Genomic DNA, 115,343 nt, shown 5'->3' on the forward strand with positions numbered 1-115,343 from the left:
CCTTATCGGAAGATATGCTGGAAGTGTACGAGACCGGAGTTCGTTATCATATGTATCACGCCCTTGCCTTAATGTTGGTCGCTCTGCTTGCTGATCGGATTGGCGATACGAAGCTTGTAAGAGTTGGGGCTCGTCTTCTGCTCATAGGAATCGTATTATTCAGCGGAAGCTTATACGCGCTGGCACTCAGCGACATCTCCATTCTGGGTGCAATTACACCACTTGGCGGCGTGGCCTTCCTAGTTGGCTGGGGTTATATTGCAGCGGCAGCACTGCGTGCCCGGAAGAAATCATAAAACAGAAAGCCCACTATAAGGTAATAAAGAGGCCTCCTTCCCCACTTAACAAGTGGTGGAGGAGGCTCTTTTTTGTCTAACAGTAGTATAACTTTCAACGCTAACTATCATCTTAACTCGCCAGATTGGATTTCATACGAGGGGCTAGTTTGAAGTGGTGTGATAATGATTTGGCTGTTTAGTCCTGCTATTTAATGGTGTGCCTAGTGTCAGATTATTAATAATTATAGGTCTGAAAAGCTATTGGAATCATAATGAAACTATCGAATTACCTTACTATTCGACATAACTCGCCTAATTTCTACAAGTACTTTTTATCGTTTTAGTAAATATTTCTATACCGCAAAGATCATTTCGTTTATAATGTAGCTAACACTCGCTAGACCTGACAAGAGGAAGGAAGTTGGTGCGTGACGAAACGGATGGACGGCTCGCCTAATAGACGGCTTCGAATTTCGCAGTCATTTGCCATGCTGCGGACGGCTGCTCTTACGATATCAATTGCCGCGGCGCTGTTCCTTACAGCTGCCTTATATAGGAATGCCGCCCCCCTGTTGGAATGGACGGCTTCAATAGTTGCCGTTTTGGCATTGGCGATAACGATCTTCTTTTATGTTAAGGACCGTCGAATGATAGGGTTTCGGAACTTCCATACGCCAATTGTAGAGACATTGCTGCAATCGGAAGCTGTTCCGCTTGCGATACTTGATCGGGATGGCGTCATTATGGAAATGAATATTGCCTCAAGCAATACGCTAGGTTATTCACGATCCGAACTGCTTGGGACAGCTCTTGCTCCTTTAGTTGAGCCGGGAAGCCGGAACAGCTTGCAGGAGATGATGGAACAAGCCCTTCAAGGAAAGTCTGAGCAGCGCAACATTAATATTAAACATCGCTCCGGATTTCCGCTCGAGCTGCAGATGATTAGTGCACCGATGTTGAAGGAAGAAGAAGTCATTGGAACGATCATTGTCAGTCAAGATTTAAGTGACCGGAAGCGTAATATAGAGCGGATTCGGTATATGGCTTATTATGACGATATGACAGGACTTCCGAACCGGACTTTATTCCATATTCGATTAAATGAAAGTCTTGCACTCGCCAGAGAGCAAGATCAAATGATAGGTTTATGTTATTTGGATTTAGATCGCTTTAAGCTGGTAAATGCATCATTTGGACGTGAATTTGGTGATATGCTGCTTATGCAGGTTGCCGAGCGGCTGACTTCTGCACTTGGAGACCAAGGTATTATGGCGCGTATGGAAGGCGATGAGTTCACCTTACTGTTCCAGAATATTGAGTCGGAATCCGAGCTTCTCGAATTGGCACGTAGTCTGTTGCATGCCATTGATGAACCATTTGAACTAAAGGGCTTCCCTTTACATATAACAGCGAGCCTTGGAGCGGTAACAAGCATGATCCAAGAGGATGATGGATATATGCTCTTGAAGAAGGCTGATATTGCACTGGTGAAGGTGAAGGAAAGCGGTAAGAATGATTGTATGATGTACTCCGAGAGCTGGAGCAACTCTTCGTTCGAACGTTTGACCCTTCAGCATGAGATGTATCGGGCTATTCAACGCAGTGAGTTTATTCTCCATTATCAGCCGCAATATGATCTGGTATCCGGAATGATGGTTGGAGTAGAGGCACTTGTAAGGTGGCGGCATCCTGTCAAAGGAATGATTGCCCCAGGTGAATTTATTCCGATTGCTGAGGAAAGCGGTATGATCATACAGATTGGTGATTGGGTGCTAGAGGAAGCATGCCGACAGAATAAAGCTTGGCAGGATGCAGGGCTTCCACCGATGCCGGTATCCGTTAATCTGTCGATACGTCAATTTGTTCAACAGGATCTATCAAGTAAGGTAGCTTCTGTGCTGGAGAAAACAGGATTAAAACCAGAGTATCTCGATTTGGAAATAACCGAATCGATGACCATGGACACTGGACATGTATCACGTTGTCTGCTTGAGCTTACAGATATGGGCGTTGGCATCAGTGTTGATGATTTCGGTACGGGCTACAGCTCATTCCATTATTTAAAGAACTTCCCGATTGATCGCCTGAAGATCGACCGCTCATTCGTAAGGGATATTCAGCAGGATCCAAGCGATGCGGAGATTGTAGCGGCAATAATCGCTATGGCGCATAACTTGAATATTCAAGTCATCGCTGAAGGTGTTGAGAATGAAGAACAGATGGAGTTTCTGAGGAAACACCACTGTGACGAAATGCAAGGCTATTTCTGGAGTCCTCCAGTGTCTAGCGCGGCTATCGAGCAAATGCTTGGAGCGGCCTTTATTCAATAATGATAAGTTTGTACAAAACAACCCCCGTACGTAAATCCGTACGGGGGTTGTTTTCTGTTTCCATTAGTCTTGAAAGTCTTCAATTTCATTCATTCTAAAGGTGTACACTTGCTTCTCATCTACATGGTAGACCGTTATTAGATTCCCATCCTCATCAACATTAAGAATTCGGCAGGGGATGCTGAGCTTTATACCAAGCCCTTTATTGACGATCAATCGTATTAATTTATTACTTTTCATAAAAGCCCGGATGGAATCGAATCCGCTAGGTGGAGCTATAGGAACCGGCTGTCTGCCTGGTAATTCCGATTTACGCTGATCAATGAGCTGCCCCAGTTGGATACCATTTAATATGCGATAGTCAGTTATTGCCCCTTGGTTAAGCGTCTTAATAAGCTTCTCCAAAGCTTCACCATTGTTACCGCTTTCAATGAGCAATTCAACCTGGAATACATATGAGTTTGTGCGGGCCGATTGTGTTGGGTTCATAGTTCCTCCGGACTAAATAGTTAATAATATCTTAATAAATATAACATCAAATCAAGTGTCTATGTAGTCCTAAAATCAGCGTCTGACCAACACTGCTGAACAGGTTCTGCATATAATGTTGTTGCGGTTCGAACTGACCTGTCACGGCCTTGATGTGAAGGAGGTGTCCTAAAATGATGAGAATGGTTCCTGTGCCTCTTGGGGACGGGATTATTGCGCTTGGCGTTGAAGTTAAGCTGCCGAAAACGACACTGCTTTCTATATCCACTGATAGAGGGTATATTATGTGCGGTGCCTTGGATGTAGGGCTTCTTAATGACCGGCTGAAGGATAGAGAGATTATTGCTGGTAGAGCAGTTGGGGTGAAAACATTAGAGGAACTGCTTGCGGCGCCTCTAGAATCCGTAACAACTACCGCGGAAACGCTAGGCATCGTTGTTGGTATGAATGGCGCAGATGCGCTCCGCTTGATGATATAGCACTCGAGTGCATAACAAAGAGGCAGTCTCCGGCGTTCAAGCAGGGGACTGCCTCTAATTGATTTAAATATTGTTTGTAATGTTATTCAAACAGTTTCTTCAAATTCACATCAAAAGGCGCCTCAATAATTCCCTTTTCCGTAATAATAGCCGTGACGTACTCGTTTGGCGTAATATCGAATGCCGGATTGTACACCTTCACGCCTTGCGGAGCAGTACGCTTACCAAAGCCTTCTGTAATTTCTTCCGCATTACGCTCCTCGATCGGAATTTCAGCTCCTGTAGGCGTATTAAGATCGATGGTAGACAGCGGGCAGGCTACATAAAACGGAATGCCATGAGCTTTTGCCAATACAGCAACGCTGTAAGTACCGATCTTATTAGCTACATCACCGTTCGCCGCAACGCGGTCCGTGCCGACGATTACCGCATTAACCCAGCCCTTGGACATGACATGACCGGCCATGTTATCGCAAATAAGCGTGACATCTATACCAGCTTGATGGAGCTCAAATGCAGTAAGTCTTGCGCCTTGCAGAACAGGACGAGTCTCGTCTGCAAATACACGAATGTTCATACCGCGTTCTTTGGCAAGATAGAACGGTGCAAGTGCTGTTCCGTATTTCGCTGTAGCAAGGCCGCCAGCATTGCAATGAGTAAGGACGCCAATGTCATCCTGGAACAGAGAAAGAGCATGCTCGCCAATCAGACGATTGGTCTCTTCATCTTCACTTTGAATGGCGATGGCTTCTGTAATAAGCGCCTGCTTCATACCTTCCAGCGTCAAGCCTTCAGCCGCTATGGCCTCGGCACGAGCTTTCATCCGGTCTAGTGCCCAGAACAGGTTAACAGCTGTAGGACGGGAGGTCGCAAGATATTCTGCAGCTTTGTGAACAGCTGTCAGCCATTCCTCAGCGGATTCAGCAGAGCAGCTTCCCAGCACTACGCCGTATGCTGCTGCAATACCAATCGCCGGAGCACCTCTTACTTTCAGGTGGCGGATAGCTTCCCAGACATCTTCCGACGTCACGAGCGGTAAATAAACGATTTCTTCTGGCAGCAGCCGTTGGTCGAGCAAATCAAGCTTATCGTCATGCCAAATGACAGATTGCAGGCCTGTGTAGCTAGTTGTAGTCATCTTGTGAATCCTCTCTTCGCTCAGTATTGCTTATTGTTAATGCTTCGCTTCAGCAGTTAGAATAACGTCGATTGCTTGTTCAATAGAAACCGCGCTGCGGTTCAAATGGATAAGGGATGTACCAATCTCAAGCGCCAAACGCTGTGCGCGTTCGCGTGCAGCTGCATCTGGAATGGTAGCAATGTCAGCGACATGCGCAAGTCCTACGACACGACGGACAATTTTACAGCCGGCATAACCGATTGCATCTTGAAGCAGGCGTCTCATGTACAGATCCTGGTAACCTGGCGTCGTGTTAGCGATACGGTCAACACCATGCTCATTCCATAATGCACGGAACTTCTGGTCGAACTTAGTCCAAGTGTCGCGAACGGTTTCAATCAGATACCCGCGGAAATCAGCAAGCTCGTTCTCGTCTTTAATCCAATATCCTTGTCCAGTGTAATTCAGCAGCAGGTTAGCGATAACCGCGCCGATATCAAAGCCGATAGGGCCGTAATAAGCAAATTCCGGGTCAATGACTTTCGTCGATTCAGGTGTGGCGAACACGCTTCCTGTATGAAGGTCGCCATGAAGCAATGCTTGTGCGCTTGTCAGGAACTTCTCGCGGAGCAAGGCTACTTCGAGATGAAGCGCTTTGTCTTCACGCAGCGCAGCTGCAGCATCTTCAATGGCAGTTTCAATATTATTGTTAGCGGAGACCGTATAAGGATCGTCGAAAATGAGGTCTTCCGTTATTTTGCACAAATCCGGATTAATGAACTCTTTGACGCGCAGCTTTTTCTCCTGCTGGTTCATGCCAAGATCCGAAGTGAAGAACAACGTATTTGCCATAAAGGTTGAAATATCTTCAGCAAATTTCGGATAACGAATGCCATTAATCAGGCCTTGGCGCATAATCAGATGATCGCTCAGATCTTCCATGATTGTCAGGGCAAGCTCTGGATCGTATTTGTACACAGCAGGTACAAGTCCGGGAGAGAGCTTGTTCTGAAGGATCAGTGATTCGCTTTCGATTCGTGCGCGGTCGAGGGATAGAGGCCATGATTCGCCAACAACCTTCGCATATGGGAGAGCTTGCTTCATAATGAGGCTCTTGCCGCTCGCGGCATCAGTAATATGGAAGACAAGATTCAAGTTACCGTCGCCGATTTCACGGCAGTTTAGAGCTGCTCCTGCAGGGAAAAAGCCTTCGATGCTGCTTGCGATTTCAATCGCTTCTTGCTCAGTTAATGGATGATAAGCAGACATGTTTCGTCCACCTCCGGTTTCATATTTAAAAAAGGCCGTAAAGCCAAGTAAACTCCTCAACATAGTATAGCGGATATTATTTCGCCTTGGAATACCTTCAAATGATATAATGTAACGTGACAAAGGACAAGTATCGTTCAGCGATTGCTTGCGAAGTAAGAATTGTTTCACAATTCTTTGTAGGGGGTTCTTATATCATGGAGGCTAACTACCCGGTCGCATTAAAGGAATGGGCCGTAACGGTAAAAGCACTGCAGGAAGGGCATCTTATGCTTGTTATGCGTAAAGGTGGAATTATTGAAGAGACACGGGACTTTCAATTGGTAAGCCCAGGCTTCTACCTTATGCCGGCTTATGAGCATCAGAAGGAGCATTTGCTTAAAGCAGACTATCAGGGGCAGATCCCAGGAACGATGGAAGGATGGACGCCTGACATGGCGTCGATCAAGCTGAGCTCTTATGCAGAGGCTGTAGAGGATATCGAGATTACGGATCAGGCGACGCTGGACCGGATTCGAGAGTATCACATTTGGACGGATACATTTGCAGAGGAGCGGCTCAAATGGAAGCGTACGAAGCCGTTGCATTTGCTGCTGCTGAGAGTGTATCGACTGGAAAAGCCGGTAGAGCTGCCAATGCAGCCAGCTTATAATGGATGTAAATCTTGGGTAAGCCTGAATGAAGATATACCGCAGCCTTTGATGACTCCCGTATTGTCAGATAAGGAATTTGAGCAGCAGGTGTGGTTAATCAAACAAGCATTAATAGGAAGAGATTTTTCAGAGAGCTCATAATTTCCAGCCTAAAGGCGTTCCCGCATTGATTTATAACAAAACTTATAATAAAATAATTATTGAGAATCATTGAGAATCACTCTATAATATTCCCATTTGGAAATTCATTTATAGGGATGAGCCTAAAAACCGATTACCAACCTTGGAGGGATAACTATATTATGGCAACACATTTTGTCATCGATGGCCTGAAAGCAGAGATCGAAGGAAAAGAAATTTTGAAAGGCATTAACCTTGAAATCAAAGGCGGAGAAATCCATGCAATCATGGGTCCTAACGGTACTGGTAAAAGTACTCTTGCATCCGCATTGATGGGTCACCCGAAATATGAAGTAACAGAAGGCTCCGCTACAATTAACGGCGAAGACCTGCTGGAGATGAGCGTTGACGAGAGAGCACGCGCTGGCCTGTTCCTTGCTATGCAATATCCTAGCGAAATTCCTGGTGTAACAAACTCCGACTTCCTCCGCAGCGCTATTAACGCTCGTCGTGAAGAAGGCAGCGAAATCTCGCTGATCAAGTTCATCCGTCAAATGGAAAAGAAAATGAAGGAACTTGAGATGAACCCTGAGTTCGCTCACCGTTACCTGAATGAAGGCTTCTCCGGCGGCGAGAAAAAACGTAACGAAATTTTGCAAATGGCTATGATCGAGCCGAAAATCGTTGTTCTTGACGAAATCGACTCCGGCCTTGACATCGATGCACTGAAAATCGTATCCAACGGTGTCAACGCTATGCGTTCGGAAGACCGTGGATTCCTGATCATCACTCACTACCAACGTTTGCTGAACTACATCACGCCAGACTTCGTACACGTTATGATGCAAGGCCGCATTGTTAAATCAGGCGGTCCTGAGCTTGCACAACGTCTTGAGAACGAAGGTTATGACTGGGTTAAAGAAGAACTTGGTATTGTTGACGAAACAGTAGGTCAAGCTTAATCGGCGGAGAAGGGAGCATAACGGGATGAGTACACAATTAACGACTCCGACGGACCGCCAATCGGCCGAAGCGCTTGCTAAGAGCAAAGGCGAACCGCAATGGCTCGTCGATCTTCGCGGTGAAGCGGCTGAGCTGGCTGGCACACTTGAATGGCCAAAACCGGAGAAAATGCGCATTGACCGCTGGAATTTAACAGCTGTTGGCGCTTATGAGCAAGGCAAGGCGGTAAGTTCAGTTGCTGAACTGCCGGAAGTAGTCCGTGAGCTGGTTGCTGAAGGGACAGAGAACATTATCGTTCAGCACAACTCGAGCGCAGTTCTGAAGCAATTGTCGGCAGAACTTGCAGCGAAGGGCGTTATTTTTACAGATTTGGAGACAGCATGCAAGGAGCATGCCGATCTCGTTAAACCATATTTGTTCCAAGCCGTATCAAAGGGCGATAACAAGCTGACAGCGATGCATGCAGCACTTTGGAATGGCGGCGTATTCGTATACGTACCGAAAAATGTTGAAGTTGAGCTTCCGCTGCAAGCGGTGCTGTTCAACAACAAAGCGGACGCAGCGTTTGCTCCACATATTCTGATTGTTGCGGAAAGCAACAGCTCCGTTACTTACGTGGACTATGTAGTATCCGAACCAGGCACGATTGATGCACCATTCGTTCATCATTCGGCTGTTGAAGTGTTCGTGAAGTCTGGTGCACATGTTCGTTTTGGCTCTATTCATCATATGGCTGACAATGGCGTAGATATGACGCTCCGCCGTGCAGTTATTGAGAATGACGGTCAAATGGAATGGGTAATCGGCGATCTGAACGATGGCTTTACGGTATCGGATACGGTGTCTGTCCTTAAAGGCAACGGTTCGAACTCGGACGCGAAAGTAATCAGCATCGGCAGCAAAGAGCAAAAGATGAGCCTAACGACGCAAGCGGTACACTTTGGCCGCAGCTCGGAGAGCAACATGGTTACTCGCGCTGTAATGAGAGAAAGTGCAACAGCTATCATTAACGGCATCACGAAAATCGAGAAAGGCGCAACGAAAGCAAACGGCGTTCAAACAGAAAAAGTTCTGATGCTCAGCCCGAAAGCTCGTGGTGACGCTAACCCGATTCTATTGATCGACGAAGATGATGTTAAAGCGGGCCACGCAGCAAGCGTAGGCCAAGTAAACCCGGAGCAGGTATACTACCTGATGTCCCGTGGTATCAGCAAGCAAGACGCTGAACGTTTAATTATTTATGGATTCTTGGCGCCTGTCGTATCGGAGATTCCGATTGATGCGGTACGCGAGCAGCTTCAGCGTTTGCTCGAAAGGAAGCTTGAAGGATGAATATAGAAGCGGTACGGGAGCAATTCCCGATACTGCATCAGAAGGTAAACGGGCATCCGCTCGTGTACCTCGACAGCGCGGCGTCTTCCCAGAAGCCGCGTTCCGTCATTGATGCGGTTAGTCGTTATTACGAACTGGATCACTCAAATGTGCACCGCGGCGTTCATACGCTTGGATCGCGAGCGACAGACGCTTATGAGGGTGCACGGGAGAAGGTAGCCAAGTTTCTAAATGCGAAGTCGGCGGAAGAGATCGTGTTCACACGAGGTACAACGACGGCGCTTAACCTAGTCGCATCGAGCTATGCTCGCAGCGTATGCAAGGAAGGCGATGAAATCGTCATTACGCCGATGGAGCATCATGCCAACCTTATTCCTTGGCAGCAAGCAGCCAAAGCGACTGGTGCGACGCTGAAGTACATTCCGCTGCAGCCGGACGGTACGATTTCGCTTGCTGATGTTGAGCAAACCATCACGACAAATACGAAAGTCGTTGCGATGACTTATGTATCGAACGTGCTTGGCGTTGTAAATCCGATCAAGGAAGTTACAGCTATCGCTCATCGTTACGGGGCAGTCATGGTTGTTGACGGCGCACAAAGCACTCCACATATGAAGATCGACGTACAGGATCTGGATTGCGATTTCTACGGTTTATCCGGTCATAAAATGTGCGGTCCTACAGGTATTGGTGCTTTGTATGGCAAAAAATCACTTCTTGCGAACATGGAGCCGATCGAATTTGGCGGCGAAATGATCGACTTCGTTGATTTATATGAATCGACTTGGAAGGATGCGCCTTACCGCTTTGAAGGCGGCACACCGATTATTGCGGGTGCTGTTGGTTTAGGGGCAGCGATTGACTTCCTGGAACAGATTGGTATGGACGAAATCGATAAGCATGAGAAGCACATGGCAGCATATGCTTACGAGAAGCTGTCACAGCTTGATGATATTACGATCTACGGGCCTAAAGCCAATCGTGTTGGACTTGTCACTTTTAATTTAGGCGACATTCATCCGCATGATGTGTCAACCGTACTTGATTCTTATGGCATTGCAATACGCGCGGGCCATCATTGCTGCCAGCCGCTTATGCGCTGGTTGAATGTTTCGGCAACAGCTAGAGCAAGCTTTTATCTATACAATAACGAGGAAGAAGTCGACCGCTTAGTGGAAGGCCTCATCCGGACAAAGGAGTTCTTCGGTCATGCAATTGGATGATTTATATCGTCGAGTCATCATGGATCATTATAAAAATCCACGCAACCGCGGAACCTTGGACGCTGAATCTGTAACAATCAACTTGAATAATCCGACTTGCGGCGATCGCATTTCGCTTCAGCTTCAAGTTGAGGATGGCAAAGTAATCGATGCGAAATTCAGCGGAGAGGGCTGCTCCATCAGCCTTAGCTCTGCATCTATGATGACAGAAGCTGTTAAAGGCAAAACTTACGATGAGGCGCTTGATCTGGCTGAACGATTCTCCGGTCTTATGAAGGGTGAATCTGTCGAGTTTGATGAGAATGAAGATATCGAGGCTTTGTCTGGCGTTAACAAGTTTCCTGCACGGATCAAATGCGCGACGCTGGCGTGGAATGCTTTGCGCAAAGGGATCGAACAGCAGCACGTATAATACGAGTAAATAAGGAGTGTGAATACCATGGCAGGAACAATGCCTGAAATGGAAGATTATAAATATGGTTTCCGTGATGAGCATAAAGCCGTTTTCCAATCCGGTAAAGGTCTGACTGAAGAAATCGTACGTACGATTTCCGAGATGAAGGGCGAGCCGCAATGGATGCTCGAATTCCGTCTGAAATCGCTTGAGCAGTTCAACAAAATGCCAATGCCTAACTGGGGCGGCGACATGGCTGATCTAGATTTTAACGATATTCAATACTATGTTAAGCCGTCCGAGAAACAAGGTAAAACATGGGAAGAAGTACCGCAGGAAATTAAAGAAACTTTCGATAAACTGGGTATTCCTGAAGCGGAGCAAAAGTTCCTTGCAGGCGTATCGGCACAATATGAGTCCGAAGTTGTTTATCACAGCATGCAAGAAGATCTGGAGAAGCAAGGTGTTATTTTCACCGATATGGATACAGCGCTTCGTGAATATCCGGACCTTGTAAAAGAATACTTCAGCACCATCATTCCACGTACGGACAATAAATTCGCAGCTTTGAACAGTGCGGTATGGTCTGGCGGCAGCTTTATCTATGTTCCAAAAGGCGTGAAATGTGAAGTTCCGCTGCAAGCTTACTTCCGTATCAACTCCGAGAACATGGGTCAATTCGAACGTACGCTGATCATTGCTGACGAAGACAGCTTCGTACACTACGTAGAAGGCTGTACAGCTCCGATCTACAGCACGAACTCACTGCATAGCGCAGTAGTAGAGATTCTCGTTAAGAAGAACGCTCGCTGCCGTTATACAACAATCCAGAACTGGGCGCCAAACATCTACAACCTCGTTACAAAACGTGCGGTTGCAGAAGAGAACGCAACCATGGAATGGGTTGACGGTAACATCGGTTCCAAGCTGACAATGAAATACCCTGCAGTAATTCTGAAAGGCCGTGGCGCAAAAGGTATGGTATTGTCCATCGCTGTTGCAGGCAAAGGCCAACACCAGGATGCAGGCGCGAAAATGCTTCACCTGGCTCCTGACACGACTTCGACAATCGTATCGAAATCGATCAGTAAACATGGCGGTAAAGTAACGTACCGTGGTCTCGCATCGTTTGGACGGAACTCCGAAGGCGCGAAATCAAACATCAAATGTGATACGCTCATCCTCGATAACGAGTCGACATCCGATACGATTCCTTACAACGAGATCATGAACGACAATATTACACTTGAGCATGAAGCAACAGTATCGAAAGTTTCCGAGGATCAGCTGTTCTACCTGATGAGCCGAGGCCTTTCCGAAGCTGAAGCAACACAAATGATCGTAATGGGCTTTATCGAGCCATTCACGAAAGAGCTCCCGATGGAATATGCGGTTGAGATGAACCGTCTCATCAAGTTTGAGATGGAAGGCTCGATCGGTTAATCGATTTTTCAACAATAACAAGAAACGCCCGTCCTTCAGTGGACGGGCGTTTCTTGTCTATGTCGTACTGATTAAATTAGAAGATAATTTCTTTGATCTCATACTGACGATCAACTGTAAGATCGATAAAGCGGTCGCTGATTTGAATAAGCGGACGAAAAAACTCGGTTGGATGTGTCATTACGATCGTACCAACCTCACCGGATTCAAGTACTGCTTTTTTGCCAATAAAGTTAGGAATCATATGTTTAATAAAGGTATGTGTTGTATGGGCATCAAGCTCATTAAAGCTCATCTTGTACAATTCCTTCAGAACGTAGAACAAGTCGCGTCTCTTCTTGTAGACGCGCTCCGAGATCATAGCACTGTAAATATCTACCACGGCTGTAATTTTGGCAACAGGATGAATCTCCTCACCAGTAAGGCCATGTGGATAACCGCTGCCGTCATTACGCTCATGATGCTGAAGGGCGCTTATTGCAAGGTAAGGCGATTGATTTTCGAAAGAGTTAAGAATAATGTCATGACCATAAAGCGTATGTTTCTTTACTTCTTCAAATTCTTCGTTGGTTAAAGAAGCCGGCTTATTCAGTATGCTGGATGGAATTTTACTTTTGCCAATATCGTGGAGATACCCGGCTTTCGAGATTTCAAGCGCTTCCAATTCACTGTAGCCAAGCCATGAAGCTAAGTAGTAGGACAACATGCCAACTTGAACGGAGTGTTGATAGGTATAATCATCTGCTGTATTTAAGAGCAGAAGCATGGAAACGACATCGCGTTCCATTTGAAAATTTTTAAGAAGAGGCTGGAAGGCAGCTGCAACCTCATCTTGCTTGAGGATTCCGCCCGTGTTTGCTTTCACGAATAAATCCTGGAAGCCTTTGACGGCATTCTCATAATCAGGCCGCACATTGGGCAGCCATTTGGGATGAACCGAGGTTTCTAATGTACGATGAACAGGTTGCTCTGTAGTTGTTCGGTTCTCAATGTCAACATAGTCAACTTGATGTTGAAACAGCTTGGCAATATCTTTTTGCTCCAGAATTGTGCCTTTGGATAAAACATGCAGGCCGTATCCGTTAAAGGTGTCCTTGAGCAAAATATCTCCCTTTTTTAAATCCGATATATGCACCCTCATCGTTGCACCTCTATAGTTATTTATGAACGGTATGTATGAATTAATAGTAACAATGAATGATTAGGATGGCAATAAGAGGAAGGTGAATTCATGACTATTGTCCTATACTCTCAGCACCATTTCGCCTTGAATGCTGTAATATAATCCATTAATTGGATAATTGCTGAATGGGATTCCAAGGACTACCTAGTTGATGCCCTTTCCATTCGGAACCATCTTCCCAAATTTCTTTTTTCCAGATCGGGACGATTTGCTTAAGTCTCTCAATAGCGTAACGACTAGCATCATAACAGGCATCCCGATGGGGGGACGAAACGGCAATGATAACACTTGTCTCAGCGATATCAACTACACCGATCCGATGTGAGATCGCGGTTAACGTGCCAGGCCAGCGCTGAGCAAGCTCCTCACCAATTTGCTCCATCGTACGTACGGCCATTGGCGCATAGGCTTCATACTCAAGTCGAATAGTACGTTGTCCCTGTGTCCACTCCCGCGTCGTTCCGACGAAAGCAATTGCCGCACCATGCTCTGGTACGATTACTTTAGCCAGCACTTCATCTGAGGTCAGGGAATGCTTAGTAATGACATAGCGGCCGTCCGCGGATGTACAGTCTGGTGTATCTTCATTCTCTTCAGGCTCGCCTCCAGATACAGGTGGCAGGACGGCAAGCTCATCCGATGCTTGAATGATCGTATCATCAGAAGCATACGTTTGGTTACATGCGACAAAGGAAATACGCACGAGATCAGCTTGTTCCGGAAACTTTGCTGCGAGCAGCTGCTTTAGCTCACTAACCGTCACTGAAGGTGTGTCAGTCTCGATATGGATAATGGGACTTCCGAATCGGTCCGAGAGCCCGGCGAATAGTTGAATAGTCCAAGTATATGTCATGGCAGATAACCTCTCATTAGTTAAGGGTAAACACCGTATTAGCATACCATAATCATTTGAAAAATGTTATTCTAATAGAAGAGAAAAGGAGTGAGAGGCATGCCCACATTGATGGACCGTTTCGGGAGAGAACACGATTACTTGCGTATTTCGGTTACGGATAGATGCAATCTGCGTTGTTTGTATTGCATGCCTGAGGAAGGAATGGAGTTCGAGGACGCCAGTAATCTGCTGAGTTATGATCATATTGTCGAGGTTGTTCAGACAGCGGCGGAACTCGGTATCTCCAAGCTTCGTATCACAGGCGGAGAACCACTTGTACGCCCTGGCCTGGACGGCTTGATCCGCAGGCTGAAGGCGATTCCGGGTATCGATGATATTGCTTTGACGACCAATGGCATGCTGCTAGGCAAATATGCTGAGGCTTTGAAGGATGCAGGTTTAAACCGGGTGAATATTAGTCTGGATACATTAGATCCCACAAGATTCCGGTTTATTGCGCGTAGAGGCGAGCTGAAACGGGTTATTGAGGGCATAGAAGCAGCCGGTAAGGCAGGACTTGCCCCAATTAAGCTGAATTGCGTGCTTCTCAAGGGGATTAATGAGGACGAAATCGCAGCATTCCTGAAGCTTGCATACGAGCAGCCGATGCATGTCAGGTTTATTGAATATATGCCGATTGGCCATGCAGACGATAATTGGCGTAACCACTATCTGCCTCTATCGCATGTCCTGGAGACGGCAGAGCGTGAAGGATATACGATTACAAGACGATTGAATGTAAAAGGTAACGGCCCATCAGATGACTGGCATATGGAAGGCGGCCAAGGGTCGTTTGGACTTATTCATCCTGTAAGTGATCATTTCTGCAAAAGCTGTAACCGGCTTCGCCTGACGGCTGACGGTTCAATGAAGCCATGCCTGTACTGGGTGGATGAACTGAATGTGAAGGATGCACTTGGTGATCCGGAAGCTATGCGGAACATTTTCTATAAAGCGATGGATCTTAAGCCTGAGAATCATGAAATGGCGGCTAAGCTGGCGGATGAGGCGTTGTCCCATACCCCAACCGACCGTCGGATGTCTCAAATTGGCGGATAATGGACAGATTATTTCAGGGTGAAAAAGGAGGTCAGCATGACATTCTCTAATAGACAGATTGTCATTCTTCACAGCAACGATATTCATAGCCGTCTCGAGAATGCAGCGAGAATAGCCGCTTATATAGATGAGCAGCGTTCTGCTCACGGCAGCGGACACCTCCTTTGCCTGGATATCGGTGATCATATGGACCGTATTCGGCTGGAGACAGAAGGCAGCGACGGCATGGTGAATGTTGAGCTGCTAAACGCAGCTGGATATGATGCTGTAACGCTTGGTAATAATGAAGGACTAACGTATGACAAGGATACGCTTGAGCGTGTGTATCGCGAGGCAAAGTTTACGGTGCTTGGTGCAAATATGCTTGAGCGTGAGACGGGGAGGCTGCCAGAGTGGCTGCTGCCCAGTATGGTGATCGAGAAGGGTGGCATCAAGATCGGTCTTATTGCGGCTACTGCACGCTATACGGATTTTTACGAGCTGCTGGGCTGGGATGTGACGGATCCGCTAGAGGCGATCGAAGCGGAGGTCGCAAAGCTCAGAGGCAGCGTTGAGGTCATAGCCGTGATGTCTCATCTTGGGATTAACGTCGACAAGCAAATGGCGGAAAAGATTGCCGGCATCGATCTGATTATGGGCGGACATACGCATCATTTATTAGAAGAGCCGGTTATTATCGGCGATACCTACATTTGTGCTGCGGGGAAGTATGGTGAGCAGATTGGCCGCGTGGAAATTAGGATGGACACGCGGCCGATTATTCGCGCATCATGCGTGCCAATGGCCGCATATGCGGAGCAGCCAGCCGCCGCCGCTATTATCGGCGGTTACCGCGAGGCGGGTCAGCGGCGCCTCGGCCGGGTTATTGCCCGGCTGGATGCGCCGCTGCCCGCCCTGCCCGAGCGGGAATCACCGCTCGGGAACCTGCTGGCCGCCGGCCTGCGCCGCCATACCAATGCCGAGATCGGCATTGTGAATACGGGGCAGCTGCTTGGCGGTCTGCAGCAGGGCGACGTGACAGAGGGGCAATTACATGCCCTCTGTCCGTCGCCGATCAATCCGTGCCGCATGCTGCTCAGCGGCGCGAACATACGAGCAGCGCTCGAAGAGGCGCTGCTGCCGTCTTTTACCGGCATGCAGATCAAAGGCTACGGCTTCCGCGGTGAAGTGCTTGGTACACTGGCGCTTGACGGAATGATTGTAGAATACGATCCTGCGCTTCCGGAGCTTCAGCGAATCGTGTCGATTGATGTTAATGGTGGGCCTCTAGTGAACGACCGGCAATATGTGGTTGGCTGCATCGATATGTTTACCTTCCATATCGGGTATTTATCGCTGGGGCAAGCGACGGAGGTCTCCTACTTTTTACCTGAATTTATCCGTGATCTGCTTGCAAATGAACTAAAGCAAGGTTATGAGATTCCAGGCTGTCACCAAGAAAGATGGAGAATAATGTCGAAAATTTAGTATAAAATGGTTGCCAAGCGTTAATTTATCCCTTACATTAACATTACGGCTAGTTTTGTCCGATGTTAATTATAGACATAGTATTAAGGGGAAGGATCGAGAACATGCGCTTGGTACCTATATCGCAATGCCAGCCTGGCATGAGACTTGCCAAAAAAATTTTCTCGGGCGACGGCTTAGTCCTCTTAGGAGAAAACATCGAATTAACCAGTCGCCATATTGTTCGTTTGGAGCAATATGGTATTCAGTTTGTGTTTATTAAGGATGCGAGAACCGATGACATCGTTATACCGGAGATTATTAGCGAGAATACGATTAGTCTGGCCTTGAAGGAGATTAAGACTAATTTCCGAGCGATGATGGATTTGCCTAAGCAGAAGAAGGGTGCTGCACCGTACATCGCACAGCCTTTCAAGCAGATGATGAATATGATTATTGATGACCTGTCCAATCATAAAGACGCGATGATTATGCTAATGAACATGGGGATTGTTGATGACTATCTCTATCAACATTCGCTTAATGTATGCGTCTATACGACACTGCTGGGTTCAGCCTACGGTTATTCCAAGGATGAACTGATGAAGCTGGGCATGGGGGCATTACTGCATGATATAGGGAAAACGCAAATTCCGATGGATGTTCTCAAGAAACCCGGTTCCTTATCCGATCATGAATTCCAAATGATGAGGAATCATGCGAAGATTGGCTTTGAACTGCTGAAAGATGAGCCCAATATGCCGCTTATCGTGGCTCATTGCGCCTTCCAGCATCATGAACGGGTTGATGGCAGCGGTTATCCCCGTGGCATAAAAGGGGATGAGATACATGATTTTGCCAAATGGATTGGTCTTGTTGACTCCTATGATGCGATGACGACGAACCGGGTATATCGGGCGCCGATGCTTCCACACCAAGCGATTGAACTGCTGTATGCAGGTACAGGAACGTTATATGAACAGCATATGGTACAGCTGTTCAGGGACAAGGTGGCCATTTATCCAATCGGGATTACTGTACAAATTCACACGGGAGAGACAGGCGTTGTGGTTGACTTTAACCATTCCTATCCACACCGTCCCATTGTCCGTATGCTATATAATGAAGCTGGCGAGGCGTTAGCGTCGCCTTATGAGATTGATTTATCGAAGCAGCTAAGCACCATGATCGTCAGTGTGAATGGTGAGCAGTCCAGTGTAGGGCTTGCATCGGGAATATAAGAGGCAGAATGATACATAAGGGGGCTATTGTGCCTCCTTTTTCGTTTTTTATACCTATTTTCATTTGCTTCCTTACCCTTCGAACATTACAATAGTATAAGCTGTACCCATTCTAACCATGTAAGTCAGGTGCTGATATTAATAATGAACACAATAGACTTTGCTTTACAACAACCATCCAATCCGTTATCTCCTCATAATGATCCTTGGGACCCGATTCGTTCTTTGCAGCAGTATGGCCGGCATACGTTGACAAGTGTCGAGATGACGGTATCCAATTTATGCAATATGCGATGTGAGCATTGCGCCGTAGGCGATACGCTTGTGATGACGGAACCAGCGAAGCTTCCTTTGGAGCTTATGATCAAACGTCTTGATGAAGTGAAACATCTGGAGACGATTAGTATTACAGGTGGTGAGCCGTCGTTCTCGGATCGGACAGTCAAGGAATATATGGTTCCTCTCCTTCAATATGCAAGAAGCCGGGGCATTCGTTCGCAGATTAATTCGAATGTTACTTTACCCTACAGCAGATATGAGCAGCTTGCTCCTTATCTGGATGTCATGCATATCTCGTTCAACTATACGAATGCCGACGATTTCCATCAAATCGGGTTTGCAAAAGCTGGCCATCATGTATCTCATGAGGCAGCAGCTAAGCTGTATGACCGGATGATAGACAATGCACGGCGTTTAAGTGATGCAGGAGTACTTGTCTCAGCTGAATCGATGATCAACTATCGGACCCATAGTCAAATTGCTGAGATCCATAAGCTGATAATTGATATGGGCTGCCAGCGCCATGAAGTACATCCGATGTATCCAAGCTCGTTCGCGAAGGATCTTCCAGTGTTGTCGAGAGAGGATATGCGGAAAGCCATTGAGCGGCTGCTTGATACAAGAGATAAGGACGTCTGGATGCTGTTTGGGACTCTTCCGTTCTATCATTGCAGCGAAAATCCGGAGGAGAGAGATTTACTCAAGCGTCTTGCGGCTGAACCAAATGTGACAGTCCGCAATGATCCCGACGGACGCAATCGCCTTAATGTGAACTTGTTTACAGGAGAAGTGTTCGTGACGGACTTCTCTGATGTGCCAGCTTTCGGCAATATAGAGGGCGAGAAGCTGGATGATTTGTTCGACCGCTGGCTTGATCACTCGCTGGCTCGAAGTGTGAATTGTCATTGTCCAGCTGCCGCGTGCTGCGGTCCAAATCTGCTGGTGAAAGACATGTATTACAATGAGGTTGACTTCCACCAGAAGAAGGCAATCCTTTAATGATTTATGATGGAAAAGGGGACATTACTTTCTCGAACGGGCGTATGCTGATAGTGGACGCTAACCTTTGAAAGTGATGGCCCCTTATACATAGGTGTACCTCATATCTCTATGAGAAAGGAGGACTAAGCAAAAGTGTCGATTAAAACGTTAGTCATGCTTGGGGTTGGGCTCTTCCTGCTGTATTTGCTGTTTACAGTAGGGGCACCGTTTCTTCTGGCACTTGTAGTAGCTATCTTTCTAGAACCGCTTACACAATTTATTAGCCGCAGATTGAACACAAACCGTCTAGTCGCTTCGACTATTTCAAGCAGCTTATTCACGGTGATATTAATTGGGCTGATGGCTTTGCTTGGGGTAAAGGTTGTCGCAGAGCTTATCGCATTCGCACAGAAGGTGCCTAATTACGTTGGGGATGCCAGTGATTACGTGACTGACCTAATCGAGAACGCTAGATCGCTGTATGCTAACTTCTCACCGGATACTGTAAGCCAGATCGAAGATTGGCTGACCGATATGAGTAAGTCGCTCACGGGTATGGTTGGGTCCTTATCTTCATCCGTTATTTCCTTCGCTTCAGGTATTCCGAGCATGTTCATTTTTTTCATCGTCTTCCTCGTGGCTGTCTATATGTTCGGATATAGCTTGAATACGATGAAAGCAACATTCCTGACGTTATTCGAAGAGAAATCACGGTCTCAGGTGAATGAAGTATTGGATAATTTGAAGAAATCGATTTTTGGATTTCTACGCTCGCAAATTATACTTAGCGCATTGACCTATATCATTTCGTTTATCGGATTGTTGATACTGGACATCAAGTATCCTCTGGCCATTGCTTTGCTCATCGTTATCGTCGATATAATGCCAATCCTGGGTACGGGTACGGTGCTTGTACCTTGGGGGACTTACTTAATTGTCACAGGTAACTTATATGCAGGAATCGGACTGTACATCATGTTCTTGTTCATGACCGTGTTCCGTAGGATTGTTGAGCCGAAAATACTAGGCGATGCTGTTGGTATAGGTTCATTATCCGCTCTTATCAGCTTGTATGTCGGATTTAAGCTTGTTGGTGTTATAGGGGTATTCTTGGGACCTCTTGTTGTTATTATCTACATGGCGATCCGCAAGGCAGGATTGTTCAAGATTAACATTAAATTATAATGATTGTGGTCCGGCAGTGGATTTTTTCGCTGCTGGACCTTTTTTTGTCAAATTGTAATGATGAGATAAGCCCTACCAGGCATAAAGTGAATAGGAGATACCTAAATGTCAGGGAGGGATAGCTGGATGATCACCGAGAGAAATGCCCGAGCCGAGAATAATGCCAACATGGCGGTCCAAGCGGAGAACAGTGCTAATGCTGCAAATAACGTCAATGCTGCCAATAACGCGAATGCCGCCAATAATGCTCCCGTTGCAAACACGGCAGTTGAGGAGAACATGTCTTACGGCAAGGAGAATGCAGAGTACAAAACCGCAAACAATCAAAATCCGCTTAATCAGATTCATGTTTATGAGCCTTTTATCGGCCCATGTGATCCATGTCCTCCTATGAAGTTAAAAACCTATGTCGTCCCACCTAATCAATTCATTCACTTTCAACCACAAGGTCTGCCTCAATACTCGATTCATGAGGCACTGAGGCGAGGCACGTTATGGCCGGCTTTGTACAGCTCCTATCAATCGAAGTATTACTTGTAAGCTTTGAATCAAGAATTATTACAAATAGCCTTAAATCCAGCCATTTGTGTGACAATTTAATGCTTACGAAGTAAGAATTATCACAAATGGCCTTAAATCCAGCCATTTGTGTGACAATTCTTTTTAGGAGGTCGAATCCTTTGAACATTGTTCTAGATGAACAATATTATCGTAAATTGGAGGAGCTTCAGGCGGTTGGATTTGCTCTTGTCGAATTGACCTTATATTTGGATACCCATCCGCATGATGCACAGGCAATTCAGCAGTTTAATCAGCTTGGCATGCAGCTGCATCAGTGCAGGCAGCAGTTTGAGAGCTTGTACGGACCAACGCTGCAATACGGCAACAGTTTTTCGAAATACCCATGGCAGTGGTCTGAAAGTCCATGGCCTTGGCAGGTGTAAGGCAGGTTGAACTTCCACTAGGGGAAAGGGGAGTGTCATACGGATGTGGTTATATGAGAAAAGGCTGCAATACCCGGTACGGGTAGGCAAATGCGACCCGATGATGGCCAGATTCTTGATCGAGCAATACGGCGGAGCCGATGGGGAGTTGTCTGCTGCTCTGCGTTATTTGAATCAACGGTATTCAATTCCAGATCAAGTAATTGGACTACTTACGGATATCGGCACGGAGGAATTTGCCCACCTCGAAATGATTGCAACGATGGTGTATAAGCTGACGAAGGATGCGACGCCAAGACAGCTGAAGGAAGCGGGGCTTGGAGAGAATTTTGTTAATCATGATAATGGAATGATGTATGTGAATGCTTCTGGTGTCCCGTGGACCGCTGCTTATATCCAGGCTAAGGGAGACCCAATCGCAGATCTGTATGAAGACATCGCCGCTGAAGAGAAAGCGCGTGCTACGTATCAATGGCTCATTGATATGACGGATGACGTTGATTTGCAAGATGGATTAAAGTTTCTTCGTGAGCGAGAGATCGTACATTCAATGCGGTTCAGGGAAGCGGTGGAGATGATAAAGTCTGATTGGGGAACGAAAAAAGTCTTCAAAGTGTAAGGTAACTTTATAAGAGGAGCAGCCGAATGTTAGAAATCGGCTGCTCTTTTTTTTAGTAAAGGGTAGTCTTTAAATATGTATTTGTACAAGCATATTGGATCTATTTTGCATAGATTATTTTATCTTATTTATAAGGAGTGATGGTATGGCTCTAACTGTAGAATGTGCATTACGACAAATTGCCAGACTTTCGAGGAAATTAGCTAAGGATGTACCATTCCGAAAGAAAGTCGAAGATCTTATCGGAGACAATGATTTAACCAAAAATCAAAAAGTGATCAGAATGAGAGCATTGTTGAAAGCAGCCGGATTCAAGTCTCCCAGTCGTGTACGGTTCCTTAATGATCTTGAAACGGGTATGGTCGTCGTCTCTTATGATGCCCTTGATGCTAAATTGCAAATAAATACAACCGTTTCCTTCACTTTCGCACTGCAACCTGGACCATGAGAAAATTACCGTCATGTGGGTGATTGGACAAGTCCGGTAACAACCACTTCAATGTAGAGACTACTGAGAACGAAAAGACGTAAAGATGCTTTAATGGGGCAGGAAAGTATATTCGTATTGTTGGCATATAAGTATACCACCCAAGGAAACCGCGCTCTGCGCGGTTTTTTTGTTATGGATGCACAAATTATTTGAGATATAGTATTATAATCAAAATAGTACCTTGACAGTCGAGGTAATGTGTCTTATTATACGGATATGGAGGTGATTGCATGAGCGAGAACAAGATCACATCCGACCTGCTGAGAGGACATACGGATACGATGATTTTACGGCTCTTGTCCGAAGCGGATCGTTACGGATACGAGATTGTCAAGCTGATTGCCGAACGTTCGGACGGCGAGCATGAACTAAAGGAAGCTACCATGTACTCAAGCTTTAGACGGCTAGAAGCTGACGGCGACATCGAGTGGTATTGGGGCGATGAATCACAGGGCGGACGTCGCAAATATTTTAAGATTACCAAAAAGGGCAAGGAAACTTACGACCGCAACAAAAGCAATTGGGAGTATGCAAAACGCGTGTTAGAAAACTTATTATAAGGAGCGATTTGATTATGATGAATCCAAAATTGACAGATTACCTGAACAGTGTTTTTACACCATACGATGGGGTGAAAAGCGTTACCGAATTAAAAGCTGACCTGCTTTCCGATTTGCAGGAGCGTTACCGTGAACTCAAAGCTGATGGCAAAGACGATGAAACGGCGTTTAAGATGACGATTGAGGGGATTGGCGATATCGAGCAAACGATTATGGAGGTAGCCAACCTCTCCCGCTCGCTGGAGCGGCAAGTCGTGACAAACTTTAGTGCAAGTAATCTGGTGAAAAGCGACTTTGCAGGCGTTACCGCTCATAAAGGACAATTTAATAGCAGTGCGCTGCATGGTTCGGACTTTTCAGGCGCAGACTTGACCGGCAGTACGTTCAAGAGCAGCGATGTACGCGAAGCTAATTTTGACGGCGCGAATCTGACAGACTGCAGCCTGTCCACGCTTGACCTGGCAAATGCAAGCTTCAATAAGTCGATCCTTGTACGTACTAATTTCAGCAAGTCAGGGCTTGATGGAGCGAAATTCACAGGAGTTAGACTGACTGACGTGTCGTTAACGCTGACCGATCTTAGAAAAACGATTTTCGAAGGCTGCTTATTTGATGGAGTTGACTTCAAACTTTCCGACCTGAGCGGGCAGCGTTTTGACGGTCAGACGTTTATCGGTGTTAAGTTCGACAAAGCGGCCTTAACCGAAGCTTCATTCAAAGGAGCTACATTAAAAAATGTTTCCTTCAGTCCTGGGTTTACGTTGACGAAGAAGTACTATCGCATGCTCAAAACCATCTGCTTTGACGGCGCAACGATGGATAAACTGACCTTTGCACACCTCAAAGGCATGGAAGTCGATTTGTCTAAAGTTACGGTCGTTTAGTCTGTTCACAAATTCTTTTTAGGAGGGAATCCGATGCAAACCAAGTCCATTCAAGTAAAAGGTCTGCAAAAATCCTACAAGCAGCTCCAAGTTTTGAAGGGTGTAGATTTCGAGGTGGAAAAGGGCAGTATTTTCGCACTCCTCGGCTCTAATGGGGCAGGAAAGACAACGGTTGTCAGAATCCTCACTACGCTGCTCCAACCGGATGGCGGAACCGCCGCCGTTAACGGATTTGATGTCGCGTCCAAACCTGATCAAGTACGGCAGACGATCAGTCTCACCGGACAATTTGCCGCTGTGGATGAAATTTTGACTGGCCGCGAAAACTTGATCATGATTGCCAAGCTGAGATACCTCAAAAACCCGCGTCAGGTTGCGGACGACATGTTACAACGCTTCGGCCTGACTGAAGCTGCAGACCGCAGAGTATCTACTTACTCCGGTGGGATGCGTCGTAGACTCGACATTGCTTTGAGCATCGTTGGAAAACCACAGATTATTTTTCTAGATGAGCCAACCACCGGGCTTGATCCCGAGGCTCGGATCGAGGTATGGAAGATCGTCAAGGAGCTGGCGGACGGTGGTACGACAGTACTTCTTACTACACAGTATTTGGAGGAAGCTGAGCAGCTTGCTGACCGGATTGCCATTTTGCACGAAGGCAGAATTATCGCGAGCGGCACACTCCAGGAGCTTAAGAAGATGTTCCCGACCACAAAGGTAGAGTATGTGGAGAAACAACCGTCGTTAGAGGAGATCTTCCTCGCAATCGTCGGTAAAAAGGAGGCCATATAAATGGAAACAGAAATAGTAAAAAAGCATTTCTTTATTGATATTAGCGTCATGCTTGGACGTTCCATGCGTCACATTATGCGGAGTATGGATACCATCATCACGGTTACCATCACGCCAATCGCGATGATGCTGCTGTTTGTGTATGTATTAGGTGGTGCCATTGAAACCGGGACGGACAGCTATGTGAATTACCTGCTGCCCGGCATACTCCTCATGGCTATTGCCAGTGGAATATCCTACACGGCTTTCCGTTTATTTACGGATGTACAAAAGGGGATCTTTGAGCGTTTTCAAACGATGCCGATTTCACGTTCCGCTTTGCTTTGGGGGCATGTTCTGACTTCACTAGTATCTAACGCCATATCTGTTCTTGTCATTATCCTCGTAGCGCTCCTCATGGGTTTTCGGTCGTCCGCTGGAGTACTACCATGGCTTGCCGTAGCTGGTATACTTGCTCTGTTTACACTTTCCTTAACATGGGTCGCAGCAATAGCTGGGCTATCCGCAAAAACGGTCGATGGCGCGAGCGCCTTTTCCTACCCTCTAATCTTCCTGCCATTCATCAGTTCCGCATTTGTGCCAACCGATTCAATGCCTACCGCCGTTCGCGTCTTTGCTGAAAACCAACCAGTAACCTCTATCGTAGAAACCATCCGAGCATTACTGTCGAGTCAGCCGGTGGGTAACGACATCTGGATCGCACTTGCGTGGTGCGTCGGCATTATGCTCGTGGCTTATCTGTTTGCAATGAAGGCTTATAAAAAGAGAGTATAACCTCTATCTCCCGCAAATTCCTTTTGGTACATCTTCATACTTCTTCGTATAGTATTCCTTCTTGCGAGTGATCTGTTGTAACGCTTCTATTAATTGATCAACTTCAGCAAACGTATTGTAGAAGCTTAAACTAATTCGAACTAAGCCTGGGGAAGGAATACTAGCATCCTGTCTGATTTCATCTATCCTCTCATCACTCAACAGTAAGAGCTTCTGAACATAGGAATAAGCGCAGAAAAAGCCAGCTCTAACGGAAATGCCATACTCACTCGCTAAAATCTGGGCAATATCCTGGTGATGCAGCCCATCCATTGTAAAAGACAACACACTCACTTGCGGCAGATTGTCGTTCAACGCACGAAATAAGCGTAAACCGTCAATTGTCCGCAGTTTTTCAAGTGTATAATTCATAATCTGCTTCTCATATTCAATAATGGTTTCCATATTAGACTGCTGCAAGGTTCGAATCGCTGCATGTAAGGCTACAATTCCCATCACATTAGGCGTTCCACCTTCGAACCTTTCAGGTGCCTCATTCCATTGCACCAAGGACCTCAAAGCCATCCGAGCCGTTCCTCCTCCTTTAAGCAGCGGCTCTGCATCCTGGAAATCCTCCTTCCCACCAATTAAAACGGCTGTTCCAAATGGGGCATACAATTTATGTCCTGTAAAGGATAGGAAATCAATATTCTCTTCCGGGTTAAGCCGCGTCATTTTGATCGATTCATGTGGGATTAGCTGAGCAGCATCGATATGTATTTTTACTCCATACTGATGGGCCAGCTCAGCCGCCTCATAAATAGGGTTAATGCAGCCTGTTACATTTGATGCCCCTGTTATCGTGACTAATGCAACCTGCCCCTGTAAGGTTAGAAGCTTTGCTCTTAAATCCTCTAAGCTAATCTGGCCCTCCTTATTAACTGCGATGTAGACAACCTCAAAGTTACTCCTCCAAGGCAAGTCATTCGAAATATGTTCCATTTCTGATGCTAGAATATAGCGTTTAGCAGTGGTTTGATGCAGAATATGGGAGAGCAGATTCATCGACTCCGTACTATTTTTCGTGAAAATAACGGTGTGTTTGGCTTCCTTGCCATCTACAAAATGCAATACATTCAGGCGTGTTTGTTCAATAATTTCGGTCGAGCGCACGGACTTGTAGCCTTTGCCCCTGCCAACAGATGAATACCATGGTGCAAACTGCTCGATCGCCTTCAGAACACTCTTAAATGGCGGTGTAGTAGCCGCATTGTCAAAATGAATAGCCTTAATAAAACGCCCGTCCTCTAAAGGAATCTTTTCATCCACTCCAGCGATTAAATCTCTCAGCTTATTTTGCTGTTTGGATCGTGTACGGTTTGCTAGGAAATGTCTCATCATGCACCCCTTACTTAAAACCATAGGATCGAATAATTTTCGTAATCATGCTGTAGTTCGTCACACCAAAGAGAATCACTCCTAGTGCAATAAACGATGAATAGCTAATTCCCCACCAAGGACTTAAGAATGATAGGGGCAATGTCAACAGCAGTATGATCCCTAACACGAAATTATAGATCCTCTCCGCACTCCATGTACTGCCGATCATTTCCGCTTCTATTTCTCCTTGCCACTGTGCCATTCCGCCTTTGAAGTTAAACACCTTATCATGTGACTGAGCTAATCGCTCTGATGCCTTTCGACTTGCCATGCCGACATAACAAATAATCACTACCTCTTCATCAGCCGAAACCTTCGGCGGCATTGACCAGGATGGATAAGGAATATTGATCGCTCCTTTTATATGACCCCGTTCAAAGCTTTTAGGTGTTCGAACATCGATGATCTTTACGTTCCCTCTTTTATTTATCTTTGCTTGTAATTCATGGAAGGTTAAATCTGTATACGCAGTACCCATATTACATCCTCCTTAAATAGGTTTTCTCTCAAATCTAAAAATCACTTCCGGAGCAAGGAGGAGCAGTACAATCGCCCCGTAAAGTCCAATCATATAGCTGGTTACGTAGGATATGCCGATCATTCCGTGCAATAAGAAGGTGAGCAGATGAATCAGCATATTCGTAAAGCAAAAGACGTAGCTTCGAATCATCCACCGGCGATGTTGGAGCACCCGTTTCTTCCGGATATGGATAATTGCTGTTGTCGTTATGGCCAGCCAGACGAGATTAAGCAGATTAAAGCCCATACTGCTTATTTTTCCTCCCGTGGCATAGGGAGCCATGTATCCGGATGTCAGTACGACTAGCAGCACGGTCGATACATAAACGTAGCCGTTCAAGCGATGCAGCCGGCGGAGCTTCTCATACCTGCGGGTCCAGAAGTTGAGGAGACCCGATGCCATTGCGACGCAGGCGAACGCGATATGAATGTATAGGACTATTATCCAGCTTTGAGTTTTAAGCTCATGTGCTAGATCGGTCTTGTGACTAAGAAAGGCCTCAGCCCTCGGATCAACCATGTAATTGTTGACCACCGCATAAAGGATATAAATGACGCAAACGTACGAAACCAGCTTATAAAAGGATAGATGCTTACCCCTCATGTACTCATAACCTCCTTGTATCAATCTACTATCCGAAGGGTAACAGGAGAGTCTCTCGAATCAGGCGCACAAATGATCACAAAAGTATAAACAAACCGTCACAATATGCGAAGTGTTCGTTTTTTCGGGGATGAAGGTGATACACTTTGATCATGGGTACACTTGGAATGAAGGCGGGATCAACATGAATGAGCAATCGATAATCTTGGTCGTGGACGATGACCAGAGCATCGTTGAATTATTGAAGGACTTTTTGGAGAATGATCGCTTCCAGGTCGTTACGGCTAATGATGCGAATGAAGCATGGGACATGTTTCAGCAGAATACGATTCACTGCATCATCTTGGACATCATGATGCCCGGGCAAAACGGATTTGATCTCTGCCGACGTATACGAGCGGAAAGCAGCGTTCCTATTCTGTTCTTGAGCGCTCGCAGTGAAGATGTGGACAAGATTCGTGGTCTCACTCTTGGGGGAGATGACTATATCGTCAAAACCGCTTCGCCAGGCGAGATTGTTGCCAGGGTCAAGGCTGTTCTACGGCGCACGGGAACTCCACCATCCAGCATAAGCCAGGTGCTTGATTACGGTCGTATTAAGCTCGATTTGGTTACGAGAGAATTAGTCGTGGATCAAACGAATGTTTCCCTGACGCCAAAGGAATATGAGCTGCTTAGATTGTTTATGGAGCACCCGAAACAGGTATTTACCTATGATCAGCTGCTGGAGAAATTCTGGGATGGTGTCGGAGATAAACATACGATCCGCGTCCATTTGAGTCGGCTTCGTGAGAAGATCGAGCTGGATCCCGAACAGTCGCAGCATCTTATTAATATATGGGGCATCGGTTATCGCTTCGAGGGGGTATAACATGCAAAAACTTCGCCTTCGCACGCATTCCTTGCTCAGCTTAGGGCTGCTCCTGCTGCTGCCTTGGATTTTCTTCATCGTTGTATTTTTCATGACCACTCATTCGCTTCACATTAAAGAGGACAGGCCGGATTCCTATGCCCTTCTCATGGCTAGTGCCATTGCGGGGCTGCTGCTTGCTTTTGTTATTGTTGGCTTGCGAATGCGGAGGCTTCTTCTTAAACCCCTGGAGGGGCTAGGTCATGCAGCTCGGAAAATCGCAGAAAGCGATTGGGACGTTGAGCTTCCCCAATCAAGCATACGAGAAATTGCCGAGGTTCGAGAAGGGTTCGACATCATGGTGAATGGGCTTCAACACTCGCAATTGAAGCAAGCGAAGCTGGAGGAGGAGCGACGTTTCATTATCGCCGCCGTAGCCCATGACTTGCGGACACCGTTATTTGCTTTACGCGGGTATTTGGACGGATTGGAGCAAGGGATAGCGCAAACACCGGATCAAATCTCGAAATATGTGGCCGTGTGCAAGCAGAAGTCTGCACAGTTGGACCGGTTGGTTGAGGATCTCTTCACCTTTACGAAGATGGAGTATCAGGAGGCTGAGTTAAGTGAGAGTACGGCCGACTTTGGCGTCATTATTCAAAAATCGATAGACAGCTTAAAGCCTCAGGCAGAGTCCAAGCAAATCTCGCTTCTCGTCCATTCCACACCGGATGACTATACGATTCGAGCGGATCCGCATTTGTTAGAGCGTGCGATTAGCAATTTGCTCGACAATGCCGTTCGGCATACCCCTGAGCACGGTCATATTGTGATTCAATACTGGAGGGAAAAAGACCGATTGTCCTTCACCATTCACGATTCCGGACATGGCTTTACGTTAGAAGAGCAGGAGCAGGTGTTTGAACCTCTCTACCGGGGGGAGAAATCAAGAAATCGCACGACCGGAGGCGCCGGACTCGGGCTAACCATATCAAGGCGAATCATCAGGCAGCATGGAGGGGAGTTAGTAGCGGGCAACCATCAGGCGGGAGGCGCCCTTCTCTCGGGCTGGATTCTTGCTGCTGAGAGAAACGACCCTATTATTTAGATTGAATATGAAGAACACCCCTAATACTGCATCGGATGCAGTATTAGGGGTGTTTTGTTATAACCTTATTCTTCCTTTGGTATAAAATCAAATATTTTTCCTGACTCAAAGGCATCGATCAAACGATGCAGCCAGTGATAATAGTTAAGTGCATCATTAATTTTCTGCTCGTCGGTTGTTGTAATCTCCTGCAGGCTGCTGTTATCAGGATCGGATGCCTGAAGCATACGAATCTCCTTTAATGACTTCTCGAGCGAAGTCATATTACTCTCCACAGCTTTCCGCCATTTAATAGAAAAGAAATCAGTAAAGTTCTGATACCAGTCCGGAACAACCTCGTAAAAGTCCTTCCTCGACCCTTTACCCCAAACCTTTTCGATCATTTTCAAATCCATTAACGTCCGCATGCCCGTGCTCATGGATGTTTTGCTCATCCCCATCGTTTGGCTCATTTGGTCCAAAGTGATGGGTTCATTCTGAAAATACATAGAGCCGTAAAGATGACCAATTGATAATGTTATGCCGTATAGATCCATGTTTTTTCCTATCGAGTCAATCACACGCTGTCGCGATGCGTGCAGCGCGCGCGATTGCTCGGGCGTTAAGCCGCCTAAATTCTCGTCCATAATTGCCTCCTGGGTCACCTTGCTACACTTCATAGACATTGTAAGCTTATCTGAAATTAAAAGTAAAGGGCTCATTTCCATATGCATTTAGGAGGAAAAAGGAGGGATCCGGAGTATTCCTATCGTAAAGTTTAAACTGTACGTACATTACGTACGGATATTAGTGTTGACTAATTAAGGTAAAAAGGCCTAAACTGTCGTCAGTACGAAGAATATTCTTTTAGGAGGGAAGAAATGTCCATCATCGAAGCCAAACAACTGACAAAAATATTCGGTAACCATCCGGAACAAGCGACGCAGTTCCTCAAGCAAGGATGGACGAAAGAAAGGATTTTTAAAGAAACGAGAATGACTGTAGGGGTAAACCAGGCTAGTTTCAGTATTGAAGCAGGACAAATATTCGTCATCATGGGTTTATCCGGCAGCGGCAAGTCCACCTTAATCCGCCTGTTGAATCGTTTGATTGAGCCTACATCTGGTCAGCTCTTATTTGAGGGACGGGATATCGTGCAAATGAGTTCCTCAGAACTCAGACAACTCCGACGTAAAAAGATGGGGATGGTGTTTCAAAAGTTTGCTCTGTTTCCTCACCGGACGGTACTACAAAATGTTGAATATGGTCTGGAAATTCAAGGAGTGGAGAAACAAGCCCGCAGGCAAATGGCTGAGCAGTCCTTACAACTGGTTGGCCTCGGAGGATGGGAAAACAGCTATCCTGATCAATTGAGCGGAGGCATGCAGCAACGTGTAGGTCTGGCTAGGGGCCTAGCTAATGATCCGGATATTCTTCTTATGGACGAAGCGTTTAGTGCGCTTGATCCACTTATCCGAAAGGATATGCAGGATGAGCTCTTGCAGCTGCAATCCAATATGAAGAAGACGATCATCTTCATCACACATGATCTGGACGAAGCGCTGCGCATCGGGGACAAGATTGCATTAATGAAAGATGGCGTTATTGTACAGATTGGCACTCCTGATGAAATATTGATAAATCCGGCTAACCCGTACGTTGAGAAATTTATAGAGGATGTTGATCTTTCCAAGGTGCTGACCGCAGCTCATGTTATGCGGAAGCCCGGAACGATTATGCTCGAGCGTGGTCCTCGTGTAGCTCTTCAAATCATGAAGGATCAAGGCGTATCGAGCTTGTATGTGACCGATAAGGGGAAGAAGCTTCTAGGTGTAATAACCGCTGAGCTTGCCTCTGCTGCCTTAAAAGAAGGCTTACCGTTGGAGGATATTCTGATTAAGGATTTACCGGTTATTTCTCCTGCAACTCCTTTAAATGAATTATTTGAGCCAATGGCGGCCTCTAAAATTCCACTGGCCGTAACCGATGACACGAATAGGCTGCTAGGTATCGTTATTCGTGGAGCTGTCTTTGCCGCACTTGCCGGAAATACCATACCTGAGGCAGGGGGTGTAAGGTGAATATTCCGAAGCTTCCACTTGGTAACTGGATTGAATCGTTAGAAAGCTGGTTAGAAAATCATTTCTCCCCGTTGTTTGATTTCATACGCCTAATTATAGGCTCCATCGTTGATTTTCTACATAATGTTCTTCTCTTCAGTCCTTCAATCATTATGATTCTGATTATAACGGCTATAGCCTGGTATCTTGGAAAATGGAAGGTTGCTGCCTTTGCGTTTATAGGGCTTTTGCTTATAGAGAATCTAGGCTATTGGGAACATGCCATGGAAACCTTAGCTATTGTTCTTGCAGCGTCCCTGTTATCCATCATCATTGGCGTACCAACCGGCATTTTGTGTGCAAGAAGTTCTTTATTACAGGGAATCATTACTCCTTTGCTTGATTTGATGCAGACCATGCCCGCATTTGTTTACTTATTACCAGCGGTTTCTTTCTTCTCACTTGGTGTTGTACCAGGAGTTATTGCATCTATCATATTTGCGGTGCCGCCTACTATTCGTCTGACGAATTTAGGGATCAGGCAGGTTCCTCCGGAACTAGTTGAAGCTGCCGATGCCTTTGGGTCAACGCCAAATCAGAAGCTGTTCAAGCTGCAGCTTCCTATGGCGCTGCCTACGATGATGGCGGGTATTAACCAAACCATCATGTTGTCGTTGTCTATGGTTGTTATTTCCTCGATGATTGGTGCTCAAGGACTTGGCGCGGATGTCTATCGGGCTGTTACTCAGACCAAGACGGGCATCGGCTTTGAGGCTGGTATTTCCATAGTCGTGTTGGCTATTTTATTAGACCGGATGTCTAACCATATCGTGAAAAAAAATAAACGCTAGAGGTGAAACATTATGAATAAAAAATGGGGATTTACATTATCAGCTGTTGTATTAGCAGCAGCACTTGCAGGCTGCTCGAATTCGAAAGCAAATGACTCGAAAGAGATTAAGCTCGCATACGTCGCTTGGGATTCAGAAATTGCAAGCACGAATGTCGTGAAATATGTGTTGGAATCGAAATTGGACTATTCCGTCGATCTTCTGCAAGTTGATGCAGGTCCAATGTGGGCAGGAATGGCGGACGGCAGTGCGGATGCCATGGTAGCTGCCTGGCTTCCAACAACGCATGCATCCTATTTGGATAAATACGGCAGCAGCGTTGAGGATCTTGGTCCTAATCTGGAAGGAACAAAGACGGGTCTTGTTGTTCCCTCCTATATGAAGGAAAGCTCGATCGAAGATCTGAATAACGAAGCTACAGGTAAATTGGTGGATTATGAGATTATCGGCATTGAGCCTGGAGCGGGTATTATGCAGTCAACCGACAAGGTGCTGAAGGATTATGGATTGGAAAGCAAGTGGAAGCTGATTGAAAGCTCTTCAGCTGCCATGGCGCAGGAGCTGCAGAAAGCCTATGAGGCGAAGAAGCCCATCATTGTGACAGGCTGGACGCCGCATTGGATGTTCGCCAAGATGGATTTGAAGTATTTGGACGATCCAAAAGGTGTTTATGGCGGAGCTGAAAGTATTCATACGATAGCTCGTAAAGATCTGAAGTCCGATAAGGCCGATGCCTACAAGCTGCTTGATCAATTTACATGGACACCTGAAGATATGGCTCAAGTTATGGTTGCCATTAATGAGGGCCAATCGCCGGAAGAAGCGGCGAAAGCCTGGGCAGACAGCCATCAGGAGCAGGTTGAGAAGTGGCTGGATGGAATCGAATAATTGATGAGAATTCGAGTGGAAGAGCTGCCCTCTGAGGTTGCGGCATATCCCCCCTATCCAGTATGATAATGGCAGACTTTAAAGGGGGAAATGCCATGACGACAACATTCGAACGGCCAGAAGCCGTAATCTTTGATATGGACGGAACCTTATTTGAAACGGCTACCTTGCTGGAGACGGTACATGAGCGCTTATTCCGTACCTTACGTGAGGAAGGGCTTTATGATCAGACACCTCCGCTGGATGATCTGCTAGGCTGTCTCGGCATGCTGCTGGAGGATATCTGGCGCAAGCTAATGCCTGGCAGTTCGGAAGAAGCACGCCTGCGAGCAGATGAGCTTATGGTGCAATACGAGCTTGAAGAGCTGGAAGCGGGTAGAGGAGTACTGTACCCACAAACAGCTGAAACGCTGCATCGCTTGAAGGAACAGGGGATGAAGCTGTTTGTGGCAAGTAACGGGCTGGAAGTTTACGTGAAAGAGGTCGCTCGTTACAAAGGAATAGCTCATCTATTCGACGGCTTGTACAGCGCGGGAGAATTCCAGACTGCGAGCAAGGTTGATCTTGTTGCAAAGCTGCTCGCCGATCATCAGATTAAGACAGCCTGGATGGTAGGCGACCGCTCTTCGGACGTAGAAGCAGCTAAAGGCAATAATCTTATCGCTATTGGCTGTGCTTACGCCGGCTATGGACGCGACTCCGAGCTTGCCGGAGCAGATGTATGTATTCAGGAAATGCCGGAGCTTCTCACCCTGCTCAAATAAAAAAAAGGCGTCACAGGTAATTCGTCCTGTGACGCCTTTTTCCTATAACGGCTGCTCAGCAAGCCTCACAGCCTCTTCCTTCGACCATTCGAACCGCAGTGTAGGCTTGCCGGTTGGGCCGGTCGAGATCGCGACGGCCTTCATGCCGAGGCGGAAAAAGAGAGTTAGGCTCGGCACGTTGTCGAGCGCGACCTGGCAGGTCAGCTTCCCAAGCTGCTGCATCATCGCATTCATGACGGCGAATCCGATCCCGATGCCACGGGCTTCGGGATGAGTGACGATGATACAGCTTTGTTCTCCGGCTTCTGCTGCAAAACCAAGTCCAACAATCCGGCTGCCGAGCCTAGCGACGGCAATTACAGCGCCATCGCTCCCCTTAGCCAGCAGATCCGGCGACAGTCGCCGAAGGGAATGGATAGCTGCAACTGTCAGCCGCTTCTCCCCGAATCGGACAGCAAACTCAATCAGTCTCTTTCTTTCTAAGACCCATTGCTCGGGGGTAAGCAGCTGCAGTTCCATTATCTCATCGCCTCCTGCTTCATTCTCTCGTTCCTCATTCTTGCAAGATAAGTGCTGTATTGAAAAATTCGATCGAGCGATTTCTGCCGGATATGCGGCTCATCAAATTTCATTGGCTTGGAATTAGCTTCGAAGAACCAGATTTGGCCGGCACTGTCTATACCAAGATCCATAGACATTTCGCCAAGCATAAAGCCGGATCCTTTTTCAATTTGTCTTGCAATCATGATCGACGTTTTTTTTGCCTTAATAAGAATTCTACGCGCTTGATCGGCATTAAAGGAGCTTTTCAGCAGCTTCTCAGGGTCTTCTATTGATCCACCCCTGGGAACATGGGTCGTAATACTCGAGGAACCCGCAACGCGTGCACCTATACCGGTTAAATCCCATTTGCCCCGTTCATTCTTCTGCACGAGCGCCCGGAGATCAAATCTCCTCTCGTTAAAGGAAGCAAGCTGGATGCCCTGCTGGGCGATATAAGGCTCCCCGGCGCTTTCCTTCTTGATCCGGTTCCACAGCTTCAGAATATCCGTGCAGCCGAAGGTGGAGCTCTTCTTGTTCTCCTGTACTTTGAGCAGATAAGGAAGCGGTTTGTCGGGCTGCAATTTGACGGTCATAATGCCTTTACCGGCTTTGCCGCTTTCTGGCTTCAGATAGAGGAAAGGATGCTTCTGCAGCATTCTCTCCAATCTCACCGCTGTTACCAGCTTACGCGTAGTTGGAATAAACGGCTTGGTGGATTTGTTCCCGCGCAGCCATTCGAATAAATACCACTTGTTGAAAAAGGAAGGGTTAAACAACTTAATCCGCGGGTCCCGCATACAAGCGGCGATTTTGTTCCTGACGGCAGGAAGCATCTCGTCTTCGCGCAGCGGGATGCGGTTATAAATAATATCCGGGAAAGGCAGCAAACGCTGCTGCCACGAATCCGAATTCTCATTGTAGACAAAGCCACGTAGATTGTTACGCCCTAATACTAGGTTTTTTACCGTGAGCACATAGACTAGAAACCCTTTTTCTTGCCCGGTTCGAATAATATCTGCGAAGTTATGGCGGTTGCCCCGGAATAACTGTTCATCATTTTCAATTGTCAGTATCGCAAGAACCGGGCGCCCCGCCGGCCGTTCATACACCTCTTCTTTCTTAGCGGATCGAGTCTCCATTAGCTGTTCCCTCCTTGAAACTTGCTGAGGTACAAGCAATGATCAATGATGCAATCGACGGAAGCTTTGCCTTCCGCTTCAAGGGAAGGATGCTTGAAGATCGAGCGTCCAGGCTTCGCGTTTGCTTCGAACATCCATATTTCGTTATCTTTATCAATGCCAATATCAAGGCCAAGCTCGCCAAGCCGATGCGGATAGTTCCGCTCAATGGCTTCGGCCATCTTGATGGACACTTTTTTTGCTTTCTCCAGCACCTCTTTGCCTTGTGCGCCGAATACGCGATTAAGCGCCTGCTCCGGTGTCATCAGGGCACCGCCGTTTTTAACATGGGTTGTAACGCTGCCTTTACCAGCTTTTTTTGCACCGATTCCAGCAGGTACCCACTCGTTATTTCCATTTTTATGCATATGGAAACGGAAGTCGAGTGGACAGCCGTCTATCTCCACAAGCCGGATGCCTTGCTGCACGACATAATTGCTTAATGTTGCTCCATGTCGGGATTGAAGCATGCGGTATAGGCTGTTGAAGGTAGAGAAACGAAGCAGTACATTACGTGAGCCTTTCCGATAGCGCGCAAAGTAGCCGCGTTTAGGATGGTAGGTCAGCCGGTAAATACCTACTCCAAGGCTGCCTGCCGTTGGTTTGAAATAGAGAAAATGATGCTTTTCGAGCAGCTGCTTCATCTTCTCACTGGTTGGACCGGATACGGATTCCGGCAGATGGTGCAGCGCCTCCGGATCATTATCCAGTAATTTATATACATCGGATTTATTAAAGAAGCCCCAGTTGAAGAAAGGAATCTTCTTGCGAAGCAGTCTTTCTCGTAATGAACCGATGTAGTTTGACGTTTCTGCTTTGCGGCTTGGGAGCCGGTTGTAGATGACATCAGGGAGAGGAACGGTTTTACGGTACCAGCCGCCATGTGAATTCAGAAAATACCCGTTTACTGTTTCTTGCTGCCAATTAATATCTTGGGGAGTAAAGCCAAATAGAAAAGCCTTCCGGTCCCCTGAACGGACGATCTGCTTGATGAAGTTTGTTCTCATGCCAAAAGGCAGGTTCTCGGAATGGGCATACCCGGAATCACTTAGGACGCCGATGAGCGGACCAATTTGTACCTCATTGTCGCCGGACGTGTGAACGAAGATGCTGCCGGTTTTGGGAACCCGGATGTATTGTCTGACTCCGGCGGACAGATAGAGATGATTGCCTTGCCGCCGGACGGGCCTTACGGCTGTTGTAATCACTTCTTTGCCAAGCTTGAGGTGGACGGTTTTTTTGCCGGCCAGCTTCAGCTCCTTCAGAAGCGTATTGGATAAGTAAATGACTTTATCCGATTGTTGAGAGAAATGGACGTTACAAGTTGTCAAGCTCATGGGTGAACCTCCTGAACGTTGTCAGACCGAATCCTCTTGTCTGATGGATAGACAAGGATTGGGGCTGTTGCGGAGTCATTTATTACAAAAGGCTTATCAGACCTCTGCGTGAGCATCCGTGCATAACGCAGAGGCATCTCTACCGACAGCTGATCCGCCAGATGATCGCGAAACTGCTGGAAGGATGATCTTCCTGGCTTGGCGTTTACCTCAAGCAGCCAGTTTCGGCCATCAGGCTCAATTCCGAAATCAAGGCCAAGCTCGGCTAATCGGCCGAAGCTGTTCTCAAGCCTCTCTGCTGTGTATATGCTGATGTCTTGTATTTTGTTAATCATTCGCTGGGCTTTGGCAGATCCAAACAGATGTGAGAGCTGCTTGGATGTTTCTGATGCTGTTCCACCACCGTGAAGATTTGAAGTCACGGAATCAGGAAGACCGATGCGGACAGCTGTGCCCGTAATGCCCCAGCGTCCATGGCCATCCTTCTGTACGAGTACTCTTAAGTCAAATGGATTGCCGCTTTGGTCAATCAGATGCAAATAAGGCTGAGCTATATAAGACGCATGCCCAATGAATGTGGTGATCCATTGCGTAAGCGCAGAGTAATCTTCGAAATAACGGTGGAATGGGAGGTTTTTTCTCGTTCGGCCAGTCGCTTCCCATTGCTGTGATAAGGGAAGGAATCTAATTCGCATCGCACCTCTCCCTTGCATGCCGGCTGATGGTTTCAGGAAGATATCTTTGCCATGGTGTGTGATCAGCCTTGCGAGGCTGCCCTTTTGATCCACCTTAGTCGTCTGTGGGAGAAGAGGCAGCAATTTGGGGAATTGGCGAAGTGCGTTATACACTTCCCATTTGGCTGGAAGGCTGCCGCTTAATGATCGAATGGGATGTTGTTCCCGTATAGCAGCGAGTACCGCTTGGCAGGCAGCTCTCTCCGCAGCCTGCTTATAGAAGCAGCGGTCATAGAGGATATCCGGCAGCAGACATTGCTCCTCGGCCCAGCTTCCGCTGCGGAAGCGGAAGCCGGTTAACTGCTTGGTGTGCTTGTTGTATTGATTAGGTGAAAATACGAACAAGTCAATGCCAAGCCTCTCCGCCGCTTCGCTCAGCTTCTGATAGAACAATGGTTCGGGCAGCTTGATCCGGCCAGTTTCTTCGGTCTTTTTGTCAGCCGGGACTGTTTCGATCGAAGCAACGAACACTCCCACTCTTATAAGCGCAGCCTTCATAAGGCCCTCCGACTAGAATCCCGATAAGAACCGGGAGTATTGGATAACATTTCGAACCGACGGCCGGATCTTGTTGTCGTTTTCCTGATTAAGCGGCGTATTATCACTCTTTGAGGGCTTGGAGTTGACCTCCAGCAGCCATACACGCCCATTCGTATCCAGCGCCAAATCAATGCCAAGCTCGCCAAAATGTGCAGGAATCTGCTTATCAATGCCTTCGGCAATAGTCAGGGCAGCGGTTCGCAGACGTTTGGCGGCTCCTTCTTTGCCTGCGAATATATTAGAGCGTGCAACGGCTTCACTAACCGTGCTGAGAGTTCCGCCTCGAGCGAGATTGGAGACAAAGTGCTGGCTGCTGGCAGTACGTGCCACGACTGAAGTGAGTGTCCATTTGCCCGTTGCGTTCTTCTGGACAACCGCGCGAAAGTCGACAGGGCGTTTCTGAATTTCAATCAGGGTGAGCCCTTGCTGGATTTGATAGCGGATCGTCTTCATCTTGGTAGAGATATTCGAGAACAGCTTCACGAGGTTAGGGTATACCTGCCGTCTTGTTCCCGTGCCGGTCGTAAACAGAGCTTGATAGGTATCACCTTCGTGCTTAGAGACACGAATGATGCCTTTGCCGAGGCTGCCTTTGGAAGGCTTTAGAAATACATTGCTGTAACGGGCGCACATGGATTTAAGAGTGGTGTAATTACGCAGGAAATGAGATTCCGGCAAATAGCGTGTAACGGCCTGATCTTTCTTCAGCGCGTCGAATACTTCCATCTTGTCTAGGAACTTTTCGTTGAACACACTTGCATGATGTGTATTCTTCATCTCTTTAAAAAACGACTGTACACTTGCCTTGCTCTCCAGCTTTCTGGAGGTTAACCGGTTGTTGATAACATCCGGCATCGGCAGCTTCGTCTTTTTCCAACCGTTTGCGAAGGTCCAGCCCTCGATTTGTTTGTCGCTGCTTCCAGCGATATGGTTCGGAGTGAAGAAGTAAACATGTGCTCCCTGTGAGGCGCTACCATCGACTAGTTCCTTGCAAAACATGGTGATGGTACCAAATGGTTTGTCAGGTGTGCTTGGATAATCGCGGCTGATAAGCACGCCGATCAGCGGCCCAAGCCGAAGGGTCGTGGAAGACGCTTCGTATTGCAAACGAAGGGCGGTATTGGTGAGAATGCCCAGCTGTCTGCCAAGAGATTGGTTCATACGCATACCATCGTACTTTGGTACCGGGATAATTTTAACCGTCTTCCGGAATGTCCCGAAACGGAGTGTGATCGACATGCTGTGCGAAATATGCCACTGTTTCAAGTAGACCTCACCAAGCATAATCGTATCTTCCGGAAGCATGCCGGAGCTTATTAGCTGAACGGCTACTTTCGATTTGAGCATTGTGTAAATCTCCTTCCAAGCAGGAGGATGACGAAAAGCGGATAAAAGGCCCATAGGTGTTTTACACGAATTACTTCATCATATGAGGACATCTATCCCTTGGTGATTGAAATGCCGGGTCATATCTGTAAGGTTGTCATCATAGGATAGTGATGCGGACAAGCAAATGACTTGCGGTTCTCGTCCGTTTAGCGATTGCTGATAGAGCGGGAGTTGAGATGAAGATGAAGGTGAAGGGTAAAGCTAAGCATGTTATTTATTTGCTGGCGGCTTTAGGAATGCTGTTCTACGGGGTAACGAAGGTGGAGCTTAATGGTCCATGGAATGCGGCGACAATTTTCGGAGTGGTGTGGACATTGTTTGCACTGCTCGTTATAGCAGCCCACTTAAACGCATTATTGTGGATGAATGAAGAGAAGAAGAAGGAGCTTGACCGCATCAAGCGGGTGAAGAGAAGAACCTGGGAGCACAGGCTGCATCAGGCTGTGAACAGAGGTTCAAACCGAAATGCAAGAGGTTAGTGCAGCCTGTGCCCCGTGAGGGGCTTTTTTTTGTTTAGGGTTGTATATCTTTGAATTGAACAAGCTGCTTTACAAATTTATAGACGGCTTCTTGTTCTTTCACTGACAAGCCCTGAAGCTGATTGGCAATCTTATCGGCATAGCTGCTGCTTTGTTCCTCACGAGCTGTCCCAGGCAAATGGACCAGCTCTTCAAGCGGACACTTAAGCGCTTGAGCGATTTTTCCCAGGATATCAATCGTAGGACTTTTCTCGCCGCGTTCCACTTGACCCATATATGAGCCGTTAATCTCGGCCCGAAGAGCCAATTGCTCTTGGCTAAAACCTTTTTGCTTGCGTATAGCACGTATATTATCACCGATATTTCGGCTGATTTCGTTCACATTCGTCACCTCAGCCTTAAGATAGAGGTTTCCAATTCCAGCAACAACGTCTTATAGTCATTATTAAAAATAGTGCTTATAGTCATTGACTAAAAGTTATGCTTTTTATTATAATTGTGTAAAAAGGTTCTACCTATTAATATGATTTCCTAAATAGGAACTTTTTAACAAGGAGCAACGCTTATGGTTGATGAGTTTGAGTTTTTTAGGAACGTACAAGCTTACTATCAGCATATGCGGTTTCAGGTGCAGTTTTCGTACCGCATTTTACATAAGACTACTAAATCAGCGAAAGCATGCGGCAGTTTTAGCTGCAGAGTGAATCCCCGTACGCAGCATGTGGAATATCAGATGAGCTTAACCTCGGAAACGATCGCAAGGCCATTCAGTGAGAAAGGCTCTTTGTTGTTTTCAAGTCAATATGCAGAGATTCCTCCGCAGGCCGTTGTGATCGATCAGTACCCGATTTTGAAGCTGCGGTATCCTGTGCCTATCAATTATGACTGGTATGCTTTTATATTTAAAGGAACACAAGAAGCATTTACCGTGCAGTCCCTCCAACAAGTATTCGACAAATATCGTTTTACCGGTGCAGACGGCCAAGAGGTGGATGCGGGACTAAAGGTCGCGAGCGTGTCCATCGACTGGTATAATGGTATGAGACGAACGAAGGCTTAAAGAGGAGTGTGGCAACCGTTTCTGGCATGGACACTAGTACTACGAAACGCGAACTAATTTTGCAATATATAGAGACGCTGAACATCGGTGAGAAAATCTCCGTACGGGCAATTGCCAAAGCGCTTGGTGTCAGCGAAGGAACAGCTTATAAGGCGATTAAGGAAGCTGAGGCTTCGGGTCTTGTCAGCACCAAAGAAAGAATCGGTACGGTTCGGATTGACCGGAGAAGACGTGAAGCACTTGATCAGCTGACCTTCGGAGAAGTGGCAGAGATTGTGGAGGGACATTTGTTCGGAGGAGCTTCGGGCCTCGACAAGTCGCTTCATAAATTAGTCATTGGCGCTATGGAGATTGATGCCATGCTCCGCTATATCGATGAAGGCAGCCTGCTCATTGTAGGTAACCGGGCTGGGGCACATCGCTGTGCATTAGAACAGGGAGCGGGCGTTCTCATAACTGGCGGATTCGAGCCAAGTGAAGAAGTGAAGGCACTTGCGAACGAGATTGGGCTGCCTATTATTTCTTCCCGGCATGATACGTTTACCGTAGCCTCGATGATTAACCGGGCGATGTACGACCGGCTGATTAAGCGTAAAATCATGCTGATTGAAGACCTGATGACTTTCAGCAGGCCTGCTGATGTGCTGCGAACCGGCAATACGCTGCTCGACTTTCTTAAGCTGTGCCGCGAGACGGGAAGCTGGCGCTTCCCGGTTATTGATGACCGGGGCAGAGTTGTTGGCATGATTACATCGAAGGATACTGGCGGCGCGCCTGATGATTGTACAATTGATAAACTGATGACGAAGCATCCCATCACCGCTGCACCTAACATTGCAGTTACATCAGCAGCGCATACGATGGCGGCAGAAGGCATTGATTTGCTGCCAATCGTTGACCGCCACCGGAAGCTGCTAGGTGTTGTTACACGCCAGCAGCTGCTTGAAGCGCTGCGATTTGCTGGTAAACAGCAGGAGATTGGCGAGACGTTTGACGATCTGATCTGGGCTGGTTTTGATGCGGATGAGGCAGAAGGAACACCGATCTACAAAGGTGCGATAACGCCTCAAATGTCCGGCTCACTAGGAATGGTATCGGAAGGGATTCTAGTGACGCTGATGACGCAAGCCGGCAGACGAATGATTCGTGACGCTGGCAAGCGGGATTATTTGATTGACGGGATGACGGCGCTTTTCATCAAGCCAGTTCAAATCGACAGCCAGATTAAGATCGTGCCGCGCGCTCTCGAAATGAGCCGCAAATCGACCAAGCTTGAGATTGAGCTGATTGATCAGACGGGGCTGGCTGCGAAGGTTATGATGACGGCGCAGATGATTGACTCTTATTAGGGAGGGCATGGGGGTTGCAGAAATGTATCTCCTTCGGCTGCTGTTGCTTACACTTTGCTTGAATAGTATTCAAGGGTTGCAAAGTGTAAGCAAAGGCAGGCGCTTCGCTCCTTCAGGAGATACATTTCTTTCACCCCCACTACCCATTAACCCAATAAGCAATCAATCATTTTATATAGGGATACTTTAAGGGCTGCCATTTGTTTGGCAGCCCTTTTTATGGATGGAGGTAATTGATTTGAGGCTTACAATGAAGCAAACCTTGTCAGGGATTGCGCTTAGTTTATTGATCCCGTACCTTGTTTTTTTGTTTGTTGGATTTATGAATTCTAAGCCGAGTGAGGACTTTGGAGATTTTCAATATCATGATAGTTCGTTTGTTGTTGTTCATTTCACTTGGCAGGCATATCTTACAGGAACTGTAATCACCTTTTTGCTGTACATGTTGGCAGTAAGAATATTAAGGAGAAAGTAGGTTTGTACAACTGGGAGGGGTTATGATGACATTTAATTTATGTGAAGGTTCTTGATGAAATTCGGAGGCAAGAGAAAGGCTTTGCCAGCAAAGATCTGCTGACTATTTAACCATTAAAAGAGCATGGGCTCCCCCAAGAGTGGAATCCTCTAGGAGAGCATGGTTCAGAAAGATATATTGAGGTACAGGTATGGGTAGACGTCCCGCTAGGCGGATAGGCTGGAATTTAATCGTAATCCCAAGCGTCCGTTTTTGTTTTGTGATCGTTTTTGCGGGGTGAAGAGCCGGCTGCTTTTTTTGCTTTTTTCGCGAGGCTGTTTTCTTTACGGGCGATATGTGACAGCTCTTTGGCTGTCTTTTTATAGTTCTGAAGCCGCTTTGCTTCGAGTGTTCCGTCTTCGATTGCTTGCAGCACAGCGCAGCCGGGATCAGATTCGTGACGGCAATCTCGATAACGGCATCCGGCAGACAGCTCTTCAATATCGGAAAAAGTCTGCTCTAGTCCGTCATGAGAATCCCATAGCTGAAGCTCGCGCATACCTGGCGTATCCATGACAAGTGCACCACTTGGCAGCAGGAACAGTTCCCGGTGCGTCGTGGTATGACGGCCGCGCGCATCATTCTCGCGGATGCCTTGTGTCTCCATGATGTTGTCTCCTGCGAGCCAGTTCAGCAAAGTTGACTTACCAACGCCGGACGAGCCTGTAACAGCAATTGTTTTGCCCGCTTGCAAATAGGGCAGAAGCTGTTCTTTCCCTTGGTTTTGTATAGCACTTATCAAGTGGATGGGTACGCCAGGTGCGGCGCTTTCCATTAGAGCTGCGAAAGCCTCGGGCTCCTCGCATAAGTCGGCTTTCGTCAGCAAGATAACCGGAGCAGCACCACTTTCCCATGCCGCGATTAAGTAGCGCTCCATTTTACGAACATTAAAATCCTGGTTAAGGGCGTTTGTAATGAATAAATAATCCATATTGGCACCGATAACCTGGTCGTCTACCGCACCTCCGGCCACTTTGCGGATCATCACGCTTTGGCGAGGCAGGAGAGAGTGAATGACGGAACGGGTTTCTCCCGCCAGCTTCTCCGCCATGACCCAATCGCCGACGGCGGGAAAATCGCTTTTCAGAACAGCATTAAATTCATATTTGCCTGTGACGGTAGCAGTATGTTCACCTTCCGGTGTCATGATCTGATAAGAGTGGGAATGCTGGGCGATAACACGCGCTGGAGAAAGCGAACGTGAGCTAGCTGGCAGTTGCGCCAGTTTATTTTCCCATTCGGGATTCCAGCCATAGGCCAAGTGTTGTTGCTTTATTTCGATATTTTTCAAATTTAAATGCTCCTCTTTTTACGTTTTGGTTGATGTTGGATAACAAAAAAACCGCAGGGTATCCCTGCGGTGGGTACAAAAAAAGCCGCAAGGACCTCTCGGTCCAGCGGCGCGTCTCTAAGAGTTAGAAAGCGGTCCGTATAGGCCGAGAATAATGAACTTTAAGGGACGTTGTTGCAATCGATAGGTTTTTCATTTTACATCAGCCTCCTGTAGTAAGATGTGCTAATTATAGGTAGCAGATGATACGGGTGTCCATGGAACATTTAATTAAAAAAGAAAATTCCGCGTTATATAAAAAAGCCGACCGGCGAAATGCACCGGTCGGCTCTTTAAACTGCCCAAAAGGACAGGCAGCAGCAAGGTTTATGTGAAAATGAGAGAACGGAGTAAACGAATGTTACTGGAGAAGCGGAGCGTTCGCCTTTGATTTAGGATTCCTGCCTTGTCCAAGTTAAATCAGAGGAATCCTTAATCAACAGCGATCGGAAGAAACATTCGTTCACGCAGTGCCAGCATCCATTTTCACAACGAGTCCTTACTGCTGCATCGTCCGAAAAATACTATGGTTACGCAATCCCGCAAACAGATTAAAAAATCCGATGACAAGGAAGATCGACCCGATCACGATACGTGCGGTGGATGTGCCGGAGAGGAACAGCTGAACGCCAGCGATAAACATAAGCATAAAGCCCATGCTGATATTCATCCGGGATGCGTTCAGACCACGAATGCGTGTATCTGTTGAACGGCGTGATTTAAAGCTGAAAAACACAGTAAGCGCCAAAGTGAAAATGATGCATGGCGCAAACACCCATTGCATGAGTGAATCCATGGTAAACCGACAGCTCCTTTTGTTAAATAAGTAAGTAAAAGTTTACGATTTGACTTTGGCTATTGTAGCATGAAACCGCCCAGAACCGGAAATAAATGCGAATTAAGAAGGTGGACGCTCATACAACCTAACTTTTACCCAGACCTGCAGTATATTATCTACGAGGAGCATCGTTGTAATTTCGACGGTGTAATCTTTTTCGAGGACATTGGTATAGATTTTTCGGCTTAGCAGCTTTCTGGCAAGCTCAGCATCGGAGTCGATTTCATAGATGCTCTGCCCAAGGAAGACCGACAGATCTGCTTTAATCCGCTTTATTAATTGTGCCTCAGTTACTTTATCGAGCTTTGGTTTATCTGTTTTTTGTCCGGCTTCCTCTTCGATATGAGGCAATACGCTTTTGATGACCGTATGCTGGTTTTTAAAGTCAGTTAAGCTTTTTATATCGGACTCGTATTGCTCCAGCTTAACTTCAAGATCGCTCTTCAGATTGACAAGTGCCTCAAACTGAGTATGGTAGATGGAATTATAGACGATAGCGCCTAGCAGCATACCAAGTAATAGCACCCCGAACATTTGCAACCATTTCATGTACCTTTCGAACGGTGGCACGCGCATGCATCAGGCAGCTCCTTTGCATACCAATTTGACCAATTCAGTCCCCATGTGGGCACCAAGAAAGGCAATCGCAATATAGCCGATTTGAAGAACGGCAGGCGATAGCTGGCCTTTTGCGATATTGCTCTCTATAACCCGCATCGGATCAATAGAGCCGCCTACTGCGGCCACAATTGCCCATATTTTCAAATTCTCTGCTGTACTCAGCATCATGGAAGTGGGCGGAAGAAGGAGAAAGACCGAACCGATTCCAGCCAGCATCGATCCGCCAACGACAACGCCAAAGGCAATAAAGAAATCGAGCCCGGCTTTCATGAGAATAATATTCATTAGGTACACCTGCCTTCTGCATATAATCCAGCCTGTCCGGCTGCCCTACTACCATTCTATGGGCGGTGTATGGCCTATTATGATAAAATAGAAGGAACAAGAACCGGAAAGGGAGATGTGGATGAACAGCGTGGAATCCAACTTCGTGCATTTGCACGTACATAGCGAATACAGTCTGCTCGACGGCGCTGCCCGAATCCGCGACTTAGTAGCTAGAGCGGCTGGTCTTGGGATGAAGGCGCTCGCCCTTACGGATCATGGAGTCATGTACGGAGCTATTCCTTTTTATAGAGCATGTCTGGCGCAAGGCATTAAGCCGATTATCGGTTGTGAGATGTATTTTACAGCGGGATCCCGTTTTGAGAAGGGAACACGCAAAGAGAACCCAATCTATCATTTGATTCTTCTGGTCAAAAATGAGACAGGTTACCGCAACCTGATGAAATTATGCTCCATTGGCCATTTGGAGGGCTTTCACTATAAGCCGCGTATTGATCTTGAGGTATTGGAAGCTCATTCAGAAGGGCTAGTCTGTTTAAGCTCCTGCCTGAATGGGGAAATCTCTCAGCATCTTCTTCATGACCGCCGGGAGGAAGCACTTGCTGCAGCATTACGGTATAAGCATATTTTTGGCGATGACTTCTATCTGGAGCTGCAAGATCATGGCATGCTGGATCAGAAAAAAGTAGCAGCCGCGATGATTGAGCTGTCCAGAGAGACTGGTATCAAGCTGACAGCTACGAATGATGTTCATTATCTAACCGCTGATGATGCCGCGGTGCAGGATGTTCTTCTTTGTATCGGCACGGGCAAGACGGTGGACGATACGGACCGGATGCGGATGCAGACAGATCAACTGTTCATGAAGAGCGAGGATGAGATGGCGCTCCTGTTCCGTCATGTGCCGGAAGCGATTCAGAATACAGCTGAAATTGCGGACAAATGCTCGCTTGAGCTTACGTTTGGCCGTGCGGCGCTGCCGGTGTTCCGGCCGGTACCTGATGGGATGACTTCGGCTGTTTATTTGGCAGAGCTATGCCGGGATGGGCTTGCTGCCCGTTACGCGGGATTACCGCAATGGGCAGAGGACCCGGCTTACCGTGAGCGTGCCGAAGCAAGGCTTAACTATGAGCTGTCTGTGATCGAAAATATGGGGTTTAGCGATTACTTCCTGATCGTATGGGACTTTGTGCGCTTCGCGCATGAGCAAGGCATACGTACCGGCCCGGGAAGGGGCTCTTCGGCGGGCAGTCTTGTAGCTTATGTGCTTCGCATCACGGATGTTGATCCTTTGAAATACAAGCTGCTCTTCGAGAGGTTCCTGAATCCGGAGCGGATTACAATGCCGGATATCGATATCGACTTTAATGATGAACGGCGCGATGAGGTTATTGCTTATGTCTCGGCCAAATATGGCGATGAGCATGTCGCGCAAATCATTACGTTTGGTACGATGGCAGCCAAAGCAGCCGTCCGCGACGTAGGCCGTGCCATGAATGTACCGTTCGCTGAAGTTGATCGTGCGGCCAAGCTGATTCCGAATCAGCTTGGCATTACGCTCGAGGATGCGCTTCGAATCAGCGATGGTCTTCGTGAAGCATGTGAGCACCAGCCGAAGACAGATGCAATGGTCCAAATGGCGCTGAAGGTTGAGGGCATGCCGCGTCATGCCTCCACCCATGCGGCAGGTGTTGTCATTTCCGGCGGGCCGCTGACCGACTATGTTCCGCTGCAGGCTGGAAGTGAACGAACGGCCCTTACCCAATACTCCATGGAGCATCTTGAAGCGATCGGGCTGCTGAAAATGGATTTTCTAGGTTTAAGGACACTATCGATCTTGGAGAGGTCGCTCGCCTGGATAAAGGGGCAATATGGCAAGGAGATTGATTTCCGCAAAGTGTTAGATAATGATCCGGCAACTTATGCGATGCTGGGCCGTGGTGAGACGATGGGGATTTTTCAATTGGAGTCATCAGGCGTTAGACGTGTCCTGCGTGAGATGAAGCCATCGGAGTTTGAAGATATCGTATCGGTACTCGCTTTGTACCGTCCGGGTCCAATGGAGTTTATCCCGAAATATATCCAGGGTAAGCATGGACTTGCCCCTGTTGAATATCCGCATCCTTCACTTGAGCCGATTCTGGCAGATACATATGGGATTATCGTCTACCAGGAGCAGATCATGCAGATCGCTTCCGCGATGGCAGGCTTCTCTCTGGGTGAAGCGGATTTGCTTCGTCGTGCCGTATCGAAGAAAAAGCGGGAAGTGCTTGATGAGCAACGTGAGCATTTCGTGAAGGGCAGCTTAGGTGAAGGGTATACGAGCGAAGAAGCGAATCTTGTATATGATATGATCGTCCGTTTCGCAGACTATGGCTTCCCTCGTGCTCATGCTGCGGCATATGGTGTACTCGCCTTCCAGACCGCCTGGCTGAAGGCTAATTATCCAGTGCCTTTTATGGCATCCATGCTCGCCTCTGTAACGGGCAACCAGCGAAAGACGGCAGAATACGTAGATGAGTGCAAGCGGATGGGAATTGAGGTTCTGCCGCCTGATGTGAACGAAAGTGGTGTAACTTTTACGCCGGTTGAAGGTGCAGTCCGTTTCGGCCTTGCGGCGGTTAAGAACGTGGGTACACAGGCGATTGAAGCGCTGGAGAAGGAACGCCGGGAGCGTCCGTTCGAAAGCTTGCTTGATCTATGCCGACGTGTTGATCTGCGTGTGGTGAACAAGCGGGTACTAGAATCCCTTATACAAGCTGGTGCGCTTGAAACGCTTCCCGGCCACCGAGCTCAGCAGCTTGCTGCATTAGAAGAGACAGTGGAAGCTGCGCTCAAATGGCGGAAAGAACGCGAGGAGCTGCAAATTGAGCTGTTTGGGTTTGACGAGGTGCAGAACTGGGATGTCGAGCTGCCAGATATCCGTCCTTATTCAACGGGCGAACAGCTGGAGCTGGAGCGGGAACTGCTGGGTCTTTATTTGTCCGGTCATCCGCTTGATGCCGTACAGGAAGAGCTTGAGCAGCTTGGGCTGGACCGTTTCGTCGAGCTTGCTGAAGCCGCAGATGGTGCACCTGCTGTAATTGGTGCAAGAATTGTATCTCTAAAGCCGTTTACGAATAAAAAAGGAAATGCGATGGGCTTTCTAGAACTGGAAGATAGAGTCGTGCGAGCAGAGGCTGTCGTATTCCCGGCAGTATGGAAGCGTTGCGGCGATAAGCTGGAGAAAGGTGGTCTTGCTATTGTGCAAGCTACCATCCAGCAGCAGGATGAAGATTTTAAGCTGATTGTCGAGGACGTTCTGCCGATCCAGGAAGGCTCAGCTTCCAATGCTCAGCTTGCCGAGCATGTTAGCCGGATGAGGAAACAGGCGAGTAATCGTGCTGCCAGATCGGCAGGATCCAGTTATCAGCAGCAGTCCTCAGCGCAAAAGCCTGCCGCTAAGCAAGACGTCCAGACGATGACTACCTCACGGCAGACGCAGCCACAGTCGCCGGCAAGGCCAGTCGAACAGGCTGACCGCCAAAACGCAGTCAGCCCTGAACGCAAGCGCCAGCGTATCTATATCAAAATTACCGCTTCAAATGAACATCCAGATGTACTCGAGAAGCTAAAGGAGCTGCTTGCTGCCCATCACGGACAGCTTGATACGGTGCTTTTCTATGAACGGGAACAGCGCTCGATTGCCCTTAGCGAGACGTACCGTACGAAGCCTTCACCACAGCTATTCAGCGCGATTGAGCAGCTGCTAGGGCAAGGAGCTGTAATTGTCAGATAATTTATGCACAACCTTAAGATCTCCCGCATACATTTAGTGATACAAGTGGGATTGAGCGGCATTGCTGCCGCTGTTTTTTCCCAGCTTACGTTGCATGAAGACGTACAAGCATATGCGGGAGGGATGGCCATGACGTCCGGAATCGAAAATTGGTTGTTGAAACGTGGAGTAAGTGTTGATGATATTGCAGAAATTGTATATACACTGCAGCGCCCCTACAATGCAGATTTGACTATTGCTGAATGCGAAGAGAGTGTAAGGGCTGTACTGGAAAAACGTGAAGTGCAATACGTGCTTTATACGGGAATTGCGCTGGATGAGCTGGCAGAACGCAGACTGCTGCCGGAACCGCTGCAGGCGATCATGGAGACGGATGAGTCTTTATATGGGGTAGATGAGACTTTAGCTCTAGGGATTACGAATGTTTATGGCATGATTGGCTTGACGAGTTTCGGATATTTGGATAAAGTAAAGCCCGGCATTATTCGTCAGCTCAACCTGAAAGGCGAGAAAATTCATGTGTTTCTCGATGACCTTGTAGCGGGATTGGCGGCGGCGGCATCAGCTAGGATCGCGCACCAGGACCCAAAAGCCATCCAATACCATTTGCCCGATTCGCCATGACTGTGGTATCATTATGACATCATATGGCCTTAAACGGGATTGACTTGTTTGAAGATGCGAACTTTGCCTAAGGTAAAGTTTTCAGGAGGTACCATAATGTGGACGGTCATTTACATCGCTCCAACCGCTAGAATCGCGGACAACATCAAGAAGCGGCTTACGGAAGAAGGCTTTCTCGTAAAAGTCCGTCCAGTTAATCTGTCTAAACAGCAATATGAGATCTTGGTTCCATCGGGTGAATTGGAGGAAGTACAGGAAGTATTTAACTCCATTATGCAGCCGTAGAACCTTATACTATTGCGCCTTGAGAGGTGTCACACATTGCAAATTAAGGACTTATTTTCAAAGAAGAAGTATGCGACCATCCCTTCTGAACGCCCTAAGCGCGACATACCGGAAGGTCTAATGAATAAGTGCTCCAAATGCGGCACCATTCAGTACAGCAAAGAATTGGATAAAAACTTGAAGGTATGCTCGTCGTGCGGGCATCATTACCGTCTGAGTGCTTTGGAACGGATTGGGATGACGCTTGATGACGGGCGTTTGTATGAATACGATGCTGATATGGAATCGGTCGATCCTTTGGAGTTCCCGGGGTACAAAGGGAAGCTGGAGCAGCAGCGTCAGAAGAACCCAAATCTTCGTGAAGCTGTTGTAACAGGCGAAGGCACGATTGGCGGCCATCCGGTCGTAGTCGCAGTGATGAGCTTTGACTTTTTCAGTGGAAGCATGGGGTCTGTTGTTGGTGAGAAAATAACAAGAGCAATCGAAGCGGCGCATGAGAAGAAATTGCCGCTGCTTATTTTCTCCACTTCCGGCGGTGCCCGTATGCAGGAAAGTATACTTAGCTTAATGCAAATGGCGAAGACAAGCGCCGCTCTTTCCATGTTTCAAGGGGCTGGAGGCTTGTTCATTTCGGTGTTTACAGATCCAACGATGGGCGGGGTTTCCGCCAGCTTTGCGAGTCTTGGCGACTACAATTTGGCCGAGCCCGGCGCGCTTGTTGGTTTTGCCGGCCGGATTGTAATCGAGCAGACGATTCGTCAGAAGCTGCCGGACAACTTCCAGACAGCAGAGTTCAACATGCAGCATGGACAGCTTGACCTGGTCGTTCACCGTAAGGATATGAAGACAACGCTTGGCAAGCTGCTGGATATGCATACCGTAAGGGAGGGATTGTCCCATGGCGGGTGAACAAATGCTTCCGTTTGAGAAGCCAATCAGTGATTTGCGCGAGAAGATCGCAACACTGAAGACGCTGGCTGAGAGCAACGGTATGGACTTTTCCGAAGAAATTGCACGTCTTGAAGAGAAGTGCAAACAAATGGAGGAAGAGCTGTACAACGAAATGACTCCTGCGCAGAAGATGCATATTGCGCGTCTTCATCAGCGCCCGACATCGCTTGATTTCATTCAAGCGGTGTTTACGGATTTCATCGAACTGCATGGCGACCGTCTGTATGCTGATGATTTGGCTATTGTCGGCGGCCTCGCTAAGCTGAACGGATTACCGGTTACGGTAATCGGCCATCAGCGCGGCAAGGATACGAAGGATAATATTGCCCGTTTCTTTGGCAGTCCTCACCCGGAGGGTTTCCGGAAAGCACTGCGACTTATGCAGCAAGCCAATAAGTTTAATCGCCCGATTATTACTCTCATTGATACTAAGGGTGCTTATCCTGGCAACACGGCTGAAGAGCGTGGTCAGTCCGAAGCGATTGCCCGTAACTTAAGGGAAATGGCCGGCTTTGGTGTGCCGATCGTCTGCATCGTAATTGGTGAAGGCGGAAGCGGTGGAGCTCTTGCTCTTGGCGTCGGTAACCGGGTTCTTATGCTCGAGAATGCGATTTATTCTGCAATTTCGCCAAACGGTGCTGCTTCCATCCTGTGGAAGGATGCAACAAAGGCGGATATTGCAGCTGAGGCAATGAAAATTACGGCTAAGGATTTGCTCGAATTCGAAGTGATCGAAGATATCGTTGAGGAGCCGCAAGGCGGCGCACACCGAGATTTGGCGTTCACGGCTGAACGGCTGAAGGAGAAGTTGTGGAAGCATTTGGCGGAACTTCTGCCGATGACAGCTGAGCAACTCATTGAAGACCGTTACCATAAATTCCGGAAGATTGGACAATTCCAAATAGCTCAGGCTGCTTCGCAGGAAGCTGAAGAGGTTACGGAAGCTTCTGAGATGACGGAATCCGCAAAAGTATAATAATTTTTTGATTCTTGTACAAGCTGCGGCTCAAGTATTAGATTATTGATAATAATGACTATAGCAGGCACTAAACGGAGGAAAATTAAACATGCGTAAAGCTAAAATTGTTTGTACGATTGGACCTTCCAGCGAATCGTTGGAAAACACGAAGAAATTGATTAAAGCGGGTATGAACGTTGCCCGTCTGAACTTCTCTCACGGCGACTTTGAAGAGCATGGCAACCGGATCAAAAACATCAAGATCGCGAACAAAGAGATGGGAACATCGGTAGCGGTTCTGCTTGATACGAAAGGCCCTGAGATTCGTCTTGGCAAACTGAAAGAAGAGCCTATCGAGCTGATTCAAGGCGAGCAAGTAACGCTGACAACAGAAGAAATTCTGGGCGACATTAACCGCGTACCTATCACTTACAACAACCTGCCAAACGATGTATCCGTTGGTTCGACAATTCTGATCGATGACGGCTTGATTGGTTTGACAGTTGAAGAAGTACAAGGAACTGAAATTATTTGCCGCATCGTAAACAGCGGTCAAATTAAGAGCAAAAAGGGCGTTAACGTTCCTGGCGTTGCTATTTCCCTTCCTGGTATTACAGAAAAAGACGCTAATGACATCATCTTCGGTATCGAGATGGGTATCGACTTCGTCGCAGCTTCGTTCGTACGTAAAGCGAGCGACGTGCTTGAAATCCGCGAGCTGCTTGAGCGTCATAATGCAAGCCATGTCCAAATCATCTCCAAAATCGAGAACCAACAAGGCGTTGACAACCTCGATGAGATTCTGGAAGTTTCCGACGGTCTGATGGTTGCCCGTGGTGACCTTGGCGTTGAGATCCCGGCTGAAGAAGTACCACTGGTACAAAAAACGATGATCGAAAAATGTAACCGCGTTGGTAAACCAGTTATTACAGCTACTCAAATGCTGGATTCGATGCAGCGCAACCCGCGTCCTACTCGTGCAGAAGCGAGTGACGTAGCGAACGCGATTTTCGACGGTACAGATGCAATCATGCTTTCCGGCGAAACAGCTGCTGGTAAATACCCGGTTGAAGCGGTAACAACAATGTCCCGTATCGCTGAGCGCGCAGAAGCGGCTTTGGAATACCGTGAAATCTTCAACAAACAAGCAAGTGCTCAACAAACATCCGTAACAGAAGCGATCAGCCAAGCAGTTGCCGTATCCGCTCTTGACCTGAACGCTGCAGCGATCGTTACTTCGACGCAAAGCGGCTTCACAGCTCGTATGGTTGCTAAATATCGTCCTAAAGCACCAATCATCGCTGTAACAAACGATGAAAGAGTAATGCGTCGTCTGGCTCTGATCTGGGGCGTTAAACCAGTTCTTGGTGAGATTGCTGAAACAACGGATGCTATGTTCGAGAACGCTGTTGCAGGTGCAAGAAGCACTGGCCTGATCAGCCTTGGCGACACAATTGTTATTACTGCAGGTGTACCTGTTGGCCGCGCTGGCACAACAAACCTGATCAAGATCCACCATGTAGGCGAGCTTCTGGCACAAGGACAAGGTATCGGCAGCCAAACAGCTACCGGCCGCATCGTTGTAGCACGCACGCCTGAAGAAGCAAATGCAAGAGTAACAGCTGGTTCGATCCTTGTAACGGTATCGACAGATAAAGAATATATGCCTGCTTTTGAAAAAGCAGCAGCCGTTATTACTGAGCAAGGCGGTATTACCAGCCATGCAGCAGTATGTGGAATCAACCTTGGTATTCCAGTTATTTTGGGTATCTCGAACGCAACTGAACAGTTGATGGACGGTACTGAAGTTACAGTCTACGGTGAGACTGGTGTTATATACTCCGGACAAGCTAAAGTCCTGTAATGTCATAATTTCATATTTCTCTACAGTGTAGAGAGAAGCAGAAGCGAGGGTGAGCTATTCACCTTCGCTTTTGTTTCAACTAAAGGTTAATTATTTGTAAATGAAGTTCGTAATAATATAGGGGGTAGCTTCAATTATGCCGTCACAGAAATGGTTCCTGCATCCGCTGCGCGTGCGCTATCAGGAAACGGATCAAATGGGGGTTGTTTTTCATGGCAATTACATAACTTGGTTTGAAATTGGCCGGACGGAGCTGATCCGCTCTGCAGGTTATGATTACAAATCCATCGAACAACAAGGCTTATTGCTGCCCGTTGTAGATTTGCAATGCCGTTACGAGCTGCCTGCACGTTATGACGATACCCTGCTTATTTGTACACGTATTGCGGATTTCTCACCTGTGCGTCTATCCTTCGAGTCCGAAATCCGGAGAGTAGATCTTAATGATTTCCACTCTTCTATCGTTGAGAATAAAGAGAAGCTGCCTGGAGAAAGACTGGTTACAGGCGGAACGAAGCATGTCTGGGTAAATGAGAAATGGCGTCCAGCAAGGCTGGATAAAGACCTGCCGGAATTATATGCTTTGCTCCAGTCAATGGCATAGTTGATCCTCATTTCTTTATTTCTTTATTGTATGTGGAGGTTGTTTCGAGTCGAGTGCGACTATTGTGCGTTTGTTTCAACCATTATAAGGTTGATCAAGAAACAAACCACAAGGAGCACTCGGCCGAAACAACCGAAGCCGTGTTAACTTTATCTTTACAATTCGTTAATATTCCAATAATAGTCTTCTGTCATAATAGAGACATAATTGGGGAGGCGTAAGGAATGACAAGACAATTGTCCCACTATGTGAATCGGGATCTAAGCTGGATCGAATTTAATCGCAGAGTGCTCCAGGAAGCACAGGATACGAGCAATCCTTTGCTTGAACGCGCCAAGTTTTTGTCTATTGTAACAAGTAATTTAGACGAGTTTATGAGTGTACGGGTTGCCGGTATTCAAGACCAGATACGGGCTGGATATACGAAGATGGATTTTACAGGCTATACGCCTCAAGGCCTCTGGAAAAGACTAATTAAACGGACGACGACGATGGTTTATGATCAATACAGAACTTATCGGGAGGTCTTTCGTTGTCTTGGCCGGGAAGGTATATTGATTACATCCGTTGAGGAGCTGAATGCCAATCAGTCCAAAGCGATCACGCAATATTTCCAAGAAATTGTGTTCCCAGTACTGACACCGATGGCAGTAGACCAGAGCAGGCCGTTCCCCCTTGTACATAACAAGGAGCTGTATCTGGCGATATTGCTTCAACAGGAGCAGGACCATGCAATCCACGAGGATGGGCCGCTCTTTGCTATCGTTCAAGTTCCGTCAATCCTGCCTCGGTTTGTGCCGGTGCCAGGCCGAACGAACAGCAAGAAGATGGAGTTTGTCCTGCTGGAAGATCTTATTGAGCATAATATTACATCCTTATTTAACGGTTACACTCCTACGGCCGTTCATCCTTTCCGTCTTACTCGTAATGCCGATCTTACGCTGAATGAAGATGGTGCAGAGGACCTCTTGGAGGAGATTGAGAAGGAGCTTCGCAGAAGGCGTTGGGGTATTCCGGTTCGGCTGGAGGTAGCCCGCGGTATGCATCCGATGGCTCTTGAGATTCTGAAGGAAGAGCTGGAGATTGAGGATAATCTAATCGAGATCGATGGACCGCTAGATCTCAGCTTTTTGATGAAATTTGTTCATTCCCTTCCAGGTCATGATAATCTTCGATACAGCAGGCTTGACCCCGTCTATCCGCATGAATTTGACGAGACAGATGACATGTTCGAGGTAATCCGCCAACGTGATGTGCTCATGTACCATCCCTATGAATCGTTTGATGCTGTAACTGATTTTATCGAGCAGGCAGCAGAGGATCCAGATGTTCTGGCTATTAAGATGACCTTATATCGTGTGAGCGGACAGTCCGCGCTCGTGCAAGCCTTATCGAAGGCAGCGGAGTCCGGTAAGCAGGTGACGGTAGTTGTTGAACTCAAAGCCAGATTTGATGAGGAACGGAATATTGCCTGGGCTCGTCAGCTGGAAAAGTCGGGCTGTCATGTTGTCTATGGGCTTGTTGGATTGAAGACGCATGCCAAAATTCTATTAGTTGTCCGTAGAGAGCAAGGCACGCTCCGCCGCTATGTACATGTCGGTACGGGTAACTATAATGACAGTACAGCAACGTTATATACTGATATTGGTCTGTTCACCTCACATCCGATTATTGGCAGTGATGCGTCGGCGCTCTTTAATGAAGTGACTGGTTATTCCTCGCCGTATAAGTGGAAGGCCTTTGGCGTAGCACCTACGGATTTGAAGGAAAAGCTATTCCGATTGATTGATCGTGAGATTGCTAATGCCGAGCAGGGCATTCCAGCACGTATTATCGCGAAGATGAACTCGCTTTCGAATCAGGAGATGATCGATAAGCTATACGAAGCTTCACGGGCTGGTGTTCAGATCGAATTGATCGTTCGTGGTGTATGCTGCCTCAGACCTGGAGTAGCAGGGCGCAGCGAGAATATTCGCGTGATCAGTATTGTAGATCGTTTCTTGGAGCATGCAAGGGTGATGTACTTCCACAATGGCGGGGATGAAGAGGTCTACCTGTCGAGCGCGGATTGGATGACACGGAATTTAACGAGACGTATTGAGTTAATGTCACCGGTGTTTGACAAGAACCTTCGCAAGACGCTGATCAATATGCTACAGCTGAATCTGGACGATAATGTGAAGTCGAGAGAACTGCAGTCGAACGGCACCTATACTCATGTTAAAAATGAAATGATGCCGTTCCGCAGCCAATTTGAGGCAAGATCGATCCCGCAGTGGAAATATCACGTATAGTCGGGCAGATTCAGAACAGGAATAAGTCCCCACAGTTTTTTGAAGTCTGAGGCTAATTCATCTACCTCTCGCGCTTCAAGAGCTAATGTTCCTTCAGAACGTATGGGATGAAGAAGCAGCTGATTTGCCGATTGGGAAGCTTCCAGCCTGCCAATGGCTTGCGTCTCACTGCGGTCAAGTGCGGCTGCAAGCTGCAGCAACACACCAAGTTTATGAATCGTATCAAAGTCGGAATCGTTCAACAGTTCCCTATAATCGAGGAGCTGCTGGCGGGTCCGATTTTTGCTTTTGTAGGAAGCTATGGCTGCAATCATTAGTATTTCGCGATGAGCAAGCCCATTCAAATGGGAATTGACGATTAAATAGAACGTATGCTTTGCGTAGTCATAATAATCAATAGATGCTCCAATCCTGAATAAGGTTGAGGCAGCATCAAGCAGCATTTTTCCTCGATTCGGCAGCAGATGGACAGGCCGCAGTTCATCATACAGCTGAAGCGCCAGCCGGTTAACCTGCATCACATGCTGCTTAGGGGCAGCCGGATGAAGGGCGCTTAAATTACTAAGGCTGAAAGCAAGCACATCCTGATGCAGAGAACGGCCCGGGAACCGGGTAGCATAAAACAATCCGTCTCGCAGTCCTGAACCGCATATGCGGTAATGAGACGCCTTGAGCAGGCGGAACAGCGTGCGCAGCACAGCAATACCCGGTACGATGACATCAACCCGGTCTTTGGACAGCCCTGGGAATTTGCGCCTCTTATCGAGCGGGGTTTGGAATAATTCCTGGAACAAGAAATCAGCATCCATTCCGGTCATCGGATAGTTATGAGTCTGGGTGAACGGATATTTGGTCACCGCTTGATGAATTTTACCCATTGCCCTGGCAGTTCCGCCTACCCCGATCAGCGGCAGTGACGGCGATTTCATCAGCCAAGGCTCGTTCTTGACAGATTCGGTGACGAGAGCCTCAATGCCTTTTAATCCTTCATCGCTTAACAGACCTTTCACCGCGTATTTCCGATTCAAGCTAACACAGCCGAAAGGAAAGGATACGGATTGAACAAGCTCCCTATTGCGGAACAGGGACACCTCTGTACTGCCTCCGCCAATGTCAACAAGGAAGCCGTCTTGTACGTCCATGGCGTTAATCATGCCAAGGAAGCCGTAAGTCGCTTCATCTCCACCGCTTAATAATTCGATAGTAAGTCCCGTCTCCGACTTAATGGCCTCAAGAATTTCCGATTGATTGGCGGCATTGCGGATAGCAGCTGTTGCAACTGCTCGGATATGCCCGGTTCGGTTATGAGCGCAAATCATGGTAAAATGATTTAATGTACCAAGCAGTTCTGTGATGGCATCTTCAGATATGCAGCCGTTATCATCAATGCGCTCGGCCAGGCGGGCTGGGCGCTTACCTCCGTCAATGACCCGGTGCGCGCCGCTTGCCGTCCGCTCGTAGACGACAAGGCGAACCGAGTTAGAGCCTATATCGATGATGCCGATTCGTTGTTCAGTCATCGCAAGTTCCTCCGTGCAGTTATTGCCTCTATTCTATCACATTGAAATATGATTTCGGTAAGCGACTATTTTTGTGCAGTTTAGGGAAAAATGCAGCTGGAGCAAATGTGCGAAAATTGCGGAAGAAAGGGAATGAAAAAAAACTTTATAGCGCCGATAAAGCATTTCTATGTCTGGTTTTGTTCACTTCGCTGGAAAAATCATTTATGATTAATAGCGACGAGAAAGATTCGAGTACTATTTTCACCGAAAAATTTTCGAGTTAGAGGAGAGAGAACGATGACAGCTACAAAAGGTTTAGAAGGAATTGTGGCCGCATCATCGTCGATCAGCTCCATCATCGATGGAGTATTGACGTATCGCGGTATAAATATTGATGATCTTGCAGAAAACGCGACATTTGAAGAGGTTGCCTACCTGCTTTGGTACGGCAAGCTGCCTAATCGTTCCGAGCTTGACGGACTTCAAAAGCAATTAGATCAATATGCGGCTATCCCAAGCCAAGTAATCGAACAAATTAAACTTTATCCTGCCGGTACAAATTCGATGGCAGCGCTCCGTACGGCTATTTCAAGTCTGGCGCTGTATGATGAATCCGCTAATGACATGTCGACAGATGCTAACCAACGTAAAGCAATCAAGCTGCAAGCTCAATTGCCTACAGTTGTTGCGGCATTCGCTCGTATTCGCGAAGGCAAAGAGCCGGTTGCTCCAAAACATGGCGTATCCATTGCTTACAATTTCCTATACATGCTTACTGGTGAAGAGCCTGCTGAAGTTGCGGTTAAAGCACTTGATCAAGCATTGGTTCTCCATGCTGACCATGAGCTTAACGCTTCGACATTCGCAGCTCGTGTAACCGTTGCCACATTGTCTGATATTTATTCGGGTGTAACTTCCGCGATTGGCGCTTTGAAAGGCCCTCTGCACGGCGGTGCGAATGAAGCCGTTATGGTGATGCTTGAAGAGATCGGCTCGATGGCTAACGTTGAAGGCTACATCAACAACGCGCTTGCGAACAAACAAAAAATTATGGGGTTTGGTCACCGAGTATACAAAGATGGCGACCCTCGTGCGAAGCACCTTCAGCAAATGTCCCGCGAGCTGGGCAAATTGACTGGCAATATGGAACTGTACGAGATGTCGATTAAGATTGAAGATATGGTTACTGGCCAAAAAGGTCTGAAGCCAAATGTCGACTTCTACTCGGCTTCCGTGTATACTACGCTTGGTATCCCACGCGATTTGTTTACGCCAATCTTTGCAATCAGCCGTGTATCCGGATGGAGTGCACACATTCTTGAGCAATATCAAGATAACCGCCTCATTCGTCCACGTGCGGACTATGTTGGCCCAGTTAACGCGAAATACATTCCAATCGAGCAGCGCTAATTAAGCGCGTGCTTACATATTCTAAGGAGGATTTATTCTAATGGCGCAATTCGAAAAATACGCACTTCCTACAGAAGGCGAACAAATTACAATTGATAATGGTACACTGCAAGTACCTAACAACCCAATCATTCCTTTCATCGAAGGCGACGGCACAGGCCGCGACATCTGGGCAGCATCGAAACGCGTACTTGACGCAGCTGTTGAGAAAGCATATGACGGCAGCAAAAAAATTGCTTGGTATGAAGTATTCGCTGGCGAAAAAGCTTTCAATGCTTACGGTGAATGGCTTCCTGCTGATACACTGACTGCAATCCGCGAATATATCGTAGCAATCAAAGGACCTTTGACTACGCCAATCGGCGGCGGTATCCGTTCCCTGAACGTTGCACTTCGCCAAGAGCTTGACCTGTACACTTGCCTTCGTCCTGTTCGTTACTTCGCTGGCGTACCTTCCCCGGTAAAACGTCCTGAGTTGGTCGACATGGTTATCTTCCGTGAGAACACAGAAGACATCTATGCTGGTATCGAGTACCAAGAAGGTTCTGAGGAAGTGAAGAAAGTAATCGCGTTCCTGCAAAACGAAATGGGCGTTAACAAAATCCGTTTCCCTGAAACTTCCGGTATCGGCATTAAGCCAGTATCCAAAGAAGGCTCACAACGTCTTGCTCGCGCTGCAATCGAATACGCGATCAAACATGGCAAGAAAACTGTTACACTCGTTCACAAAGGCAACATCATGAAATATACAGAAGGCGCGTTCAAGAACTGGGGCTACGAAGTGGCTGAGCAAGAGTTCGCTAACGAAACCTTCACTTGGGGTCAATACGACCGCATTAAAGAAGCTGAAGGTACAGACGCTGCTAACAAAGCACAAGCAGAAGCTGAAGCAGCTGGCAAAATCGTCGTAAAAGACGCGATTGCTGATATCGCTCTGCAACAAGTTCTGACTCGTCCTACTGACTTCGACGTAATCGCTACTTTGAACCTGAACGGCGACTACCTGTCCGACGCTCTGGCAGCACAAGTTGGTGGTATCGGTATTGCACCGGGCGCGAACATCAACTACCTGACTGGACATGCAATCTTCGAAGCAACTCATGGTACTGCTCCTAAATATGCAGACAAAGACGTTGTTAACCCAGGTTCCGTAATCCTGTCCGGCGTTATGATGCTTGAGCATCTGGGCTGGCAAGAAGCGGCTGACCTGATCTATAAAGGTATGGAAGCTTCGATCAACAACAAAACCGTTACTTATGACTTCGCACGCCTGATGGACGGCGCTACTGAAGTGAAATGTTCGGAGTTTGCTAACCAAGTAATTAAAAACATGTAGTTATAAAAAAGTGGGGGCTTATGCCCCCTCTTTTTTTAGATAGGAATACTTATTTATGGCAATAATGCAGAGGTTAATACAACTAAGGCTTACGATGTAAGAATCACCACAAATGGCCTTGACTGAGCCCTTTGTGTGGTCATCATGCTTACGAAGTAAGAATCATCACAAATGGCCTTGACTCGGCCGTTTGTGTGGTTATTCTTTTAAGGAGGTAGTTATCAAATGGCTATTAAACGCAGAAAAATTACGGTTGTAGGTGCGGGCTTCACCGGGGCTACTACGGCTCTGATGGCAGCACAGAAGGAACTGGGTGACATTGTTCTTGTCGACATTCCCCAGCTGGAAAACCCGACAAAAGGTAAAGCGCTTGATATGCTGGAATCAACTCCTGTTCAAGGTCTGGACGTGAACATCACTGGTACGGCCAGTTATGAAGATACGAAGGACTCCGACGTTGTTATTATCACTGCTGGAATTGCCCGCAAGCCAGGGATGAGCCGTGATGACCTGGTGAATACAAACGCTGGTATCGTAAGGTCAGTATGTGAGCAAGTAAAGGCAACAAGCCCGAACGCTTATGTCATCATCCTCTCCAATCCGGTGGACGCCATGACTTATGTGGCCTACCAAGCGCTAGGTTTTCCTAAAAACCGTGTAATCGGTCAATCCGGTGTGCTTGATACAGCTCGTTATTGCACATTTATTGCGCAAGAGCTGAATGTATCGGTGGAAGATGTACGCGGCTTTGTGCTTGGCGGACATGGTGACGATATGGTCCCGCTCGTACGTTACTCGAATGTTGGCGGTATTCCGATCGAGAAGCTGATCCCAGCTGACCGCATCGAAGCTATCGTACAGCGTTCCCGTGTTGGCGGTGGTGAGATTGTCAACCTCCTAGGCAATGGCTCAGCTTACTATGCACCTGCAGCATCACTCGTTCAAATGACAGAGGCGATTCTGAAGGACAAGAAACGGATTCTGCCGGTTATTGCTCTGCTTGAAGGCGAGTACGGGTATAATAACCTGTTCATGGGCGTACCTACGATTATCGGCGGCGACGGCATTGAGAAAGTGATTGAGCTGGATCTAACCGCGGAGGAAAAAGCGGCTCTGGACAAATCCGCCGAATCCGTTCAAAATGTTATTAAAGTAGTTACCGGCTAAGCGTAAACGGCCATGAGCTTTATAAAGATTCGTTTGGGAGGACCCTGACACTTAGCTGCCAGGGTCCTCATTTTGATTTAAGGAAGGGGGAATAAACGTGCTGCAGCAAGCACGAAGCGAACTGAAAAGAGTATACGGGTATGATACGTTTCGTCCCGGACAAGAAGATATTATAGAGGGAATATTGGAGGGGCGTGATACGCTCGCCATTCTGCCGACTGGCGGAGGGAAGTCAATCTGCTTTCAAGTTCCATCTCTCATTATGCCAGGTACTTCAATCGTTATATCGCCATTAATATCGCTAATGAAGGATCAGGTTGATACGCTGAACCGGCTTGGCGTCTCCGCAGCCTATCTGAACAGCTCTTTAGGAGCGGAGGAATATCGGACAGTGCTGCGTAATGCGCTGAGAGGCGAATACAAGATGCTGTATGTGGCTCCGGAACGGCTTGATGCACCTATGTTTACAACCTTGTCCGAGCAGCTCCATATCCCAATGATTGCGATTGATGAGGCACACTGCGTCTCGCAGTGGGGGCATGATTTCCGTCCTAGCTATCGGCAGCTCGCGGGATGGATCGGCAAAATGCCAAATCGACCGCTAGTCTCTGCGTTTACAGCAACAGCAACACAAGAGGTGGCAGAGGATATTACGGCCATGCTGGCTTTACGGCAGCCTAATGTGTTTGTAACCGGGTTTGCTAGACCCAATCTGTCCTTATCCGTTGTAAGTGGTGGGGACAAGAAGAATTTCCTTCAGCAATTTTTGCGCGAGCGGGAAGATCAATCCGGCATTATCTATACAGCCACACGGAAAGAAACCGAGCAGGTACATGAGTTGTTGATCCGGAAAGGGATAGCGGCTGGTAAATATCATGGCGGGTTGTCTGATACCGAACGTGCGGACACACAGGAGAAGTTCCGATTTGATGAGCTTCGTATCATGGTGGCGACCAATGCATTCGGGATGGGCATCGATAAGCCTAACGTACGATATGTTATCCATTGGCAGATGCCTGGCGATATCGAGTCCTACTATCAGGAAGCAGGGCGTGCCGGCCGGGACGGGGAGGAGAGCGAATGTGTACTGCTCTTCGAGCCGCAGGATGTACAGGTGCAGCGTTTCCTTATTGAGCAAGGCATGGGAGATGAATACCGGAAATCGGTTCAACTGTCTAAGCTTCATAACATGATGAATTATAGCCGCACCCAGCGCTGTCTTCAGCAATATATCGTCGATTATTTCGGCGAGAAGGGTGTTGAGCCTTGCGGCAAATGCAGTAACTGCCTTGACAAGAGCGAGCTGGTTGACCGGACGCCAGAAGCGCAGAAGGCACTCTCTTGCGTTGGCCGTATGAAGGGACGCTTTGGTGTAACGATGGCGGCTAAAGTATTAAAAGGATCACGTGACAAACGATTGTTGGAGTTTGGGCTGGACCGGTTATCTACTTACGGACTGTTCAATAATTGGCCGGAAAAAGAAATCGCCGATTGGTTGTACTGGCTTGTAGCAGAAGGTTACTTACGTATGAGTGAAGGGCAGTATCCTACAGTATCTCTAACAACTGCTGCTTTGCCAGTGCTGGAAGGCAGCGAGATAGTCAAGCAGCGGCTGCGGACTAGCGTTAGGAGAAGTGCTACGGGAGATGGATCTGGGGCTTCGTCGCCATTATTCGATGCACTCAAGCAATGGCGCAAAGAAGCGGCAGCACGGGAAAACGTTCCTCCGTTTATGCTGTTCTTTGATGCTACGCTGAAGGAGCTTGCGGATGCAAGGCCGCTGACGGAAGAGCAGCTGCTGCAGACGAAAGGTATTGGCGCGGCGAAAGCAAACAAGTATGGAGGAGAGGTGCTTGCTATTATTCAAGCGCATGCGGGAAGTACAAGTAACGCGCCGGCCGCAAGCATTAGTAGTGCGCAGAAGCGCCCTGCCTCACGTCCTCCTGCCTCTTCAGAGGACACGCCTAGCCATGTCATGACCCTGGAGCGATTTAACACAGGGCTCTCTACTCAGGAGATTGCTGATGAACGTGGACTTAGCCGGGTGACGATTGAAGGGCATCTGATCCGCTGTGCTGATGAGGGACATGAGCTCGATTGGAGCCGTGTTATTCCGGAACAATATGAGGAGCAGATTGCTCATGTTGTACAGGAACTTGGTCCGGATAAATTAAGGCCAATTAAGGATGCTTTGCCGGAAGAAGTGGATTACTTTTCCATTCATGGTGTAATCGCGAAATACGGCTTTAAGACAAAATCTTGAACATTACCGGAAATGCTTCCGAAAAGCCGGATAACCAAGGGTGATACTTTGTGTTTCAGACAGGCATTTAGTATACTTATTGGTAGATTACGCATATGCAGGAGGTTTTTTTAATGAATGATGTGTTTTTCTTTTTACACTTGTTAGGAGCAGTCGGGATGGGCTTTTATATCGTTCTGCCGATTATGATCGGTAAAGCAACGAAGCTCGCAGGTCTTGGACAAGGCGGACTAGCTGACGGTCTTACATCTGCCAACCGCGTTGTACAGTATGCGCTTGTCATCCAACTGCTTACAGGCGGTTATATGATGTCGCAGGCAGATTATACTGTTGCATGGATGATCATCGTAACGCTGCTGTTCCTTGCTATCGCGGCGATCTCCGGCATTATGTCGAAGCCGCTGAAACGTATTGTGTCCTCGATTGAAGACGGACAAAGCGCAACTGGCCATATCGCTAAAGCACGTACATTCAGCTTGATCGTATTGGTTCTTTATGTGGTTGTTATTTATTTCATGGCATTTCCAATGTACGCTTAAATGTAATTCTTTAGGTTAATGCTTTCGAAGATAAGAATTACCACAGTAATTCTTTGCTTACGAGGTAAGAATTACCACAGTAGGCGAAGAGCCGCCACTTGTGCGGTAATTCTTTAAGCTAATGCTTACGAGGTAAGAATTACCACAGTAGGCGAAGAGCCGCCACTTGTGCGGTAATTCTTTAAGCTAATGCTTACGAGGTAAGAATTACCACAGTAGGCGAAGAGCCGCCACTTGTGCGGTAATTCTTTTTAGGGGGAGAAAACGTGCAACAGTCATCACCGGATATCGTGACTTTCGGGGAATCTATGGCTTTATTTATGCCACAGGAGCATAAATCTCTTGAACGGGCGACTACGCTCGAGCAAGGCTTCGGCGGTGCAGAAAGCAATGTAGCAATCGGACTGGCAAGATTGGGCTGTTCGGTAGGCTGGTTCGGAGCACTTGGTAATGATCCTTTTGGCCGCATGATTGTAAAGACGCTTCGTGGAGAGAGCGTTGATGTATCACGCGTTAAGTTTAGCGACGAAGCTCCTACGGGGATGATGTTCCGTGAGCAGGTTGCGGGGCGTCTAGCTGTTCACTACTATCGCAAGCATTCCGCAGCAAGTCGTATGGTTCCTGAGGAGCTGGATGAGGAATATATTCGCGGAGCGAAGCTGCTGCATGTAACAGGTATTACAACAGCTCTCAGCGATAGTGCCAAACGTACGGTGCTTCGGGCAGTTGAGATTGCCAAAGAGGCTGGTGTAACCATTTGTTTTGATCCAAATTTGAGATTGAAGCTTTGGACCATTGAAGAAGCGCGTGAGGTGCTTCTGCCGATCGCTGAAGCAGCAGACTACTTCCTGCCTGGCTGGGATGAGCTCAAGCTTCTGTATCAAACCGATGATTACGAAGTCGTGAAGGCGAAGCTGCAGCTGCTTAAAGCCGTGACTGTTATTAAAGGGCTTGGTGATACAACTGTCGTGCTGGAAAAAGGGGAAGAAGTATCCGTTCCTTTCTATCCAGCAGAGAATGTGGTTGATACAGTTGGTGCAGGAGATGGCTTCTGTGCTGGTTTTCTGGCTGGCTTAATGAAAGGCATGTCCCCGGTAGAAGCAGTTAAACTAGCAAGCATTAACGGATCGCTGGTGGTACAAATGCGCGGTGATTGGGAGGCGCTTCCAGAGTGGAATGCCGTTGAGCAGCGTATGTCCGCTAAAGTATGGGTGGAGCGATAATAATGGCTGAATCGAACGTTTCTGGATCCAAAGGGCAGCGCCGTCGCGAAGCAATTTTGCAACTGCTCAAGCAGCAAGGACGGATTACGATTCAAGAGCTCGTTGAGCGCTTTGATTGTTCAGAAGCGACCGCAAGGCGTGATCTGGAGCAAATGGAGGCGGCTTATCCCATTATCCGTACTATTGGCGGCGCGATGTATGACGGCATGAATACGGTCCGTGATGTAGCCTTTGCTGAGCGGGAGGGCCTGTCGTACTTGGAGAAAGAGCGTATCGCGGCCAAAGCGGCTTCACTTATTGAGGAAGGCGATGTTATCGGCTTATCAGGCGGAACAACAAATTATTTGCTGGCGAAGCTGCTTAAGCTGCGCAGCGGTATAACCGTTGTGACGAATGCGGTTAACATTGCCATGGAGCTTGCCGGAAGCAGCGTACAGGTCGTTGTAACAGGCGGCATTATGAGGCATAACAGCTTTGAGCTTTGCGGCCCGCTTGGCGAAGGGATGGTTGCTCATCTGAATATCGGGAAGATGTTCATAGGTGTAGACGGCCTTTCAGCAGCAGGCGGCATTACAACCTATTCCGAGCAAGAAGCCCAAATTGCAAAAGCACTTATTAAGCGATCGCATACGACTTATGCCGTCTTCGATCAAACAAAGGTCGGGAAGACGTCACTATTCTCTATTGCTGCGTTATCCGAACTGCAAGCTTTTATAACCGATTTGCCTCTAACGGGAGAGTTGGCGGAGATGGCGGAGCGGCATCATATCGTCGTCCATGTCGCGGACAAGCCGGAATGAGTATAAAAAAAGAGCGGTTGAACGGAGATATCTCCTGTTCAACCGCTCTTTCGTTTCTAGTTACTTCGCTTCATAAACTTGCTTGCCGTGTACCCAAGTATGACTCACGCTGCTGAAGTCAGGCTCTGCAAGAACAAGATCAGCCTGCTTACCGAGTGCAATAGAACCTGTATGTTCGAATATGCCAAGCTGCTTGGCCGGGTTGCCGCTTGCATAGCGGCTGATGTCCATAACGTTATAATGGGTGTGTTCAAGCATATAACGGAAAGCATTGATCATCGTAAGACTGCTTCCTGCCAGATTGCCTTCGTGGAGTCTTGCCACACCATCCTGTACGATGACAGGGAGGCCGCCAAGGTCATACAGGCCATCAGGTCTGCCAGCGGCAGAGATGGCGTCTGTGATCAGGATAAGCTTGTCTGCTGGCTTGGAGGACGCAAGCAGCTTTATCGCTCCTGGGCTGACATGATGCCCGTCAGCAATCAGTTCGGCGTAGATGCGGTCATCGGTCAGAACAGCACCAACTGTACCAGGCTCACGATGATGAAGTGGACGCATCGCGTTATAAGTATGAACGGCATGAGTGAGGCCAGCCTCTACAGCTTCCTTCATGACATCGTAAGTGGCATCGGTGTGACCGCATGCGACAACAATGTTACGATCAGCAAGCCATTTGATGGCCTCAATTGCGCCCTCAGTCTCAGGTGCAAGCGTAAGCAGCTTCAAGATTCCCGGATAACGCTCTGTCCAATCCTGCAGCCAATCGAGCCGAGGAGGGGAGAGGAAAGCTGGATTTTGAGCACCAATCCATTTGATGCTAAGAAACGGTCCTTCCAGATGAACGCCAAGAAGTGCTGTGTATGGCATATCGTTCTTCATATATTGGCTGGTTGCCTGGAACACGGTCTCAAGGGCTTCTTGGGATGCGGTCACGGTTGTAGCAAGCATTCCGGTCGTTCCTTGTGAAGCATGAAACTTTGTGATCGTATTGTAGCTTTCAGCGTTTGCATCCATGAAGTCTCCGCCAAATCCGCCATGAACATGAACATCTATAAAGCCTGGAAGAAGCCATTTGCCTTGACCGTCAACGATATGATCAGCTTCCGGCTGCTCGCTGTCTTCAATAATTTGTGCTATGATTCCGTCTTTGACGAGGATGCTGCCTTCCGCAATACGATCCTCCAGCACCATTTTTACGTGGTTGATAAGCAGAGATCTGCCTTGTTGTTGTTCCATTACCCCAACATCCTTCCCGCCTCGCGGTCAAGAAGCACAGTTACGCGGGGATGCGTCTGCAAGAGGGAAGCCGGTACCTCTGTTGTAATAGGACCGGTCAACGCTTGCTTGACGATGTCCGCTTTGTCCGCGCCTCGCACCGCAAGCACAATCGAACTTGCTTTCAGTATGGAGCCCACACCCATTGTAATGGCATATTCGGGCACCTCTTCCATCGTAGCAAAAAATCTAGCATTCGCCTCCAGAGTGGCCTGCTTCAGCTTCACCACATGAGTACCGCCTGACAGGGCATGATCTGGTTCATTAAAGCCGATATGGCCGTTATGGCCAAGGCCAAGCAGTTGAATATCAATTTGCCGCTCCAGCAGCATACGGTCATAATTCGCACATTCGGCTTCCAGATCATCAGCCATTCCGTTCGGCAGGAAGGTTTGTGTGTCTGGAATATCGATGTGTGCAAATAAATGCTTATTCATATAATAAGCATAGCTTTGATCGTTATAGGGCTTTAACCCGACATATTCATCCAGGTTAAAGGAAGTTACATCTGCAAAGGATACTTCACCTTTACGGTATTTCTCTACTATTTTGGCATAAATGCCTATAGGTGTCGATCCTGTAGCAAGCCCTAATACGGCGTTTGGTTTGGATGTCACGATATCGGTAATAAGATTGGCTGCAAAGGCGTCCAGTTCTAATTGGGTATCAAAAATGTGCACGTTCATCGGAAGATGCCCCCTCATTTACTTTTGACTCTATTCTAATTTATATTATTCATTTTAACAACAAAAATGATTGTAAAATTCATTATTATGATTGTAAACGTCAAAATTATGGTTGGACCTAGTTCCATCCTTGCTCCAGTCCTAATCACTGAGTTATGATGAACAAAAGTATTCTCGCAAAGCATGAAGCTTATGTACTGATGTCGATGGCATTCCTACATAAGCCGGATGATTGGCTATTTAAATAGGAGGATTGCCCTATGACAGTAATGCAAAATACGGAGGCAAATGAGGGCGCTTCCACATCGAAACGTAAGAGTGAGCATATTCGCATTTGCCTCCAGGAGAATGTGGCAGGAGAGGGCATTGATACGGGGCTGGAGAGTCTTCGCTTCCGCCATAATGCCTTACCCGAAATCGCGTTTGACGATATCCTGCTGGATACAGAATGGCTGGGACGGCGCATGCGAACGCCTCTCTTGGTCAGTTCCATGACAGGAGGCACAAGTGAGGCTGGTGCGATTAATCGGCGGTTGGCAGAGGCGGCAGAGCACCGCGGCTGGGCCATTGGACTAGGATCCATGCGTGCGGCGATTGAACAGGAAGAACTTGCTGCTTCTTTTTATATCCGTGATCTTGCTCCTTCTGTCCCTGTTATTGCAAATCTTGGTGCGGTGCAGTTAAATTATGGGTTTGGTGTGGAAGCATGCCGCAGAGCGGTAGACATTGCCGAAGCGGATGCACTTGTGCTTCATTTGAACAGCATGCAGGAAGTATTCCAGCCTGAAGGGAATACAGACTTCCGCGGCTTGCTGCCAAGGATAGAAGAGGTATGCCGGGCACTTGAGGTGCCGGTTGGCATCAAAGAGGTAGGCTGGGGTGTAGATGCCGATACGGCTGCAGCACTCGCTTCGGTGGGAGCAGCATTTATTGATGTCGCGGGAGCCGGAGGGACATCCTGGAGCCAGGTTGAGAAGTACCGGCAGAATGATCCAATGCGCCGTTTGGCTGCAGAAGCTTTCGCAGGCTGGGGGATCCCTACTGCTCAAAGCATCAAGGAAGTAAAAAGCCGTCTGCCGCATATGCCAGTTGTTGCTAGCGGTGGCCTGCAGCATGGCGTAGATGCAGCGAAATCCATTGCATTAGGGGCTGATATTGCCGGGTTCGGACGTGCCCTTCTCCCACGTGCTGCAGAAGGTGAGACAAAAGTATCGGTCGACCAGTTAAATGAGCAATTCGAACGGATTGAATTTGAGCTTCGTGCGGCAATGTTCGGGATCGGGGCAGCATCCGTTGCTGAACTCAAACATACGAACCGACTTATTCCAGTCCGTTAAACAACTAAGACAGGCCAACTTAGTAAATACTAGACTGCTCGAGAATTTTGTGATGGTCGAAGGGTTGGCTTATCAGGATAGGGAGGGCACAGCATCCATGACTGGGCTAGTGGAGACGAAGGTCTGGGACAGCGGGTGGATTCAAGTAAAGATTCCGCTTCCTTTCTCATTAAAGTGGGTAAACAGTTATTTGATACCAGAGGGCGGGACGGGTTATACGGTTATTGATCCCGGCCTGCATACCGATGAAGCGCTGGCAGCTTGGGATGAGGCTTTCCTGAAGCATGGCATAACCATAGAGCAGATTAAACGGATCGTGCTTACCCATCAGCACCCGGATCATTATGGGCTTGCGGGTTATTTTCAAGAACGGACCGGGGCGCCGGTATATATATCAGAAAGATCTCATGCATATACACAGCGATTATGGGGAGATAACAGTACTTACTCTGAGGAACTTCGGGCGCATTTCGCCATCCACGGCATGCCTGATGAGCTGACACTTGATATTAAGAACAATCTTGATGGCTTTGTCAGAAGAGTATCTCCTCAGCCGGACGTCACGTATTTGGAGGCAGGAGAGACGTTTCAGCTTGGCGGATTGGAATGGCAGCTAATTGATGCGCCCGGGCATGCCTTTGGCCAGTTATGCTTCTATGAGCCGTCTAACGGCTATATGCTGTGCGGTGATCAAGTGCTGCCTCATATTACACCTAACATCAGCTTTAATCCTGGGGAAGAGGAAGATCCGCTTGGATGTTTCCTCGATAGCTTGGATGAGCTGCATGCCTACAAGGTGAGTCTGGCATTTCCAGGTCATCGTGAGCCATTCACCGATTTTGCAAACCGGATTATGGAGATCAAGCAGCATCATGGACGACGCTTGAACAAAATGTGGGAAATGTTGAGAGTTCCAAGCAGCGCTTTTGAGCTTTGCGAGCAATCTTTTGGCGGTCATCTGCGGACGAATCCTCATAATCTGCGGTTTGCGATGTCAGAGACCATTGCTCACCTCCATTATTTGGAGAAGCGGGGTAAAATCATTCGAACCGGAACAATGGATACGGTTATGTTTCGTACAGCTGAATAAATAGCAAAGAAGGCTTCACATTTGTGAGGCCTTTTATTAATTTCTGGCCGCTCTTAAATAAGCTCTGAGCTGCTGCTCTTGTTCAGAGGACAGTTCTAACACGTGATCGATAAATTCCCGACAGACGTGTTCGTATAGCTTTATATCGATCTCATTTTTTTGCAGGACAGCTTGGATAGCTTCACTGGATAACGAAAGCTCTGCAGGAGGGCGATTAGGCGTTACATTGACTTTAGGGTAATGCTTTGGCTTCCAGTTCATCTTGTGCATAAATAAAAATAAAGAAATGTCGTATTGTTCCGTAAGACCAACAAAAGCAAAATGCTTGACGAGATGAGCCTGGACTTTTTTGAAATTCGGGTAAGGATTAGCAATCTCGCCCAGTAACATTCTGGCTTGAAGATTGCAGTATTCGAGGTCATAGTTAGGGTTAAGCACGTACTCTTCGAAGGTTAGATCTTTATCATAAAAAATCTCATACTCAGGATTTTTATATTTGAAATAAAAATAGGAGAGAGTCCGTTCGACAGGATGGCGCAGCATCGTAACATACTGATAAGGCCGGTCCGTCAGTTGGTGTATGCCATATCTGAAATGTCCACATAAGGCATCTGCAGTGACGAGCTGTCCACGTAACTCCACAGCGGTCTCAATCGTATGAAAATGAACGATATTCGGGCAGTTCTCGATTATGGCTTGTGTAAAAGAAGAGCCTCCGGTCTTAGGAAGATGCAAGTATAGTAACAGCTTATCCTTCAAACACCACACCTTCTTTCTCCTTGGCAATGATCAAGCCATGAAGATATAAGTAATCCATTACTGCGTTGACAGACTCAGCAGCCGTCAGCTTATCAGTTTCAATAGTAAGATGCGGATTAAGAGGATGCTCGTAAGGTGCGGAAATACCCGTAAATTGTGTAATCTCTCCAGCTCTTGCCTTCTTGTACATTCCTTTTGGATCTCTTCGCTCGCATTCTTCAATCGAACATTTCACATAAATTTCTATATACTCATCGGGCAGCATAGAAGAGCGTACCCCATCACGATCCTGCCGATAAGGCGAAATAGCAGCTACAATGACAATCATGCCTCCATCGGCCATTAGCTTGGCGACCTCTCCGATTCTGCGGATATTCTCAGAACGATCCTTTGGCTGAAAGCCCAAGTCCTGATTTAAGCCGTAACGAAGATTATCGCCATCGAGTACGTAACTGCGGCATTGCAGCTTATAAAGTTCATGATCCAAGGCTGTACTAAGCGTTGATTTCCCTGATCCCGAAAGGCCAGTAAACCAAAGAACATAACTGTGATGTCCGTTTAGGAGCTGCCGATCTTGTTTGGTGATGCGAGAGTTATGCCACACAAGAGGATTGTTATTCAACGGTATGATCACTCCTCTCTCTTTTAATATTACTACTAAAATATTCCATTTAATTGAAAAGGTGCAGCTAGAGTTAGAGGGCAAAAAAAAGACTGCCCTACAATTGTAGGACAGTCTCTAGACCAGTTTCTATTCCTTTACATTCTGTGCGGCTTCTTCACGGCTTGCTTGCTTGCGATGCGCCAGGCGGCTCGCAGCAGCAGCAGCGATTGCTCCAACGATGTCATCCAGGAAGGTATGGATTTGCCCATCGTTTTTATCATTTAATTTCTTTAAGATGCCGGGCTTAAGCTTGTCGATATATCCAAAATTGGTAAATCCGATACTGCCGTATACATTAACAATGGATAGAGCCAATATTTCATCGCAGCCGTATAGGCCTTCGTCATTACGAACCATATCTTGAAGCGGCGCCATCAGCTTGCCTTCCTCTGCCAGCAAATCGAGCTGTATGCCAGTTAATACGGCATTTTGCACCTCTCTTTTTTGCAGCACAGCTTCAACATGAGAGATGCATTCATCCAGCGTAAGCTCCGGATAATAATCCTTTTGCAGAAAATGAACGAGCTGTCCAATGGATGTTTTGGATACGCCTCGTTTGTCGAGCCATGCATTGGTCGCTTCCGCAACCTCGCGGCTGTTTAAGCTGTAGGTGACTTGATTGAACAAATTGATTACCCCCTCAGATTTTGTGGACAAAACTGGTCTAAAACAGGGAAGGGCTCGTATACATAGTACTACAAATCAACAAATGTACAAAGTCGCCTAACAGGCAATTACAATTTGGGGAGGAAAAAGTCAATGGCTCAAACAAGATGGATTCGCCGTGCAGCAATCTGCGGTGTGATGGTATTTCCCATCCTTGCAACAGGATGCGGCTTGATTTCGCAGGACACAAAAGGGGAGATTGATCCACCGCAGCAAACTGACGCAACAGGTGCCGTAGACGGTACAAATACCGGACAGGCTGTCGTGCCCGGGCAAGATGATGATTCCAATCTTACCGTTTACTTAGAGGACCGCAACGGTTATCTTGCCCCGGTATCTCTGAAGACAACACTTACCGAGAATGCAGTTGACGAAGCCGGCAAAAAAGCTTTGGAAATCATGGTGGACGGCGGAAGCATGGCAAGCCAGCTGCCAGAAGATTTCCGTGCAGTCATTCCTAAAGGTACAGAGGTCAAGTCACTTCATGTCGATCCGAAAACCCAATTGGCTACCGTTGAATTTGGCGGAACCTTCAATGATTATCCTGCGACGGACGAGCGTACAATTGTAGAGGCGATTACTTGGACTTTGACGGCTATGGGAGCAAAAGGAGTAGAACTGTGGTATGAAGGGGCCAAGCTGTCGGAGATGCCGCAGGACGGCTTCCCGCTCGATGAGCCGCTTACACGTTCGGTAGGGATCAACCTTGAAGCTGCTGATGGTGTGAACTATTCGAACTCGACACCGGTTACTCTGTACTTCTCTTCGCAAACAACCAACGATGAACAATATTATGTGCCGGTTACAAGGTTAATTAACCGCACGGAGGAAACAGCAGCACAAGCTGCTCTTGAACAGCTGATCACAGGTCCGCTTAACACGAAGGATTTGATCAGTGTCCTTACGAATGATGTGGAAGTAACAAACATCAAGCAGCAGGACGACACGGTAATGGTGGACTTGAAAGACCAAGCATATGAAGAAGGACTGCCTGCTCCAGCAGAGATGCTTGAAGCGATCGTCCTGTCAGTTACTGAAAATACGGGCGCTGACAAAGTTCAGATTACACTGAACGGTCAGAAAGTCACAGACGAGAACAATGTTTCTTACAGCGAGCCAGTATCGCGTCCGCATCATGTGAATGCGATTAAAGGGTAAGCTGATAAAACGCCATAACTAGAGAAAGGCTGCCTTACCAGGCCCGTTTCGGGACCAGGTGAGGCAGCCTTTTTGTCAGAGCAGAATTAAAGATGCTTTTCACATGCCACTTTGGTAAAATAGGAAAGATTGCAAAGCGATCAACACATAAGCGATAACGATTGATTCAGGAGGAACATAAGCATGCGAACAGACGGTCGGCAACCGAACCAGCTTCGGCCGGTTACGATAACGACAGGCGTTAATAAATATGCGGAAGGCTCGGTACTCATTGAGGTTGGCGAGACGAAAGTTATTTGTACAGCCAGTGTGGAAGAACGAGTACCCCCTTTCATGAAGGGTCAAGGTAAAGGTTGGATTACGGCAGAATATGCTATGCTGCCACGTGCAACCCATTCCCGTAACCATCGGGAGGCAGCCAAAGGCAAGCTTTCCGGCCGAACAATGGAAATTCAGCGCTTAATCGGACGTGCCCTCAGATCTATTGTCGATTTGCAGGCGCTGGGCGAGCGTACAATTACGCTTGATTGCGATGTTATTCAAGCTGACGGCGGTACGCGTACCACTTCGATTACAGGTGCATTTGTAGCTCTTTGCCTTGCGGTTAACAAAATCTCGAAAACAACACAATTTTCCAAATATCCGATTACGGATTTTCTTGCTTCGGTAAGTGTAGGGGTTATTCAAGAAAGAGAACTGCTTGATTTGAATTACGATGAGGACTCCAAGGCCAAGGTTGATATGAATGTCGTCATGACAGGCAATGGTAAATTTGTTGAGCTGCAAGGAACAGGCGAGGATTCCCCGTTCTCGCGTGAAGAGCTTAACAAGCTGCTGGAATTAGCAGAAGGTGGTATCGAGGAACTAATCGAGAAGCAGCGCGCTGCTTTGGGTGAGCTGGCAGACCGGATCGGGGGTTAACACGTTGACTCAGCCTATTTTGATTGCGACCAAAAATCAAGGCAAGGTGAAGGAATTTGCACATGCCTTTGAGAAGCTTGGCAGAACCGTCGTCAGCCTAAACGATTATCCAGCCTTTCCGGATATTGTAGAAGACGGAGATACGTTCTCTGCAAATGCTCGTATTAAGGCAAAAGCGGCCGGTGATGCTTTTCAAGTAACGGTGCTCGCAGATGACTCTGGTCTGCGTGTAGCTTCCCTTGATGGCGCTCCAGGTGTATATTCGGCCCGTTATGCCGGTGAAGGTGCAGCAGATGCCGATAACAATGCAAAGCTGCTTCACGAGCTTGGCAAGTTGAATGTGGACGCAGCAGAACCGCTTGCGGACGGCACGCGGCTGCTCAGCAGAGCGCAATTTGTCTGCGTACTCGCTTTATATGACCCTGCGACAGGGGAATTTATCGAGACGGAAGGTACAGTCGACGGCTTCATCGCCGACCGGCCTCGTGGCGAAGGCGGCTTTGGTTATGATCCATTGTTCTGGCTCCCACAGCTCGGACGTTCCATGGCAGAGCTGTCCAAGGAAGAGAAGCAGGCTATCAGCCATCGCGGAAATGCTCTTGTGAAGCTGATTGCGAAGCTGGAAGCTAAGTAATATTAACCAAAAGGCGTCACAGGAGTTAGACCTGTGACGCCTTTTTTTCTTACCCCACAAATATGGGGTTAATTAGAACGTAGCTGCTCGAATGATTCTGTAGGAGCGTTAGCGTTCGCCTTTGCTCAGGGATTCCCGCCAAACAAACCTTATTCAAGGAATCCCTGAGCAATAGCGACCGGAAGAACATTCGACTGCGTAGTTCTCTTTTAACCCTTACTTCACACTAACCCCATATTCCTTCAGCCACACATTCACTTGATACAAATAAGCAAACAACTGAGGACCAGACATTAATTGTCCGAACCACGGAATATTCGATTTTGCCGAATCAGATTCAGCAAGCTCTCTTACTTTATTTACGTTAATCAGCGGCAGGAGCGGGGAAGACGGATCGTTCAGCACATCAAGAAGAAGTCCTTTAACCGCTGCCAGATAATTCGGATTATGCGTTTTTGGATAAGGGCTTTTTTTGCGTGTCAGCACATCTTCAGGAAGTACGCCTTTCAGGGCACGGCGAAGGATGCCTTTCTCCCGGTCCCCAGCTGTCTTGATCTCCCAAGGGATATTCCAGACGTACTGCACGAGTCGGTGATCGCAGAACGGGACACGAACCTCAAGGCCTGCTGCCATACTCATCCGGTCCTTCCGGTCAAGCAGTGTTGGCATGAAGCGGGTAATGTTAAGATAAGACATCTTGCGCATCTTCCGTACGGTCTCGGATTCACCATCCAAGTGCGGCACCTCCGCGATCGCAGAGGCATAACGGTCACCGATATAATCAAGAGGTTTAATCCATGCAGCTACATCCGGCGCAAGCAGATCTGCCCGCATAGAGGAGGCGAGAGACCATGGGAAGGTGTTTGCACTCAGTGCTTCTTCACGGTGGAACCAAGGATAGCCGCCAAAGATTTCATCCGCTGCTTCACCAGAAATTGCGACGGTAGCACCTTTCTTTATCTCCCGGCAGAATAGCAGGAGCGAGGCATCCACATCGGCCATACCTGGCAAATCGCGTGCCAATGTAGCGTCTCGGAGAGCAGCTACGAGCTCAGGTGTATCGAATTGGATTGGATGATGGATGGTGTCCAGATGGGACGTCATCCGTTCGATCCAAGGGGCGTCGCTGTTTGGCTGAAAGGCATGAGCCTTGAAATGCTTATCGTTATCCGCGTAGTCGACGGAATACGTATGCACATTACCTTGACCGGTTTGCTCGTAGTAACGAACAGCCAGCGTGGTTAAAGCGCTGGAGTCAAGGCCTCCGGAGAGTAAGGTGCCAACCGGCACGTCCGAAACAAGCTGGCGCTCCGTTGTATCCTTCAGCAGCTCCCGGACATGTTCAGCCGTCGTATCGACATCTTCTTCATGCGGAATCGTCTCGAGACTCCAATATTTTGTTTTGCGGATACCTGAACGATTAACAGTTGCACATTGTCCTGGCAGCAGCTCGGTAATATCCTTGTAAACGCCTTGGCCAGGTGTTCGGGCGGGACCAATAATGAAGATTTCAGCTAATCCTTCTGCACCTACCTCAGCTTTAACAGCCGGATGAGCAAGAATAGCTTTTGGCTCCGAACCAAAAATAAACAGTCCATCTGCAAAGCTGATGAACAGTGGTTTTACACCTAGTCTGTCGCGGGCAAGGAACAGCTCTTGTTCAGTTACATCCCAGATGGCAAAGGCGAAAATGCCGTTGAAGCGTTCAACACAGGCTTTGCCCCATTCGATATAAGACACAAGCAGTACTTCTGTATCGCAATGGGTTGTAAACGTTCTGCCTCTGTCTTCCAGCTCTTTCCTTAGTTCAAGTGCGTTATAAAGTTCACCATTATAGACAACGACATATGTGTCATCGCCCGAGCGCCGAATCATCGGCTGAGCGCCATTTTCCGGATCGATCACGCTGAGCCGGCGGTGGCCTAGCGCACAATGCGATGAGATCCAAGTACCTGACGCATCAGGACCGCGCAGTGATAACGTCTCCGTCATTTTAACTAGGCTGTTGCTGTCATGGGTTAGATCTCGGGTCCAATCGATCCAGCCGGTTATTCCACACATAATCTCATTCCTCTCTTCTGCTGGACTCCAGTAGCAATAATATCCGTTATATGCTGAAAAAAGGCATAAAATGTCTGTCCGCTAGGGGATGCTAAGAGAGCATGTCTTAAAAAGGAGCTGAAAATAACGCATGTCAGTCGATGAACGAAAAAAATATTATGTCTCGGTCCAGGCCGGACAAATTTTGGAGGATCAGGGTGCAGCTTCGTATGAGCTGGAGATCCTGGCAAACAACGAGGAGTTCAACCAGCTTCAAGTGATGTTCGAGGATTTGTCCAGCATGGATAATGCCATTACGGGTCATTTCAATTACGAATTTGGCACCCATCTATCGCAAACCGGTGACAGCCGGATGAATGGTGGATACGATGCGATCTTGCACGATATCTATTTATTTATTCACGAGCATGGGACCCCATCCACCCAGAAGCACGTTGAATCTATGGGATTATTGGATCCTGGCAGATTATAAAAATGAAACGCAAGGATAATGAGCACCGGAAGCGACGGTTTAGCGCTATGCGGGCATTATCCTTTTTTTGTAAGCTGATTGTCGGAAACTAACGGATTTTGTAACCTTTGTGATACCTTTATTGGGCGAGGAGTGGTACAATGGGAGGATAAACTAGTTTCATAGTGGAGGCATCAGGCATTGCAAAAGTTAGTGTTTTTCGTTGGTGTAGCAGGTACAGGCAAGACAACCGTTGCAAGAAAATTATCGGAGCGTATTCCGGCTGCTTTTCTTGATCGTGATACGGTAGGCGGACGATTCGTAGAGGCGATGCTGGAAATTAACGGCCTCGACAAGAACGACCGTGATTCGGACTTCTATAAACAAAACCTTCGTGATTTGGAATATGATACGACTAAGGATATTTGTATTGAGAACTTGGCTGCAGGCCAGAACGTATTTATGATTTCTCCGTTCACAGCCGAGCTTAAGAATAGAGTATGGATCGAAGAAGTTATTTCAGCTGCAGGTCTGACCAAAGATCAGGTGGACGTTAAGGTAATCGTAGTCACCCTTGAGAATATCGAACTGCAGAAAAATCGCATTATCGGGCGTCAAACGGAGCGTGATCAATGGAAATTGGACCATTGGTCGAATTTTGAGAAACGTGTAGCTTTTGTTCCTGAAATTAATTGGGATATCCCGCAATCTTCCATTCTTGTATATGATAACAGCGGTGAGATGAGCGGCGAGCAAGTGGAGACGCTTTATCAATTCGTAACAGACAAAGCAGTTACAACGGTATAAACATATAGGACGAGGCCCTGAGCAGAGGCATCGTCTTTTTTTATATAGATGAACAAAAAAACAAATTGCGCTTGGACACGCGCTTATTACGAATGATATGACGCCTAATACAACGGCATGGGGCGATATTGACCCAACTGTTTTTGTGGATGATGACGGGCAGGCTTATTTGTACTGGGGCAATGATGCTTTGTTTTATGCCAAGCTTAACAGCGACATGACTTCTCTTAACGGTTCAATTGTTTCCGTTCCTTTGACAACTGCGGCATTTGGTCCCGACTATACGATAGCTCCATGGCTTCATAAACGTAACGGGGTGTATTATCTCTCCTATGCATCCGGCTGGCCGGAATCCATCTCTTACTCAACAAGCACCAGCCCAACAGGGCCGTGGACATACAAGGGCGTCATTCAGCCTGCAATCCCTACAAGTGGGACAATACATCAAGCGATTATCGACTATAAAGGACAGTCCTACTTTATATCCCATAACGGTGCATTAGCGACGGGGGGAGATTACAGACGTTCGGTCGTCATTGAGAAGTTTACTTATAATGTGGACGGTACAATTCCGACCATTTTCCAAACCTCAACCGGGATTAACGGGGTCAAAAACAGGCTTCAGTCGTATAATTTCCCAACAAGATATATTAGACACAATAATTATGTGCTCAAGCTGGACCCGATAAGTACCGACACAGAGAAACAGGATGCTACTTCAAGATTGTTAATTAAAAGGTAAAAAAACAGCAAAAAACCCGCAAATCCTTGGGTATCAAGGTTTTGCGGGTTTTATTAATTGTCATTATGTTTGGGAAAATGGCGTCCCAGGAGGGATTCGAACCCCCGACCGCACGCTTAGAAGGCGTGTGCTCTATCCGGCTGAGCTACTGGGACACGTAAGAATGAGTATATCATGCAATTGCATGAGTTGGCAATAGGTAATTTTAAAAATTTTAGAGTGAATGAAGGGAATAGAAGCTTCATCTATGTTTACTAAAGCCCGCGAAAAAAATTCGCTTGGTAAATATAGCATAAGCCTACTCGAAAAATCAAGACTCGTGAATGCATTGTTTTTATATTAGCATGTAACGTGATATAATCTAACGCAAGCAATAGGCACGAATGAAGCGGTTTGACCGACAAGGCGGTGATACCATAACTACACCAGATAACGTTTATTTATTTCCGAAGATGCTGGATCATTATCAAATTCAGCTCACCCGGATGCTGGAATCCGAGCAATATGGCGAAGCCAAAAATTTACTCCGCTTTCTTCTGCAATGCCGCGGCGAGGATGAACGGCATTACGAAGAATGGAGAAGCCTTCTAACCTGGCTTGATATGGCGTTTCCCGGATCAGATTCCGAAGGAGCCGTTCTGCCTGGCGGCCAGGATGATGAAGGAGTCAGCGAAGAGAGCTTTCGCGAGCAGCTGCTGAATCCGCCGGAGCAGGATGAGGCATACATTAAGCAGGTGCTCTATATCATGGAGCATCATCCAATGATTGACCAGCAAATATTGGCATTGGAACGAGCAGCATACATACACTCGCCTGAGATTGATCAGGTAATGGTAGAATGGCTGACTAGCGGCAAGGCCATTCATCCTGTTGTACAGTTTAAGGCGCTGCAATGCCTACGTAAGCGGGAAATATCCGGTCAGCTGTCACTGGATCGGATGGGCGAGAGAGTAGAGCTCGACATTGAATCTACACCACTTGCACTTGATGATTTTCCAAGGCCAGTCATCCGGATTCTTGAACGAGTGGAAGCTGTGACGGAAGCAGATGATCCTACACTGCCTCATTTTGCCAAAGAATTGTGGAAAGAAAGTCTCCAATTTTTGTATGGAACCACATCCTATCAATGGATGCTCCGAGAGGATGAAGAGACAGTCGACAGCTATGCAGCGGCGCTCCATCTCACGCTGTTACTGACGGTTTACGGCTCTGCCAATGATGATGATGTCCGGGAAGCCTACGGCATAACCGAGCCATTAAGATTCAGATATGAGCAGGCTTGCAGGACACTTCGGCAGGTCGCTGCGATGCAGCAATCTACAGAAGATGATCATCAGCCTTGAAATGATGGCGCAGGTTGATTATAATAGAGTGGTTTATGAAGCGAATACTAATTGGCGTGATGCGTATTTTGGAGGGGAAAGCATAAAATGAAAGCAACTTGGGAAAAAATAGACAAGAACCTCGTATCGATCGATGTTGAGGTTGAAGCTGAGAAAGTCGCTGCAGCGCTTGATCAAGCATTTAAGAAAGTCGTACAAAAGGTAAACGTACCTGGCTTCCGTAAAGGTAAAGTGCCACGGGCAATGTTCGAATCCCGTTTCGGCGTGGAAAGCCTGTACCAGGATGCAATTGACATCCTGTTGCCTACAGCTTATGAAGAAGCAGTTAAAGTTACGGAACAACGTCCTGTTGACCGTCCTGAGATTGATGTTGAACAATTCGCTAAAGGCGAAACGTTCAAATTTAAAGCAAAAGTTATCGTTCGTCCAGAAGTTACTCTTGGCGAATACAAGGGTCTGGAAATTCCATCCTTTGAAGCTGAAGTCAGCGACGAAGAAGTAAACGCTGAACTTGAGCGTCTGCAACAACGTCATGCTGAGCTGACTGTCCTTGAAGAAGGCGCTGCAGAGCAAGGCGACATCACTGTAATCGACTTTGACGGCTATGTAGACGGCGAAGCATTCGACGGCGGTAAAGCTGAAGCTTACTCGCTTGAAATTGGTTCAGGTTCGTTCATCCCTGGCTTCGAAGATCAAGTAGTTGGTATGCAAACTGGCGATTTCAAGGATATTGAAGTAACATTCCCTGAATCGTACCATGCAGAAAACCTGGCTGGTAAACAGGCTGTATTCAAAGTGAAGCTGCATGAAATCAAACGTAAAAACCTGCCGGCTCTTGACGATGAGTTTGCTAAAGATGTCAGCGAATTCGATACGCTTGAAGAGTACAAGCAGGATCTTGTCTCCAAGCTGAAAGAAAGCAAAGAGAACGAAGCAGAACGTAACCTGCAAAATGCTGTAATCGAGAAAGCGGCTGAAGCTTCTGAAGTAGAAGTTCCAGAACCAATGATCAATACAGAAGTTGACTTCATGCTTCGCGACTTCGAGAACCGTCTTCGCATGCAAGGCATGAACATCGACCTGTACTATCAATTCTCCGGTCAAAGCGAAGCAGTTCTGCGCGACCAAATGAAGAGCGATGCTGAGAAACGCGTTCGCAACAACCTGGTTCTGAATGCAATTGCGAAAGCAGAAGGCGTTCAAGTATCCGAAGAAGACGTGAACGAAGAACTCGAATCGTTGTCGAAAGCATACAACCGCCCAGCGGCTGAACTTCGCGGCATCTTCGAGCAAAACGGTCAAATCGACAGCTTGAAAGAAGACATTGAGCTTCGTAAAACGATTGAATTCCTCGTTGAAAACAGCAAAACAGCTGAAGTAGCTGGAGCGTAATCGTCTCAAACTTTCAAATTGAATAAATACGAAGAAAAGGCACGTCATCGTCAGATACGTGCCTTCTTTTCACCCTACATAACTGAAGTGCTTTTAAAATGGAGAAAGAATCTCCGTACATATCGAGCGTAGCTCACCGTATACTGTATTACTGTATTACTTGGAAAAATGACATTGCTCATTTGACGTGATACAATAGAAAACATGAAATAAAATAAGTCCCAAAAGAAAAGAGGTTGGTCGCATGAATCTGGTACCTATCGTAGTTGAACAAACGAATCGCGGAGAACGGTCTTACGATATTTACTCGCGCTTATTGAAGGACAGAATCATTTTTCTCGGGAGCGCTATTGATGATGACGTAGCAAATTCAGTTATCGCACAGCTGCTTTTTCTGGCGGCCGACGATCCGGAGAAAGACATCCACTTGTATATAAATTCCCCAGGCGGCTCGGTAACGGCCGGTATGGCTATTTATGATACGATGCAATATATTAAGCCTGATGTGTCCACGATTTGTATGGGCATGGCAGCAAGCATGGGTTCGCTTCTCCTTACGGCTGGCGCGAAAGGCAAGCGTTTCGCCCTTCCTAATGCAGAAGTCATGATTCATCAGCCGCTTGGCGGCGTTCGTGGTCAGGCATCGGATATTAAGATCCACGCAGATTGGATCCTGAAGACGAAGCAAAAGCTGAATCAAATCTATGTGGAACGTACCGGTCAGCCTTATGAGAAGATCGACCGCGATACTGACCGCGATAATTTCATGAGCGCGGAAGATGCGCTGAATTATGGTTTGATTGACAGAGTAATAACAACTCCGGTATCGTAAGGATTTAATCGAAGGGGTGAAAAAGTATGTTTAAATTCAATGATGAAAAAGGTCAATTGAAATGCTCGTTCTGCGGTAAATCGCAAGAACAAGTACGTAAATTGGTAGCCGGTCCCGGCGTATATATATGCGATGAATGTATCGAGCTTTGCACAGAAATCGTAGAAGAGGAGCTCGGCCATGAGGAAGAGCTTGATCTGAAGGATATCCCGAAACCAAAAGATATCCGTGCGATTCTTGACTCGTATGTCATCGGACAAGAATTTGCAAAGAAATCCCTTTCTGTTGCGGTCTATAACCACTACAAACGGATTAACTCGCAAAGTAAGATCGAAGACGTTGAGCTTCAAAAAAGTAACATCCTTCTCGTAGGCCCTACTGGCTCGGGTAAAACGCTGCTAGCTCAAACAATGGCTAAAATTTTGAACGTACCGTTTGCAATTGCGGATGCAACATCGCTGACGGAAGCCGGTTATGTCGGTGAAGACGTTGAAAATATTTTGCTCAAGCTTATTCAAGCTGCAGACTACGATGTGGAGAAGGCCGAGCGTGGCATTATCTATATCGATGAGATTGATAAAGTAGCTCGTAAGTCTGAAAACCCGTCCATTACAAGAGATGTATCGGGCGAAGGCGTTCAGCAAGCACTGCTCAAAATTCTCGAAGGCACGGTTGCCTCTGTTCCACCGCAAGGCGGACGTAAGCATCCGCATCAAGAGTTTATTCAAATTGATACAACTAACATTCTGTTCATCTGCGGCGGCGCATTTGATGGTCTGGAATCGCTCATTAAACGCCGGATCGGCAAAAAAGTGATCGGTTTCAGTTCGACGGGTGAACTGCAAAAAGATCTGAAACCAGGCGAGTATTTGTCGATGGTTCTGCCTGAAGACTTGCTCAAATTTGGTTTGATCCCAGAGTTCGTAGGCCGTTTGCCGGTTATTTCGACTTTGGAGCCGCTTGATGAAGATGCTTTGATGCGTATTTTGTCTGAGCCTAAGAATGCTTTGGTGAAGCAATACCAGAAGCTGCTTGAGATGGATAACGTAAAGCTCGACTTTGAGCCTGCTGCTCTTGAAGAAATCGCGAAAGAAGCGATTAAACGGAACACGGGGGCTCGCGGCTTGCGTGCTATTATCGAAGGCATCATGCTGGAAGTTATGTATGAAGTCCCTTCGCGTGATGATGTGAATACTTGTCTCATTACGGAGAAAACCGTAAAAGACAAAATCATGCCGGAGCTTACAGCCAAGAAGGGCAACAAGAAAAAAGAAGAGAGCGCCTAAGTTCATTACCGTCATCGCTTCCACCCCTAGACCGCGGATTTTTTCGCTCGTCAAAGGGTGGACTTTGACGTTCATGGGAGAGATCATTTTATGTATTTGCGCAAGGATACTGTGCCGGTCAAAGTCGGCAACTTAACAATTGGCGGCAGCAATGAAGTCATCATTCAGAGTATGTGTACAACGAAGACGGCTGATGTAGAGGCTACAGTAGCCGAGATCTTGCGTCTGGAAGAAGCCGGCTGCCAGATTGTACGGGTAACGGTTAACAATAAAGAAGCTGCTGAAGCGATCAAGGAAATCAAGAAACGGATTCATATTCCGCTCGTTGCGGATATTCATTTCGATTATCGTCTCGCGCTGCAAGCTATTGAGAATGGCATTGATAAAGTTCGGATTAATCCAGGTAATATCGGCCGCCGCGAGAAAGTAGAGGCTGTCGTTAAAGCTTGTAAGGAACGCGGTATTCCGATCCGGATCGGCGTTAACGCCGGCTCACTCGAGAATCATCTATTGGAAAAATACGGATATCCGACACCGGAAGCGATGGTGGAGAGCGCGCTCTTTCATATCGGGATCCTGGAAGAGCTGGATTTCCACGACATTATCGTGTCATTGAAGGCTTCCGACGTGCCGATGGCTATTGCGGCTTACAGCATGGCAGCGGAGAAAATCAAGTATCCGCTTCACCTTGGTATTACAGAGGCTGGAACGCTTCATACGGGAACGATCAAGAGTTCGGCAGGCATCGGTGCGCTGCTGGCATTGGGCATCGGTAATACGGTGCRCATCAGCTTAAGTGCAGATCCGGTTGAAGAAGTGAAAGTAGCACGCGAGCTGCTCAAAACGTTTGGTCTTATTACGAATGCAGCAACACTGATTTCGTGTCCGACATGTGGACGTCTTGATATTGATCTCTTCTCTATCGCTAACGAAGTGGAGGAGTATATCTCGAAGCTGAAGGTGCCGATTAAGGTGTCTGTCCTTGGCTGTGCCGTAAATGGTCCTGGTGAGGCTCGTGAAGCGGATATCGGGATTGCTGGTGCCCGCGGCGAAGGCATGTTGTTCCGCTATGGAGAGATGATTCGCAAGGTACCGGAAGCGGAGCTGCTTAACGAGCTGAAGAAAGAAATCGACGTGATTGTGCGTGCCTTTGAAGAGACAGGAGAGATTCCTGGACGCAAGAATCATGCTCATGCATAATGACTCTCAATAACTTAACGAAGAGGTATTCCTTAGCTGCCTTTAGAGGCAGGATATAGGAATACCTCTTTTTTCTTCTTTAAGCGATTATTCCCTGCGGCAAGGGGCAATACTACCAATTACGTACTCTTTTGCCGGATGATTTGCTTTGAGAGGAGAAGATATTGATGAGTTTAAGTATGGTATTAATGCTGATTCAAGTCTTTTTTGCTGTGGTTATTGGTTTATATTTCTGGAATTTACTGCGTAATCAGAAGACGAACCGCTCGGCGGTCGATCGGGAATCACGCAAGGAGATGGATAAGCTTCGTAAGCTGCGCTCCATTTCGCTTACGAAGCCACTTGCGGAGAAAACACGTCCGCAGGCGATGCAGGACATCGTGGGTCAAATAGACGGCCTTCGTGCGCTCAAGGCAGCGCTCTGCAGTGCTAATCCGCAGCATGTTATTATTTATGGACCACCAGGTGTTGGGAAGACGGCAGCTGCACGTGTTGTTTTGGAAGAGGCGAAGAAGAACCCATCCTCACCTTTCCTGACGGAAGCGAAATTTACCGAGATTGATGCAACAACGGCGCGGTTTGATGAGCGCGGGATCGCCGACCCTCTGATTGGTTCCGTTCATGATCCTATTTATCAAGGCGCCGGCGCCATGGGGGTAGCAGGAATTCCTCAGCCGAAGCCAGGTGCAGTAACGAAGGCGCATGGCGGGATTCTGTTTATCGATGAAATCGGTGAATTGCATCCAATTCAAATGAATAAGCTGTTAAAAGTACTGGAAGATCGCAAAGTGTTTCTGGAGAGCGCTTATTACAATTCGGAGGATGCGAATATTCCGGTCTATATCCATGATATATTCCAGAACGGCCTGCCTGCTGACTTTAGGCTTGTTGGTGCGACAACACGTTCACCTCAGGATCTGCCACCGGCAATTCGTTCCCGCTGTATGGAGATTTATTTCCGGCCCCTCCTGGCAAGTGAAATTGCTTCAATTGCAGAAAATGCAATTAAAAAGATTGGTTTTGGCCCTTGCCCGGACGCAGTTGATGTGGTGAAAAAGTATGCGACCAACGGACGGGAAGCGGTTAATGTTATTCAATTGGCAGCAGGTATTGCTTTATCGGAGAAACGTGACACAATTACTGGTGCAGATGTGGAATGGGTGGTTAACAGCAGTCAAATTCCACCGCGTCCTGACCGTAAAATACCAGATGCCCCTCAGGTCGGCTTCGTGAATGGACTCGCGGTATACGGTCCTAACATGGGCACCTTGCTTGAAATCGAAGTCAGTGCTATTCCGGTCGCTACAGGCAAAGGACAATATACCATTACAGGTGTAGTGGAAGAGGAAGAGCTGGGAGGCGGCTCCCGTACCCTCAGAAGAAAAAGTATGGCTAAGGGCTCGGTTGAAAATGTATTGACCATGCTCCGCCGTTACGGTCTCAACCCGCAAGACTATGATCTGCATATTAACTTCCCAGGCGGTACGCCAATTGATGGTCCATCTGCTGGTGTGGCTATGGCGACGGCCATTGCGTCTGCTATTAAAGAGATACCGATTGACAACAAGCTGGCGATGACGGGCGAGGTTGGTATTCATGGCAATGTGAAGCCGGTTGGCGGCGTTCTTGCCAAGGTTGAAGCAGCTTTCCAAGCTGGTGCAGATACGGTTATCATTCCGCGTGAGAACTGGCAGGCGATTTTTGCAGGATTGGAAGGGCTTAAGGTTATACCGGTAGATCGGGTAGATGAAGTGTTTAGATACGTATTTCCAATCGGCGACACGGTTGTCGCAGAGGTGGAAAACCATGTAAGTTCCGATCTTTTTATCGCTTCAGGCGTTCCCTATTTGCAGGCGGATTCCGTGGAATGATAAAATAAGGTATTCGAAACAATTGGAGGTGCTGGTGTGGGATCCGGAAAAACGAAAGGCCGGCGGCTTCCCCTGCTTCCGTTAAGGGGGCTGCTTGTATATCCCAGCATGGTGCTCCACCTTGATGTGGGAAGGGACAAATCGGTAAGAGCACTTGAGAAAGCAATGATCGATGATCATATGATTCTCTTGTGCTCCCAATCCGAAGTCAATATTGAAGAGCCTACTGAGGACGATATTTACCGCGTCGGCACCATTGCGAAAGTCAGACAAATGCTCAAGCTGCCAAATGGTACAATCCGGGTTCTTGTTGAAGGTGTTGTAAGAGCCGAGATTGTGGATTACGTACCTAACGAACAGTTTTATGAGGTTTCAGTAATTGAGCTTCCTGAACCTGAGACAGATGATCCAGAAGTGGATGCGCTCATGCGGTCGGTGCTCAGTCAGTTTGAGCATTACATTACACTGTCGAAGAAGGTTACGCCAGAGACGCTGGCAGCTGTATCTGACATTGATGAACCTGGCCGGCTTGCCGATGTCATTACGAGCCATCTGTCGCTGAAGATCAAAGATAAGCAGGATATCCTTGAGACCATTGATGTACGTGAACGGTTGGAGCGGCTGCTTGATATTCTGAATAACGAACGTGAAGTGCTGGAGCTCGAGCGCAAGATTAACCAACGCGTCAAGAAGCAAATGGAGAAGACGCAGAAGGAATATTATTTGCGTGAGCAGATGAAGGCGATTCAGAAGGAGCTTGGCGAGAAAGAAGGCCGTGCGGGTGAAGTTGAAGAACTTCGTAACCAATTGGCTGAAGCAGGAGTGCCGGATCTCGTAAGAGAAAAGGTTGAGAAGGAAATCGACCGTCTGGAGAAAATGCCTGCAACCTCCGCCGAGGGCGGCGTTATTCGCAATTATATCGATTGGTTATTAGCTCTTCCATGGAGCAAGCATACGGAAGATGATCTTTCCTTAAGCAAAGCGGAAGACATCTTGAATAATGACCATTACGGTCTTGAGAAGCCGAAGGAACGTGTGCTTGAATATTTGGCGGTACAGCAGCTTGTGAAGAAGATGAAAGGGCCGATCCTCTGCCTTGTAGGGCCTCCAGGTGTCGGGAAAACCTCTCTCGCTCGCTCCATCGCCAAATCTCTTGACCGCAAATTTGTGCGGATTTCGCTTGGCGGTGTTCGTGATGAAGCGGAAATCCGCGGTCATCGCCGAACTTATGTCGGTGCAATGCCTGGCCGGATCATTCAGGGGATGAAGACGGCAGGTTCGTATAATCCAGTCTTCCTGCTTGACGAGATTGATAAGATGGCAAGTGATTTCCGTGGAGATCCTTCATCTGCCTTACTTGAGGTGCTTGATCCCGAGCAGAACAATACGTTTAGCGATCATTTCATCGAAGTACCGTTTGATTTATCGAATGTGATGTTCGTTACAACGGCTAACTCGATGCATAACATCCCTCGTCCGCTGCTGGATCGGATGGAAGTGCTGTATATCCCGGGATATACGGAACTGGAGAAGCAGCAGATTGCCGAGCGTTATTTGCTGCCGAAGCAGCGTAAGGAGCATGGGCTAACAGAAGACCAGCTTATCCTAGAGGATGAGGTAGTCCTTCAGCTTATCCGGGAGTATACGCGTGAGTCAGGTGTACGTAATCTGGAGCAGCAAGTGGCTGCTCTATGCCGTAAGGCTGCGAAGCATATCGTAGCTTCAGGCTTTGTACCGCGAACCACCAGTGAAGCGGAGGGCAGCTCCTATGAAGCGCCAGAGCTTAATACCCTTGAAGCGGCCTTTGGCTCAGATGCAGATGCAGATTCTGATGCCGTTAAGCAGCCTGTGGAAGCAGCGACTCCAACTCCATTAACGGTTACGCCGGAGCTTCTGAAAGAGTGGCTTGGCCCTGCGAAGTTCCGTCATGGCACTGCTGAGGCTGAGAATCAGATTGGCGCTGTAACGGGCCTTGCCTGGACCGAGGTAGGCGGCGATACACTTGTCATTGAAGTGACAGTTATGCCGGGAAGCGGTAAACTAACACTAACCGGCAAGCTCGGAGACGTTATGAAGGAGTCGGCTCAGGCAGCATTCAGCTACACTCGTTCCAAAGCGATTGAGCTGAATATCGATCCTAACTTCCACGAGAACAGGGATATCCATATTCATATCCCCGAAGGGGCGATACCGAAGGATGGCCCGTCGGCAGGTATTACGATGGCAACGGCACTTATCTCCGCTCTGACCAATAGGTACGTATCGAAGGAAGTGGCAATGACCGGTGAGATCACGCTCCGCGGAAGAGTGCTTCCAATTGGCGGATTGAAGGAGAAGTCGCTTGCCGCCCATCGTGCAGGCATCAAGAAGGTGCTTCTGCCAAAAGATAATGAACGCGACTTAAGTGATATCCCAGACAGTATTCGCAGTGAAATGACCTTTGTACCTGTCAGCCATATGGATGAAGTACTGCAGCACGCGCTGCTGCCGGTCAACACCGAAGAGAAAGCAGGAACAGTAATCGGATGAAAATTACACAGTCAGATTTTATAATAAGTGCAGTAAGACCAGAGCAATATCCAATTGACGCCTTGCCAGAGATCGCTCTGGCAGGGCGTTCCAATGTCGGTAAATCGTCTCTGATTAACAAATTGATTATGCGTAAAAACTTAGCAAGAACTAGCTCGCAGCCTGGCAAGACGCAGCAGCTTAACTATTATCGTGTGAATGAGATGGTTTATTTTGTCGATTTTCCAGGCTATGGTTATGCAAAAGTATCGAAGACGCAGCGTGAGTTGTTCGGTCAAATGATCGAGACTTATATTCGTGACCGTGAGGAATTGAAGCTGCAGCTTCTTGTTATCGATATGCGGCATGCGCCATCGAAGGATGACGTGCTCATGTATCACTGGCTGAAGCATTACAACGTGCCAACATGCATTGTTTGCACCAAGGCAGACAAAATTCCAAAAGGCAAATGGGACAAGCATGTTAAGGTTATTAAAGAGACTTTGGAAGCGGACCCCCGTGATCATGTCGTCATGTTTTCTTCGGAGACAGGGCTTGGACGCGACAGGTTGTGGGAAGTCATTACCGAGGCAATTGGCACATAACGGAGATAGATCAATAACTTCCTATATAATGGCGAGGATTCTGTAAGAAATGTTGTGTTCGTCGTGAAATCCACGGGATTTTTCAGAAATATGCGAGAATATCGAAGCTGGACGGCAGGAATAAAAAGCTCTGATCACGTATAATATACTTAGGAATTAAGAACACAAGCGTAAGTTTATAGAATTGAGGAGATTTTTATGGCTCAGCGGCTAGCCACAGAGTATGTAAGTGCCAAACTGCAATTGACGAGCGAAGAGATGAAGCAATTTATCCGTTTTTTCGATGACCAACAAGTATGTATGAATGTGAAGGTACTCGATAACGGAAACCAGGAGCTGGTTCTCGAAGACGTAGCAGGGAAGGAAGAGGTTACACTGACGTTTGAACGTCAGCAGAACCACTATGTATGTGAACTCTCTTGCCGCCTGATTCACCCCAAACTGACCAACGCTATGCGTAAAGCGGTAACTGCTTTCCATGGAGACGCAGTTGTCAATCGGATCTACAGCCATTATACGATGATCTATCATTATACAAACGGCAGCGTCCGCAAAATCGTTGAAAGCACATCGACTGGCACTCGGGTTGTATTCGAATATAAGGATACACTTGGCCAATTAGAGCGTGTGTTCCGCAGCCGCTTGATCGAACGTGAGATTGAACTGGTAAACAACGCGATTAACGAACTGCTTGATCTTCGCAATCAAACCAAGGATCGGTTGCAAATTACCGGTATCGATGAAAGGCTTTCGGTGCTGACTCGTAAGCTGTTTGTTCTAGAAGCCTGACCGTCCTATTAACAAGTGATGAGCCGCCTAGTGCGGCTCCTTTTTTTACATTTGTTCACGAAAAAAATAACAACAGGATGAACTCTGTGCATGGTACCTATTTCACTTCCGATACATACCTTGAATACGGGATTGGCGCACAAAAAGTTTTCGTATGTCCCGAAAAAAACAGTTGCAATTCTCCCCAATAGATGTTATTTTTAATCTCGTTGAAAACATTGGTCTAAACAAAATAGGAACCAGGATTCACTCAGGACATGGTTATGTTGCGAGAGATTATTCCCTCGGGAAGTGAATGACGTAGGTCCTAGCGGATGAAATTTTTTTAAACATTTTATTCCTAGGAAGGGGGAACCGGAAGATGGAATATTCAACTTTCGGAAGACACGTTGCTGTTGATACTTGGGGGGTAGACTTTGATCTACTGAACAATGCAGAATTTTTGCAAGCCCAAATGGTGGAGGCTGCTGAAGCATGCGGCGCGTCTGTACTATCGGTACAATCGAAACAATTTGAGCCTCAAGGAGCAACAGTGCTTGTACTGCTGTCTGAGAGTCACCTCTCGATTCACACTTATCCTGAGAAGGGATTTGCCGCTCTCGATTGCTACACATGCGGTGAAACCGTGGATCCACAGCTTGCAATTGACTACATGATCTCTGTATTGAAGCCAACAACGACTCATGCGAAGAAACTTGTTCGCGGTATGGGCGAGTTGAAGGTCGAAGAACCAAATATGAAACAAATTGAGCTTGTCTAAGCTATTAAATTGAAAAGATATAGAGATAACCATAGACTCCGGTCCATGGTTATTTTCTTTGTATAAACAGGGAATAATGGCAAAGAGGGTTTTCAAACATTATTCATAAATGAAGACATTATGAAGGCATTTTCGTATGTCGAACTATGTTATAATCATTCTAACGAAATTTTAGGAAAGGCAGGTGATCGCGCATGCACATTATCGTAGTCGGTTTGAACTATCGGACAGCCCCTGTAGAAGTAAGAGAACGGTTTGCTATAGCGGAGAAAGAATTGTCAGAAGCGCTCAAACAACTAATGAACACAAGCAGTATTATGGAATGTGTCATTGTTGCGACCTGCAATCGTACTGAGCTGTATGCGGTAGTGGATAGACACCATTTGTGCGGACATTATATTCGCAGTTTTATGGAACAATGGTTCAAGCTGCCTAGGCAGCAGTTCACGAGTCATTTATATATGCATGAAGATGACAAGGCCATTGAGCACCTATTCCGGGTGACAAGTGGTCTTGATTCTATGGTGATTGGCGAGACGCAAATACTTGGACAAGTGAAGGACGCATTTGCGCTGGCGCAGCAGCAGAAGACGACAGGGACATTATTTAACATGCTGTTCAAGCAAGCTGTTACGATGGCTAAGCGTGCCCATTCGGAAACAACGATTGGAGAATCGGCGGTTTCGGTCAGCTATGCGGCAGTTGAACTAGGTAAACGGATTTTTGGCCAATTTAGCAAGAAGACGGTAATGGTAATTGGCGCTGGTGAGACCGGCGAATTGACGGCCAAGCATCTGTATGCGAACGGTGCCGATCGAGTTATCGTTGTCAACCGGACATATGAACGGGCAGCGCAGCTTGCTGAGAAGTTCAATGGTATCGCGAGCTCTATGGAGGATGCGGTTAACAAGCTCCATGAAGCAGATATTGTGATTAGCTCAACAGGTGCCGATGGGTATGTATTAACACGAGAGGCTGTTGCAGCCGCCATGAAGCGCCGAAAGTCGAAGCCGCTCTTTATGATTGATATCGCTGTTCCGCGTGACCTCGATCCCGGTATTGCTGCAGTTGAGAATGTGTTCTTATACGATATCGACGATTTGGAAGGCATTGTAGCGAGCAATCTCGAACAACGTCGGAAGGAAGCGGAGAAGATCGAAGCGATGATTGAACAAGAACGCGAACAGTTCGAACTATGGTACAAGACCCTTGGCGTTGTGCCGCTGATCCGTGCCTTGCAGACCAAGGCTGCTGATATTCATGAAGAGACGCTTAATAGTCTGACGAACAAGCTGCCTGATCTGGATGAGCATGAGTTGAAAGTTATCCGGAAGCTGACGAAGAGCATTGTGAACCAGATGATTCAAGATCCTATCCTGCGGATTAAAGAGATGGCTGGAGACAAACATTCGGAAGATGCAATGGATATGTTCGTGAAGTTGTTTGCGCTTGAAGATGAGCTGGCCCAGTCGAAACAAGAGGAAGCGAACACGGCGGCTGCGGAGAAAAAGAAAAACATGCCTGCACGTTCTGCTGCTTCGGCACTGGCGTCCATCCTTCGATAATAGCGCGCTACCCGAATAATCGCGAAGGGCGGCAAGGTGGAAGCTATGTTCTTAACGCAAAAATGGATATACGACGCGATACTTTATATATACGCCCTGAGCCTTCTGTTTTACTTCTCCGATTTCATGGATGCGAACCGGAGAGCTAAGCGGATTGGAACAGGGCTCCTTATTTTTGTGTGGATTTTACAAACGATCATACTTGTAAGCCGGCTTGTGACTCATTTTGAGATCACAGCGATCTCATCTTTTGAATATTGGCTCGGCTTCTCGTGGCTTCTCGTTACGATCTCACTTGTGATCAGTCAATTTTTCAAAATCGAGTTTCTGGTCTTCCTTGTAAATATCGTAAGCTTCTCCGTACTGGCCCTTAATCTTTACAGCCGGCCCGGAATGGATGAACAGTTTGGCGTATCCCAAGCGATGCGCGATTTGCTTCTTGTACATATTAGTCTGGTATTATGCGCTTATGCATCACTTACTATTGGATCTATATTCGCAGGGATGTACTTGTTCCTGCATCGTCAGCTCAAAGGGAAGAGATGGACTCCCTTTACTCGAAGGCTGCCAAGCCTTGATAGGATCGAGCGGTTCTCGGACCGTGCCATTATTATTGGCGTACCGCTGCTGGCACTGTCGTTATCCGTTGCGGTTACCGTGCTTTTGGCAGAAGGCAGGCCGCAGCTGCTGTTCGACTGGAAGGTCCTTACTTCGTTTGCGACTTTGATCTTTTATGTAAATTATATTATTCAAAGGGCGATGCTAAGACGTCCGGGCACTCAGCTCGCAAGACTTCATCTCATTGCGTTTGTTATGTTGATTATTAATCTTTTATCCAGTTACTTATCGACCTTTCATTGAAAAAGGGGATGCACATGTATCCGATAATGCTTCAGCTTCGAGGCGAACGCGTCGTTATAATCGGCGGCGGCCGGATCGCAGAACGAAAGGTAAAAGGCCTGCTAGAGGCGGGGGCAGATGAAGTGGTTCTCATTAGCCCACAGCTTACACCACGCTTGCAGGAACTTGCTGCATGTGGATCCATTGAATGGCAAGGTCGTCCTTATCAATCTTCTGATGCCGAATGTGCAAAGCTGCTATTTGCTGCGACAGATGATTCAGAACTTAACCGTCGTATCGCGAAAGATGGCAGGCGGGCCGGGGTACTAGTGAATAACGTTAATGAGGCGGAAGGCAGAGGCTTTGTTAATCCAGCGGTTGTACGGCGCGGAGATTTGCTTATCGCCGTCTCGGCTTCAGGAGCAAGCCCATCTTTATCTGTCCGATTGAAGCGGGAGCTGGAGCAGCAATACGGCAGTGAGTACGCGGATAGTCTGGTGCAGCTTAGAAAGCTGCGTGACTATGTGAAAACTTCAGTCTCGGATGTATTGGAACGCGAAATTTTGCTGCGGCAAGCTGCTGAAGAGGTGCCGTTCGGGAGTGGAACCGGGATAGATATGAAAGCTTGGATAGACAGACTTCGAACGAAGCGGCTTGAAGATGGACAACGGGAGGATAATCATAATGGAAAAAGCGAATAACGAACCGCGTACAATCGTGGTTGGGACACGCCAAAGCGCATTAGCTTTGACACAAACCGGGCAAGTTATTGATGAACTGAAGCGAATCAGCGAAAAGCATGGGTTCGATTATAAATTTGAAATTCGGAAAATTGTGACGAAAGGTGACCGCATTCTTGACGTTACTCTATCCAAGGTTGGCGGTAAAGGCTTGTTCGTTAAAGAGATTGAACAAGCCTTGCTTGATGGCGAGATTGATATGGCTGTGCACAGTATGAAGGATATGCCATACGAGCTGCCGGAAGGGCTAACAAACGGCGCAATACCGAAGCGTGTTGACCCACGCGATTGTCTCATTATGAAGCAGGGTGCCTCGCTTGATGATTTGCCGGAGGGAGCTCGAGTAGGAACGAGCAGCCTGCGCCGCTCCAGCCAGCTTAAAAATATGCGTCCGGATCTTCAGCTTGATTCGATACGCGGCAATATTGATTCCCGGATCCGTAAGCTGGAAACCGATGGCTTTGACGCCGTTGTGCTTGCTGCTGCGGGTCTTACACGTATGGGATGGCAGGACCGGATCTCCGCTTATATTCCGGTAGATCTTTCTATACCGGCTGTTGGACAAGGCGCACTTGGCATCGAGTGCCGCGTTCAAGATAAGGCCGTTCGGGAATTACTTGATTTATTCAACGATACAGAAACATCGCTTGCCGTCAGGGCCGAGAGAAGCTTCCTTGGTGCACTGAACGGCGGCTGTCAAATTCCAATTGGTGCTTTTGCAGTGGTTCAGAAGATGGTGGAGGACAGCTTCGAGAATGCAGAGCTGGAGCTGACGGGTATGGTAGGGTCCCCGGATGGAGAGGTTATGCTGAAGGAAATCCGGAAAGGGACGGATCCTGAGCAGCTTGGCCGCGATGTAGCAGATGCACTGGTTGCCAGAGGTGCAGATCGCATTTTGGCAGAAGTCGGGGAAAACATATGAATAAAGGGATCGTCTATTTAGTTGGCGCAGGACCGGGTGATCCGAAGCTGATTACAGTTCGTGGACTGGAGTGTTTGAAAAGAAGTGATGTTGTTGTCTACGATCGTCTGGCTAGTCCTAGGCTTCTCCGTCATGTGAAGGAAGGCGCCCGCAAAATCTATGTGGGCAAGCTGCCAGACCGTCATACGATGAAGCAGGAAGAAATCAACCAGCTGCTTGTTGATTTGGCGCTTGAGGGTCATACGGTTACAAGGTTGAAGGGCGGCGATCCGACGATATTCGGGCGTGTTGGCGAGGAAGCGGAATTGCTGCAGGACAATGGCATATCTTTTGAGATTGTTCCAGGCATTACATCAGCTATTGCGGTGCCTGCTTATGCGGGCATACCGGTTACCCATCGGGACCTTGCTTCTTCCTTATCGATTATAACGGGCCACGAAAGCCCGGATAAGCTTGACCGCTCTATCCATTGGGACAAAGTAACGAATGCAACAGGGACGCTTATATTCCTTATGGGCGTTGCCAAGATCGGCTATATTGCCGAGCAGCTAATCCGTCATGGCAAGCCCGCGCATACACCAGTTGCCTTGATTCGCTGGGGTACACGTGTTGAGCAGGAGACGATTGTTGGCACGTTGGAGTCGATTGAGCGAATCGTGAAAGAAGCGAATTTTCAGCCTCCTGCTGTTATCGTCGTTGGCGAGGTTGTGCTGCAGCGGGAAAAGCTGAAATGGTATGAGCAAAAGCCATTGTTTGGCGCACGTGTGCTTGTTACCCGTGCCAGAGCGCAGGCTAGTGATCTGGCTGACCGGATTGAGGAGCTTGGCGGTGAGCCTTGTGAGCTGCCTGTTATTGAAACGCGTGAGCCAAAGGATGAAGCTGTAGTTGCATCGATTCGTACAGCTCTAGCTGAAGCGGAGCAATATGACTGGATCATGTTCACTAGCGTGAACGGGGTTGATTATTTCTTTAACTGGCTGGCGCGATTTGATGTAGATATTCGTCGTTTCCATGCAGCTCGTATTGCAGCTGTTGGTCCTAAGACGGCCGAAGCGCTTCGGAAGCGGGGGCTTGGCGTTGTCCAGCTGCCAGCCAAGTTCCAGGCAGAAGGTATGCTTGAGCAACTGGATTCAGAGCTTAAAACGGGTGACAAGGTGCTGCTGCCACGCGGCGATCTTGCTCGTGAAATATTGCCTCGGGAACTTTCGGGGAGAGGTCTCCTGCCAGTTGAACTGGATGTATATGAGACGGTGCTGGCAGATGATCAAGATGAACAGGCATTGGACTGGATCCGCAATCGGGAGATTCATGCGATTACGTTCACCAGCTCGTCAACGGTAACCAATCTGCTTGAGCTGCTTAAGCGTAAAGGGATTGAAGACCCTGCTGGACATCTTGCAGGCATCGCTATTGCCAGTATTGGTCCGCTTACCACGCAGACGGCGGAGGAGGCAGGGCTTACGGTTACGATTGAGCCAGAAGAGGCTACGATAGATGCGCTAGTTGAGGCTCTCGTTCAACATCAAATCAATATTCGCTTGAATGTTTAATCATAAATTATTTAGAAATTATTATTACATCCATCAGGACCTTAGGACCGAGATTGAGGAGGAATTCACATGGCATTCCCAATTGTAAGACACCGCAGATTGCGCCAGTCGGCCGCTATGCGCAGCATGGTTCGTGAGACTATGCTGACAGCTAATGATTTTATTTATCCGATCTATGTGAAATATGGGACGAACATCAAAGAAGAGATCAGCTCGATGCCGGGTGTATACCGGTTCTCTCTTGATCTTCTGGAACAAGAAATTCGTGAGATTACATCACTTGGCATTCCATCGATAATGCTGTTCGGCCTGCCGGACCATAAAGATGCAGAAGGCACTTCGGCTTATGATCCTAATGGTATTGTTCAAGAAGCAACTCGTCTGATTAAGAAATGGGCACCTGAGCTCGTGGTGATGGCGGATACTTGTTTGTGCCAATTTACCGATCATGGTCATTGCGGAATGGTACATCAGGATGAGGTGACAGGAACGGCTGTCGTAGATAACGATCCATCGCTTTCCTTACTTGTTCGCACGGCTGTATCACAAGCAGAGGCTGGGGCTGACGTTATCGCTCCATCCAACATGATGGACGGCTTTGTTGCAGCCATTCGCGAAGGTCTTGATGAAGCGGGCTTTAGTCATGTTCCGATTTTGTCGTACTCGGTAAAATATGCTTCTGCTTTCTACGGACCATTCCGCGATGCAGCCAAATCATCGCCACAGTTCGGCGACCGCAAAACGTATCAAATGGACCCTGCTAATGCCCGTGAAGCACTTCGGGAAGCAGATTCTGATGTTACAGAGGGTGCGGATATGCTTATGGTGAAGCCTGCGCTGTCATATCTTGATATCGTTCGCCAACTGAGAGAGAACTTCGATCTTCCGATTGTTGCTTATAACGTTAGCGGAGAATACGCGATGGTCAAAGCTGCTGCAGCTAATGGCTGGATCGATGAACGTGCTATCGTTCTCGAGAAGCTGATCAGCATGAAGCGTGCTGGTGCGGATCTCATTATTACCTACCATGCGAAGGATGCTTCGCGCTGGCTGAGAGGAGAATAAGCGGATGAGTATTGGCAATAGACGTGATGATCGTTCGAGAGAGGCATTTGCCCGCGCAAAACAAGTACTTCCTGGCGGTGTGAACAGCCCGGTACGTGCTTTCAAATCGGTAGGTCTTAACCCGGTTTATATGGATCATGGCAAAGGAAGCCGTGTATTTGACATAGATGGGAATAGTTACCTTGATTATGTCGGTTCATGGGGACCGCTTATTATGGGCCATGCTCATCCGGAAGTAATCGAAGCGATTAAGAAAACAGCTGAGAAGGGAACAAGTTTTGGCGCACCAACTGAGCTGGAAACATTGATGGCTGAGCTGGTTGTAGAGCGTGTTCCTTCGGTTGATATTGTCCGCATGGTTAACTCGGGTACAGAAGCGACAATGAGTGCGCTTCGCCTCGCTCGTGGTTATACGAAACGAAGCAAAATTTTGAAATTTGAAGGCTCCTATCATGGACATGCTGACAGTCTGCTGATTAAAGCTGGTTCCGGCGTGGCGACATTAGGCTTGCCGGACAGCCCTGGCGTACCGGAAAGTGTTGCCTCCCAAACGATTACGGTGCCTTATAATGATCTGGAATCTGCTAAGCTGGCCTTCGAGAAGTTTGGCGAGGAAATTGCTTGTATTATCGTTGAACCAATAGCGGGCAATATGGGCGTTGTGCCTCCACTGCCAGGCTTCCTGCAAGGACTACGAGAGCTGACGGAGCAATACGGCAGTCTCTTGATATTCGATGAAGTAATGACCGGCTTCCGCGTCCATTACAACTGTGCACAAGGGCTTTATGGTGTGACGCCTGACCTTACCTGCTTCGGTAAAGTCATTGGCGGCGGCCTTCCGGTTGGCGCTTATGGCGGCAAACGCGAGATTATGGAAATGATCGCACCAAGCGGCCCAATCTACCAAGCTGGTACGCTTTCGGGTAATCCGCTTGCTATGGCAGCAGGTTATACAACGCTTAAGCTGCTGACGAAAGAGACATATGAGCTTCTGGAGCGTCAAGCCGTTAAGCTTCAGCTTGGCTTCGAGAGCAATGCGGAGAAGCATGGTATTGCCAGCACGATTAACCGTGTCGGTTCAATGGTATGTCCATTCTTTACGGATACCCATGTCATTAACTTCGAGACGGCGAAGACATCAAATCTTGAACAGTTCAAAAAATATTTCTCGGCTATGCTTGATCTTGGCGTGAGCATCGCTCCTTCGCAATTTGAGGGAATGTTTGTGTCTGCCGTCCATTCGGACGAAGATATTAAAGCAACCATTGCAGCGCATGACCAGGCGCTTGGCAGCTTATAAGAGCGAAAAGCTTATGCTTACGAAGTAAGAGTCACCGCAAATGGCTGGACTAGGCCGTTTGTGTGGTAATTATTTTAAGGAGATATAATAATCCATGCAAAAGCATCCTTACCGGCGCGTAGGGCAATGGCTGGAGCTTCACCCGGCAGATCTGCTGGGTGCGGAGCTGATCTCCATACCGGAGGCCGGCAGTCACCCGCATTTATTGCGGCAATGGCTGCTGGCCCGTTCTGTATTTCCGGCAAAATGGATTAATCGCTTATTCTCCGTTGGTGGTATTCGATGGGAAGGGGAGGCAATTCGCCTTCTTGCATTTCCTGCTGTAGATCCTGCCGCTGATCCATTGTACTGCAAAGCGCAAAATAATAAAGACGATGTTCAAGTGTTGTATGAAGATGATTTTTGTCTTGTGATGAATAAACCTGCAGGAATGCCCGTTCATGAATCTTACTCCGGGCAGACAGGTACTCTGGACCAGGCGGCTGCACATTGGCTGATGAAGGCAGGTGATCCGGTGCTTGTCCGGCATATTCATCGTCTTGATGACGATACTTCAGGTCCGGTACTATATGCGAAGAATGATCTTGCTCAATGGGTACTCGATGAAGCGATGCGAGAGAAGCGGATTGATCGCCGTTATCTGGCCGTTGTACATGGCAAACTTACGAAATCATCCGGTTCGATTCGAGCATCGATCGGCAAGGACCGTCATCATTCCTCCAGGCGTATGGTGACGCCAAGCGGGGATACGGCGGTAACGCATTATGAGACAGTTCAGACGTATCCACAGGCCTCTCTAGTCCGATTACAGCTGGAGACAGGCAGGACCCATCAAATTCGGGTGCATATGAGCTATATCGGTCATCCCCTTGTTGGAGACAAGCTTTACGGAGGCGATTCCAGACTGCTGCCGCATCAAGCTTTGCATGGAGAACGGCTGCTTTTCCCGCATCCATGGACAGGAGAAATGGTTCAGGCACAAGCACCGGAGCCTGTTTGGCTGAAGTCACTGCTTGACAAGCTGGCCGGCCGGACAAATTGATAGTCATGCTCCTTATTTCCTCGCCATATAGATAGTAGTGAATGTAACTTTAGCCCAAGCTTATGCATTTACTATCTATTCAGGTAATAGGGAGGGAGGACATCGCGTGACGGATCAATCCAAGGGACTGCGATTTGATTTGTATGAGCGTATTCACTTGCCGGATGAAGTAGCGGCGATTGATGAACTGGAGGAGATTGAGCTTACCCCGCGTATTCAGGTGGTCGAGCAGGGGGATCATGCGGTACTAAGAGGGCAGCTGCTCTTAAATGGTGTGTATCGCGGCCAAACCGATGGAGGCAGCCTGCAGACGCTGGAGCATTGGATTCCGGTCGAGATTACACTGCCGCTTAATCGTGTATCCAGGCTCGATGATATTTCGGTGGAGATCGACAACTTTGACGTCGATTTACTGTCCGCTCGGACATTAAATGTGACGGGCGTCTTGTCACTCCGGGGTATTCTTGTAGAGCCGCTTCCGGATGCTGAGGAAGCCTGGCGCGAGGAGCCGATTACGGCTCTGCATGAACGTGAGGCCTCTGAGGATGAATTTCCAATTGAAGCCGCGAACCCTGAACAGGATGAATGGCAGTCCGTAACGCAGCAGCCTTATTTTACAGGCTTTGCAGGTCAATTGCCGAATGCTCAACGTGTAGAAGAGACGTCGTTTGAGGATGAAGATGAGGCGGAAGAGGAAGAAGAAAACTTCGAAGCCTTTGAGGAAGCAGAGCAGGATGAGGAAGAGGCTGAGGATTCGGCTGAGGAAGCGGAAGCTTCTGTGACGATTTCGGCATCCCCAAGGGATGGCGGCTGGTCAGCATCGCAATGGTTCCAATCCAATCAGCCTGCTGCTAATCAGCCCATTGCACAGCCATTTCAGTCGGCTGCGCCAGCCCAGCCTCCACAACTGGAGCAGCGGGAAAATACTTACGCTTCAGAGCAGGAAGAGCAAGATGAGGATGAATGGCAGGAGCCGTTTGAGGAGGAAGCAGCACAAAGTCCGGATCAATCCTTTGCATCCTTTGCTCAAAATTCTTCAAGCGAGCCCGATTGGAATGTTCAATCGGAGTCGTCTCGTATTCCGGATAACGACAAGCAGGAGATTCGAATTGGAGTAGGCAGCAAGCAGCCGGAGGCTGATCCGGAACAGGCACCTAATGTCGGACTGATGACGCTGCTTCAGACGAGCAGACGTGAGCAGGCAGCCCGCCAAGTGGCGGAGCAGGTAGCGGCAAAGCAGGCCGAGCAAGAGAAAAGCCGCTCATCCGGCGATGAGATTGAGTGGAAAACTCTCTTCCTGAATAAGCAGTCGGATGAAAATGAATTCCGCAAAATCAGAGTCTGCATTGTGCAAAGAGACGAGACGCTGGAATCCATTGCGGTAAGGTACAGCTTAAATCCACGTGAGATTCTGCTCTACAACGGCTTGAACGAGTCTTCCGTTGCAGAGGGACAACTGCTGTATATCCCTTAAGCTTTAACCCAATTGAAAATGAGAGGCTGTCCCATCGTCATCTGGATGACTTTTGAGACAGCCTCTTATTTTTGTGTGGATTTTGAGGAGGAATAACTTGTCCTCACGATTCTAACGAACCATAGAATGCTTATTTGGCGAAAAACAGTGACCTCAAGAATCTAACGAATCCTGGTGTCGCTATTTGACTAGTTTGTGACAAAAAGATGGTCATATGCAGTGAATAGCGATAGAGGGTTCGTTACAAAATCAAACCTATCCTATTTCAGCAATTAGAGTGATAAAGATTCGTTAGCCGTGAAGCGAACGGACTTCCCCCTCCAATACAAATAAAAGAGGTGACAAATTTGCCACCTCTTCCGTAATCATTCCTCTAGTTGATATACGTATTACCGCGTGAATAGCGGGTTAATGAATGTTCCGCAATAATTATCAGCGATTTGTTCGATCGAGTAGCCCAGAACCCTGGAGTAGTAGATCAGTGATTCCGGAGCCATCGCACTGATCAGCGTATGTGCCGTAAATTCAGGAGTGAGTGGGATAATCTCGTTTTTGCTCAGAGCTTCTTCTAGCAGGGCGATATAGATGCTGTTCAATTGTAAATAGTTTGGACTTTCAAAAAAGTTCATATCATCCGGCTTGCAGGGCTTGCTGATCTTAATGACATTAAGCCAAACCAGCTGTTCATTAGAAAAATACAGCAGACGCCGAAAAACGGAGGTCAGTCTTTGCTGAACCGTCAGCTCCTTCATGGATTCGAGCATGATAGTGATTTCCTCTATCAAGCTCTCGAATATATCATTCATTAGATCCATACATAAGTCGGATTTATTTGCATAACGCCGATACAGCGTACCTTGTCCAATCTGAGTAGATTTAGCAATTTGGTGCATGCTGACTGCTTCGACGCCGTGTTCGGCGAAAAGGGACCTGGCGGTTTGCAAAATCATCTTGCTTACCTCTTGCGAGTCCTTCTTTTTATCGGTCATGCGCGCACCCTCCATTTCATGCAAATTATTAAGAAAAAATAAACAGAGCAAGGCTGTATTGACAACCGGACAATTGTCCGGTATCATACGTTATCGGACAATTGTCCGCAGTCGGCTTGCACCTAACCCATTTTACTGCTGCTTCATAAATAGGTCAAGACGCCGTAAGGCTAGATACAGATAGAAGTATAATTTAGGAGGAGAGAAATTAATGACTGAAGTAAATGCAACAAACAGCTCCATGTCTATCAAATCCATTATGGTGCCGCTTCTGGCTATCATTGTGGGTATGTTCATGGTTATTCTTGATGGTACGGCAATGAACGTAGCGATTCCTAAGCTGCGTGACGATTTTGGAGGAGCGTCTCTGTCGCTCGTGCAATGGACCGTTACGGGCTATGCACTTGCACAAGCAGCCGTTATTCCACTGGCTGGTTGGTTATCCGACCGCTTTGGAGCGAAGCAGATTTATTTGACTTCAATCGTTTTATTCACAATTGGTTCTGCGTTGTGTGCGCTCGCGACTAATGCTGAGCAATTGATTATTTATCGTATTATTCAWGGCCTTGGCGGTGGTATGGTTGCTCCAATCGCAATGGCATTTACTTATCGCTTAAGCCCTCCGGGCAAACAAGGTGCGGTAATGGGCATGATCGGTATTCCTATGCTGCTTGCTCCTGCACTTGGACCAGTACTTGCCGGCTGGCTTGTTGACTACGTAACTTGGCACTGGATTTTTATTATCAATATCCCTGTTGGTGCGGTAGCGGTCTTCCTTGGTCTTCGTACATTGCCGGCTTTGGCACGCCAATCCGTTCCACAGCTTGATCTTCTTGGTATGATCTTTGCACCACTTGCCTTTGCAGGTCTTGCATACGGTGTAAGTGAAGGCGGTACTGACTGGGGCTCTACGAAAACGTTGACTGGTCTAATTGTTGGCGGCGTGTCCCTTATTATCTTTATTATCGTTGAATTGAACCGTAAGCAGCCTTTGCTGGAACTTCGTGTATTCAAATCCCCGGATTTCTCCAAAGGTATTGTTGTTCAATGGGTTTCGCAAATTGCTCTCTTTGGTACCTTGTTCCTGTTCCCGTTGTTCTTGCAAACAGCGAAAGGTTACTCCGCTCTTGATACGGGCTTGATCTTGCTTCCGCAAGCATTGGCAGCTGCGATCTTTATGCCTATTGGCGGGAAACTGTTTGACAAGATTGGTGCTCGTCCGCTTGTTATGAGTGGTCTTGCGATTGTCACGATTGGCGCATTCCTGCTTTCTAATATTTCGGCCGATGCAACAGTAGGCACTTATATTCTTCCTTTGATTTTGCTTGGAGCGGGTATGGGCCTTTCGATGATGCCGCTTAATACACATATTATTCAAGCAGCACCTCCTGAACTGGTTGGTCGTGTTACATCCCTTACAAGTGCTGCCCAGCAGGTTATGACTTCCTTTGCGGTAGCTGGCCTAGCAACGATTCTGGCTCGGCGCACGGAGCATTATATGGCGTCGGAAGGCATTACGAATCCTGCTGACATTACACCAGCTATTGCGTCGCATATTGCTTCAGCTTCCTATGGCGACACGTTCCTGATCTTAACGATCGTTGGTGTTGTGGGTACTTTGGTAGGTTTCCTGCTGTCGAAGCCTAAGCGTGCGGTTGGCAAAGATGCAGAAAAAGCAGAAATGCCAATGATGATGGGTCACTAATAGGCGTAGTCACAAGTTGACTTTCGAGGACATCTTGGATAAAATATGCTATATCTGATTTTTTTCAACATATGTTGACGTTGAAGGGGAAGAGTTAGCAGCCAAGCCTTCAGAGAGCGGGACTGTAACGCTGAAAGGTGCCGCAGGAATTTACTGCTATGCTTGTCGCCCCGGAGTTGCTTGAATGAAGCGGTTTCCGTTATTTCGAGCCGGCCACAGCCGTTATCTGTTTGAGTGCCGTGCTTATTTTCTGAGCGCGGAACAAAGGTGGTACCACGGAAGATAACCTTTCGTCCTTTGCTATAAGGGCGGAAGGTTTTTTTGTATTTCTATCCAAGCAATGACAAGAGTGGTAATGCTTACGAAGTGAAATTGTATTCACAATTTTTTTAGAGCAAATGCTTACGAGCATGAATTACCACAATGGTTAATGGTTTACCTTTGGTATGGCAATTCATTTTAGGAGGATGTAAAGATGTCAGACAAGACAACGATGCCGACGACTTATGATCCGAAGGCTGCCGAGCAGAAATGGTATGATTTCTGGCAGCAGGGTCAATTTTTCAAGGCGGGCCAGCGCCCGGAAGCAGAACCATTCACCATTGTAATTCCGCCGCCGAACGTAACAGGGATGCTGCATATCGGGCATGCGCTCGATTTTACCCTTCAGGATATTATTATTCGTACGAAACGGATGCAGGGCTTTGATACACTCTGGCTGCCTGGTACCGATCACGCGGGTATCGCAACTCAAACCAAGGTGGAACAGAAGCTGCGCGAGCAAGGATTAAGCCGTTATGACCTTGGCCGTGAGAAATTCCTAGAGCAAGTATGGGATTGGAAAGAGCTTTATGCGAACACAATCCGTGAACAGTGGGGCAAGATGGGACTGTCTCTGGACTACTCTCGCGAACGTTTTACATTGGATGAAGGCTTGTCCAAGGCAGTTCGTGAAGTATTCGTTCGTTTGCATGAGAAAGGTCTGATCTACCGCGGCAAAAAAATCATTAACTGGGATCCAGCTGCACGGACAGCTTTGTCCGATATTGAAGTTGAGCATAAAGAACTGAATGGTCATCTGTACCATCTGCAATATCCTCTCAAAGACGGCAGCGGGCATATTACCGTTGCAACAACTCGTCCGGAGACGATGCTTGGTGATACAGCTGTAGCTGTTCATCCGGAAGACGAGCGTTACAAGCATCTGATTGGCCAAATGATCGTATTGCCGGTTGTTAACCGTGAAATTCCGATCATTGCTGATGAATACGTAGAGAGTGACTTTGGATCCGGCGCGGTTAAGATTACGCCTGCACATGATCCTAATGACTTCGAGGTTGGTCTTCGTCATGATCTGCCGCAAATTATTGTTATGGATGAGACAGGCACAATGAATGAACATGCCGGTCCTTATCAAGGTCTGGATCGTGCAGACTGTCGTAAACAGCTTGTGAAAGATCTGCAGGAGCAAGGCGTTTGTATCCGAATTGAGGATCATGTCCATCAAGTCGGCCATAGCGAGCGCAGCGGCGCAGTAGTTGAGCCTTACTTGTCGACACAATGGTTCGTGGCCATGAAGCCACTTGCTGAGCGTGCTATTGAAGCACAGAAGGCTGGCAATGGTGTCAACTTTGTACCAGATCGCTTCGAAAAAATTTATTTGAACTGGATCGAGAATGTCCGCGATTGGTGTATTTCCCGTCAACTATGGTGGGGTCACCGTATTCCGGCTTGGTATTGCGAGTCTTGCGGGGAAATGCATGTTGCCCTTGAAGATGTAACTGCATGCTCAGCTTGTGGTAGCACATCGCTCCGTCAGGATGAAGATGTTCTGGATACATGGTTCAGCTCCGGGCTGTGGCCGTTCTCGACACTTGGCTGGCCGGAAGAAACGGAAGACTTCAAACGTTATTACCCGACCAATGTTCTCGTAACGGGTTATGATATCGTTTATTTCTGGGTAGCGCGTATGATCTTTACAGCCCTTAAGTTCACGGATCAAATTCCATTCAAGGATGTATTAATGCATGGTCTTGTTCGTGATGCTGAAGGCCGCAAAATGTCCAAGTCGCTTGGCAACGGTATTGACCCGCTTGATGTTATCGAGAATTATGGTGCAGATGCCATGCGTTACATGATCTCGACTAGCAGTACGCCAGGGCAGGATTTGCGTTTCCGTCTTGAGAAGGTCGAGCAAGCACGCAACTTTGCAAACAAGATTTGGAATGCTTCACGCTTTGCGTTAATGAACCTGGAAGGTTTCTCGGCTGCGGATATCGATATCAAGAGCAATCTTGGTACGGCAGAGCGCTGGATTCTTCATCGTTTGAATGAAACGGTACGTGAAGTAACTCGTCTGATTGACAGCTATGAATTTGGCGAAACAGGCAGAATTCTCTATAACTTCATTTGGGATGATCTTTGTGACTGGTACATCGAGTTTGCGAAGCTGAACCTTTATGGTACAGATGAGCAGGCAAAACGCGCGACACAATCGGTACTCGCTTATGTGCTTGACCGTACGCAGCGCCTGATCCATCCGTTTATGCCATATATCAGTGAAGAGATCTGGCAGCATCTGCCGCATGACGGCGAATCTATTACGGTTGCAGCATGGCCAGTGTATGACGAAGCGCTTGAAGCTCCTGAAGCAGTGAAAGAAATGGAACTGCTGATGGATATCATTCGTGCGGTGCGTAACGTTCGTGCAGAAGTAAATGTGCCGATGAGTAAAAAGGTAGAACTGCTGATCAAGCCTTCAGGAGAAGCGGAGGCTGTTATCGTCAGCCGCAACGAAGAATTCGTAAGACGCTTCTGTGGTACTTCATTGCTGGAGACAGGTGTTGCAATTACTGCTCCTGACAAAGCGATGACCGCGATCGTTACTGGTGCTGAACTTTATCTTCCGCTTGCCGGCTTGATCGATATTTCGCAAGAGATTACACGCCTCGAGAAAGAGGTTGCTACACTTAACTCCGAAGTAGAGCGTGTGGAGAAGAAGCTTAATAACGAAGGTTTTGTAGCGAAAGCGCCTGCTAAAGTAATTGAAGAAGAACGTGCTAAAATGATGGACTATGCTGACAAACGCGACAAGGTGCTTGCAAGAATCGCGGAATTACGCAGCTAATGATCTGATGGAAGAAGGACGTTTATTTATGATCGATAACGGGATAGAAATGGAACGAAGCGGTATGCTTCGTTCCTATAAAGAAGCGGTCGATTGGATCAACGGGCTTATCCCGTTCGGAATCCGTCCGGGACTTGATCGTATCGAGCTTCTGCTGGAGCGGCTTCATAATCCGCAGCGCAGACTCAAATTTATTCATATTGCCGGTACTAACGGCAAGGGCTCGACTTGTGCTTACTTAACGAGTGTATTGTTAAAATGCGGTTATGATGTGGGGACGTTTACTTCGCCATACATTACGAAGTTCACGAACCGATTCCAATATAACGGCCAAGATATTGAAGAAGAGACTCTTCTTAATCTTGCAAATACGCTTAAGCCGCATGTTGAAGAGATTGCAGCGACTGAGCTTGGCTCTCCAACGATGTTTGAAGTGTCGACAGCACTGGCTATTCTTTTCTATGCCACGGTTACTTATCCGGACTTTGTAGTATGGGAGACCGGCCTTGGCGGTAGAATGGATGTTACGAATATTGTTACGCCTATTGTTTCGGTCATTACAAATGTTGGTCATGACCATATGGATCGTCTCGGCAATACACTGGAAGCAGTCGCTAACGAGAAGGCAGGTATCATTAAGGCCGGTGTTCCTGTAATTAGTGCAGTTGATCAGCCAGAAGTGATTGAAGTCGTAAAACGGACGGCAAAAGAGAAGAAAAGTACACTTTATCTTATTGGCGAGCAGTTTAACATCAAAGAGCTGTCCAGTAAGGAAGATGAACAGGTTTTCCGCTTTGAAGGCATGTTCCGAGCGATTGACCCATTAACGATAACACTTAATGGTGGTCATCAACGGACTAATGCTGCCGTTGCGGTAATGACTCTTGAGGTGCTCCGTCAGTACTACGCTTTAATCCTAGAAGATGACGCTCTCGCAGAGGGACTGCGCACGGCTGAATGGCCTGGACGACTGGAGATTGTATCACAATCGCCGCGTATTCTTATCGACGGCGCGCATAATCCGGAGGGCGCGGCATCGCTTGTAGAGACACTTCGCTCGACGTATCGATATGATCGGCTTCATGTCATGATGGCGATGGTGGAGAATAAGAATCATCGTGATGTTCTAAAGCATATACTACCAATAGTGGATACGCTTATCGTGACCGAGCCTGATTTCCGCAGCAAACTTGATGCGGAACTTCTTGCCGATCTTGTCCGCGAAGAGAAATCGGAGGAGCATTCCTTTGAGCTTATCGTGGAGAAGGATTGGCGCGAAGGCCTCCGCAAATTGCAACAAATGACCGGGGAAACAGACCTTGGGGTGGTCACTGGTACGCTTTATTTAATAGGTGACGTTCGCTCCCGCATATTGTACAACTCGGATTCTGAAAAAGGTTGGTGAACCGTCTTTGAATACGGCAGAACATGTTCATTTCATCGGAATCGGCGGTTACGGCATGAGCGCGATCGCCCGCGTTATGCTTGAAATGGGTTATAAAATTACCGGTTCCGATGTGGCCCGTCAGGAACTGACGGAGAAGCTTGCGGCTAAAGGCGCGCAAATCTATATCGGCCATGAGGCGGATCATGTAAAGGGTGCCGATCTTGTCGTTTACTCGACAGCACTCTCCAAAGACAATGTAGAACGGAAAGCAGCGGAAGAACTTAATATTCCGGTGCTGCATCGTGCTCAGATGCTTGCGCGGCTCATGAATGCTGGCAAAGGCGTTGCTGTTGCCGGAGCGCATGGGAAGACAACAACATCTTCTATGATTGCTCTCGTCATGGAGAAATGCAAAGCTGATCCAACGTATATTATCGGCGGCGAGATTGTTAACGTGGGAACGAACGCTAAAGCAGGTAAAGGCGAGTATGTCGTGGCGGAAGCAGATGAAAGCGACGGATCATTCTTGCAGTATCACCCAAGCATTGCAATCGTTACAAACATTGAGCCTGATCATCTGGAGAATTATGATGGTGACTTTGGCAAGCTGAAGGCTGCGTATGTTACATTCCTGTCTCAGGTAAAGTCTGGCGGTAAAGCGATAGTGTGTGCGGACGACGAAACGATCACCGAGCTGCTGCCTAAGCTTGACAGCGATACAACGTCCAAGCTGATTACGTATGGCGTTAACAGCGATGCGGAGTACAAAGCGGAAAATATCCGTCTTGGTGATCGTAAAGTAGCGTTTGAGATGAGTAAGCGTGGTACAGCGCTTGGTACAATTCAATTATCAGTCCCAGGACTTCACAACGTTTATAATGCGATGGCTACGGTTATTACTTGCCTTGAAGCAGGATTGACTTTCGCAAACATTGCGGAAGCTATTCATGAGTTCATTGGTGCGAAACGCCGGTTCCAGGTGCTGGGCGAAGTGAATGATATCTTGGTTATTGATGATTATGCGCATCACCCAACAGAGATCCAAGCGACAATCAGCGCGGCTAAAGCAACAGGAAAACGGATTATCGCCGTGTTCCAGCCGCAGCGTTATACGCGGACCTTCTTCCTGCTTGAACAATTCAGCCGGGCATTCCCGGAAGCAGATGAGGTAATTATAACGGATATCTACTCGCCGGCAGGCGAACAGCAAATCGAAGGCGTCCATTCACGGAAGCTTGTTGATATGATTAAGACAAACAGTAATGCCAATACGTTATATATCCCTACAAAAGAAGAGGTGCTGGAGCATTTAACTGCTAAAGTTGCTCCAGGTGATCTCGTCATTACAATGGGAGCGGGCGATATTTGGAAGACAGCGGATGCGCTTGCGAAAACGTTGAAGGCAAAAGTATAAAACGTAGGCGAAGAACGCCCTGAAAACCTCGAAGGAGGCTTTTCAGGGCGTTTTTTTGTTCGGACCAAATCTATCATAAATCTCTTAAAAGTCTCATAGAGTAGGAATAGAAGAATGGGACAAGGAGAGAATGACATGAACAAGAATAACCGGATTACCTACCGATTTGATCGTACTGGCCAGACCGTAGAAGAAAACAGCCGTAAGGACAGTAACTCGGTGCCGCAGCAAGTCCCTGCTCGGGATCAAGGCAAGAGCAGCACACCTTCCAAAATTGTACCGTTATATTCCAATACCGAATATGAGAACGGGGAAAGTCCGTTTAGTCCTTGGATTAGTCCGTTTCAAGAAGATATTATTGCTCTTGAAGATCTGATTCGTGAAACAGACCGTAAGTCGGTTTCGACTCCAGTGAAGAAACCAGTAGAGAGCCCTGCTCAAGAGGTATATCCAGTTGCCCAGCTTGTGCAGGAGCCTATCAGCCAACCGAAGAAAAAGGGGCAGTGGCATCCGCGGCAACGTGTTGAATCTGAGTCTAAGCCGCAATCGGAGATGAAGCCACAGATGAAGCCGGAAGGGCTGGCACCAGACGTACATCCGATGATGAACCAGTGGGAGGAGCTAGATGACGATTCCTTTTACCCTGAGCTTGAGCTGGACAACAAGTCTGCCAAGCGCTGGTCAAGACCTGTACAGCGATATTCTACACCACCGTCTTGGATTAAGGTGTTTCTCTCGGTAGCTGGCGCATTAGCAACTGGTGCTTTATTCGGCTATCTGCTGCTCTCGTTGTTTACAAATTCACCTGATCAAACAAAAGGCTCGAATAACCTGGCCAATCCAGTTAACGGCTCCGTGAGCAATAATCCAAGTGCAGCGCCAAGCGGGGATAAATCAACAAACACGAATGGTGGTACATCGGGTTCGGCAGTTAATAATGCGTCTGGACAGAAAACCGTGAAGCTGACGATCCCAACACAGTCCTATCAATTGCTGCAGTATGGGGTATTCAGCAATACGGAGGGCAGAGATGCTGCCATTAAGGAATTGACAGATAAGGGCCTGGCGGCAGCAGGGATGAAGACAGCTACTGATTACCGGGTATATGCGGGGATGGCCATCGATCGTGCCCGTGCAATTACGCTCACCAAAGATATTGGGGAAGACCTGCCTGTTTATATTAAGCAAGTTGATGTCCAGGTACCGCAGCAGTTTCCGTTTGCCGGAGATGCGAAGGCGGCAGATACTTTTTTAAACAACACAATCAGTCTGATTAGTATGCTTGATGAGCTATCTCTGACACAGCTCGAGCAGCCAAGTCTATCACCTCTTGGCTCTGCGGCTGCCAATGCCTGGCAGGCCGAGCATCAGAAATGGACAGAAAGCGTAAAAGCGATGCAGGCCGGCGTTCAGGATGAGGCAGGAAAGGCATTTCTCATAAAATTAATTCAATCTATGAATACAGCCGCCAAATCACTCGAGGAATACGATAAAAAGCCGTCACAATCGCATTTGTGGGCTGTTCAAGGTGCCTTGATGGAAGCTATCGTGACACAAAAAGAATGGTATGAACCAATCAACGCATTGTAAACGAAATCGATCCTAAGTATAATAGGAGACAGGTGTCAATTAATGGCGAGAGGCGTTGAAAAATGAAGAAAAACGGCTGGATTTTACTGCTTTTCCTCGTGCTTGGCTTATTAGCGGGTGCACTTGTTGCACGTTGGCTGGAGCCGGTATCCGGAATCTCTTTTTTGACCAAAACAATTGATTCAACTTGGTCTCCCGCCGTAGATCTCTATGTACTCAGCCTTGATCTGAATGTGCATGTTCAAATTAGTTTATTCAGCATTATTGGCGCTTTAGCCGCTATATGGTTGTATCGTAAATTGTAAATCCGTACTTACCCGGTGTAACCGGAAATGAAGGAGTAAATGAGACACTTGAGCAAGAATGAATCTGTAAATATCCGTCCGATCAGCCAGCTTGTGCTGGCATCGTCGTCACCGCGCCGGAAGGAACTGGTCGCATCCCTGGGCCTATCCTTGCCGGTTTATATTTTGTCTTCGGATGCTGATGAGTCTGTTCCTGCCGAATGGTCGCCTGCACATATTGTTGAGC

At 47.6% G+C, this 115,343-nt stretch carries 107 protein-coding genes, 1 tRNA gene and 1 other annotated feature (2 of these 109 cut by a window edge); of the genes, 80 read left to right on the top strand and 28 right to left on the bottom strand.

Annotation, left to right across the window (positions count from 1 at the left end; all coding sequences use genetic code 11):
* Together AB4Y93_RS09490 and AB4Y93_RS09495 are read left to right on the top strand one after the other, a co-directional pair.
* Positions 1–296, top strand: partial view of a DUF423 domain-containing protein gene (locus tag AB4Y93_RS09490; RefSeq protein ID WP_441891224.1) — the 3' portion only. The gene continues 88 nt to the left of window position 1, outside the view; only the last 296 of its 384 coding nucleotides appear in the window; its start codon lies off the left edge, out of view; the stop codon is at positions 294–296.
* Positions 297–706: 410 nt separating this feature from the next.
* Entirely contained in the window at positions 707–2,608 is a 1,902-nt protein-coding gene (locus AB4Y93_RS09495) for a putative bifunctional diguanylate cyclase/phosphodiesterase (protein WP_441891226.1), read from the top strand.
* A 63-nt stretch (positions 2,609–2,671) separates the two neighbouring features.
* Here AB4Y93_RS09495 and AB4Y93_RS09500 read toward each other — a convergent pair whose 3' ends face one another.
* Complete coding sequence (locus tag AB4Y93_RS09500; RefSeq protein WP_441891228.1) at positions 2,672–3,097, bottom strand: hypothetical protein; 426 nt, start codon at positions 3,095–3,097, stop codon at positions 2,672–2,674.
* A gap of 173 nt (positions 3,098–3,270) precedes the next feature.
* Here AB4Y93_RS09500 and AB4Y93_RS09505 point away from each other — a divergent pair, with 173 nt between their 5' ends.
* Positions 3,271–3,576, top strand: a complete 306-nt coding sequence (locus tag AB4Y93_RS09505) for a YunC family protein (RefSeq protein WP_441891230.1) — start codon at positions 3,271–3,273, stop codon at positions 3,574–3,576.
* 82 nt (positions 3,577–3,658) lie between these two features.
* On the opposite strand, the gene mtnA is transcribed toward AB4Y93_RS09505, so the two are convergent.
* Together mtnA and mtnK are read right to left on the bottom strand one after the other, a co-directional pair.
* A complete protein-coding gene (gene mtnA, locus AB4Y93_RS09510) occupies positions 3,659–4,714 on the bottom strand; it encodes an S-methyl-5-thioribose-1-phosphate isomerase (protein WP_441891232.1) in 1,056 nt (351 codons plus the stop codon).
* 36 nt (positions 4,715–4,750) lie between these two features.
* Entirely contained in the window at positions 4,751–5,965 is a 1,215-nt protein-coding gene (gene mtnK / locus AB4Y93_RS09515; protein WP_441891234.1) for an S-methyl-5-thioribose kinase, read from the bottom strand.
* 197 nt (positions 5,966–6,162) lie between these two features.
* On the opposite strand from mtnK, the gene AB4Y93_RS09520 reads away from it, so the two are divergent.
* The 6 genes from AB4Y93_RS09520 (at position 6,163) to sufB (ending at position 12,093) form a co-directional block, all read left to right on the top strand.
* Complete coding sequence (locus AB4Y93_RS09520) at positions 6,163–6,759, top strand: DUF1802 family protein (protein ID WP_441891236.1); 597 nt, start codon at positions 6,163–6,165, stop codon at positions 6,757–6,759.
* 161 nt (positions 6,760–6,920) lie between these two features.
* Entirely contained in the window at positions 6,921–7,700 is a 780-nt protein-coding gene (gene sufC, locus AB4Y93_RS09525; protein WP_167280275.1) for a Fe-S cluster assembly ATPase SufC, read from the top strand.
* A 25-nt stretch (positions 7,701–7,725) separates the two neighbouring features.
* The gene (gene sufD / locus AB4Y93_RS09530) at positions 7,726–9,033 is read left to right on the top strand and encodes a Fe-S cluster assembly protein SufD (RefSeq protein WP_441891238.1); all 1,308 of its coding nucleotides are present in this window, start codon (positions 7,726–7,728) and stop codon (positions 9,031–9,033) included.
* The gene (locus tag AB4Y93_RS09535) at positions 9,030–10,256 is read left to right on the top strand and encodes a cysteine desulfurase (protein ID WP_441891240.1); all 1,227 of its coding nucleotides are present in this window, start codon (positions 9,030–9,032) and stop codon (positions 10,254–10,256) included. The genes sufD and AB4Y93_RS09535 overlap by 4 nt, the downstream gene beginning before the upstream one ends.
* Positions 10,243–10,668: a Fe-S cluster assembly sulfur transfer protein SufU gene (gene sufU / locus AB4Y93_RS09540; protein ID WP_441891242.1), complete on the top strand. Its 426-nt coding sequence runs from the start codon at positions 10,243–10,245 to the stop codon at positions 10,666–10,668. The genes AB4Y93_RS09535 and sufU overlap by 14 nt, the downstream gene beginning before the upstream one ends.
* Before the next feature lie 27 nt (positions 10,669–10,695).
* A complete protein-coding gene (gene sufB, locus AB4Y93_RS09545) occupies positions 10,696–12,093 on the top strand; it encodes a Fe-S cluster assembly protein SufB (RefSeq protein ID WP_441891244.1) in 1,398 nt (465 codons plus the stop codon).
* 76 nt (positions 12,094–12,169) lie between these two features.
* Here sufB and AB4Y93_RS09550 read toward each other — a convergent pair whose 3' ends face one another.
* Both AB4Y93_RS09550 and AB4Y93_RS09555 read right to left on the bottom strand, forming a co-directional pair.
* Positions 12,170–13,234, bottom strand: coding sequence for an HD-GYP domain-containing protein (locus AB4Y93_RS09550; protein WP_441891246.1), 1,065 nt, complete (start codon positions 13,232–13,234; stop codon positions 12,170–12,172).
* Positions 13,235–13,382: 148 nt separating this feature from the next.
* The gene (locus AB4Y93_RS09555; protein ID WP_441891248.1) at positions 13,383–14,129 is read right to left on the bottom strand and encodes a molybdenum cofactor biosynthesis protein; all 747 of its coding nucleotides are present in this window, start codon (positions 14,127–14,129) and stop codon (positions 13,383–13,385) included.
* A 99-nt stretch (positions 14,130–14,228) separates the two neighbouring features.
* Here AB4Y93_RS09555 and moaA point away from each other — a divergent pair, with 99 nt between their 5' ends.
* From moaA to AB4Y93_RS09620, 13 genes are all read left to right on the top strand, one after another.
* Complete coding sequence (gene moaA / locus AB4Y93_RS09560) at positions 14,229–15,230, top strand: GTP 3',8-cyclase MoaA (protein WP_441891250.1); 1,002 nt, start codon at positions 14,229–14,231, stop codon at positions 15,228–15,230.
* A gap of 36 nt (positions 15,231–15,266) precedes the next feature.
* Positions 15,267–16,697 (top strand): bifunctional metallophosphatase/5'-nucleotidase, encoded by a 1,431-nt coding sequence (locus AB4Y93_RS09565; protein ID WP_441891252.1) that lies wholly within the window; start codon positions 15,267–15,269, stop codon positions 16,695–16,697.
* A 104-nt stretch (positions 16,698–16,801) separates the two neighbouring features.
* Positions 16,802–17,917, top strand: a complete 1,116-nt coding sequence (locus AB4Y93_RS09570) for an HD-GYP domain-containing protein (protein WP_441891254.1) — start codon at positions 16,802–16,804, stop codon at positions 17,915–17,917.
* 144 nt (positions 17,918–18,061) lie between these two features.
* Positions 18,062–19,195: a radical SAM/CxCxxxxC motif protein YfkAB gene (yfkAB, locus tag AB4Y93_RS09575; protein ID WP_441891256.1), complete on the top strand. Its 1,134-nt coding sequence runs from the start codon at positions 18,062–18,064 to the stop codon at positions 19,193–19,195.
* Between the two features lie 135 nt (positions 19,196–19,330).
* Positions 19,331–20,362, top strand: coding sequence for a sporulation integral membrane protein YtvI (gene ytvI / locus AB4Y93_RS09580; protein WP_441891258.1), 1,032 nt, complete (start codon positions 19,331–19,333; stop codon positions 20,360–20,362).
* Between the two features lie 390 nt (positions 20,363–20,752).
* On the top strand, positions 20,753–20,902 hold the full coding sequence (locus AB4Y93_RS09585) for a spore coat associated protein CotJA (protein WP_441891617.1): 150 nt from the start codon (positions 20,753–20,755) through the stop codon (positions 20,900–20,902).
* A 140-nt stretch (positions 20,903–21,042) separates the two neighbouring features.
* On the top strand, positions 21,043–21,306 hold the full coding sequence (locus tag AB4Y93_RS09590) for a spore coat protein CotJB (protein ID WP_441891260.1): 264 nt from the start codon (positions 21,043–21,045) through the stop codon (positions 21,304–21,306).
* A gap of 43 nt (positions 21,307–21,349) precedes the next feature.
* Positions 21,350–21,925 carry a manganese catalase family protein gene (locus AB4Y93_RS09595; protein WP_441891262.1) on the top strand — a complete coding sequence of 192 codons (576 nt, stop codon included), beginning with the start codon at positions 21,350–21,352 and terminating at the stop codon, positions 21,923–21,925.
* Between the two features lie 145 nt (positions 21,926–22,070).
* On the top strand, positions 22,071–22,373 hold the full coding sequence (locus AB4Y93_RS09600; RefSeq protein ID WP_441891264.1) for a hypothetical protein: 303 nt from the start codon (positions 22,071–22,073) through the stop codon (positions 22,371–22,373).
* A 272-nt stretch (positions 22,374–22,645) separates the two neighbouring features.
* Positions 22,646–22,975: a PadR family transcriptional regulator gene (locus tag AB4Y93_RS09605; protein WP_441891267.1), complete on the top strand. Its 330-nt coding sequence runs from the start codon at positions 22,646–22,648 to the stop codon at positions 22,973–22,975.
* Positions 22,976–22,992: 17 nt separating this feature from the next.
* On the top strand, positions 22,993–23,859 hold the full coding sequence (locus AB4Y93_RS09610) for a pentapeptide repeat-containing protein (RefSeq protein WP_441891619.1): 867 nt from the start codon (positions 22,993–22,995) through the stop codon (positions 23,857–23,859).
* 33 nt (positions 23,860–23,892) lie between these two features.
* Positions 23,893–24,654, top strand: a complete 762-nt coding sequence (locus tag AB4Y93_RS09615; RefSeq protein WP_441891269.1) for an ABC transporter ATP-binding protein — start codon at positions 23,893–23,895, stop codon at positions 24,652–24,654.
* A complete protein-coding gene (locus AB4Y93_RS09620; RefSeq protein WP_441891271.1) occupies positions 24,655–25,428 on the top strand; it encodes an ABC transporter permease in 774 nt (257 codons plus the stop codon).
* 3 nt (positions 25,429–25,431) lie between these two features.
* On the opposite strand, the gene AB4Y93_RS09625 is transcribed toward AB4Y93_RS09620, so the two are convergent.
* Genes AB4Y93_RS09625 through AB4Y93_RS09635 form a run of 3 tightly spaced genes read right to left on the bottom strand, consistent with a single transcriptional unit; the run spans position 25,432 to position 27,970 of the window.
* Positions 25,432–26,808 (bottom strand): aminotransferase class V-fold PLP-dependent enzyme, encoded by a 1,377-nt coding sequence (locus tag AB4Y93_RS09625; RefSeq protein WP_441891273.1) that lies wholly within the window; start codon positions 26,806–26,808, stop codon positions 25,432–25,434.
* A 7-nt stretch (positions 26,809–26,815) separates the two neighbouring features.
* Positions 26,816–27,325 (bottom strand): rhodanese-like domain-containing protein, encoded by a 510-nt coding sequence (locus AB4Y93_RS09630; protein WP_441891275.1) that lies wholly within the window; start codon positions 27,323–27,325, stop codon positions 26,816–26,818.
* Between the two features lie 12 nt (positions 27,326–27,337).
* Positions 27,338–27,970 carry a DUF2306 domain-containing protein gene (locus tag AB4Y93_RS09635; protein WP_441891277.1) on the bottom strand — a complete coding sequence of 211 codons (633 nt, stop codon included), beginning with the start codon at positions 27,968–27,970 and terminating at the stop codon, positions 27,338–27,340.
* A 184-nt stretch (positions 27,971–28,154) separates the two neighbouring features.
* Between AB4Y93_RS09635 and AB4Y93_RS09640 the strand changes: the two genes are divergently transcribed.
* Both AB4Y93_RS09640 and AB4Y93_RS09645 read left to right on the top strand, forming a co-directional pair.
* Positions 28,155–28,841, top strand: coding sequence for a response regulator transcription factor (locus AB4Y93_RS09640; protein ID WP_441891279.1), 687 nt, complete (start codon positions 28,155–28,157; stop codon positions 28,839–28,841).
* 1 nt (position 28,842) lies between these two features.
* Positions 28,843–29,928, top strand: coding sequence for a sensor histidine kinase (locus tag AB4Y93_RS09645; RefSeq protein WP_441891281.1), 1,086 nt, complete (start codon positions 28,843–28,845; stop codon positions 29,926–29,928).
* A gap of 65 nt (positions 29,929–29,993) precedes the next feature.
* On the opposite strand, the gene AB4Y93_RS09650 is transcribed toward AB4Y93_RS09645, so the two are convergent.
* A complete protein-coding gene (locus AB4Y93_RS09650) occupies positions 29,994–30,554 on the bottom strand; it encodes a GbsR/MarR family transcriptional regulator (protein WP_441891283.1) in 561 nt (186 codons plus the stop codon).
* A 234-nt stretch (positions 30,555–30,788) separates the two neighbouring features.
* Between AB4Y93_RS09650 and AB4Y93_RS09655 the strand changes: the two genes are divergently transcribed.
* The 4 genes from AB4Y93_RS09655 (at position 30,789) to AB4Y93_RS09670 (ending at position 34,470) form a co-directional block, all read left to right on the top strand.
* Positions 30,789–31,988: a quaternary amine ABC transporter ATP-binding protein gene (locus AB4Y93_RS09655; RefSeq protein WP_441891285.1), complete on the top strand. Its 1,200-nt coding sequence runs from the start codon at positions 30,789–30,791 to the stop codon at positions 31,986–31,988.
* Complete coding sequence (locus AB4Y93_RS09660) at positions 31,985–32,818, top strand: ABC transporter permease (RefSeq protein ID WP_441891287.1); 834 nt, start codon at positions 31,985–31,987, stop codon at positions 32,816–32,818. The genes AB4Y93_RS09655 and AB4Y93_RS09660 overlap by 4 nt, the downstream gene beginning before the upstream one ends.
* A 12-nt stretch (positions 32,819–32,830) precedes the next feature.
* Positions 32,831–33,706, top strand: a complete 876-nt coding sequence (locus AB4Y93_RS09665; protein ID WP_441891289.1) for a glycine betaine ABC transporter substrate-binding protein — start codon at positions 32,831–32,833, stop codon at positions 33,704–33,706.
* Between the two features lie 95 nt (positions 33,707–33,801).
* Positions 33,802–34,470: an HAD family hydrolase gene (locus tag AB4Y93_RS09670; RefSeq protein WP_441891291.1), complete on the top strand. Its 669-nt coding sequence runs from the start codon at positions 33,802–33,804 to the stop codon at positions 34,468–34,470.
* Between the two features lie 42 nt (positions 34,471–34,512).
* Here AB4Y93_RS09670 and AB4Y93_RS09675 read toward each other — a convergent pair whose 3' ends face one another.
* The 5 genes from AB4Y93_RS09675 to AB4Y93_RS09695 are packed head-to-tail and all read right to left on the bottom strand — an operon-like array spanning position 34,513 to position 40,149.
* Positions 34,513–34,989 (bottom strand): GNAT family N-acetyltransferase, encoded by a 477-nt coding sequence (locus tag AB4Y93_RS09675; protein ID WP_441891293.1) that lies wholly within the window; start codon positions 34,987–34,989, stop codon positions 34,513–34,515.
* Positions 34,989–36,152, bottom strand: coding sequence for a YheC/YheD family endospore coat-associated protein (locus tag AB4Y93_RS09680; protein ID WP_441891295.1), 1,164 nt, complete (start codon positions 36,150–36,152; stop codon positions 34,989–34,991). The genes AB4Y93_RS09675 and AB4Y93_RS09680 overlap by 1 nt, the downstream gene beginning before the upstream one ends.
* Positions 36,152–37,528: a YheC/YheD family endospore coat-associated protein gene (locus AB4Y93_RS09685; RefSeq protein ID WP_441891297.1), complete on the bottom strand. Its 1,377-nt coding sequence runs from the start codon at positions 37,526–37,528 to the stop codon at positions 36,152–36,154. The genes AB4Y93_RS09680 and AB4Y93_RS09685 overlap by 1 nt, the downstream gene beginning before the upstream one ends.
* Positions 37,525–38,760 (bottom strand): YheC/YheD family endospore coat-associated protein, encoded by a 1,236-nt coding sequence (locus AB4Y93_RS09690; protein WP_441891299.1) that lies wholly within the window; start codon positions 38,758–38,760, stop codon positions 37,525–37,527. The genes AB4Y93_RS09685 and AB4Y93_RS09690 overlap by 4 nt, the downstream gene beginning before the upstream one ends.
* 12 nt (positions 38,761–38,772) lie before the next feature.
* A complete protein-coding gene (locus tag AB4Y93_RS09695; RefSeq protein WP_441891301.1) occupies positions 38,773–40,149 on the bottom strand; it encodes a YheC/YheD family endospore coat-associated protein in 1,377 nt (458 codons plus the stop codon).
* Between the two features lie 224 nt (positions 40,150–40,373).
* On the opposite strand from AB4Y93_RS09695, the gene AB4Y93_RS09700 reads away from it, so the two are divergent.
* Positions 40,374–40,670 carry a hypothetical protein gene (locus AB4Y93_RS09700; RefSeq protein WP_441891303.1) on the top strand — a complete coding sequence of 99 codons (297 nt, stop codon included), beginning with the start codon at positions 40,374–40,376 and terminating at the stop codon, positions 40,668–40,670.
* Between the two features lie 34 nt (positions 40,671–40,704).
* Here the strand turns inward: AB4Y93_RS09700 and AB4Y93_RS09705 are convergent, their stop codons facing one another.
* A complete protein-coding gene (locus AB4Y93_RS09705; RefSeq protein ID WP_441891305.1) occupies positions 40,705–41,052 on the bottom strand; it encodes a helix-turn-helix domain-containing protein in 348 nt (115 codons plus the stop codon).
* 183 nt (positions 41,053–41,235) lie between these two features.
* Here AB4Y93_RS09705 and AB4Y93_RS09710 point away from each other — a divergent pair, with 183 nt between their 5' ends.
* Together AB4Y93_RS09710 and AB4Y93_RS09715 are read left to right on the top strand one after the other, a co-directional pair.
* On the top strand, positions 41,236–41,730 hold the full coding sequence (locus tag AB4Y93_RS09710) for a hypothetical protein (RefSeq protein WP_441891307.1): 495 nt from the start codon (positions 41,236–41,238) through the stop codon (positions 41,728–41,730).
* Between the two features lie 26 nt (positions 41,731–41,756).
* Positions 41,757–43,079, top strand: a complete 1,323-nt coding sequence (locus tag AB4Y93_RS09715) for a DRTGG domain-containing protein (RefSeq protein WP_441891621.1) — start codon at positions 41,757–41,759, stop codon at positions 43,077–43,079.
* Between the two features lie 701 nt (positions 43,080–43,780).
* Here AB4Y93_RS09715 and rsgA read toward each other — a convergent pair.
* The 4 genes from rsgA to AB4Y93_RS09735 form a co-directional block, all read right to left on the bottom strand.
* A complete protein-coding gene (gene rsgA, locus AB4Y93_RS09720; protein ID WP_441891309.1) occupies positions 43,781–44,884 on the bottom strand; it encodes a ribosome small subunit-dependent GTPase A in 1,104 nt (367 codons plus the stop codon).
* Positions 44,885–45,422: 538 nt separating this feature from the next.
* Positions 45,423–45,719 (bottom strand): YtpI family protein, encoded by a 297-nt coding sequence (locus tag AB4Y93_RS09725; RefSeq protein WP_167280233.1) that lies wholly within the window; start codon positions 45,717–45,719, stop codon positions 45,423–45,425.
* Between the two features lie 102 nt (positions 45,720–45,821).
* Positions 45,822–46,337: a hypothetical protein gene (locus tag AB4Y93_RS09730; protein WP_441891311.1), complete on the bottom strand. Its 516-nt coding sequence runs from the start codon at positions 46,335–46,337 to the stop codon at positions 45,822–45,824.
* A 3-nt stretch (positions 46,338–46,340) separates the two neighbouring features.
* On the bottom strand, positions 46,341–46,667 hold the full coding sequence (locus AB4Y93_RS09735; protein ID WP_441891313.1) for a YtrH family sporulation protein: 327 nt from the start codon (positions 46,665–46,667) through the stop codon (positions 46,341–46,343).
* A 121-nt stretch (positions 46,668–46,788) separates the two neighbouring features.
* On the opposite strand from AB4Y93_RS09735, the gene AB4Y93_RS09740 reads away from it, so the two are divergent.
* From AB4Y93_RS09740 to AB4Y93_RS09775, 8 genes are all read left to right on the top strand, one after another.
* Complete coding sequence (locus AB4Y93_RS09740) at positions 46,789–50,445, top strand: DNA polymerase III subunit alpha (protein ID WP_441891315.1); 3,657 nt, start codon at positions 46,789–46,791, stop codon at positions 50,443–50,445.
* A 129-nt stretch (positions 50,446–50,574) separates the two neighbouring features.
* Positions 50,575–51,069, top strand: a complete 495-nt coding sequence (locus AB4Y93_RS09745; protein ID WP_167280229.1) for a phosphatidylglycerophosphatase A family protein — start codon at positions 50,575–50,577, stop codon at positions 51,067–51,069.
* A 96-nt stretch (positions 51,070–51,165) separates the two neighbouring features.
* Entirely contained in the window at positions 51,166–51,354 is a 189-nt protein-coding gene (locus AB4Y93_RS09750; RefSeq protein ID WP_015846041.1) for a hypothetical protein, read from the top strand.
* A gap of 36 nt (positions 51,355–51,390) precedes the next feature.
* Positions 51,391–52,263 carry an acetyl-CoA carboxylase, carboxyltransferase subunit beta gene (gene accD / locus AB4Y93_RS09755; RefSeq protein ID WP_441891318.1) on the top strand — a complete coding sequence of 291 codons (873 nt, stop codon included), beginning with the start codon at positions 51,391–51,393 and terminating at the stop codon, positions 52,261–52,263.
* A complete protein-coding gene (locus tag AB4Y93_RS09760) occupies positions 52,253–53,281 on the top strand; it encodes an acetyl-CoA carboxylase carboxyltransferase subunit alpha (RefSeq protein ID WP_441891320.1) in 1,029 nt (342 codons plus the stop codon). Before accD ends, AB4Y93_RS09760 begins: the two co-directional genes overlap by 11 nt.
* Positions 53,282–53,372: 91 nt before the next feature.
* On the top strand, positions 53,373–55,127 hold the full coding sequence (gene pyk / locus AB4Y93_RS09765) for a pyruvate kinase (protein WP_441891322.1): 1,755 nt from the start codon (positions 53,373–53,375) through the stop codon (positions 55,125–55,127).
* Between the two features lie 136 nt (positions 55,128–55,263).
* Positions 55,264–55,731: an acyl-CoA thioesterase gene (locus tag AB4Y93_RS09770; RefSeq protein ID WP_441891324.1), complete on the top strand. Its 468-nt coding sequence runs from the start codon at positions 55,264–55,266 to the stop codon at positions 55,729–55,731.
* Between the two features lie 224 nt (positions 55,732–55,955).
* Positions 55,956–58,025, top strand: coding sequence for an RNA degradosome polyphosphate kinase (locus AB4Y93_RS09775; protein WP_441891326.1), 2,070 nt, complete (start codon positions 55,956–55,958; stop codon positions 58,023–58,025).
* Here AB4Y93_RS09775 and AB4Y93_RS09780 read toward each other — a convergent pair.
* Positions 58,016–59,545: a Ppx/GppA phosphatase family protein gene (locus AB4Y93_RS09780; protein ID WP_441891328.1), complete on the bottom strand. Its 1,530-nt coding sequence runs from the start codon at positions 59,543–59,545 to the stop codon at positions 58,016–58,018. The two genes, AB4Y93_RS09775 and AB4Y93_RS09780, sit on opposite strands and share 10 nt — an antisense overlap.
* A 279-nt stretch (positions 59,546–59,824) precedes the next feature.
* Between AB4Y93_RS09780 and citZ the strand changes: the two genes are divergently transcribed.
* The 7 genes from citZ to AB4Y93_RS09815 all read left to right on the top strand — a co-directional run bounded on the left by citZ (position 59,825) and on the right by AB4Y93_RS09815 (position 68,265).
* Positions 59,825–60,937, top strand: coding sequence for a citrate synthase (citZ, locus tag AB4Y93_RS09785; RefSeq protein WP_441891330.1), 1,113 nt, complete (start codon positions 59,825–59,827; stop codon positions 60,935–60,937).
* Positions 60,938–60,977: 40 nt separating this feature from the next.
* On the top strand, positions 60,978–62,273 hold the full coding sequence (gene icd, locus AB4Y93_RS09790; RefSeq protein ID WP_441891332.1) for an NADP-dependent isocitrate dehydrogenase: 1,296 nt from the start codon (positions 60,978–60,980) through the stop codon (positions 62,271–62,273).
* Positions 62,274–62,498: 225 nt separating this feature from the next.
* On the top strand, positions 62,499–63,440 hold the full coding sequence (mdh, locus tag AB4Y93_RS09795; protein WP_441891334.1) for a malate dehydrogenase: 942 nt from the start codon (positions 62,499–62,501) through the stop codon (positions 63,438–63,440).
* 97 nt (positions 63,441–63,537) lie between these two features.
* On the top strand, positions 63,538–65,703 hold the full coding sequence (gene recQ, locus AB4Y93_RS09800) for a DNA helicase RecQ (RefSeq protein ID WP_441891336.1): 2,166 nt from the start codon (positions 63,538–63,540) through the stop codon (positions 65,701–65,703).
* A 113-nt stretch (positions 65,704–65,816) separates the two neighbouring features.
* Entirely contained in the window at positions 65,817–66,242 is a 426-nt protein-coding gene (locus tag AB4Y93_RS09805; protein ID WP_441891338.1) for a hypothetical protein, read from the top strand.
* A 266-nt stretch (positions 66,243–66,508) separates the two neighbouring features.
* Positions 66,509–67,465, top strand: coding sequence for a sugar kinase (locus tag AB4Y93_RS09810; protein ID WP_441891340.1), 957 nt, complete (start codon positions 66,509–66,511; stop codon positions 67,463–67,465).
* A 2-nt stretch (positions 67,466–67,467) separates the two neighbouring features.
* Positions 67,468–68,265, top strand: a complete 798-nt coding sequence (locus AB4Y93_RS09815; RefSeq protein WP_441891342.1) for a DeoR/GlpR family DNA-binding transcription regulator — start codon at positions 67,468–67,470, stop codon at positions 68,263–68,265.
* Between the two features lie 60 nt (positions 68,266–68,325).
* Here the strand turns inward: AB4Y93_RS09815 and nagA are convergent, their stop codons facing one another.
* Positions 68,326–69,501 carry an N-acetylglucosamine-6-phosphate deacetylase gene (gene nagA, locus AB4Y93_RS09820; protein ID WP_441891344.1) on the bottom strand — a complete coding sequence of 392 codons (1,176 nt, stop codon included), beginning with the start codon at positions 69,499–69,501 and terminating at the stop codon, positions 68,326–68,328.
* On the bottom strand, positions 69,501–70,226 hold the full coding sequence (nagB, locus tag AB4Y93_RS09825) for a glucosamine-6-phosphate deaminase (protein ID WP_441891346.1): 726 nt from the start codon (positions 70,224–70,226) through the stop codon (positions 69,501–69,503). Before nagB ends, nagA begins: the two co-directional genes overlap by 1 nt.
* A gap of 269 nt (positions 70,227–70,495) precedes the next feature.
* On the opposite strand from nagB, the gene fni reads away from it, so the two are divergent.
* Positions 70,496–71,563 (top strand): type 2 isopentenyl-diphosphate Delta-isomerase, encoded by a 1,068-nt coding sequence (gene fni, locus AB4Y93_RS09830; protein WP_441891623.1) that lies wholly within the window; start codon positions 70,496–70,498, stop codon positions 71,561–71,563.
* Positions 71,564–71,660: 97 nt separating this feature from the next.
* Positions 71,661–72,653, top strand: coding sequence for an MBL fold metallo-hydrolase (locus tag AB4Y93_RS09835; RefSeq protein ID WP_441891348.1), 993 nt, complete (start codon positions 71,661–71,663; stop codon positions 72,651–72,653).
* Positions 72,654–72,689: 36 nt separating this feature from the next.
* Here the strand turns inward: AB4Y93_RS09835 and AB4Y93_RS09840 are convergent, their stop codons facing one another.
* From AB4Y93_RS09840 to AB4Y93_RS09850, 3 genes are all read right to left on the bottom strand, one after another.
* Positions 72,690–73,412, bottom strand: coding sequence for a sulfotransferase family 2 domain-containing protein (locus tag AB4Y93_RS09840; protein WP_441891350.1), 723 nt, complete (start codon positions 73,410–73,412; stop codon positions 72,690–72,692).
* The gene (gene cysC / locus AB4Y93_RS09845) at positions 73,402–74,034 is read right to left on the bottom strand and encodes an adenylyl-sulfate kinase (RefSeq protein ID WP_441891352.1); all 633 of its coding nucleotides are present in this window, start codon (positions 74,032–74,034) and stop codon (positions 73,402–73,404) included. The genes AB4Y93_RS09840 and cysC overlap by 11 nt, the downstream gene beginning before the upstream one ends.
* A 129-nt stretch (positions 74,035–74,163) precedes the next feature.
* On the bottom strand, positions 74,164–74,703 hold the full coding sequence (locus AB4Y93_RS09850; protein ID WP_441891354.1) for a phosphatidylglycerophosphatase A family protein: 540 nt from the start codon (positions 74,701–74,703) through the stop codon (positions 74,164–74,166).
* A 132-nt stretch (positions 74,704–74,835) separates the two neighbouring features.
* Here AB4Y93_RS09850 and AB4Y93_RS09855 point away from each other — a divergent pair, with 132 nt between their 5' ends.
* The 3 genes from AB4Y93_RS09855 (at position 74,836) to AB4Y93_RS09865 (ending at position 77,455) form a co-directional block, all read left to right on the top strand.
* Positions 74,836–75,900 carry a GerMN domain-containing protein gene (locus AB4Y93_RS09855; protein ID WP_441891356.1) on the top strand — a complete coding sequence of 355 codons (1,065 nt, stop codon included), beginning with the start codon at positions 74,836–74,838 and terminating at the stop codon, positions 75,898–75,900.
* A gap of 183 nt (positions 75,901–76,083) precedes the next feature.
* A complete protein-coding gene (rph, locus tag AB4Y93_RS09860; RefSeq protein WP_441891358.1) occupies positions 76,084–76,821 on the top strand; it encodes a ribonuclease PH in 738 nt (245 codons plus the stop codon).
* Positions 76,822–76,825: 4 nt separating this feature from the next.
* On the top strand, positions 76,826–77,455 hold the full coding sequence (locus tag AB4Y93_RS09865; protein ID WP_441891360.1) for an XTP/dITP diphosphatase: 630 nt from the start codon (positions 76,826–76,828) through the stop codon (positions 77,453–77,455).
* A 216-nt stretch (positions 77,456–77,671) separates the two neighbouring features.
* Here AB4Y93_RS09865 and asnB read toward each other — a convergent pair whose 3' ends face one another.
* Positions 77,672–79,516 (bottom strand): asparagine synthase (glutamine-hydrolyzing), encoded by a 1,845-nt coding sequence (gene asnB, locus AB4Y93_RS09870; protein WP_441891362.1) that lies wholly within the window; start codon positions 79,514–79,516, stop codon positions 77,672–77,674.
* Positions 79,517–79,646: 130 nt separating this feature from the next.
* On the opposite strand from asnB, the gene AB4Y93_RS09875 reads away from it, so the two are divergent.
* The 3 genes from AB4Y93_RS09875 (at position 79,647) to AB4Y93_RS09885 (ending at position 81,516) form a co-directional block, all read left to right on the top strand.
* Entirely contained in the window at positions 79,647–79,988 is a 342-nt protein-coding gene (locus tag AB4Y93_RS09875; protein ID WP_441891364.1) for a hypothetical protein, read from the top strand.
* Positions 79,989–80,168: 180 nt separating this feature from the next.
* Complete coding sequence (locus AB4Y93_RS09880; RefSeq protein WP_441891366.1) at positions 80,169–80,774, top strand: AAA family ATPase; 606 nt, start codon at positions 80,169–80,171, stop codon at positions 80,772–80,774.
* Between the two features lie 97 nt (positions 80,775–80,871).
* Positions 80,872–81,516, top strand: a complete 645-nt coding sequence (locus AB4Y93_RS09885; protein ID WP_441891368.1) for a family 43 glycosylhydrolase — start codon at positions 80,872–80,874, stop codon at positions 81,514–81,516.
* Between the two features lie 78 nt (positions 81,517–81,594).
* Here AB4Y93_RS09885 and AB4Y93_RS09890 read toward each other — a convergent pair.
* A tRNA-Arg gene (locus tag AB4Y93_RS09890) sits at positions 81,595–81,671 on the bottom strand.
* Between the two features lie 228 nt (positions 81,672–81,899).
* Here AB4Y93_RS09890 and AB4Y93_RS09895 point away from each other — a divergent pair.
* The 19 genes from AB4Y93_RS09895 (at position 81,900) to AB4Y93_RS09985 (ending at position 104,600) form a co-directional block, all read left to right on the top strand.
* Positions 81,900–82,859 (top strand): hypothetical protein, encoded by a 960-nt coding sequence (locus AB4Y93_RS09895; RefSeq protein WP_441891370.1) that lies wholly within the window; start codon positions 81,900–81,902, stop codon positions 82,857–82,859.
* Positions 82,860–82,946: 87 nt separating this feature from the next.
* Positions 82,947–84,251 (top strand): trigger factor, encoded by a 1,305-nt coding sequence (tig, locus tag AB4Y93_RS09900; RefSeq protein WP_441891372.1) that lies wholly within the window; start codon positions 82,947–82,949, stop codon positions 84,249–84,251.
* 244 nt (positions 84,252–84,495) lie between these two features.
* On the top strand, positions 84,496–85,083 hold the full coding sequence (gene clpP, locus AB4Y93_RS09905) for an ATP-dependent Clp endopeptidase proteolytic subunit ClpP (protein ID WP_251656292.1): 588 nt from the start codon (positions 84,496–84,498) through the stop codon (positions 85,081–85,083).
* Between the two features lie 26 nt (positions 85,084–85,109).
* Complete coding sequence (clpX, locus tag AB4Y93_RS09910; RefSeq protein WP_167280200.1) at positions 85,110–86,369, top strand: ATP-dependent protease ATP-binding subunit ClpX; 1,260 nt, start codon at positions 85,110–85,112, stop codon at positions 86,367–86,369.
* Positions 86,370–86,459: 90 nt separating this feature from the next.
* Positions 86,460–87,569: a flavodoxin-dependent (E)-4-hydroxy-3-methylbut-2-enyl-diphosphate synthase gene (gene ispG / locus AB4Y93_RS09915; protein WP_441891375.1), complete on the top strand. Its 1,110-nt coding sequence runs from the start codon at positions 86,460–86,462 to the stop codon at positions 87,567–87,569.
* Positions 87,570–87,736: 167 nt separating this feature from the next.
* Entirely contained in the window at positions 87,737–89,440 is a 1,704-nt protein-coding gene (gene lonB, locus AB4Y93_RS09920; protein ID WP_441891377.1) for an ATP-dependent protease LonB, read from the top strand.
* Positions 89,441–89,476: 36 nt separating this feature from the next.
* Positions 89,477–91,969: an endopeptidase La gene (gene lon / locus AB4Y93_RS09925; RefSeq protein WP_441891379.1), complete on the top strand. Its 2,493-nt coding sequence runs from the start codon at positions 89,477–89,479 to the stop codon at positions 91,967–91,969.
* Positions 91,966–92,553 (top strand): ribosome biogenesis GTP-binding protein YihA/YsxC, encoded by a 588-nt coding sequence (yihA, locus tag AB4Y93_RS09930; protein WP_441891381.1) that lies wholly within the window; start codon positions 91,966–91,968, stop codon positions 92,551–92,553. The genes lon and yihA overlap by 4 nt, the downstream gene beginning before the upstream one ends.
* Before the next feature lie 198 nt (positions 92,554–92,751).
* Complete coding sequence (locus tag AB4Y93_RS09935) at positions 92,752–93,342, top strand: non-ribosomal peptide synthetase module (RefSeq protein ID WP_441891383.1); 591 nt, start codon at positions 92,752–92,754, stop codon at positions 93,340–93,342.
* A gap of 361 nt (positions 93,343–93,703) precedes the next feature.
* Positions 93,704–94,102: an adenosylmethionine decarboxylase gene (gene speD / locus AB4Y93_RS09940; protein WP_441891385.1), complete on the top strand. Its 399-nt coding sequence runs from the start codon at positions 93,704–93,706 to the stop codon at positions 94,100–94,102.
* A 194-nt stretch (positions 94,103–94,296) separates the two neighbouring features.
* Positions 94,297–95,667 (top strand): glutamyl-tRNA reductase, encoded by a 1,371-nt coding sequence (gene hemA / locus AB4Y93_RS09945; protein ID WP_441891387.1) that lies wholly within the window; start codon positions 94,297–94,299, stop codon positions 95,665–95,667.
* 45 nt (positions 95,668–95,712) lie between these two features.
* Entirely contained in the window at positions 95,713–96,528 is an 816-nt protein-coding gene (locus AB4Y93_RS09950) for a cytochrome C assembly family protein (protein WP_441891389.1), read from the top strand.
* Between the two features lie 14 nt (positions 96,529–96,542).
* On the top strand, positions 96,543–97,208 hold the full coding sequence (locus AB4Y93_RS09955; RefSeq protein ID WP_441891391.1) for a precorrin-2 dehydrogenase/sirohydrochlorin ferrochelatase family protein: 666 nt from the start codon (positions 96,543–96,545) through the stop codon (positions 97,206–97,208).
* Positions 97,192–98,169 carry a hydroxymethylbilane synthase gene (hemC, locus tag AB4Y93_RS09960; protein WP_441891393.1) on the top strand — a complete coding sequence of 326 codons (978 nt, stop codon included), beginning with the start codon at positions 97,192–97,194 and terminating at the stop codon, positions 98,167–98,169. Before AB4Y93_RS09955 ends, hemC begins: the two co-directional genes overlap by 17 nt.
* On the top strand, positions 98,166–99,719 hold the full coding sequence (gene cobA, locus AB4Y93_RS09965) for a uroporphyrinogen-III C-methyltransferase (RefSeq protein ID WP_441891395.1): 1,554 nt from the start codon (positions 98,166–98,168) through the stop codon (positions 99,717–99,719). The genes hemC and cobA overlap by 4 nt, the downstream gene beginning before the upstream one ends.
* A gap of 69 nt (positions 99,720–99,788) precedes the next feature.
* A complete protein-coding gene (hemB, locus tag AB4Y93_RS09970) occupies positions 99,789–100,784 on the top strand; it encodes a porphobilinogen synthase (protein WP_441891397.1) in 996 nt (331 codons plus the stop codon).
* Between the two features lie 4 nt (positions 100,785–100,788).
* Complete coding sequence (gene hemL, locus AB4Y93_RS09975; protein ID WP_441891399.1) at positions 100,789–102,084, top strand: glutamate-1-semialdehyde 2,1-aminomutase; 1,296 nt, start codon at positions 100,789–100,791, stop codon at positions 102,082–102,084.
* Between the two features lie 94 nt (positions 102,085–102,178).
* Complete coding sequence (locus AB4Y93_RS09980) at positions 102,179–103,126, top strand: RluA family pseudouridine synthase (RefSeq protein WP_441891401.1); 948 nt, start codon at positions 102,179–102,181, stop codon at positions 103,124–103,126.
* Between the two features lie 106 nt (positions 103,127–103,232).
* The gene (locus AB4Y93_RS09985; protein WP_441891403.1) at positions 103,233–104,600 is read left to right on the top strand and encodes a LysM peptidoglycan-binding domain-containing protein; all 1,368 of its coding nucleotides are present in this window, start codon (positions 103,233–103,235) and stop codon (positions 104,598–104,600) included.
* A gap of 389 nt (positions 104,601–104,989) precedes the next feature.
* On the opposite strand, the gene AB4Y93_RS09990 is transcribed toward AB4Y93_RS09985, so the two are convergent.
* Positions 104,990–105,589, bottom strand: a complete 600-nt coding sequence (locus AB4Y93_RS09990; RefSeq protein ID WP_441891405.1) for a TetR/AcrR family transcriptional regulator — start codon at positions 105,587–105,589, stop codon at positions 104,990–104,992.
* Between the two features lie 211 nt (positions 105,590–105,800).
* On the opposite strand from AB4Y93_RS09990, the gene AB4Y93_RS09995 reads away from it, so the two are divergent.
* From AB4Y93_RS09995 to AB4Y93_RS10025, 7 genes are all read left to right on the top strand, one after another.
* Positions 105,801–107,294 (top strand): MDR family MFS transporter, encoded by a 1,494-nt coding sequence (locus AB4Y93_RS09995; RefSeq protein WP_441891407.1) that lies wholly within the window; start codon positions 105,801–105,803, stop codon positions 107,292–107,294.
* Between the two features lie 71 nt (positions 107,295–107,365).
* Positions 107,366–107,595 (top strand) — a binding site (T-box leader).
* Positions 107,596–107,769: 174 nt separating this feature from the next.
* The gene (locus AB4Y93_RS10000; RefSeq protein ID WP_441891409.1) at positions 107,770–110,421 is read left to right on the top strand and encodes a valine--tRNA ligase; all 2,652 of its coding nucleotides are present in this window, start codon (positions 107,770–107,772) and stop codon (positions 110,419–110,421) included.
* Between the two features lie 28 nt (positions 110,422–110,449).
* Positions 110,450–111,826 carry a bifunctional folylpolyglutamate synthase/dihydrofolate synthase gene (locus tag AB4Y93_RS10005; RefSeq protein WP_441891625.1) on the top strand — a complete coding sequence of 459 codons (1,377 nt, stop codon included), beginning with the start codon at positions 110,450–110,452 and terminating at the stop codon, positions 111,824–111,826.
* Between the two features lie 7 nt (positions 111,827–111,833).
* On the top strand, positions 111,834–113,222 hold the full coding sequence (gene murC / locus AB4Y93_RS10010; protein ID WP_441891411.1) for a UDP-N-acetylmuramate--L-alanine ligase: 1,389 nt from the start codon (positions 111,834–111,836) through the stop codon (positions 113,220–113,222).
* A 135-nt stretch (positions 113,223–113,357) separates the two neighbouring features.
* Positions 113,358–114,812, top strand: coding sequence for a hypothetical protein (locus AB4Y93_RS10015; RefSeq protein ID WP_441891413.1), 1,455 nt, complete (start codon positions 113,358–113,360; stop codon positions 114,810–114,812).
* A 62-nt stretch (positions 114,813–114,874) separates the two neighbouring features.
* A complete protein-coding gene (locus AB4Y93_RS10020) occupies positions 114,875–115,117 on the top strand; it encodes a DUF4321 domain-containing protein (protein ID WP_441891415.1) in 243 nt (80 codons plus the stop codon).
* Positions 115,118–115,156: 39 nt separating this feature from the next.
* Positions 115,157–115,343 carry the 5' portion of a Maf family protein gene (locus tag AB4Y93_RS10025; protein ID WP_441891417.1) on the top strand. It continues 455 nt past the right edge of the window, so the window shows 187 of its 642 coding nt (coding positions 1–187); its start codon is at positions 115,157–115,159; the stop codon falls past the right edge of the window.

This window comes from Paenibacillus sp. YAF4_2 (assembly GCF_052113225.1).
GTDB lineage: Bacteria > Bacillota > Bacilli > Paenibacillales > Paenibacillaceae > Pristimantibacillus.

What these genes read in the sequence shown, in the direction of transcription:
- AB4Y93_RS09500 (WP_441891228.1), bottom strand. Translation starts at nt 3,097, where the DNA reads ATGAACCCAACACAATCGGCCCGCACAAACTCATATGTATTCCAGGTT.
- AB4Y93_RS09505 (WP_441891230.1), top strand. Translation starts at nt 3,271, where the DNA reads ATGATGAGAATGGTTCCTGTGCCTCTTGGGGACGGGATTATTGCGCTT.
- mtnA (WP_441891232.1), bottom strand. Translation starts at nt 4,714, where the DNA reads ATGACTACAACTAGCTACACAGGCCTGCAATCTGTCATTTGGCATGAC.
- mtnK (WP_441891234.1), bottom strand. Translation starts at nt 5,965, where the DNA reads ATGTCTGCTTATCATCCATTAACTGAGCAAGAAGCGATTGAAATCGCA.
- AB4Y93_RS09520 (WP_441891236.1), top strand. Translation starts at nt 6,163, where the DNA reads ATGGAGGCTAACTACCCGGTCGCATTAAAGGAATGGGCCGTAACGGTA.
- sufC (WP_167280275.1), top strand. Translation starts at nt 6,921, where the DNA reads ATGGCAACACATTTTGTCATCGATGGCCTGAAAGCAGAGATCGAAGGA.
- sufD (WP_441891238.1), top strand. Translation starts at nt 7,726, where the DNA reads ATGAGTACACAATTAACGACTCCGACGGACCGCCAATCGGCCGAAGCG.
- AB4Y93_RS09535 (WP_441891240.1), top strand. Translation starts at nt 9,030, where the DNA reads ATGAATATAGAAGCGGTACGGGAGCAATTCCCGATACTGCATCAGAAG.
- sufU (WP_441891242.1), top strand. Translation starts at nt 10,243, where the DNA reads ATGCAATTGGATGATTTATATCGTCGAGTCATCATGGATCATTATAAA.
- sufB (WP_441891244.1), top strand. Translation starts at nt 10,696, where the DNA reads ATGGCAGGAACAATGCCTGAAATGGAAGATTATAAATATGGTTTCCGT.
- AB4Y93_RS09550 (WP_441891246.1), bottom strand. Translation starts at nt 13,234, where the DNA reads ATGAGGGTGCATATATCGGATTTAAAAAAGGGAGATATTTTGCTCAAG.
- AB4Y93_RS09555 (WP_441891248.1), bottom strand. Translation starts at nt 14,129, where the DNA reads ATGACATATACTTGGACTATTCAACTATTCGCCGGGCTCTCGGACCGA.
- moaA (WP_441891250.1), top strand. Translation starts at nt 14,229, where the DNA reads ATGCCCACATTGATGGACCGTTTCGGGAGAGAACACGATTACTTGCGT.
- AB4Y93_RS09565 (WP_441891252.1), top strand. Translation starts at nt 15,267, where the DNA reads ATGACATTCTCTAATAGACAGATTGTCATTCTTCACAGCAACGATATT.
- AB4Y93_RS09570 (WP_441891254.1), top strand. Translation starts at nt 16,802, where the DNA reads ATGCGCTTGGTACCTATATCGCAATGCCAGCCTGGCATGAGACTTGCC.
- yfkAB (WP_441891256.1), top strand. Translation starts at nt 18,062, where the DNA reads ATGAACACAATAGACTTTGCTTTACAACAACCATCCAATCCGTTATCT.
- AB4Y93_RS09585 (WP_441891617.1), top strand. Translation starts at nt 20,753, where the DNA reads ATGAAGTTAAAAACCTATGTCGTCCCACCTAATCAATTCATTCACTTT.
- AB4Y93_RS09595 (WP_441891262.1), top strand. Translation starts at nt 21,350, where the DNA reads ATGTGGTTATATGAGAAAAGGCTGCAATACCCGGTACGGGTAGGCAAA.
- AB4Y93_RS09600 (WP_441891264.1), top strand. Translation starts at nt 22,071, where the DNA reads ATGGCTCTAACTGTAGAATGTGCATTACGACAAATTGCCAGACTTTCG.
- AB4Y93_RS09605 (WP_441891267.1), top strand. Translation starts at nt 22,646, where the DNA reads ATGAGCGAGAACAAGATCACATCCGACCTGCTGAGAGGACATACGGAT.
- AB4Y93_RS09610 (WP_441891619.1), top strand. Translation starts at nt 22,993, where the DNA reads ATGAATCCAAAATTGACAGATTACCTGAACAGTGTTTTTACACCATAC.
- AB4Y93_RS09615 (WP_441891269.1), top strand. Translation starts at nt 23,893, where the DNA reads ATGCAAACCAAGTCCATTCAAGTAAAAGGTCTGCAAAAATCCTACAAG.
- AB4Y93_RS09620 (WP_441891271.1), top strand. Translation starts at nt 24,655, where the DNA reads ATGGAAACAGAAATAGTAAAAAAGCATTTCTTTATTGATATTAGCGTC.
- AB4Y93_RS09625 (WP_441891273.1), bottom strand. Translation starts at nt 26,808, where the DNA reads ATGATGAGACATTTCCTAGCAAACCGTACACGATCCAAACAGCAAAAT.
- AB4Y93_RS09630 (WP_441891275.1), bottom strand. Translation starts at nt 27,325, where the DNA reads ATGGGTACTGCGTATACAGATTTAACCTTCCATGAATTACAAGCAAAG.
- AB4Y93_RS09635 (WP_441891277.1), bottom strand. Translation starts at nt 27,970, where the DNA reads ATGAGGGGTAAGCATCTATCCTTTTATAAGCTGGTTTCGTACGTTTGC.
- AB4Y93_RS09640 (WP_441891279.1), top strand. Translation starts at nt 28,155, where the DNA reads ATGAATGAGCAATCGATAATCTTGGTCGTGGACGATGACCAGAGCATC.
- AB4Y93_RS09645 (WP_441891281.1), top strand. Translation starts at nt 28,843, where the DNA reads ATGCAAAAACTTCGCCTTCGCACGCATTCCTTGCTCAGCTTAGGGCTG.
- AB4Y93_RS09650 (WP_441891283.1), bottom strand. Translation starts at nt 30,554, where the DNA reads ATGGACGAGAATTTAGGCGGCTTAACGCCCGAGCAATCGCGCGCGCTG.
- AB4Y93_RS09655 (WP_441891285.1), top strand. Translation starts at nt 30,789, where the DNA reads ATGTCCATCATCGAAGCCAAACAACTGACAAAAATATTCGGTAACCAT.
- AB4Y93_RS09665 (WP_441891289.1), top strand. Translation starts at nt 32,831, where the DNA reads ATGAATAAAAAATGGGGATTTACATTATCAGCTGTTGTATTAGCAGCA.
- AB4Y93_RS09670 (WP_441891291.1), top strand. Translation starts at nt 33,802, where the DNA reads ATGACGACAACATTCGAACGGCCAGAAGCCGTAATCTTTGATATGGAC.
- AB4Y93_RS09675 (WP_441891293.1), bottom strand. Translation starts at nt 34,989, where the DNA reads ATGGAACTGCAGCTGCTTACCCCCGAGCAATGGGTCTTAGAAAGAAAG.
- AB4Y93_RS09680 (WP_441891295.1), bottom strand. Translation starts at nt 36,152, where the DNA reads ATGGAGACTCGATCCGCTAAGAAAGAAGAGGTGTATGAACGGCCGGCG.
- AB4Y93_RS09685 (WP_441891297.1), bottom strand. Translation starts at nt 37,528, where the DNA reads ATGAGCTTGACAACTTGTAACGTCCATTTCTCTCAACAATCGGATAAA.
- AB4Y93_RS09690 (WP_441891299.1), bottom strand. Translation starts at nt 38,760, where the DNA reads ATGAAGGCTGCGCTTATAAGAGTGGGAGTGTTCGTTGCTTCGATCGAA.
- AB4Y93_RS09695 (WP_441891301.1), bottom strand. Translation starts at nt 40,149, where the DNA reads ATGCTCAAATCGAAAGTAGCCGTTCAGCTAATAAGCTCCGGCATGCTT.
- AB4Y93_RS09700 (WP_441891303.1), top strand. Translation starts at nt 40,374, where the DNA reads ATGAAGGTGAAGGGTAAAGCTAAGCATGTTATTTATTTGCTGGCGGCT.
- AB4Y93_RS09710 (WP_441891307.1), top strand. Translation starts at nt 41,236, where the DNA reads ATGGTTGATGAGTTTGAGTTTTTTAGGAACGTACAAGCTTACTATCAG.
- AB4Y93_RS09715 (WP_441891621.1), top strand. Translation starts at nt 41,757, where the DNA reads ATGGACACTAGTACTACGAAACGCGAACTAATTTTGCAATATATAGAG.
- AB4Y93_RS09725 (WP_167280233.1), bottom strand. Translation starts at nt 45,719, where the DNA reads ATGGATTCACTCATGCAATGGGTGTTTGCGCCATGCATCATTTTCACT.
- AB4Y93_RS09730 (WP_441891311.1), bottom strand. Translation starts at nt 46,337, where the DNA reads ATGCGCGTGCCACCGTTCGAAAGGTACATGAAATGGTTGCAAATGTTC.
- AB4Y93_RS09735 (WP_441891313.1), bottom strand. Translation starts at nt 46,667, where the DNA reads ATGAATATTATTCTCATGAAAGCCGGGCTCGATTTCTTTATTGCCTTT.
- AB4Y93_RS09740 (WP_441891315.1), top strand. Translation starts at nt 46,789, where the DNA reads ATGAACAGCGTGGAATCCAACTTCGTGCATTTGCACGTACATAGCGAA.
- AB4Y93_RS09745 (WP_167280229.1), top strand. Translation starts at nt 50,575, where the DNA reads ATGACGTCCGGAATCGAAAATTGGTTGTTGAAACGTGGAGTAAGTGTT.
- AB4Y93_RS09750 (WP_015846041.1), top strand. Translation starts at nt 51,166, where the DNA reads ATGTGGACGGTCATTTACATCGCTCCAACCGCTAGAATCGCGGACAAC.
- AB4Y93_RS09760 (WP_441891320.1), top strand. Translation starts at nt 52,253, where the DNA reads ATGGCGGGTGAACAAATGCTTCCGTTTGAGAAGCCAATCAGTGATTTG.
- pyk (WP_441891322.1), top strand. Translation starts at nt 53,373, where the DNA reads ATGCGTAAAGCTAAAATTGTTTGTACGATTGGACCTTCCAGCGAATCG.
- AB4Y93_RS09770 (WP_441891324.1), top strand. Translation starts at nt 55,264, where the DNA reads ATGCCGTCACAGAAATGGTTCCTGCATCCGCTGCGCGTGCGCTATCAG.
- AB4Y93_RS09775 (WP_441891326.1), top strand. Translation starts at nt 55,956, where the DNA reads ATGACAAGACAATTGTCCCACTATGTGAATCGGGATCTAAGCTGGATC.
- AB4Y93_RS09780 (WP_441891328.1), bottom strand. Translation starts at nt 59,545, where the DNA reads ATGACTGAACAACGAATCGGCATCATCGATATAGGCTCTAACTCGGTT.
- citZ (WP_441891330.1), top strand. Translation starts at nt 59,825, where the DNA reads ATGACAGCTACAAAAGGTTTAGAAGGAATTGTGGCCGCATCATCGTCG.
- icd (WP_441891332.1), top strand. Translation starts at nt 60,978, where the DNA reads ATGGCGCAATTCGAAAAATACGCACTTCCTACAGAAGGCGAACAAATT.
- mdh (WP_441891334.1), top strand. Translation starts at nt 62,499, where the DNA reads ATGGCTATTAAACGCAGAAAAATTACGGTTGTAGGTGCGGGCTTCACC.
- AB4Y93_RS09805 (WP_441891338.1), top strand. Translation starts at nt 65,817, where the DNA reads ATGAATGATGTGTTTTTCTTTTTACACTTGTTAGGAGCAGTCGGGATG.
- AB4Y93_RS09815 (WP_441891342.1), top strand. Translation starts at nt 67,468, where the DNA reads ATGGCTGAATCGAACGTTTCTGGATCCAAAGGGCAGCGCCGTCGCGAA.
- nagA (WP_441891344.1), bottom strand. Translation starts at nt 69,501, where the DNA reads ATGGAACAACAACAAGGCAGATCTCTGCTTATCAACCACGTAAAAATG.
- nagB (WP_441891346.1), bottom strand. Translation starts at nt 70,226, where the DNA reads ATGAACGTGCACATTTTTGATACCCAATTAGAACTGGACGCCTTTGCA.
- fni (WP_441891623.1), top strand. Translation starts at nt 70,496, where the DNA reads ATGCAAAATACGGAGGCAAATGAGGGCGCTTCCACATCGAAACGTAAG.
- AB4Y93_RS09835 (WP_441891348.1), top strand. Translation starts at nt 71,661, where the DNA reads ATGACTGGGCTAGTGGAGACGAAGGTCTGGGACAGCGGGTGGATTCAA.
- AB4Y93_RS09855 (WP_441891356.1), top strand. Translation starts at nt 74,836, where the DNA reads ATGGCTCAAACAAGATGGATTCGCCGTGCAGCAATCTGCGGTGTGATG.
- rph (WP_441891358.1), top strand. Translation starts at nt 76,084, where the DNA reads ATGCGAACAGACGGTCGGCAACCGAACCAGCTTCGGCCGGTTACGATA.
- asnB (WP_441891362.1), bottom strand. Translation starts at nt 79,516, where the DNA reads ATGTGTGGAATAACCGGCTGGATCGATTGGACCCGAGATCTAACCCAT.
- AB4Y93_RS09875 (WP_441891364.1), top strand. Translation starts at nt 79,647, where the DNA reads ATGTCAGTCGATGAACGAAAAAAATATTATGTCTCGGTCCAGGCCGGA.
- AB4Y93_RS09885 (WP_441891368.1), top strand. Translation starts at nt 80,872, where the DNA reads ATGACGCCTAATACAACGGCATGGGGCGATATTGACCCAACTGTTTTT.
- AB4Y93_RS09895 (WP_441891370.1), top strand. Translation starts at nt 81,900, where the DNA reads ATGAAGCGGTTTGACCGACAAGGCGGTGATACCATAACTACACCAGAT.
- tig (WP_441891372.1), top strand. Translation starts at nt 82,947, where the DNA reads ATGAAAGCAACTTGGGAAAAAATAGACAAGAACCTCGTATCGATCGAT.
- clpP (WP_251656292.1), top strand. Translation starts at nt 84,496, where the DNA reads ATGAATCTGGTACCTATCGTAGTTGAACAAACGAATCGCGGAGAACGG.
- clpX (WP_167280200.1), top strand. Translation starts at nt 85,110, where the DNA reads ATGTTTAAATTCAATGATGAAAAAGGTCAATTGAAATGCTCGTTCTGC.
- lonB (WP_441891377.1), top strand. Translation starts at nt 87,737, where the DNA reads ATGAGTTTAAGTATGGTATTAATGCTGATTCAAGTCTTTTTTGCTGTG.
- yihA (WP_441891381.1), top strand. Translation starts at nt 91,966, where the DNA reads ATGAAAATTACACAGTCAGATTTTATAATAAGTGCAGTAAGACCAGAG.
- AB4Y93_RS09935 (WP_441891383.1), top strand. Translation starts at nt 92,752, where the DNA reads ATGGCTCAGCGGCTAGCCACAGAGTATGTAAGTGCCAAACTGCAATTG.
- speD (WP_441891385.1), top strand. Translation starts at nt 93,704, where the DNA reads ATGGAATATTCAACTTTCGGAAGACACGTTGCTGTTGATACTTGGGGG.
- hemA (WP_441891387.1), top strand. Translation starts at nt 94,297, where the DNA reads ATGCACATTATCGTAGTCGGTTTGAACTATCGGACAGCCCCTGTAGAA.
- AB4Y93_RS09950 (WP_441891389.1), top strand. Translation starts at nt 95,713, where the DNA reads ATGTTCTTAACGCAAAAATGGATATACGACGCGATACTTTATATATAC.
- AB4Y93_RS09955 (WP_441891391.1), top strand. Translation starts at nt 96,543, where the DNA reads ATGTATCCGATAATGCTTCAGCTTCGAGGCGAACGCGTCGTTATAATC.
- hemC (WP_441891393.1), top strand. Translation starts at nt 97,192, where the DNA reads ATGGAAAAAGCGAATAACGAACCGCGTACAATCGTGGTTGGGACACGC.
- cobA (WP_441891395.1), top strand. Translation starts at nt 98,166, where the DNA reads ATGAATAAAGGGATCGTCTATTTAGTTGGCGCAGGACCGGGTGATCCG.
- hemB (WP_441891397.1), top strand. Translation starts at nt 99,789, where the DNA reads ATGGCATTCCCAATTGTAAGACACCGCAGATTGCGCCAGTCGGCCGCT.
- hemL (WP_441891399.1), top strand. Translation starts at nt 100,789, where the DNA reads ATGAGTATTGGCAATAGACGTGATGATCGTTCGAGAGAGGCATTTGCC.
- AB4Y93_RS09980 (WP_441891401.1), top strand. Translation starts at nt 102,179, where the DNA reads ATGCAAAAGCATCCTTACCGGCGCGTAGGGCAATGGCTGGAGCTTCAC.
- AB4Y93_RS09990 (WP_441891405.1), bottom strand. Translation starts at nt 105,589, where the DNA reads ATGACCGATAAAAAGAAGGACTCGCAAGAGGTAAGCAAGATGATTTTG.
- AB4Y93_RS10000 (WP_441891409.1), top strand. Translation starts at nt 107,770, where the DNA reads ATGTCAGACAAGACAACGATGCCGACGACTTATGATCCGAAGGCTGCC.
- AB4Y93_RS10005 (WP_441891625.1), top strand. Translation starts at nt 110,450, where the DNA reads ATGATCGATAACGGGATAGAAATGGAACGAAGCGGTATGCTTCGTTCC.
- AB4Y93_RS10015 (WP_441891413.1), top strand. Translation starts at nt 113,358, where the DNA reads ATGAACAAGAATAACCGGATTACCTACCGATTTGATCGTACTGGCCAG.
- AB4Y93_RS10020 (WP_441891415.1), top strand. Translation starts at nt 114,875, where the DNA reads ATGAAGAAAAACGGCTGGATTTTACTGCTTTTCCTCGTGCTTGGCTTA.